Annotated in this window: 102 protein-coding genes and 1 pseudogene (1 of these 103 running past the window's edge); 38 read left to right on the forward strand and 65 right to left on the reverse strand. The window is 71.1% G+C overall.

Going from position 1 to position 114464, the window contains the following annotated elements:
* Together ACYVIP_RS05955 and ACYVIP_RS05960 are read left to right on the forward strand one after the other, a co-directional pair.
* The coding region (locus ACYVIP_RS05955) for a histidine phosphatase family protein (protein ID WP_460392850.1) at positions 1-487 on the forward strand (487 nt) is incomplete at its 5' end.
* The gene (locus ACYVIP_RS05960) at positions 484-1491 is read left to right on the forward strand and encodes a 2-hydroxyacid dehydrogenase (protein WP_460392853.1); all 1008 of its coding nucleotides are present in this window, start codon (positions 484-486) and stop codon (positions 1489-1491) included. The genes ACYVIP_RS05955 and ACYVIP_RS05960, both read left to right, overlap by 4 nt.
* A 44-nt stretch (positions 1492-1535) precedes the next feature.
* On the opposite strand, the gene ACYVIP_RS05965 is transcribed toward ACYVIP_RS05960, so the two are convergent.
* A complete protein-coding gene (locus ACYVIP_RS05965) occupies positions 1536-2708 on the reverse strand; it encodes a phospholipase D-like domain-containing protein (RefSeq protein ID WP_460392855.1) in 1173 nt (390 codons plus the stop codon).
* 277 nt (positions 2709-2985) lie between these two features.
* Between ACYVIP_RS05965 and ACYVIP_RS05970 the strand changes: the two genes are divergently transcribed.
* From ACYVIP_RS05970 to ACYVIP_RS06025, 12 genes are all read left to right on the forward strand, one after another.
* Positions 2986-3966 carry a DUF6772 family protein gene (locus ACYVIP_RS05970; protein WP_460392857.1) on the forward strand — a complete coding sequence of 327 codons (981 nt, stop codon included), beginning with the start codon at positions 2986-2988 and terminating at the stop codon, positions 3964-3966.
* A 7-nt stretch (positions 3967-3973) separates the two neighbouring features.
* Positions 3974-4309 (forward strand): hypothetical protein, encoded by a 336-nt coding sequence (locus ACYVIP_RS05975; protein ID WP_460392859.1) that lies wholly within the window; start codon positions 3974-3976, stop codon positions 4307-4309.
* A gap of 16 nt (positions 4310-4325) precedes the next feature.
* A complete protein-coding gene (locus tag ACYVIP_RS05980) occupies positions 4326-5837 on the forward strand; it encodes an ABC transporter substrate-binding protein (protein ID WP_460392861.1) in 1512 nt (503 codons plus the stop codon).
* Positions 5838-5860: 23 nt separating this feature from the next.
* Positions 5861-6931 (forward strand): LacI family DNA-binding transcriptional regulator, encoded by a 1071-nt coding sequence (locus ACYVIP_RS05985; protein ID WP_460392863.1) that lies wholly within the window; start codon positions 5861-5863, stop codon positions 6929-6931.
* Positions 6928-7854 carry an ABC transporter permease gene (locus ACYVIP_RS05990; RefSeq protein WP_460392865.1) on the forward strand — a complete coding sequence of 309 codons (927 nt, stop codon included), beginning with the start codon at positions 6928-6930 and terminating at the stop codon, positions 7852-7854. The genes ACYVIP_RS05985 and ACYVIP_RS05990 overlap by 4 nt, the downstream gene beginning before the upstream one ends.
* The gene (locus tag ACYVIP_RS05995) at positions 7851-8735 is read left to right on the forward strand and encodes an ABC transporter permease (RefSeq protein ID WP_460392867.1); all 885 of its coding nucleotides are present in this window, start codon (positions 7851-7853) and stop codon (positions 8733-8735) included. Before ACYVIP_RS05990 ends, ACYVIP_RS05995 begins: the two co-directional genes overlap by 4 nt.
* Before the next feature lie 157 nt (positions 8736-8892).
* Complete coding sequence (locus tag ACYVIP_RS06000; RefSeq protein WP_460392869.1) at positions 8893-9870, forward strand: ABC transporter ATP-binding protein; 978 nt, start codon at positions 8893-8895, stop codon at positions 9868-9870.
* Complete coding sequence (locus ACYVIP_RS06005; protein ID WP_460392871.1) at positions 9848-10837, forward strand: ABC transporter ATP-binding protein; 990 nt, start codon at positions 9848-9850, stop codon at positions 10835-10837. The genes ACYVIP_RS06000 and ACYVIP_RS06005 overlap by 23 nt, the downstream gene beginning before the upstream one ends.
* A gap of 58 nt (positions 10838-10895) precedes the next feature.
* Positions 10896-11480, forward strand: coding sequence for a hypothetical protein (locus tag ACYVIP_RS06010; protein ID WP_460392873.1), 585 nt, complete (start codon positions 10896-10898; stop codon positions 11478-11480).
* Between the two features lie 121 nt (positions 11481-11601).
* The gene (locus ACYVIP_RS06015) at positions 11602-12303 is read left to right on the forward strand and encodes a lytic polysaccharide monooxygenase auxiliary activity family 9 protein (RefSeq protein ID WP_460392875.1); all 702 of its coding nucleotides are present in this window, start codon (positions 11602-11604) and stop codon (positions 12301-12303) included.
* Between the two features lie 143 nt (positions 12304-12446).
* A complete protein-coding gene (locus tag ACYVIP_RS06020; protein WP_460392877.1) occupies positions 12447-14465 on the forward strand; it encodes a cellulose binding domain-containing protein in 2019 nt (672 codons plus the stop codon).
* A 190-nt stretch (positions 14466-14655) separates the two neighbouring features.
* A complete protein-coding gene (locus ACYVIP_RS06025; protein WP_460392879.1) occupies positions 14656-16083 on the forward strand; it encodes a pyridoxal phosphate-dependent decarboxylase family protein in 1428 nt (475 codons plus the stop codon).
* A 62-nt stretch (positions 16084-16145) separates the two neighbouring features.
* Here the strand turns inward: ACYVIP_RS06025 and ACYVIP_RS06030 are convergent, their stop codons facing one another.
* From ACYVIP_RS06030 to ACYVIP_RS06060, 7 genes are all read right to left on the reverse strand, one after another.
* Complete coding sequence (locus ACYVIP_RS06030) at positions 16146-17531, reverse strand: S8 family serine peptidase (protein ID WP_460392881.1); 1386 nt, start codon at positions 17529-17531, stop codon at positions 16146-16148.
* A 364-nt stretch (positions 17532-17895) separates the two neighbouring features.
* Positions 17896-18231, reverse strand: a complete 336-nt coding sequence (locus ACYVIP_RS06035; protein ID WP_460392883.1) for a cupin domain-containing protein — start codon at positions 18229-18231, stop codon at positions 17896-17898.
* A 141-nt stretch (positions 18232-18372) separates the two neighbouring features.
* A complete protein-coding gene (locus ACYVIP_RS06040) occupies positions 18373-19383 on the reverse strand; it encodes a saccharopine dehydrogenase (protein WP_460392885.1) in 1011 nt (336 codons plus the stop codon).
* Complete coding sequence (locus ACYVIP_RS06045; protein ID WP_460392887.1) at positions 19380-20393, reverse strand: LacI family DNA-binding transcriptional regulator; 1014 nt, start codon at positions 20391-20393, stop codon at positions 19380-19382. The genes ACYVIP_RS06040 and ACYVIP_RS06045 overlap by 4 nt, the downstream gene beginning before the upstream one ends.
* A gap of 232 nt (positions 20394-20625) precedes the next feature.
* A complete protein-coding gene (locus ACYVIP_RS06050; protein WP_460392889.1) occupies positions 20626-21669 on the reverse strand; it encodes an aldose 1-epimerase in 1044 nt (347 codons plus the stop codon).
* Positions 21662-21886, reverse strand: a complete 225-nt coding sequence (locus tag ACYVIP_RS06055) for a hypothetical protein (RefSeq protein ID WP_460392891.1) — start codon at positions 21884-21886, stop codon at positions 21662-21664. Before ACYVIP_RS06055 ends, ACYVIP_RS06050 begins: the two co-directional genes overlap by 8 nt.
* On the reverse strand, positions 21883-22008 hold the full coding sequence (locus ACYVIP_RS06060; RefSeq protein WP_460392893.1) for a hypothetical protein: 126 nt from the start codon (positions 22006-22008) through the stop codon (positions 21883-21885). Before ACYVIP_RS06060 ends, ACYVIP_RS06055 begins: the two co-directional genes overlap by 4 nt.
* Before the next feature lie 218 nt (positions 22009-22226).
* Here ACYVIP_RS06060 and ACYVIP_RS06065 point away from each other — a divergent pair, with 218 nt between their 5' ends.
* On the forward strand, positions 22227-26357 hold the full coding sequence (locus ACYVIP_RS06065; protein WP_460392895.1) for a molybdopterin cofactor-binding domain-containing protein: 4131 nt from the start codon (positions 22227-22229) through the stop codon (positions 26355-26357).
* Between the two features lie 87 nt (positions 26358-26444).
* Positions 26445-27212, forward strand: a complete 768-nt coding sequence (locus ACYVIP_RS06070) for an EI24 domain-containing protein (protein ID WP_460392897.1) — start codon at positions 26445-26447, stop codon at positions 27210-27212.
* 40 nt (positions 27213-27252) lie between these two features.
* Here the strand turns inward: ACYVIP_RS06070 and ACYVIP_RS06075 are convergent, their stop codons facing one another.
* The 19 genes from ACYVIP_RS06075 to ACYVIP_RS06165 form a co-directional block, all read right to left on the reverse strand.
* On the reverse strand, positions 27253-28068 hold the full coding sequence (locus tag ACYVIP_RS06075; protein ID WP_460392899.1) for an HpcH/HpaI aldolase/citrate lyase family protein: 816 nt from the start codon (positions 28066-28068) through the stop codon (positions 27253-27255).
* Entirely contained in the window at positions 28065-29534 is a 1470-nt protein-coding gene (locus ACYVIP_RS06080) for a dihydroorotase (protein ID WP_460392901.1), read from the reverse strand. Before ACYVIP_RS06080 ends, ACYVIP_RS06075 begins: the two co-directional genes overlap by 4 nt.
* Complete coding sequence (locus ACYVIP_RS06085; protein WP_460392903.1) at positions 29518-30990, reverse strand: MmgE/PrpD family protein; 1473 nt, start codon at positions 30988-30990, stop codon at positions 29518-29520. Before ACYVIP_RS06085 ends, ACYVIP_RS06080 begins: the two co-directional genes overlap by 17 nt.
* Positions 30987-31817 (reverse strand): cyclase family protein, encoded by an 831-nt coding sequence (locus ACYVIP_RS06090; protein ID WP_460392905.1) that lies wholly within the window; start codon positions 31815-31817, stop codon positions 30987-30989. The genes ACYVIP_RS06085 and ACYVIP_RS06090 overlap by 4 nt, the downstream gene beginning before the upstream one ends.
* A complete protein-coding gene (locus ACYVIP_RS06095; protein WP_460392907.1) occupies positions 31817-34255 on the reverse strand; it encodes an MFS transporter in 2439 nt (812 codons plus the stop codon). The genes ACYVIP_RS06090 and ACYVIP_RS06095 overlap by 1 nt, the downstream gene beginning before the upstream one ends.
* Complete coding sequence (locus ACYVIP_RS06100) at positions 34252-34605, reverse strand: hypothetical protein (protein ID WP_460392909.1); 354 nt, start codon at positions 34603-34605, stop codon at positions 34252-34254. Before ACYVIP_RS06100 ends, ACYVIP_RS06095 begins: the two co-directional genes overlap by 4 nt.
* 17 nt (positions 34606-34622) lie before the next feature.
* Positions 34623-36563: an oxidoreductase gene (locus ACYVIP_RS06105; RefSeq protein WP_460392911.1), complete on the reverse strand. Its 1941-nt coding sequence runs from the start codon at positions 36561-36563 to the stop codon at positions 34623-34625.
* A complete protein-coding gene (locus ACYVIP_RS06110; RefSeq protein ID WP_460392913.1) occupies positions 36560-36982 on the reverse strand; it encodes a nuclear transport factor 2 family protein in 423 nt (140 codons plus the stop codon). Before ACYVIP_RS06110 ends, ACYVIP_RS06105 begins: the two co-directional genes overlap by 4 nt.
* Positions 36979-37443 carry a (2Fe-2S)-binding protein gene (locus ACYVIP_RS06115; RefSeq protein ID WP_460392916.1) on the reverse strand — a complete coding sequence of 155 codons (465 nt, stop codon included), beginning with the start codon at positions 37441-37443 and terminating at the stop codon, positions 36979-36981. Before ACYVIP_RS06115 ends, ACYVIP_RS06110 begins: the two co-directional genes overlap by 4 nt.
* Positions 37440-38252, reverse strand: coding sequence for an FAD binding domain-containing protein (locus ACYVIP_RS06120; RefSeq protein ID WP_460392918.1), 813 nt, complete (start codon positions 38250-38252; stop codon positions 37440-37442). The genes ACYVIP_RS06115 and ACYVIP_RS06120 overlap by 4 nt, the downstream gene beginning before the upstream one ends.
* Entirely contained in the window at positions 38249-40603 is a 2355-nt protein-coding gene (locus ACYVIP_RS06125; RefSeq protein WP_460392920.1) for a xanthine dehydrogenase family protein molybdopterin-binding subunit, read from the reverse strand. The genes ACYVIP_RS06120 and ACYVIP_RS06125 overlap by 4 nt, the downstream gene beginning before the upstream one ends.
* A complete protein-coding gene (locus ACYVIP_RS06130) occupies positions 40603-41178 on the reverse strand; it encodes an ureidoglycolate lyase (protein WP_460392922.1) in 576 nt (191 codons plus the stop codon). The genes ACYVIP_RS06125 and ACYVIP_RS06130 overlap by 1 nt, the downstream gene beginning before the upstream one ends.
* A gap of 9 nt (positions 41179-41187) precedes the next feature.
* A complete protein-coding gene (locus ACYVIP_RS06135; protein ID WP_460392924.1) occupies positions 41188-42546 on the reverse strand; it encodes an MmgE/PrpD family protein in 1359 nt (452 codons plus the stop codon).
* 5 nt (positions 42547-42551) lie between these two features.
* Entirely contained in the window at positions 42552-43382 is an 831-nt protein-coding gene (locus ACYVIP_RS06140) for an ABC transporter ATP-binding protein (protein ID WP_460392926.1), read from the reverse strand.
* Positions 43383-43404: 22 nt separating this feature from the next.
* The gene (locus ACYVIP_RS06145; RefSeq protein WP_460392928.1) at positions 43405-44172 is read right to left on the reverse strand and encodes a DUF4437 domain-containing protein; all 768 of its coding nucleotides are present in this window, start codon (positions 44170-44172) and stop codon (positions 43405-43407) included.
* Positions 44172-45611, reverse strand: coding sequence for an FAD-dependent oxidoreductase (locus ACYVIP_RS06150; protein ID WP_460392930.1), 1440 nt, complete (start codon positions 45609-45611; stop codon positions 44172-44174). The genes ACYVIP_RS06145 and ACYVIP_RS06150 overlap by 1 nt, the downstream gene beginning before the upstream one ends.
* A gap of 1 nt (position 45612) precedes the next feature.
* A complete protein-coding gene (locus ACYVIP_RS06155; protein ID WP_460392932.1) occupies positions 45613-46662 on the reverse strand; it encodes an ABC transporter substrate-binding protein in 1050 nt (349 codons plus the stop codon).
* A 26-nt stretch (positions 46663-46688) separates the two neighbouring features.
* Positions 46689-47444, reverse strand: a complete 756-nt coding sequence (locus tag ACYVIP_RS06160) for an ABC transporter permease (RefSeq protein WP_460392934.1) — start codon at positions 47442-47444, stop codon at positions 46689-46691.
* 366 nt (positions 47445-47810) lie between these two features.
* A complete protein-coding gene (locus ACYVIP_RS06165; protein WP_460392936.1) occupies positions 47811-48593 on the reverse strand; it encodes an IclR family transcriptional regulator in 783 nt (260 codons plus the stop codon).
* A gap of 65 nt (positions 48594-48658) precedes the next feature.
* Between ACYVIP_RS06165 and ACYVIP_RS06170 the strand changes: the two genes are divergently transcribed.
* On the forward strand, positions 48659-49321 hold the full coding sequence (locus tag ACYVIP_RS06170) for an SDR family NAD(P)-dependent oxidoreductase (RefSeq protein WP_460392938.1): 663 nt from the start codon (positions 48659-48661) through the stop codon (positions 49319-49321).
* Here the strand turns inward: ACYVIP_RS06170 and ACYVIP_RS06175 are convergent.
* From ACYVIP_RS06175 to ACYVIP_RS06200, 6 genes are read right to left on the reverse strand one after another with little or no spacing between them, the layout of a single operon-like run.
* Positions 49296-50639 (reverse strand): aspartate aminotransferase family protein, encoded by a 1344-nt coding sequence (locus tag ACYVIP_RS06175; protein WP_460392941.1) that lies wholly within the window; start codon positions 50637-50639, stop codon positions 49296-49298. The two genes, ACYVIP_RS06170 and ACYVIP_RS06175, sit on opposite strands and share 26 nt — an antisense overlap.
* A 58-nt stretch (positions 50640-50697) precedes the next feature.
* On the reverse strand, positions 50698-52317 hold the full coding sequence (locus ACYVIP_RS06180; protein WP_460392943.1) for a discoidin domain-containing protein: 1620 nt from the start codon (positions 52315-52317) through the stop codon (positions 50698-50700).
* Positions 52317-53864, reverse strand: coding sequence for an alkaline phosphatase D family protein (locus tag ACYVIP_RS06185; RefSeq protein WP_460392945.1), 1548 nt, complete (start codon positions 53862-53864; stop codon positions 52317-52319). Before ACYVIP_RS06185 ends, ACYVIP_RS06180 begins: the two co-directional genes overlap by 1 nt.
* Before the next feature lie 22 nt (positions 53865-53886).
* Positions 53887-55032 (reverse strand): galactonate dehydratase, encoded by a 1146-nt coding sequence (dgoD, locus tag ACYVIP_RS06190; RefSeq protein WP_460392947.1) that lies wholly within the window; start codon positions 55030-55032, stop codon positions 53887-53889.
* Positions 55029-55760: a FadR/GntR family transcriptional regulator gene (locus ACYVIP_RS06195; protein WP_460392949.1), complete on the reverse strand. Its 732-nt coding sequence runs from the start codon at positions 55758-55760 to the stop codon at positions 55029-55031. The genes dgoD and ACYVIP_RS06195 overlap by 4 nt, the downstream gene beginning before the upstream one ends.
* Complete coding sequence (locus ACYVIP_RS06200) at positions 55757-56533, reverse strand: SDR family NAD(P)-dependent oxidoreductase (RefSeq protein WP_460392951.1); 777 nt, start codon at positions 56531-56533, stop codon at positions 55757-55759. Before ACYVIP_RS06200 ends, ACYVIP_RS06195 begins: the two co-directional genes overlap by 4 nt.
* A 153-nt stretch (positions 56534-56686) precedes the next feature.
* Here ACYVIP_RS06200 and ACYVIP_RS06205 point away from each other — a divergent pair, with 153 nt between their 5' ends.
* The 6 genes from ACYVIP_RS06205 (at position 56687) to ACYVIP_RS06230 (ending at position 63583) form a co-directional block, all read left to right on the forward strand.
* Complete coding sequence (locus tag ACYVIP_RS06205; RefSeq protein ID WP_460392953.1) at positions 56687-58015, forward strand: ABC transporter substrate-binding protein; 1329 nt, start codon at positions 56687-56689, stop codon at positions 58013-58015.
* 56 nt (positions 58016-58071) lie between these two features.
* Complete coding sequence (locus ACYVIP_RS06210; protein ID WP_460392955.1) at positions 58072-58932, forward strand: carbohydrate ABC transporter permease; 861 nt, start codon at positions 58072-58074, stop codon at positions 58930-58932.
* Entirely contained in the window at positions 58929-59771 is an 843-nt protein-coding gene (locus tag ACYVIP_RS06215) for a carbohydrate ABC transporter permease (RefSeq protein ID WP_460392957.1), read from the forward strand. The genes ACYVIP_RS06210 and ACYVIP_RS06215 overlap by 4 nt, the downstream gene beginning before the upstream one ends.
* 11 nt (positions 59772-59782) lie before the next feature.
* Positions 59783-61804, forward strand: coding sequence for a beta-galactosidase (locus tag ACYVIP_RS06220; protein ID WP_460392959.1), 2022 nt, complete (start codon positions 59783-59785; stop codon positions 61802-61804).
* Between the two features lie 90 nt (positions 61805-61894).
* Positions 61895-62473, forward strand: a complete 579-nt coding sequence (locus ACYVIP_RS06225; protein ID WP_460392961.1) for a hypothetical protein — start codon at positions 61895-61897, stop codon at positions 62471-62473.
* A gap of 54 nt (positions 62474-62527) precedes the next feature.
* Positions 62528-63583, forward strand: coding sequence for a glucose 1-dehydrogenase (locus ACYVIP_RS06230; RefSeq protein ID WP_460392963.1), 1056 nt, complete (start codon positions 62528-62530; stop codon positions 63581-63583).
* A 334-nt stretch (positions 63584-63917) separates the two neighbouring features.
* Here the strand turns inward: ACYVIP_RS06230 and ACYVIP_RS06235 are convergent, their stop codons facing one another.
* The 9 genes from ACYVIP_RS06235 to ACYVIP_RS06275 form a co-directional block, all read right to left on the reverse strand.
* Complete coding sequence (locus ACYVIP_RS06235; protein WP_460392965.1) at positions 63918-64811, reverse strand: SDR family NAD(P)-dependent oxidoreductase; 894 nt, start codon at positions 64809-64811, stop codon at positions 63918-63920.
* Positions 64812-64968: 157 nt separating this feature from the next.
* Complete coding sequence (locus ACYVIP_RS06240; protein WP_460392967.1) at positions 64969-66981, reverse strand: acyl-CoA dehydrogenase family protein; 2013 nt, start codon at positions 66979-66981, stop codon at positions 64969-64971.
* Complete coding sequence (locus ACYVIP_RS06245; protein WP_460392969.1) at positions 66974-67714, reverse strand: hypothetical protein; 741 nt, start codon at positions 67712-67714, stop codon at positions 66974-66976. The genes ACYVIP_RS06240 and ACYVIP_RS06245 overlap by 8 nt, the downstream gene beginning before the upstream one ends.
* On the reverse strand, positions 67711-68460 hold the full coding sequence (locus tag ACYVIP_RS06250; protein WP_460392971.1) for a CoA-transferase: 750 nt from the start codon (positions 68458-68460) through the stop codon (positions 67711-67713). The genes ACYVIP_RS06245 and ACYVIP_RS06250 overlap by 4 nt, the downstream gene beginning before the upstream one ends.
* Positions 68453-69859, reverse strand: a complete 1407-nt coding sequence (locus ACYVIP_RS06255; RefSeq protein ID WP_460392973.1) for a 3-hydroxyacyl-CoA dehydrogenase family protein — start codon at positions 69857-69859, stop codon at positions 68453-68455. The genes ACYVIP_RS06250 and ACYVIP_RS06255 overlap by 8 nt, the downstream gene beginning before the upstream one ends.
* Positions 69859-71037, reverse strand: a complete 1179-nt coding sequence (locus ACYVIP_RS06260; RefSeq protein WP_460392975.1) for a thiolase family protein — start codon at positions 71035-71037, stop codon at positions 69859-69861. The genes ACYVIP_RS06255 and ACYVIP_RS06260 overlap by 1 nt, the downstream gene beginning before the upstream one ends.
* On the reverse strand, positions 71027-72352 hold the full coding sequence (locus tag ACYVIP_RS06265; protein ID WP_460392978.1) for a phenylacetate--CoA ligase family protein: 1326 nt from the start codon (positions 72350-72352) through the stop codon (positions 71027-71029). The genes ACYVIP_RS06260 and ACYVIP_RS06265 overlap by 11 nt, the downstream gene beginning before the upstream one ends.
* Position 72353: 1 nt before the next feature.
* A complete protein-coding gene (locus ACYVIP_RS06270) occupies positions 72354-72707 on the reverse strand; it encodes a hypothetical protein (RefSeq protein WP_460392981.1) in 354 nt (117 codons plus the stop codon).
* Positions 72704-73864 carry an acyl-CoA dehydrogenase family protein gene (locus ACYVIP_RS06275; RefSeq protein ID WP_460392983.1) on the reverse strand — a complete coding sequence of 387 codons (1161 nt, stop codon included), beginning with the start codon at positions 73862-73864 and terminating at the stop codon, positions 72704-72706. Before ACYVIP_RS06275 ends, ACYVIP_RS06270 begins: the two co-directional genes overlap by 4 nt.
* Positions 73865-73959: 95 nt before the next feature.
* On the opposite strand from ACYVIP_RS06275, the gene ACYVIP_RS06280 reads away from it, so the two are divergent.
* From ACYVIP_RS06280 to ACYVIP_RS06290, 3 genes are read left to right on the forward strand one after another with little or no spacing between them, the layout of a single operon-like run.
* Positions 73960-74730 (forward strand): enoyl-CoA hydratase-related protein, encoded by a 771-nt coding sequence (locus tag ACYVIP_RS06280; protein WP_460392985.1) that lies wholly within the window; start codon positions 73960-73962, stop codon positions 74728-74730.
* An 11-nt stretch (positions 74731-74741) separates the two neighbouring features.
* On the forward strand, positions 74742-75257 hold the full coding sequence (locus tag ACYVIP_RS06285) for a hypothetical protein (protein WP_460392988.1): 516 nt from the start codon (positions 74742-74744) through the stop codon (positions 75255-75257).
* Positions 75254-76165, forward strand: a complete 912-nt coding sequence (locus ACYVIP_RS06290) for an aldo/keto reductase (RefSeq protein WP_460392991.1) — start codon at positions 75254-75256, stop codon at positions 76163-76165. The genes ACYVIP_RS06285 and ACYVIP_RS06290 overlap by 4 nt, the downstream gene beginning before the upstream one ends.
* A gap of 48 nt (positions 76166-76213) precedes the next feature.
* On the opposite strand, the gene ACYVIP_RS06295 is transcribed toward ACYVIP_RS06290, so the two are convergent.
* The 11 genes from ACYVIP_RS06295 to ribB all read right to left on the reverse strand — a co-directional run bounded on the left by ACYVIP_RS06295 (position 76214) and on the right by ribB (position 86801).
* Positions 76214-77056 (reverse strand): LLM class flavin-dependent oxidoreductase, encoded by an 843-nt coding sequence (locus tag ACYVIP_RS06295; protein ID WP_460392993.1) that lies wholly within the window; start codon positions 77054-77056, stop codon positions 76214-76216.
* Positions 77053-77937 (reverse strand): hydroxymethylglutaryl-CoA lyase, encoded by an 885-nt coding sequence (locus ACYVIP_RS06300; protein ID WP_460392995.1) that lies wholly within the window; start codon positions 77935-77937, stop codon positions 77053-77055. The genes ACYVIP_RS06295 and ACYVIP_RS06300 overlap by 4 nt, the downstream gene beginning before the upstream one ends.
* A gap of 12 nt (positions 77938-77949) precedes the next feature.
* The gene (locus ACYVIP_RS06305) at positions 77950-78747 is read right to left on the reverse strand and encodes an SDR family NAD(P)-dependent oxidoreductase (protein ID WP_460392997.1); all 798 of its coding nucleotides are present in this window, start codon (positions 78745-78747) and stop codon (positions 77950-77952) included.
* Positions 78744-79496, reverse strand: a complete 753-nt coding sequence (locus tag ACYVIP_RS06310; RefSeq protein ID WP_460392999.1) for an SDR family NAD(P)-dependent oxidoreductase — start codon at positions 79494-79496, stop codon at positions 78744-78746. The genes ACYVIP_RS06305 and ACYVIP_RS06310 overlap by 4 nt, the downstream gene beginning before the upstream one ends.
* Before the next feature lie 117 nt (positions 79497-79613).
* Positions 79614-80318, reverse strand: coding sequence for a TetR/AcrR family transcriptional regulator (locus ACYVIP_RS06315; RefSeq protein ID WP_460393001.1), 705 nt, complete (start codon positions 80316-80318; stop codon positions 79614-79616).
* 68 nt (positions 80319-80386) lie between these two features.
* Positions 80387-81931 carry a class I adenylate-forming enzyme family protein gene (locus ACYVIP_RS06320; RefSeq protein WP_460393003.1) on the reverse strand — a complete coding sequence of 515 codons (1545 nt, stop codon included), beginning with the start codon at positions 81929-81931 and terminating at the stop codon, positions 80387-80389.
* A gap of 25 nt (positions 81932-81956) precedes the next feature.
* A complete protein-coding gene (locus ACYVIP_RS06325; protein ID WP_460393005.1) occupies positions 81957-83042 on the reverse strand; it encodes an LLM class flavin-dependent oxidoreductase in 1086 nt (361 codons plus the stop codon).
* Positions 83039-83923: an SMP-30/gluconolactonase/LRE family protein gene (locus ACYVIP_RS06330; RefSeq protein WP_460393007.1), complete on the reverse strand. Its 885-nt coding sequence runs from the start codon at positions 83921-83923 to the stop codon at positions 83039-83041. The genes ACYVIP_RS06325 and ACYVIP_RS06330 overlap by 4 nt, the downstream gene beginning before the upstream one ends.
* A complete protein-coding gene (locus tag ACYVIP_RS06335; protein WP_460393009.1) occupies positions 83920-85026 on the reverse strand; it encodes an LLM class flavin-dependent oxidoreductase in 1107 nt (368 codons plus the stop codon). Before ACYVIP_RS06335 ends, ACYVIP_RS06330 begins: the two co-directional genes overlap by 4 nt.
* Positions 85027-85032: 6 nt before the next feature.
* The gene (locus ACYVIP_RS06340) at positions 85033-85560 is read right to left on the reverse strand and encodes a flavin reductase family protein (RefSeq protein ID WP_460393220.1); all 528 of its coding nucleotides are present in this window, start codon (positions 85558-85560) and stop codon (positions 85033-85035) included.
* Positions 85561-85565: 5 nt separating this feature from the next.
* The gene (gene ribB / locus ACYVIP_RS06345; RefSeq protein WP_460393011.1) at positions 85566-86801 is read right to left on the reverse strand and encodes a 3,4-dihydroxy-2-butanone-4-phosphate synthase; all 1236 of its coding nucleotides are present in this window, start codon (positions 86799-86801) and stop codon (positions 85566-85568) included.
* A 169-nt stretch (positions 86802-86970) separates the two neighbouring features.
* Here ribB and ACYVIP_RS06350 point away from each other — a divergent pair, with 169 nt between their 5' ends.
* Genes ACYVIP_RS06350 through ACYVIP_RS06360 form a run of 3 tightly spaced genes read left to right on the forward strand, consistent with a single transcriptional unit; the run spans position 86971 to position 89265 of the window.
* Positions 86971-88005 (forward strand): thiamine pyrophosphate-dependent dehydrogenase E1 component subunit alpha, encoded by a 1035-nt coding sequence (locus ACYVIP_RS06350; RefSeq protein WP_460393013.1) that lies wholly within the window; start codon positions 86971-86973, stop codon positions 88003-88005.
* A complete protein-coding gene (locus ACYVIP_RS06355; protein WP_460393015.1) occupies positions 88002-89003 on the forward strand; it encodes an alpha-ketoacid dehydrogenase subunit beta in 1002 nt (333 codons plus the stop codon). Before ACYVIP_RS06350 ends, ACYVIP_RS06355 begins: the two co-directional genes overlap by 4 nt.
* A 22-nt stretch (positions 89004-89025) precedes the next feature.
* Complete coding sequence (locus ACYVIP_RS06360) at positions 89026-89265, forward strand: biotin/lipoyl-containing protein (protein ID WP_460393017.1); 240 nt, start codon at positions 89026-89028, stop codon at positions 89263-89265.
* 114 nt (positions 89266-89379) lie between these two features.
* On the opposite strand, the gene ACYVIP_RS06365 is transcribed toward ACYVIP_RS06360, so the two are convergent.
* Genes ACYVIP_RS06365 through ACYVIP_RS06375 form a run of 3 tightly spaced genes read right to left on the reverse strand, consistent with a single transcriptional unit; the run spans position 89380 to position 91813 of the window.
* Positions 89380-90300, reverse strand: coding sequence for an SDR family NAD(P)-dependent oxidoreductase (locus ACYVIP_RS06365; RefSeq protein ID WP_460393019.1), 921 nt, complete (start codon positions 90298-90300; stop codon positions 89380-89382).
* A gap of 11 nt (positions 90301-90311) precedes the next feature.
* A complete protein-coding gene (locus tag ACYVIP_RS06370; RefSeq protein WP_460393021.1) occupies positions 90312-91085 on the reverse strand; it encodes an enoyl-CoA hydratase/isomerase family protein in 774 nt (257 codons plus the stop codon).
* Between the two features lie 11 nt (positions 91086-91096).
* The gene (locus tag ACYVIP_RS06375) at positions 91097-91813 is read right to left on the reverse strand and encodes a GntR family transcriptional regulator (RefSeq protein WP_460393023.1); all 717 of its coding nucleotides are present in this window, start codon (positions 91811-91813) and stop codon (positions 91097-91099) included.
* A gap of 210 nt (positions 91814-92023) precedes the next feature.
* On the opposite strand from ACYVIP_RS06375, the gene ACYVIP_RS06380 reads away from it, so the two are divergent.
* Genes ACYVIP_RS06380 through ACYVIP_RS06410 form a run of 7 tightly spaced genes read left to right on the forward strand, consistent with a single transcriptional unit; the run spans position 92024 to position 99720 of the window.
* On the forward strand, positions 92024-93211 hold the full coding sequence (locus ACYVIP_RS06380) for a CaiB/BaiF CoA transferase family protein (RefSeq protein ID WP_460393025.1): 1188 nt from the start codon (positions 92024-92026) through the stop codon (positions 93209-93211).
* Positions 93208-93975, forward strand: a complete 768-nt coding sequence (locus ACYVIP_RS06385; protein ID WP_460393027.1) for an ABC transporter ATP-binding protein — start codon at positions 93208-93210, stop codon at positions 93973-93975. Before ACYVIP_RS06380 ends, ACYVIP_RS06385 begins: the two co-directional genes overlap by 4 nt.
* Positions 93972-94682: an ABC transporter ATP-binding protein gene (locus tag ACYVIP_RS06390; protein WP_460393029.1), complete on the forward strand. Its 711-nt coding sequence runs from the start codon at positions 93972-93974 to the stop codon at positions 94680-94682. Before ACYVIP_RS06385 ends, ACYVIP_RS06390 begins: the two co-directional genes overlap by 4 nt.
* Positions 94683-94715: 33 nt before the next feature.
* A complete protein-coding gene (locus ACYVIP_RS06395; protein ID WP_460393031.1) occupies positions 94716-95771 on the forward strand; it encodes a branched-chain amino acid ABC transporter permease in 1056 nt (351 codons plus the stop codon).
* Positions 95771-96889 (forward strand): branched-chain amino acid ABC transporter permease, encoded by a 1119-nt coding sequence (locus ACYVIP_RS06400; protein WP_460393033.1) that lies wholly within the window; start codon positions 95771-95773, stop codon positions 96887-96889. The genes ACYVIP_RS06395 and ACYVIP_RS06400 overlap by 1 nt, the downstream gene beginning before the upstream one ends.
* Before the next feature lie 3 nt (positions 96890-96892).
* Positions 96893-98374, forward strand: a complete 1482-nt coding sequence (locus ACYVIP_RS06405) for an ABC transporter substrate-binding protein (protein ID WP_460393035.1) — start codon at positions 96893-96895, stop codon at positions 98372-98374.
* Positions 98371-99720, forward strand: a complete 1350-nt coding sequence (locus ACYVIP_RS06410; protein WP_460393037.1) for an amidase family protein — start codon at positions 98371-98373, stop codon at positions 99718-99720. Before ACYVIP_RS06405 ends, ACYVIP_RS06410 begins: the two co-directional genes overlap by 4 nt.
* 93 nt (positions 99721-99813) lie before the next feature.
* Here ACYVIP_RS06410 and ACYVIP_RS06415 read toward each other — a convergent pair whose 3' ends face one another.
* From ACYVIP_RS06415 to ACYVIP_RS06425, 3 genes are all read right to left on the reverse strand, one after another.
* The gene (locus ACYVIP_RS06415; RefSeq protein WP_460393040.1) at positions 99814-100647 is read right to left on the reverse strand and encodes an alpha/beta hydrolase; all 834 of its coding nucleotides are present in this window, start codon (positions 100645-100647) and stop codon (positions 99814-99816) included.
* Between the two features lie 118 nt (positions 100648-100765).
* The gene (locus tag ACYVIP_RS06420) at positions 100766-101923 is read right to left on the reverse strand and encodes a damage-control phosphatase ARMT1 family protein (RefSeq protein WP_460393041.1); all 1158 of its coding nucleotides are present in this window, start codon (positions 101921-101923) and stop codon (positions 100766-100768) included.
* Between the two features lie 70 nt (positions 101924-101993).
* Positions 101994-102860 carry a DUF4394 domain-containing protein gene (locus tag ACYVIP_RS06425; protein ID WP_460393042.1) on the reverse strand — a complete coding sequence of 289 codons (867 nt, stop codon included), beginning with the start codon at positions 102858-102860 and terminating at the stop codon, positions 101994-101996.
* Between the two features lie 207 nt (positions 102861-103067).
* Here ACYVIP_RS06425 and ACYVIP_RS06430 point away from each other — a divergent pair, with 207 nt between their 5' ends.
* Positions 103068-105989: a M36 family metallopeptidase gene (locus ACYVIP_RS06430; protein WP_460393044.1), complete on the forward strand. Its 2922-nt coding sequence runs from the start codon at positions 103068-103070 to the stop codon at positions 105987-105989.
* 4 nt (positions 105990-105993) lie between these two features.
* Here ACYVIP_RS06430 and ACYVIP_RS06435 read toward each other — a convergent pair whose 3' ends face one another.
* The 6 genes and pseudogenes from ACYVIP_RS06435 to ACYVIP_RS06460 form a co-directional block, all read right to left on the reverse strand.
* Complete coding sequence (locus ACYVIP_RS06435; RefSeq protein ID WP_460393046.1) at positions 105994-106482, reverse strand: hypothetical protein; 489 nt, start codon at positions 106480-106482, stop codon at positions 105994-105996.
* A 160-nt stretch (positions 106483-106642) separates the two neighbouring features.
* The gene (locus ACYVIP_RS06440) at positions 106643-110062 is read right to left on the reverse strand and encodes a DNA/RNA non-specific endonuclease (protein WP_460393048.1); all 3420 of its coding nucleotides are present in this window, start codon (positions 110060-110062) and stop codon (positions 106643-106645) included.
* 210 nt (positions 110063-110272) lie between these two features.
* Positions 110273-111029, reverse strand: a pseudogene (locus ACYVIP_RS06445) (DUF5753 domain-containing protein).
* 64 nt (positions 111030-111093) lie between these two features.
* A complete protein-coding gene (locus tag ACYVIP_RS06450) occupies positions 111094-112191 on the reverse strand; it encodes a glycosyl hydrolase family 18 protein (protein WP_460393050.1) in 1098 nt (365 codons plus the stop codon).
* Positions 112188-112442, reverse strand: a complete 255-nt coding sequence (locus ACYVIP_RS06455; RefSeq protein WP_460393052.1) for a hypothetical protein — start codon at positions 112440-112442, stop codon at positions 112188-112190. Before ACYVIP_RS06455 ends, ACYVIP_RS06450 begins: the two co-directional genes overlap by 4 nt.
* A gap of 88 nt (positions 112443-112530) precedes the next feature.
* Positions 112531-113691 carry a beta-ketoacyl synthase N-terminal-like domain-containing protein gene (locus tag ACYVIP_RS06460; RefSeq protein WP_460393054.1) on the reverse strand — a complete coding sequence of 387 codons (1161 nt, stop codon included), beginning with the start codon at positions 113689-113691 and terminating at the stop codon, positions 112531-112533.
* A 203-nt stretch (positions 113692-113894) separates the two neighbouring features.
* Here ACYVIP_RS06460 and ACYVIP_RS06465 point away from each other — a divergent pair, with 203 nt between their 5' ends.
* On the forward strand, positions 113895-114464 hold the 5' end (the start) of the coding sequence (locus ACYVIP_RS06465) for a sensor domain-containing protein (RefSeq protein WP_460393056.1). It continues 2151 nt past the right edge of the window; the window shows 570 of its 2721 coding nt (coding positions 1-570); the start codon lies at positions 113895-113897; the stop codon falls past the right edge of the window.

Raw genomic sequence — 114464 nt, forward strand, 5'->3', positions numbered from 1 at the left:
CGCCGGGCTCACCGCGGTGCGCACCTCGCCGCTGCGCCGCGCCAGGGAGACCGGCGCGCCGGCCGCCGCCGCGGCCGGCCTGACCGCGGTCGCCGACGAACGGTTGATCGAGCTGGACTTCGGTGACGGCGAAGGGCTGACCGCGGCGGCGATGACCGCCCGCTTTCCCGAGGCAAGGGCGGCGTTCGAGGCCAACCCGGTCGACGCCCACCTGCCGGGCGGCGAGCACCCGGCGCGGGCCGTCGACCGGGCGACCGGCTGCCTGGCCGAGCTCGTCGAGGCCCAGCCCGCCGGCCGGGTGCTCGTGGTCGCGCACTCCACGATCAACCGGCTGCTGCTGTGTCACCTGCTCGGCCTGCCGCTTCGGCGCTACCGCAGTACTTTTCCGGTGGTACGCAACTGCGGGCTCACCACCCTGCGCTGGGCCGGCACCGATGAGCCGGCCGCGCTGATCGAGCTGAACCGTCCCGTCGAGGAGAGTCGATGACCGTTCGCATCCTGGCCGCGGGCGACCTGTTCGTGCGCAGCGCACTGTTCGTCGACGCGCTGCGCACGGAGGTCGGCACCGACATCGAACTGTCCACACTGGAGCTGCCATGGCCGGTGACGCCGTTCCGCGCCATCGCCGAGGTCGACGAGGCCAGCGGGGACGAGGACGAGCTGATCGCCGCGCTGGCCGGGGTTCGGGTCTGTGTCACCCAGTTCGCCCCGTTGACCGAGCGGGTGCTGGCCGCCTGCCCCGATCTCGAGCTGTTCGGCGTCGGCCGGGGCGGCCCGGTGAACGTGAACCTCGAGGCAGCGCGCCGGCACGGGGTCACGGTGACCAACGCCCCCGGCCGCAACGCGGAGGCCACCGCCGAGCACACGATCGCGATGATCCTCGCGGCGGCGCGGCGCATCCCGGACACCCACGGTGAGTTGCGCCAGGGGATCTGGCGTGGCGACTACTACCGCTACGACCAGGTCGGCATCGAGCTGGCCGGCGCGACCGTCGGACTGGTCGGCTACGGCGCGATCGGCCGCCGGGTGGCCGCGATCCTCACCGGGTTCGGCGCCACGGTGCTGGTGCACGACCCGTACCTGCCGGCGGGCGGGGACGTCGAGTCGGTGCCGTTGACCGAACTGCTCGGCCGTTCGCAGGTGGTGTCCCTGCACGCCAGGCTGACCGCCGACAACCGGGGCATGATCGGCGCGGCGCAGCTCGCGTTGCTGCCGCCCGGCGCGATCCTGGTCAACTGCGCGCGCGGCGGACTGCTGGACTACGACGCGGCCTGCGACGCGCTGGACTCCGGGCACCTGTTCGCCGTCGCGGTGGACGTATTCCCGACCGAGCCGGTGCCCCCGGACGCCCGGCTGCTGCACACGCCGGGGTTCGTGGTCACCCCGCATCTCGCCGGGGCGAGCAGGCAGACCGCGCACAACGCCGCGCGTACGGTGGCCGCCGATGTCGGCCGGTTCCTGCGCGGCGAGCCGGTGGCCCATCCGGTCTGAGGTCGGTGGGCGTAGTCGGGGCCCACCGACCCCTCGCTTCCGGCTCAGACCCCGCTGGCGAACATGTGGGTGAAGTTCTCCTCGTAGGCGTCGTAGACCGCCCGGACGTTGGTCTGGATCATCGCCTCGTCGTTGCGGCGCAACGAGGTGTGGTTCCAGTTGGGACTCCCGGTGAACACCCAGCGCGCCCGGCGCTCGCCGGCGAACTCACCGTCGACCAGGAAGTACTTCGAGTGGATCCGTCCTGGCAGCTCGGTCGACTGCTCGAGCGCGCGCAGTCCGATGCGCGGGTCGGCCGACAGCGTGTCGAGCACCTCGGGGTCCATCAGGCCGTGCACGATCGCCACCTCGCAGCCCTGGCCGGACAGCTCGACCAGCCGCTGTGCGATACCGATCCGATAGGTGTCCCATTCGGACATTCCGATGTGGATTCTCGTGCCGCCACGGCAGCCGACCTGGTCGAGGATCTCCAGGACGTGGTCGCCTTCCGCACGGGGGAAGAAGAAGGACCGCACCATGCCGCCGCGCATCCCGGTGCTGGTGGTGCGGTAGTAGTCGTCGGTGGCCCGTTCGGCCGCGAGGTCCTCGAAGTAGTCGTTGTAGGCGCGGTAGAGCTTGCGGTTGCCCACCAACGTGGTCGCGTTGTTCCAGTAGGTGCTCGAGTTCACGTCGGTGAGGTTCGCCGAGGACTGGACGACCACGTCCGAGGCCCGCCCGGTCCGCGAGAACAGGTAGAACTTGTTGTGCTGGCCCTTGGTGCCGATACAGGACGAGGTGTTGCCCTCCGGCGAGACCCGGGAACACACGTGCAGCCACGACTTCCGCGACTCGTTCTCGCCGAGCTCGGCGCGCAACGCCTCGGCGGCGGGGGTGGTGTCCTGCCAGCCGTCGAGCACGAGCTGCACGTCGACCCCCCTGCGGTGCGCGGCGATCAGCTCGGTGGCGAAGTCCAGACCGGCCTCGCCGGAGACCACGAAGTGCGCGATCCGGATGCGCGACCCGCGCGGCGCCTGGTGCACCAGGTTGCACAGCTGCCGCACGATCGCGGTCGGGTCACCGCCGACCGGGTCGTTGAACACCGCGCCGGTGCGCACCGGTTCGGTCGGCGCGTCCCGGCAGGGCATCGCCTCGGTCTCCGCGCCCGCCGCGCCGGCGGCCGGCACGGTGGCCAGCGTGACGACCAGCGCGGCCGATAACAGCAAACCTTTGACACGCATGGGTTTCCCCTCACAAAGGGATAGTTGAGCGCTCAAGTTAACGTTACTTGACGGTGATTGTCAGCACGTTACGTGCGCCGCCGGGACGGCGTCAAGAGCATGGCGGGGTGTCCTTATCGGTTCAGTCCGAAGTGGTCGTCCACAGTGGTCCCACAGTGGCCCCACGGTGGTCTTTGACAGGGTCGCAATCCGGAGTTAACGTTCACGGCACTTCAATTAGCGCTCACGTGAACGTTCATCCCCGTGGCGCCACACATCTCCACAGGAGCTGACCATCTTGGGTAGTCCCACCTCTGACGCGGCGACGGACTCGGCCATCGCCGGGCACCTGCGCCGGGCGATGCTCGACGCGGACCCGGTGCTGTCCCGGTTCAACCCGCTCTCCCGCATCCTCGTGTTCGACCAGTTCAACTCCGGCACACACGGCTGGACCGAGCTGATCGGCAACCACGACGGCGAGGGCAACCTCGACACGGTCGACGACCACATGCGCGACTTCCGGCCACCGCAGCTGAGCTCCTGCACGTTCTTCGACGTCGGCACGCACGGCGCGATGACCGGCACCTACGCGCTCAAGGTCGCCACCCGGCCGGTCACCGGGCACACCGCGGTGGCTATCCGCAGGCTCACCATGGCCAAGAAGGGCCGGGTGCAGTTCGAGACCTACTTCACCTTCAAGGCCGAGGCCGCCTCCGAGGAGAACGGGGCGGCGACCCAGGCGGGTGCCGGCGCGTGGGACGGCAACATCCACCCCTCCGAGCAGCAGTTCGGCGCGTTCACCGTGGCCACCGACATCTGCGACGACCGGGGCGAGCGCTACCACACCGTGGTGCGGTACCAGAACACCGATCTGGACAACCAGTTCACCCGGCGCTGGATGTACCCGGTGGTGCCGGAGCCGACCCCGCGCGAACACCTGGAGGGCAAGGCGAAGCTCGGCCCGACCGACGACTTCACCGCGCCGAACCCGCAGGACTGGCGGTCCTTCGGCGAGCCACAGTCCTTCTGCTACAACGAGGTGCCGACCAAGGTCAACTGGCACTACCTGCGCTGGCAGATCGACACCGAGGCACGGAAGAACATCGAGCTCCAGATCAACGACCGCGTGTACGACATGCGCGACGTCCCGGTGCCGGTGTACGAGGAGCGGTACGACTCGCTGGACAACCTCCTCAACTTCTACGTCAGCGCCCGCACCCACACCGGGGTCCGGAACTTCCTGTTCCTGGACTCGGTGCTCGTCTCGGTGGATTGGTAGGACCTCAATGCGACAGTCGCAAGCAGCGGTACTCGAGCGATACCGCGTTCTGGACGGGGACTTCGCCACCGAGCCGTACGAGACCGGGTGGGCGACCGAGGCCCGCTGGTTCGTCCGCGTGCTCGAAGCGTCCACACCGGACACCAAGATGGTGCTCACCACGCAGCTCTCCCCCGACGGCCTGAACTGGTGCGACGCCGAGTGCCCGGTGCAGGTGAGCGAGGGGGTGGCCATGGTGTCCTGGCCGGTACGCGAGTTCGGCCAGTGGTTGCGGATCAGGGGGACCGTCCAGGGGGCAGACCGATCAGTGAAGGTGCTGATCTACCTCACGCTCAAAGACTGAGCATTGGAGATGCATAGTGACCAGGTATGACCGGCGTAGCTTCCTGAAGATCAGCGGCATGGGCGCGGCAGGCGCCTACCTGGCCGCCTGCAGTGTCGGCGGCGGCGACCAGGCCGGCGCGGAGTCCGCGCTGCGCGCGGCGTTCAGCCAGCCCATCAACGACCTCGACCCGCACGGTCCGTCCAGTGTGGACGAGGCGACGTTGCTCGCCGGCCGGCTCATCTACGACACGTTGGTGCGCCGCAACGGCGAGGAGCTCGAGCCCGCGGTCGCCGCGTCCTGGGAGCAGCCGGACGAGAACACCTGGGTGTTCACCCTGCGCGAGGACGTGAAGTTCCACGACGGCACGACACTGACCGCCGCCGACGTCAAGGCGTCGTTGGAGCGGGTCAAGGCGGCCAACACCGCGCAGTCCACCCTGTGGGCCACGGTCGCCTCGGTCGAGGCGACCGACGACACCACGCTCACCGTCACCACCGCGCGTCCACTCGGGACGATGCTGGTCAACCTGTCACTGATGTTCATCCTGCCCGCCGCCAAGATGACCACCGACGGCTTCTTCGCCAAGCCCATCGGCAGCGGGCCGTTCAAGGTGGAGTCGTTCACCCCGGCCGACGAGCTCGCGCTGACCTCGGTCGACCACTGGAGCGGACGGCCCAAGCTCAAGCAGGTCGCCCTCCCCTACCTGCCGGAGACCTCCAGCCAGATCACCGCGCTGCGCACCGGCGACCTGGACATCCTGTGGCCGGTCCCGCCCGACCAGCTGCGCGAGCTGGAAGGCGTCGAGGGCATCCGGCTGGAGACCGTGCCGAGCTATGTCTACTACCTCAACTGGTTCAACTGCGGCAAACCGCCGTTCAACGATCCCCGGGTGCGCCGGGCGATGTGGCAGGCCGTCGACATCGCCGGCATCGTCGCGGACCTGTACGGCGACGGCGCCGAGGTGATGACCGCGCCGATCCCGTCGACCGCGTTCGGCCACGCCGAACAGCGGCCCTACGCGCACGACCCGGACGCGGCCAGGCGGGAGCTCGCCGCCGCCGGGCTCGGCGACGGCTTCGCCACGTCGCTGATGTGGTTCAGCGACACCGGGCCGCTGGCCGACGGCCTCGCCCAGGCCATGATCTCCGACTGGGCCAAGATCGGCGTCACGGTGGCGCCGCAGAGCGTGGAGAAGGCGGAGTGGCTGCGCCGGCTCAACGAGAAGGAGTTCGACATGGAGCTCCAGACCAACACGGTCACCACCGGCGACGCGGACTTCACCCTCGGCCGGCTGTACGACTCGGCGGCCGACCGGATGGGGTACCGCAACCCGGCGCTGGACGACATCCTGCACCAGGCACACGAGAACGCCGACCAGGATGTCCGAGGCGACCTGTACGCGCGGGCGTGCAAGACCATCTGGGACGACGCGGTCGGCATCTTCCCGGCCGCGCTGATCAGCACCTACGGGCTGCGCAGTACGGTGGCGGACTTCCAGCCGGCCCCGAGCAACCAGCCTGACCTGCGCGGCGTCACCGTCGGCTGAGAAACCGGGACGAGGGAGGGTCAATGGTGGATTCTCGGCGGGTCACGCTCAAGGACATCGCGCGGTCGCTCGGGGTGTCGGTCAACACCGTATCCCGGGCGCTGACCGGCAAGGACAGTGTCAGCGAGGCCACCAGGGAACGGATCAAGGCCGAGGCCGAGCGCCTCGGCTACCTGCCCAACCCGATGGCGCGCTCCCTGGTCCTCGGCTCGGCGATGACCATCGGCCTGGTGATCACCAACCCGTCGAATCCCTTCTACGCCAGGCTGATCAGCGCGATAGAGCACCGTGGCCGGGGTTATGGCTACTCGCTCATGCTGCTGGTCACCGAGGAGAGCCCGGACGGCGACCACGCCGCCGCGCAGACCCTGCTGCGGTGGGGTGTGGACGGTGCGCTGATCGTGCCGGCGGTGCAGAGCGACGGCGAGCACTGGGAACGGCTGCCCGAGTCGGGCATCCCGCTGGTCTGTCTCAACCGGGACCTGCCGGCGCTGGATCTGGACTGCATCGGCGTCGACTACGAGCACGGCGCGTACACCGCCGCGCGCCACCTGGTGGACGCGGGCGCGCGGACGGTGTGCCTGTTGGAGGAGGACCTGCCGATCTCGCCGGTCGCCGACCGCACCACCGGTTTCCTGCGCGCGCTGACCGAGGCCGGGCTCACCGCGGGCCGCGAGCAGGTGCGCTCTGTGCCCACCCGGCGCCGGGAATCCCTTGCCCTGCCGTGGGAACCGGCCGACGCCTACCGCCTGGCGCAGGACATCGTGCGTGACGGCGGGTTACCGGACGCGATCATGGTCGGCAACGACTACTTCGCGCTCGGGGTCTACCGCGCGCTGACCGAGGCCGGCCTGCGGGTCGGGCACGACGTGCTCGTCGGCGGGTTCGGCGACCACCCGTTCGCCGCCTACCTGAACCCGCCGCTGACCACCGTCGCGCTGCCCGCGACCGAGATCGGCACCACGGCCGTCGACCTGCTGCTGCGACGAATGCGCGGAACCGACGACCATGACCTGGCGGACAAGCGACGGCTCCCGGCCGAACTCGTCGTGCGCACGTCGAGCAGGCGCGACGACCAGGTGATCCGGTCATGATCGGCTACCTCGTGCGCCGGCTCGCCCAGGCGGTGCTGCTGCTGTTCGGCGCGGTCACCATCGTGTTCCTGGTGCTGCGGGTCATCCCGGGCGACCCGGCGGCGCTGATCCTCGGCAGCCAGGCCACCGCCGAGCAGCTCGCCACCAAGCGCGCCGAGCTCGGCCTGGACGATCCGTTGCCAGTGCAGTACGTCCGCCACCTCGGTGAGGTCATCCGGCTGGACTTCGGCGACTCCTGGCGTCTCGGCGGCGACGCGTTCACCTCGGTGATCGACCGGCTGCCGGCGACGATCACGCTCGCCGGCTGCGCGCTGGCGTTCACCCTGGCGCTCGGCTTCCCGCTCGGCGTGTACGCCGCGCGGCACAAGGGAAAGCTGGCCGACCGGGCGGTGTCGTACTTCTCGCTGACCGGCCAGGCGCTGCCGGCGTTCTGGGTCGGCATCATGCTGGTGCTGATCTTCTCCAGAACGCTGAACCTGTTGCCGGCCACCGCGGACGGCTCGGCGGTCGCGCTGGTGCTGCCGGCGTTCACGCTCGCGTTGCCCTTCCTCGGCTGGCTCGCGCGGCTGGTGCGCAACGGCACCCTGGAGGAGCTCGGCCAGGACTACGTGCGCACCGCGCGGGCCAAGGGGCTGTCCGAGCGGGTGGTGTTCAACATCCACGTGCTGCGCAACACGCTCACCCCGGTGGTCACCGTGCTGGGGCTGATCCTCGGGCACTTCATCGCGGACGCGGTGATCATCGAGCAGGTGTTCGCCTGGCCGGGCATCGGCTCGCTGATGATCGAGTCCATTCAGAACCGCGACTACGCGGTGGCCGAGGCGGCGATCATCCTGATCGCGGTGTTCTACATCGGACTGAACCTCGTGGTCGACCTGCTCTACTTCGCACTCGACCCCAGAGTCACGCTGGAGACGGTATGACGTCCAGGTCCGCCGGGCTACGGCATGTGGGCAGGCATGTGGGCAGGCGTGTTGGCATCGGCTCCCTCGTGGCCGGGTCCGTGCTCGCGTTGTTCGTGCTGATCGCCGTGTTCGGCCCGATGCTGCTGCCCTACGACAGTGTGGCCACCCGGGTCGGCGACCGGCTGCTACCGCCGTTCAGCACCGCCTCCGACGGCACGTTCGCGTTGTTCGGCACCGACCAGAACGGCCGGGACGTGCTGCGTCAGATGGTCGCCGGCTCGCGGGTGTCGTTGCTGGTCGGCACGACCGTGGTGGTCGTCGGTGGGCTGGTGGGCCTCGTGCTTGGTCTGCTGGCCGGCTACTACGGCGGCTGGCTGGACGCGATCATCTCCCGGGTCGGCGACATGCAGCTCGCGTTTCCCAGCATCCTGCTGGCGATCCTGCTCGCCGGCGCGCTCGGCCCGAGCCTGACCAACGTGATCGTCGCGCTCGCGGTGACCCGCTGGGTGATCTTCGCCAGGGTCGTTCGCGGCTCGGCGCTCACCACCCGGGGCCGGGAGTTCGTCGAGTCAGCGCGGGTCATGGGCGCGAGCGATCTCCGCATCCTGGTGCACTACATCCTGCCGTCCTGCATGCAGCCACTGCTGGTGGCCGCGACCGTCCAGGTGGGACTGACGATGGTCGCCGAGGCGGCGCTGAGCTTCCTCGGCCTCGGCGTACCGGTCGACCAGGCGTCCTGGGGATCGACGATCGCCAACGGCCGCGACTACCTGGCCAGCGCGTGGTGGATCGCCGCGGCCCCCGGGGTCGCACTGACCCTGGTGGTCATCTGCATCGGCCTACTCGGCGACCGCGCCCGCGACGAGTCCGACCCAGCCAGAGAGGTGGCAGCCAGATGAAGAGACACCTTCTGTCAACCTCAGAATCAAAGCCACGCCAAGCCCTCCCCAACCGCACCTCAGGGGAACGTGACGCACCCCAGCCACAAGTACGCCCCCAACCCCCACCCACCCTCCCCAACGCAACCAACACATTTAATCCCGGGGAGGCGGAACAGTGACCTTGCTTGAGGTGTCGGGGCTCGCGGTCGCGTTCGGTGAGCTGCGCGCGGTGCGTGGCGTCTCCCTGACCGTCGAGAAAGGACAGACGCTGGCCGTGGTCGGCGAGTCCGGCAGTGGCAAGAGCGTCACCTCGCTCGCGGTCATGGGTCTGTTGCCCGCGCAGGCGAGGGTGGTCGAGGGCAGCATCGCCATGGACGGGGTGAACCTGCTCGACCTCGGCCAGGACGAGCTGCGCCGACTGCGCGGCGAGGAACTGGCGATGATCTTCCAGGACCCGCTCAGCGCGCTGAACCCGTCGCTGACCGTCGGCTACCAGATCGCCGAGATGTTCCGCCGGCGGCGCGGGGCCGCGCGGGCGGCGGCCAACGAACGGGCGGTCGCGGCGATGACCGAGGTGGGCATCCCGGACGCGGCCACCCGCGCGAAGTCCTACCCGCACGAGTTCTCCGGCGGCATGCGCCAGCGGGTGATGATCGCGATGGCACTGGCGCTCGAACCCCGGCTGCTGATCGCCGACGAGCCGACCACGGCGCTGGATGTCACCGTGCAGGCCCAGATCCTGCGGCTGCTGCGCGAACGGCAACGGGCCGGTCTCGCGATGATCATCATCAGCCACGACCTCGGCGTGGTGGCGCGTACCGCGCGGTCGTTGGTGGTGATGTACGCCGGGCAGGCGGTCGAGTCCGGCACCGTCGCCGAGGTCTACGCCGCGCCGGCGCACCCGTACACGCTCGGCCTGATGGCCGCGAGCCCGTCGGCCCGCAGCCAGAAGCGGGGAATCCGGCCCATCGACGGCAATCCGCCGGATCTCACCGCGCTGCCGGACGGATGTGCCTTCCACCCGCGCTGCCCGTTCGCCAGGGACCGTTGTCGCACCGAGGCGCCTCCGCCGCGCCGGCTGCCCTCCGGACGGACCAGCGCCTGTCACTTCGCGGAGGAGGTGCTCGCCCATGACCGAACAGCCGGTGCTTGAGCTGGTCGACCTGGTCGCCGGCTACCGCACGCGCCACGGACTGCTCGGCAGGCGCGGCCTGGTCCGCGCGGTCGACGGGGTGAACCTGACCGTCGGCGCGGGCGAGACCGTGTGCCTGGTCGGGGAGTCCGGCTGTGGAAAGTCCACTGTGGCCAGAACGGTGGTGAACCTGCTGAGGCCGATCGCCGGCGAGGTGCGCTTCGCCGGCCGCGCACTGGCCGGTATGGACCGGGGGGAGCTGCGGGCCATGCGCCGGGACGTGCAGCTGGTCTTCCAGGATCCCTACGCCTCGCTCAACCCACGGATGACCGTGCGCGAGCTGATCTCCGAGGCGTGGCGGATCCACCCCGGCATCGTGCCGAAAGCCCAGTGGGACACCGAGGTCGCCGAACTGCTCGAACGGGTCGGCCTCAACCCGGCGCACGCCGCCCGCTACCCGCACCAGTTCTCCGGCGGGCAGCGGCAACGGATCAGCATCGCGCGGGCGCTGTCGGTGCGGCCGAGGCTGATCGTGTGCGACGAGGCGGTCTCGGCACTCGACGTGTCGATCCAGGCCCAGATCCTGGCGCTGCTCGCTCGGCTGCGCGACGAACTCGGGGTGGCGTACCTGTTCATCACCCACGATCTCGGGGTGGTGCGCCACTTCGCGGACAAGGTCGCGGTGATGCACCTTGGCACCATCGTGGAGACCGGCCAGACCGAGCAGATCTACGCCACCCCAGCACATCCCTACACCCAGGCGCTGCTGTCGGCCGCGCCGAGCGTGGACGACTGGCAGGACCGGGACGACGACGAGATCGTGCTGCACGGCGACGTGCCGTCGCCGTCGCGGCCACCGGCGGGCTGCCGGTTCCACACCCGTTGCTGGAAAGCCACCGACCGGTGCCACACCGAGGAACCGGCGCTCGAGCCACGCGATGTCGGCCATCCGGTCGCCTGTCACTATGCCTCGATCACTTGCGGATAACCCACCGAAACAATTTCGACACTGGCGGTAAGTACATCTCGGGTGCGAATATCGAGGTATGGCCGCCGTCGACCTGCAGCGCCGCCCGGTGCGATGGGCCGTCGCGATCGTGGTCGCGCTCCTCGGCGTTGGCGTGGTGGTCGGCGGCGTGGTGTTGTCCGACCGGGACGACCTCGACGAGCTGCTGACCAGGCGCGCGGAGGCCGCGCTCGAACGGGCCGACCCGGCGATGGCCGGCCACCACGCGCACACCGGGCACGCCCAGCCGATGGATCCCAACCAGCGCATGGACATCGACGGCAACGCACTGCGCTGTGTCGCCGAGGTGTTCGGCCACGATCCACCGGAGGCCACGTCGATCGGCGAGGTCACGATGGTCTACGCGCACCGCATGTGCGCGGCCGTCGGCCCCGGCCTGACCTGGCCGGACTCGATCAGGGAGACCGGGCCGGTCGCGCTGCGCCTCGGCGTCCCGGACACGCTCGTGCTGCCGGAGAAGGCACTCACCGACGACCTGGACGCCAACTACGCCGACCGCATCCGCGCGGTGGTCCCGCCACGCCTGCAGCAGGACGCGCTCACGTACACCGAGTTCGTCGACGAGGACGTCGCCGAGGAACTGCAGGACCGCATCGACGACTGATCTGGATTTGGGAGCGGTTCCAAAACGGTCACCCATGGTTCCCAAATGAATACGGAGAAGTTACACTGGAACAAGCTGGGAGCGCTCCCATATTGCTCTTTCAACGACTGAAGGAGGCAAGGTGAGGAAGCGAAAGTTCGCGATGACTGGCGTGGTCATCGCGGTTACCGGTCTGCTCCTGAGCTTGGTGAGCGCCGGGGTCTCGAGTGCGCACGGGGCCGCCCTGATGCCCGGTTCCCGGACCTACCTGTGCTACAAGGACGGCCGCGCCAGCACGGGCCAGATCATCCCGCAGAACGCCGCGTGCTCGGCCGCGTTCAACCAGGGCGGTGCCACGCCGTTCTACAACTGGTTCGCCGTGCTCCGCTCGGACGGCGCCGGCCGCACCCAGGGCTTCATCCCCGACGGCAAACTGTGCAGTGGCGCTGCGCAGATCTACAACTTCAGCGGGTTCGACATCGCCAGGGCCGACTGGCCGGTCACTCACCTGACCTCCGGCGCCGCCATCCAGGTGCGCTACAACAAGTGGGCCGCCCACCCTGGCCGGTTCGACCTGTACATCACCAACAGCAGCTACAGCCCGACCCAGCCGCTGCGGTGGAGCAACCTCAACTCGACCCCGTTCAGCAGCGTGGTCAACCCGCCGGAGTCCGGCTCGACCGGCAGCGAGGACGGGGCGTACTACTGGAACGCACAACTGCCGTCCGGCCTGTCCGGTAGGCACATCATCTACTCGGTCTGGACCAGGTCCGACAGCACCGAAACGTTCTACGGCTGCTCGGATGTCGTCTTCGACGGTGGCAACGGGCAGGTCACCTTCTGACGACCCGCTCGCCGAACGCGCCCCGGCAGCCGGCCGGGGCGCGTTCGCCCGTTTGCCCCAAACAGTCAGGGGATCGTTGACAAACCGCGCGCCAGCGCGCCAGTCTGGGAGCGCTCCCAGACGCCGCTGTCGACGAGGTGCCCATGAAGCGATCACGCCGTGCCGCGTTGCTGACCCTCGCGCTGGCGGCCACCACCCAGGTCGGTGGACCCCCTGCCGCACAGGCACAAGCCGACACCGTCGCGGTCGTGGTCAACGCGCGCGCCGGCCTGGAACGGGTCGACGACCTGGCGATCGGGGTGAACCACGCGATCTGGGACGCCGAGCTCGGCACGCCGGCGGTCGCGGACCTGATGCGCGACGCCGGAGTGGCCGCGATGCGCTACCCCGGCGGCTCGTACTCCGACATCTACCACTGGCGCGACCACACCGCGCCGGGCGGTTACGTCGCCCCGAACACCGACTTCGACCACTTCATGGCCGGGGTGCGGCGCGCGGGCGCGCGGCCGATCGTGGCGGCCAACTACGGCACCGGCACGCCACAGGAGGCGGCCGACTGGGTGCGCTACGCCAACGTCGAGCACGACTACGACGTCGAGTACTGGGAGATCGGCAACGAGCTGTACGGCAACGGCCACTACGGCGCGGAGTGGGAGGCCGACGACCACCCGGACAAGAGCCCGGCCCAGTACGCGACGCTCGTGCGGGACTACGCGCGGGCGATGAAGGCGGTCGACCCGAGCATCAAGGTCGGCGCGGTGCTCACCGCCCCCGGCGAATGGCCGGACGGGATCACCGCGGCGGGCGATGCCGGCACGTGGAACCAGGTCGTGCTGGCGACCGCGGGTGCGGACATCGACTTCGGCATCGTGCACTGGTACCCGACCGGGGAAACCGGCCCCGAGGTGCTAGGAAAGACCGACCGGATCAGCCACGCCATCTCGATGGTGCGCGCGCAGGCCAGGCAGTACACCGGCAAGGACATCGGCATCGCGATGACCGAACTGAACACCTCCTACGGCCGCAACACCCAGCCGGGCGCGTTGTTCGCGGCCGACGCCTACGCGACGCTGATCGCCAACGGGGTGTTCACCACCGACTGGTGGAACGTCCACAATGGAATCGAGCGGGTGACGACGATCGGCGGGCAGCCCGACTTCCACGATTTCGGGCTGCTCTCCAGCGGCACCTGTACCGAGGACGGCACCGCCTGCCAGCCTGCGCTCAACACCCCGTTCGCGCCCTACCACGCGCTGGCGATGCTCTCCCGCTTCGCCGGCGCAGGCGACCAGCTGGTCGGCGCGAGCGCGTCCGACCCACTGGTCAGGGCACACGCCGCCCGGCGCGCCGACGGCGGCCTGCGGGTGCTGCTGATCAACCAGGATCCCGCCGCCAGCAAGGAGATCACGCTCGACTACGCCGGCTACACGCCGGCGGCGGGCGCCACGGTGCTGCGGTACGGGAACGGGGACACCGGCATCACCACCGGTTCCGGCACGGCGGGCACGGTCACGTTGCCACCGTACTCACTGACCACGTTGGTACTGCGGCCATCCGCGCCGGCAAGCCAGCCGGCCACCCCGGCGAGGCCGGCGGCGAGCGGGATCACCGACCGCGCGGCGACGATCACCTGGCCGGCCACCACTCGCGGCGTCAAGTACGAACTCCACCGTCAGGTCGGGACCACCAGCCAACAGTGGGGCGAGACCACCGGCACCACCTTCACCGTCACCAACCTGCGCCCGGCGACCGACTACACGGTCAACGTGCTCGCCAGGGACAACGCGGGCCGGGTGTCGTGGGCCTCTCCCCCGCTGAGTTTCCGCACCACCACCCCGGCGGCCTCGTCGTGCGCGGTGCGGTTGGCCGAGACCGCCAACTGGGGCAACGGATTCGTCGCCGACGTCACGATCACCAACACCGGCGCCCAGGCGATCGACACCTGGACGATGACCTTCACCTGGCCGACCGGATGGCAACAAGCGGACAGCGGCTGGAACGCGACCTGGACGCAGGAGGGCACCGACGTTACGGTGACCAGCATCGACGGCAATCACCTGCTCGCCCCCGGCGCCAGCACCACGGTCGGCTTCGTCGGCGCCTACCAGGGTCCCAACGTGGCACCAACGGCGTTCTCCCTCAACGGAACCCTGTGTAGCTAGCGACGACGAACCCGACTCCACACCGGATCGAGCCAAATGTCACTTTCGGCCCGATCTCCCATCGTGCGCGCTGCCCAACTACCGGCGTCTGGAGCAATTCTCGTTGTACCCCAAGGTGTTTTCGTGATCTTGCGGTATGAATGTACGCGACCGGCGCCCTGGACCCTGGCGGTGAATGGATGACTGTCCCATGACCCCGTTACCCACAACCACCGCCGAAGGTGGCGCGTTCGACCCGGATCCCGGAACCGTCGCCGCGTGGATCGACGCGGTCGGGCGGTACCTCATCGCGTTCGTCGACGGTCTGGACAGCGCGCCGGCCATCGGCCCGAACCTGCCGGTCGACATGATCAGCCGGTTGTCGGTGCCGCCACCGGACAACCCTGGCCAGTTCGACGACCTGCTCGCCACGTTCGCCGACGCCGCCCGCTACGGCCTGGAGACCGCCGGTCCCCGGCACTTCGCCTATGTCCCCGGCGGTGGCCTGATCTCCTCGGCCATCGCGGAGTTCGTCTCCCGCGCGGTCAACCGGCACACCGCGGTGGCCGCGGTCGCCCCCGGGCTGGTGGCCATCGAACAGGGCGTACTCCACTGGCTGTGTACCGAGTTCGACCTGCCGGCCGGGTCGACCGGGCTGGTGACCACCGGCGCGTCGATGGCGACCACGTCGGTGGTGGTGGCCGCGCGCAACGACCGGCTCGGCGATGACTTCGCCGACGGCACCATGTACATCACCGAGCTCACCCACCGCTGTGTCGCCAAGGCGGCCACGATCGCGGGCTTTCGCCAGGACCGGGTGCGGATCGTGCCGGTCACCTCGGACCTGCGGATGGACGTGGCCGCCGCCGCGCGGATGATCGCCGATGACCGGGCGGCCGGGCTGCGCCCGTTCCTGCTCGTCGGCACCGCCGGCAGCACCAGCACCGGCACCGTCGACCGGCTGCTGGAGTTGGCCACGCTGGCCCGCACCGAGGACCTGTGGCTGCACGTGGACGCGGCCTACGGCGGGTTCTTCCAACTCACCAGCCGGGGTCGCCACCGGCTGACCGGCATCGCGTGCGCCGACTCGATCGCGCTCGACCCGCACAAGGGGCTGTTCCTGCCGCACGGCACCGGGGTGCTGCTGGTGCGCAGCGCGGGCCCGCTGCGCGCGGTGTACGGCGAGGAGGGTCCGTATCTGCGCGATCTGGACCCGCTCGACCTGCTGCCGAACTTCGCCGACCTCGGCATCGAACTGACCAGGGAGTACCGCGGTCTTCGGCTGTGGCTGCCGCTGCATCTGCACGGGGTGGCCGCCTTCCGCGCCGCGCTGGACGAGAAGCTGGACCTCGCCGCCTACGCCCACGACGAGCTGCACCGGATGACCGGCATCCACGTGCCGTGGCGGCCCGAACTGTCCACAGTGAACTTCCGGGACGTGGCCGGCAACACCGCCACCAACCGGCTGCTCGGCCGGATCCACGCCTCCGGCAGGGCACTGCTGTCCAGCACCACCGTGCGCGGACAGGACCTGCTGCGGATGTGCGTGCTCAGCCACCGTTCCCGCGCCGAGCACGTCGAGGACGCCCTCGACGTCATCCGCGCCGCCGCCGACGAGGACTGGTCGGCCGCCGGTTAGCGCGCCGGCGAACGGCACCGGGGCCGGCACTTCCCGTGCCGGCCCCGGTTTTCCGTGTTCAGCTAGCAGACACCGAGGTCCAGCCAGGAGGTCGAGGTGCCGGGCGCCTCGCCGATGGAGAACCAGTTGGCGAGCAGCCAGGCGTGGCCGTTGTGGCCGACGGTGTCACCCAGCAGGTAGATCTGGGTGGCACTCCACGCCTCGTAGCCGGCACACGGCTCGGGGTCGGGGTCCTCGCCCGGGTCCTCCGGGTCGGGATCCACGCCGTCGCCGGCGAACAGCAGGTTGTTCGGCGAGCCGCTGCCGGGGGTGGTGACGTTGCCCTTGCTGGCGCCGTCCTTGAGCGCGGTCTGCACCTGCGCCGGGGTGGCCGACGGGTTGCCGCCAAGGTAGAGGGCCGCGACCCCGGCGACGTGCGGGGTGGCCATCGACGTGCCGCTGATCGTGTTGGTCGCGGAGTCGCTGCTGTTCCAGGCGGAGGTGATGTCCCGGCCAGGAGCGAAGATGTCGGTGCAGGTGCCGAAGTTCGAGAACGACGAGCGGGCGTCGTTGCGGTCGGTCGAGTTCACCGTGATCGCCTCGGCCGTGCGGGCCGGGGTGAAGTTGCACGCGTCGGCGCTGGAGTTGCCGGACGCGATCGCGTAGACGACACCGGAGCTGATCGAGTTGCGGACCGCGGTCTCCAACGAGGCGTTGGTGCCCGACGCGCCGAGGCTCATGTTGGCCACGGCCGGCTTGACCGCGTTGGCGGTGACCCAGTCGATGCCGGCGGCGACCCCGGCGAGGGTGCCGGAACCCTGACAGTTGAGCACCTTCACCGCGACCAGCTTGGCTTCCTTGGCCACGCCGTGCGCGGTGCCGCCGACGGTGCCGGCGACGTGCGTGCCGTGGCCGTTGCAGTCGGTGTTGTTCGAGTCGACGGTGTTGGTGCCCCAGGTGGCGCGGCCACCGAAGTCGCCGTGCGTGGTGCGGATACCGGTGTCGATGATGTACGCGGTCACGCCGGGCGCGGTGTTGGGGTAGGTGTAGCTGTTGTCCAGCGGCAGATCGCGCTGGTCGATGCGGTCCAGCCCCCAGGACGGCGGGTTGGGCTGGGTGCCGACCGCGCTGATCACGCGGTTCTGCTCGACGTAGGCGACCGCCGGGTCGGCGGCGGTGCGCTTGGCGGCGTCGGCCGACATGGTGGCGGCGTAGCCGTTGAGCGCGGCGGTGTAGGTGTGCTGGACGTTCGCGCCGTACTGCCGCGCGGTCGTGGACGCCGACGCGCCGGCGTCATCCTTGAGCACGACGAGGTAGCTGTCGGGAATGACACCAGGCGCGTCGGCGCCGAGGACCGTGCCCTCGGCCTGTGCCGGGACGGCGAGGCCGATGCTGACCGCGGCGGTCGCCATGGCCACGAACATGGAGGCGGCGAGGGTGCTCGCCGATCTGACGGATGACCTTCTCATGCCGAAACAAACTCCTCGGGTGCAGGCACGAGCCGGAACGCTGCTCGCGGCAGGGGGCACTCGGCCGGCGACCGGTTGGTCACCAATTCCCAATCCAACGGAATACCGGGGCGATGAGCAACGATCTGGGAAGAACACCAGCCATCCAGCCGTACCCTGCCGCCGCTGAATGCCTCATTCGGGACGCTCAACGTCCCGAATGAGGCATTCAGGGCTTGGAAGAAGGCGCGCATGGAAAGGCCCGCCGGCGACGAGGGGCCGCGCCGGCGGGCCACGGCCAATGGTGCGACTGTGCCTCCGCACCACCAACAGCCTCAGTGTTCCCGGCTGCCCGGTGGCTCAAACACCGTGTGTGCGGCGGAGTTCAGCGCAGCGCGATGGTCAGCAGGACGACGGAGTCGGCCAGTGCCCGCAGGCCGTGCCGTTGCGGCGGGAGGTTCGCGAGACTCCCCTTGTCCAGCACCCATTCCTGATCGTGGGTGTGCAGCCGCACCTGACCGGCGAGCACGTGCAGGGTGCCGGCCGTGGGGGAACCGTGTTCGGCCATCTCCGCGTCCTTGGCCAGCGCGATCAGCGTCGCCCGCTGTGCCATGCCGTTGACCAATGTCCTGGCCGCCCGGTGTGCCTGGTTGCGGCGGGCCTCGTCCAGTAGTTCCGTCGCCAGGGTCTCCACCTGGGTCACGCGGGGGTGGTCGTTCATGGTCACTCGCTCCCATCCACGGCTGGGATCAATGTACGGCGGCCCGCAAGCGTCCGGTCGATCGTCCGGTCGATCACTGAATTCAATCATCGTTTGCCAGCCGCCGCCCGGCGTAGGAGAATGCCTTGCCCCGCAAGGAACTCACTGGCCGAGCGCGGTGCGGTACAGCTGGGCACAACGCTGCCACGGCGCGCCGTCGAGCTCGCGCAGCTGGGGCAGCAGGTCGGCGGAGAACGCGACGCTGGACTCCGCCGGCAGCAGCGAGGGCAGGTTGTCCACGGCGATCAGGTCCAGCGGCGGCCGCGCGCGCAGCCTGCTGGCCGGGTTCGCCCAGTCGGTGAGCGAGTCGTAGATCGGCAGCAGGTTGCAGTCCGAGCCGACATCGCAGGTGACGTCGCAGACCACCGCCAGCCGCCGCGGCTCGTCGAGGTCGGCCGGGGTGAGGAACGGGGTGCCCGGCTCGGTGGCGAGAACCGCGTTGAGCAGGATCTCGTGGTCGAGCAGGGCCGCGCGGTCCAGGTCGCGGGTCTCGGCGAGGTCCCAACGGCTCGGGGTGATGCCGGCGGTGGTGAACGCCTCGACCGCGCCGCGCCCGCACCGGCCGAGCGCGCCGAGCACCACGGCGCGCGTGCTGTCCCCGGTGGCCGCGATGCGGGCGTCCAGCTCCGCGCGGGTGGTCGGGCGCAGCGGCGGGTCCAGCGTGCCGCGCTGGTGCAGCACGGCGACCGCGGCACCGATGTACCCGGCGAAGTAGCCGAACGCCGCGAGCCGGCGGCCGGTGTCGTCGGTCAGGTACTCCAGGTCGAGCAGGGTGCCACCGCCCCTGGCGAACCGGGCCAGCAGACGCGCGGCCCCCGGCTGGCCCTTGTAGGCGTGGCCGAACATCACGTGCCGGTGCCGCAGCGCGGCCGGTTCGTCCGGCAGCTCCTTCAGCCCGACCACGACCACCTCGGCCGGTGCGTCGACCCAGCTGCCGGCCGGCACGATCGGGCAGCCGGCGGCGGCGTAGTCCTCGGTCGGGAACGCCCGCCTCGGCGAGTCCTCCACGGTCAGCGCGGTGCCGCCGGCCACCAGGCTGGCCGCGTCGGCCGGGGTGATCGGCGTGCGCCGCTCGCTCGCGCGGGTCTCCGCGCGCAGCCACAGGGCGGTCATGCCGGCGGGGGCGCGGTCGAGCCGCGCGGGACGAGGGTCGGTTCCGGTTCACGGACCACGACGTGCCGGGGCGCGGCCCCGCCGAGGCGCTCCAGCAGCAGCGTCACCGCCGCCGCGCCGAGCTCGCGCATCGGCATGGCGACCGCGGTCAGCGCCGGCACCAGGTGCGCCGCGTAGGTCACGTCGTGGAAGGCGACCACCGACAGGTCGGCGGGGACCCGCAGGCCGGCCTCCCTGGCCGCGGTCAGCGCGCCGATCGCGGCCAGCACGTTGCCGACCACCACCGCGGTCGGCAGCGGCGCCACGGTGGCCAGCAGCTCGGCCATGCCCGCCCGGCCGGAGTCCACGGTGTGCCCGCCGGCGACGACCCAGGTGGGATCGGCCGGCAGCCCGGCCCTGGTCAGCGTGTCCCGCCAGCCACGCACCCGCTGGCCGGACCGCTGGGTGCCGCCGATCTTCAGGTGGGCGACCCGGGTGTGGCCCAGGGCGAGCAGGTGCTCGGTGGCCAGCCGGGTGCCGCCGGCGTCGTCGAGCGCGACGCTGGCCAGCGTGCTGGAGCGGTCGTTGAGCAGCACGGTGGGAATCCGGGTGGTGGCCGTGGCGATCACCCGGCGGTCCGAGACCGTGCCGGCGCGCTGCAGCAGCAGGCCGTCGATCGCGCCGCCGTGCACCGCGCGGTGGACGGTCTCGTCGCCCCGGGCGAGGCCGTCGATGTCGGCCAGCAGCAGCACGTGCCCGGCGTCGGCGGCCGCCCGCTGCGCGCCCAGGATGATCTCCCCGTACAGCGGGTTCGCCACATCGTGTACCGCCAGGCCGAGCGCGCCGGCCCGGTTGTGGCGCAACGCCCTGGCCGCGTGGCTCGGCGTGTAGTCCAGCTCGCGGGCCGCGGTGAGCACCCGGTCCCTGGTCTCCTCCCGCACCTGGAGCTTGGGGTCGTCGTTGAGCACCCGCGAGACGACCGCCGGGGTCACGCCGGCCTGCCTGGCCACATCGGTGATGCTGACTCTCAACCCCTCGCCTCCCGTTCGCCGGACCGCTCAGGTTACGGGGTCCGGCCCGTCGATGACGGCCACATGGACGGCGACATGAACGGCGACATGGACGGCGACATGCCAGCGGCCGAGGCACCCGACGCCGATCTCGCGAGTCCAACGCTCCGAACACCCGAGTCCAACGCTCCCGACCCGCGCACGCCGGGTCGCGCCGTGGTGACCACCGCCATCCGATCGGTGAACCGCCGGGTCACTGGCCCGCTCCCTCCGGCTGGTCGGTCTCCACCAGGCCACGCGGTCCGATCCGGCGCACCCGGGCGTCGGTCCGGAACAGCACCGCCTCCAGCACCACGTTCCTGGTCTCCTCCCCGCCGAGGCGCAGCAGGCTCGCGCCCTTGTCGCGCGCGGCGGCCACGCCCTGGCCGGGGAAGGTCGTCGCCGGCTCGATCGCGCAGACGTAGGCCTCCCGCCACCACGGGTAGCCGGGGGTGGCGCGCAGTTCCTGCCAGAGCCAGGCGTGGCCGAACACCTCGGTCGGCCACCGCATGCCGACACCGAGCCCGAGCCGGGGGTTGCTGATGGCGAACCAGCCGGCGCCGTCGAAGTCGGTCAGGTAGGCGAGCTGGGCCGTCGGCGCGTCCGGTATGCGGGACAGGTCGACCTCGGTTCCGTCCACTGTGGACACCATGGGCCACTGATGGCGGCTGCCCGGCGTGAGCAGGGTTCCCGGCGCCTCGTCGTCGGCCACCAGGGTGCGCGCGCTGGTGGTGATCACCGACTCCGGGCCGACCAGCGGCGCGCCGAACGCGGGATGGTGGCTCCACATCAGCTCGAGCTCGACCGGCGAGGTGTTGGTGACCGACTCCTCGATGGTCAGCAGCCTGCCCTCCAGACGCACCCGGCGGCGCAGCCGCAGCGGCGCGTGGTGCAGACGCACCGTCAGCTCGGCGAAGTCCTCGCCGGTCGCGGTGACCTCCCACGGCACCAGGCAGGCCTCGCCGTGGAAGCCCCAGCGGGTGCCCGGCGCCTCGGTCTCGGCGCCCCCGTTGGGACACAACACCTGCCAGCCGCCGGGGTAGCGTTCCAGCCACGCGCTCTCCGAGTCGGGCGCGAGGGCGCCGGGCGCGGGCGGCGGCAGCCCCCACGGCGTCTTGAACAGGACGTCCACTCCGGACTCCCGGTCGGTCAAGGAGTAGATGTCGCAGCCCTTCTCCGGCAACAGCACCACCTCGACCTCCGCCGTGCGCAACGCGAGCCCACGCCAGCCCCTCGGCAGGTCGACCCACTCAACCACCGAGCACCTCCTCGGTGTGCTGGCCGGCGCGGGGCGCCCCGCGCCGCGGACTCGGTGGCGTGCGGAGGGTGCCCTCCCGCTCGCCGAGTGGCACTGTCCACAGTAGTTCCGCGGGTCGCACCTGGGGATCCTCCTCGATGGCCGGGTAGTCCTGGCACGGGGTGCCGTGGTCGCGCACCCGCACGTGGGACAGCGGTCCGTGGTCGTGGTTGGTCATCGCAGCTCCGCTCCGATGTCAGGAGGATCGTCCATGATCTGCTCCTCCAGGTCGAGGAGTTCGTCGATGAGCCGCCGCCCGTGCGAGGTCAGTGCCCGGGTGCGGGCTGCGCGGGGCGCCACATCGGTCCGTCCCGTTCGAGTTCCGCCGATGCGGTGGCCGGGAGCGAAATCCGGCCCGCCTCGGTCGCACTGCGCGGCGAATCGTGCCCGCATTCGGCACAATGGCGGGAACCCACCGGTACTGAACCAGGGTGAAATCACCTTCCGTGCAGGTCAGGAGCAGCAGCCGCGTTCGACGGTCGTAGACAAATCCGCCGTCCGGAATAACTTGAACGACCGTGAACGCCACCGTCTCCTTCCTGCTCAACGGCCGACTGGTCACGCTGGAGAACCCGCCGTCCCACCTACTGCTGATCGACTACCTGCGCTCCCCCGCCGTCGGCCTCACCGGTGCCCCGAAGGAATGCGGGCCGGGCGGCTGCGGCGCGTGCACGGTGATCCTGTCCGCACGGGACGCCGACTCCGGCGAGCTGACCCACCGGTCCGTCGACTCCTGCCTGCGGCAGGTCCGCGCGCTCGACGGCCATGCCGTGACCACGATCGCCGGCACCGGCCAGACCGTGCGGCCGGTGCCGGCGCGCAACGCGCTGGCCACCGCGCGCGCCGTGGCCGCGCCGATCGTCGACGGTAGGCGCGGCGGCCGGAACCCGGTCGCCCACCGGCTGGTGATCACGCTCGACGACGCGCTCGACGGCCATCCTGGCCGCCGCACCGGCCGCCGGCCGCTCCTGACCGGCACCCGGACCTTCCCCGGCGACCGGGCGTTCGAGGCACTCACGGCGGTGCCCCCGGCGGCCAACCGGCTGCGCGTCGGCGGCCGGGTGTGGGGCCGCCCGGCGACGCTGGCGGAGCTGGTCGAGCTGCTGGCGGAGTTCCCCGGCGGGCACACCCGCCTGGTCAACGGCAACACCTCCGTCGGCGTCTACCCCGAGGACATCCGGGCCGCCGACGTGCTGATCGACGTGCAGCTGGTGCCGGAGCTGCGCGCCGTCGCCGTGCGCGACGAGTGGGCCGACGTCGGCGCCGGCACCACCTACGGCGAGCTGCTCGAGCTGCTCGACGACATCCGCCGCACCAGGGTCCTCGACGAGGACACCGGCGTCGGCGCGCTGTGGTTCATGGCCCGCCGCACCGCGGGCACCATCGTGCGCGACACGGCCACCATCGGCGGCAACACCATGCTGGTGCTCGACCACATCGACGCGGGCCAGCCGTTCCCCTCCGGCCTGCTCACCGCGCTGGTCGCGGTGCGCGCCGAGGTGAGCGTGCGGTGGGCGACCGGAGACGACCAGCCGGAACGGCTGCCGCTGGCCCAGCTGGTCGACCGGGTCGCCGACGACCGGACCTGGCTGGACGGGCTGGTCCTGCTCACCTACCACCTGCCGCTGACCGCGCCGCCCACCGCCGCGGTGTTCGCGCAGAAGGTCGCCCCGCGCGACCTCACCGCGCACGCCCTGGTCAACGCCACGACCAGCCTGCGGCTGACGAACACGACGGTGGCCGACGCGGTCGTGGTGCTCGGCGGCATCGCGCCCCACCCGTGGCGCCCGGCCCGCACCGAGGCCGCCCTGCGCGGCTCGACCCTCGACCTGGCCGGTTTCGGCCGCCTGGCCGACATCCTGCGGGTGGAGGTCGGCGAGGAGCTGGACAGCTGGCGCGAACGGCTGAGTACGGTGCCCGGCGGTGGCGTCACCGACGAGTACCGGGTCCAGCTGGCCATCGCGTTCCTCTACAAGGCCGTGGTCAACGCGCTGCTCAAGGTCGCGCCGGCCGAGGTGCCGGCGGCCGAGCGGTCGGCCGGGGTCCGTTGGCCTGGCGACGGCGTGCGGCGCCACCCCGTCCAGGGCTGGACGGCGCCGCTCGCCCAGCCCGCCATCAAGCTGACGGCCTTCTACCAGGCCACCGGGCAGCTCACCCACACCCGCGAGGCCCCGGTGCCGGCCCGCACGGCCAACGCCGCGTTCGTGCCGAGCACCGCCGCGCTCGCCAACTACCACTTCCGCCTGCCGGGCACCGACGGCGGTCCGGTCGAGCGCGCCGAACTGGTGGCCCACCTTTCCGTGCGCTGGCCGGGTTTCCTCGACCTGGTCACCCACGAACAGCTGCCAGCACACGGCATCAACTTCCAGGGCGTTGGCGGCGACCAGCCGCTGCTCGCGGTGCGCCGGGTCAGCTATGTCGGGCAGGCGGTCGCGCTGGTGGTGGCCGACGGCGAGCAGGAGGCCGGGACGATCGCCGACTACGTCGCGGCGCACTGCCTCGGCTACACCGAGGTGCGGGAGTGGCCGCCGGAGTGGCGCCGGCCGGTGCTGACCATCGAGCAGGCCGTCGAGCGCGGCTCGATCTTCCCCGACCACCCGACCACCGCCAACTTCAACTCCCACATCTGGCAGGTCACCCGCCCCGGCAGCGACCTGTCCTGGGTGCTCGACCGCTCGCCGTTGCACCGGGAACCGAGCCACACCACCGCGATCGTCGACGGCGTCGAGTGCGTGCTGGTCAGCAACGCCCAGTCCACCGGCGGCCAGGCGCACCGCTACCTTGGGCCCCAGTCCTGTCTGGTGGAGCCGTTGGCCGGCGACCGGTGGCGGATCGTGCCATCGGCCAGGAGCCCGATGGAGGCGCACCAGACCGCCGCGATGGCGCTCGGGATCGAACACCACCGCATCGAGGTGGACCTGCACCCGGCCGGCGGCACCACCGAGCAGACCAGGTTCGTGGTCGGACCGGCGGTGGTCGCGGCCAACGCGCTGCACCGCCCGGTGCGCCTGGCCATGCCGCACGACGCGGACACCGGCATGACCGGCAGGCGGCACGCCATCCACGGCGCCTACCAGGTGGCCATCGACCCGACAACCAAGCTGCTGCACGGCATCGACACCAGGATGTTGGCCGACGGCGGCGCGTTCTACGACTGCTCGTTCATCGTCGCCAACAGTCTGCAGCTGCGGACCGACAACGCCTACCGGGTCGCCAACTTCCGCAGCCGGATCGACGTCTGCCGGACCAACAAGGCGCCGAGCACCGCGTTCCGCGCGTTCGGCGACATCCAGGGCAAGCTGATCATCGAGAACGCGATCGACGACGCCGCGTACGCCGCCGGGCTTGACCCGGCCGAGGTCCGGGAGCGGAACCTGTACCAGCGGGGCGACGTGACGGCCTTCGGGCAGGCGTTGACCGACTGCCACCTGCGCGAGGTCTGGACCTATCTGCGGGAGACCTGCCAGTACGACCGGCGCGTGGCCGAGGTGGCCGAGTTCAACCGGCGCAACCGGTGGCGCAAGCGCGGCATCGCGCTGCTGCCGGTCAAGTACGGCTCCGGCTACAACCTGCTCCAGCTCGAACAGGCCGTTGCCTATCTCGCGGTGTACGCGAGTGACGGCAGCGTGGTCATCCACCAGGGTGGCGTGGAGCTGGCGCGCGGGCTGGACACCCGTGTCGTCGCCGCCACCGTGCTGAACGTGCCGGTCGACCTGGTGCGGGTCGAGGGCCGGGACACCGCGGTCACGCCCACCCCGACCGGCACCTACTACAGCGCCGAGGCGGTCAAGCAGGCCGGTGAGCAGCTGCGGGGCCGGCTCACCGAGTTCGGCTACCGGATGCTGGCCGAGAAGGGCCAGGACTGGTGCTGTGCCAACCAGATCGACTTCTGGAACTACGGCAAGCAGGGCTGGGCCACGCCAAGGACCAACCCGATCACCGGCACCTCCAGGCTGATCTGGCAGAACCTGGTGCAGGTCGCCTACCAGCAGCGGGTGGACCTGGTGGTGTCGTTCACCGCGAACCTGCGCGGTGAGCGGCATCCGGTGCCGGCGCTGACCTTCAAGCCGATGGACCAACAGCGCGACATCCCGGGCATCGAGGTCGACCGCGAGGCCACGCCGGGCGGCGCGGTCGACTCGTTCCCCGACTTCACCTACGCCGCCGCGTGTTCGACGGTCGAGGTGGACATCCTCACCGGCGAGGTCACGGTGCTGCGCGCGGACATCGCCAACGACATCGGCTGGAGCCCGCACCCGGCGGTGGACATCGCCGCGGTGGAGCGCGCGTTCGTGCAGGGCATCGGCTACGTGCTGACCGAGGACCTGGTGTTCCAGCCGGCAGGCGGGCCGGACCCGGCCGACGCCTGGCGGTACCAGCCGCCGGCGGTGACCACGATCCCGCTCGAGTTCAACACCCACCTGTTCCCGAGGGGCCTGGCGCCCGAGGTGCCGGGCAACCCGACCGACGCGCTGTCGGCCACCGAGGTCGGCGAGCCGCCGCTGGTGTTGGCCACCAGCGTGTTCCTCGCGGTGAAGGACGCGGTGCGCACCTCACGGCTCGAACGCGGGCACCCCGGCCTGTTCCGGCTCGACGCGCCGGCCACCGTGCAGGAGGTGCGCCGCGCCTGCGCGGTCGACCTGAGCTGACGGGTCGTCCATTGTGGCCGGTCCGGCGCGATGTCCGATACGTACGCCGATGTACTGGTTCGGGCCGGGCACTGGTAGAAGTTCCCCGTGCGAGACTTCATGATGGGTGTTCGGTTCTTCGGGCAGGGGCTGGGCATCATGCTCCGGTCACCTCGACTGCTGTTGATCGGCGCGTTGCCCGCGGTGGTGACCGCGCTGCTGTTACTCGGCGGGATGGTCGCCCTGTTCTTCGGGATCGACGACCTGGCCGCGCTGGTCACGCCGTTCGCCGACGACTGGGCGGCCGGGCTGCGGACCGCGGTGCGCTTCGCCGCCGGGGTCGCGGTGTTCGCCGCGGCGCTGGTGATCGGCCTGATCAGCTTCTCGGCACTGACCCTCGCCATCGGCGGGCCGTTCTACGAGGGCATCGCGGAGAAGGTGGCCGAGCAGCTCGGTGAGCTTCCCGGCGCGATCGACCTGTCCGGCGGCCGGCTGCTGTGGCTGGGGCTGCGTGACGGCCTGCTGCTGGTACTGCGCTCGCTGGTGTTCACGATCCCGCTGGTGATCATCGGGTTCGTGCCGGTGCTCGGGCAGACCCTGGTGCCGGTGCTGCTGGCGCTGGTGACCGCGTGGTTCCTCGCGCTGGAACTGGTCGCGGTGTACTTCTACCGCCACGGAGTGGACCTCAAGCAGCGGCGGAAGGCGTTGGCCCGCAGGCGAGGACTCGCGCTGGGGCTCGGCCTGCCGACGTCGCTGCTGTGCCTGGTCCCGTTCGCCGCCATCCTGGTGCTGCCGATGGCCTTCGTCGGCGGCGTGCTCGTCGCCAGGGAGACCATCCAGCCGGGCGCCGCCACCCAGCCGACCGCGACGGCATAGCTCCCATATGCTCGGCGCTCACGGCGCCGAGCACGGTCGATCATCGCCCGTCGGTGTCGCCCGCGCGGCCGAGCACCTCGTGCGCGGCGCGGACCACCGCCGGGTCGAGCATCTGGCCGTCGGCGTCCAGCGCGACCCCGGAACCGGCCTGGTCGAGCCTGGCCACCGCGTCCCTGGCGGCCGCCACCTCCTGCGCGGTCGGCGTGAAGACCTCGTTGATCGTGGCCAGCTGGGTTGGGCTGAGCGCCGTCCGGGCGCGAAAGCCCTGACGCAGCAACAGTTCCGTGGTCCGCCGCAGGTTGGTCATGTCCTTCACCGAGGTGTCGGCCGGGCCGACCGGCGGGAGCAGCCCAGCCGTCGCGGAGGCCACGACGACCGCCGAGCGGATGGGCCACAGCTCCTCACGGTCGGGGCCGGGACGCAGGTTCAGCTCACCGGCCAGGTCGGCCTCGCCGATGCCGAGGCGCACCACGCGGGGCGACTCGGCGACCGCGTCCAGCCGGCTGAGCCCGCGCGCGGTCTCCAGCAACGCCAGCACCGGCAGCCCCGGCCGGTCGGCCAGCAGCGCGTCGATCTCGGCCAACAGCTCGGGTTCGGCCTTCGGCACCACCACCCCGGTCAGGCCGGGGCGGTCGGCGATCGCCGCCAGGTCCCGCGCCGGGTCCTCGGCGTTGATCCGCACCCAGGCCACGCCGTCGCCGAGGTAGGTCGCCACCCCGGCCCTGGCGGCCGCCTTGTGCGCGGGGGCGACCGCGTCCTCCAGGTCGACGATCAGCGCGTCCGCGCCGCGCCGCGCCGCCCCTGCCAACTTGTCCGCCTGGTCCCCCGGCACGTACAGGTAACTGCGTGGGGTCATGCGCCGGTCGGCCGCTTGAGGTACTGCCCGACCGGCTCGCCGACGACCTTGCCCGCCTCGAGCACCCGGTGCCCGCGCACGAAGGTGTCGGTCACCGCGGCGGTCATCGAGAAGCCCTCGAAGGGCGTGTACTCCTGAGTGGACTCCGAGTCCGCCGCCCGCACCGTCCAGTCGGTCCTCGGGTCGACCAGTGCGATGTCGGCGTCGTAGCCGACGCCGAGCGCGCCCTTGGTGCGCAGGCCGAAGCGCACCGCGGGGTTCCACGCGGTCAGCCGCGCGATCTCGCCCGGCGGCAGCCCGCGCCGGGAGCCCTCGGTGACCAGGCCGGGCAGCAGGTACTCCGCGCCGCCGAAGCCGGACTTCGCCAGGAACACGTCCGCACGCGGGTCGCCGAACTTCTGCTCGTCGCGACAACACGCGTGGTCGCTGACCACCCAGTCGACGTCGCCGGCGAGCACGTGGGACCACAGCGCCTCGACGTCGGCGCGGGGGCGGATCGGCGGGTTGACCTTGCCACCGATGCCCGACGCGGTGTCGATGTCGGCCAGCAGGTGCCCGACGGTCACCTCGCGGCGGAACTTGATGTGCGGGAAGGCGATCGCCATCCGCAGCGCGGCGTCCACCGCCTTGGCCGAGGACAGGTGCAGCAGGTTGATCGTCGGCAGGCCGGTCTCGTGGGCCAGGTAGGAGGCGATCGACACGGCCAGGCCCTCGGAGTGCGGCGGGCGGGAGGCGTTGTAGGCCGCGAGCCCGGTGAGCGTGCCCTCCTGCTCGACCAGTTTCGTGTACGCGGTCATGATCTCGGCGGTCTCGCAGTGCAGCGACAGCGAGATCTCGTCGGCCAGGTCGGGGAACCGCTCGCGGGCCGCCTGGATGCCGCGCATCACGAACTCGAAGTGCGCGTAGTCGTAGCGCTCGTCCTCGGGGATCATCAGGAACGAGTTCTGGTCGGCCGACCGCCCGTGCAGGCCGTGGCTGCCGTAGAACATGAACACCTTGAACGAGGTCACGCCGTGCTCGCTGACCAGCTCGGGGATCTCCTCGATGTGCTCGCGCATCATCGGCGCCAGGTGGTAGCCGTAGTCCACATAGGCCCGGCCGGCCGTTGACGAGAGCACCTCGGGGAAGACCTCGCGGTAGGAGCCGCCCCGGTTGAGGTAGTACTGGCCGGTGCGCATGTAGTTCAGCGCGGTGGTGACCCCGCCCTGCGCGCAGGCCCGGCTCTCGGTGCCGGCGTCGACCGGCAGCGGGTTGTAGATGCCCCAGTGCTGGTGGGCGTCCACCACGCCGGGGAACGCGAGCTTGCCCCCGCCGTCGACCACCTCGGTCGCACTCGCCGGGTCGATGCCCGGTGCGACCCGCACGATCGTGCCGGCCACCACGCCGAGGTCGGCGCGCTCTGGCTCCGGCCGGTCGTGGCGGACGACGCGCACGTTCCTGACGAGCAGGTCAAGCTGTTCGGTCATCATCGTCTCCTGTGGACTCGAGGCGGGTGAGGGGCTGCAACACCGCGCTGAGGTCGGCGACGGTGTCCAGGTTCATGGCCAGTTTCCGCACTGTCGCCGCCACGTCGGGCGCGAGCAGGCCGGCGACGTTGTCCGTGAACTTGGTCGCCAGGTCCATTTCGGACAGTGGACGTTGCGGGCCGCCGCGGTTGGCGAGCACCTCTACCGTCCACTCGCGACCGTCGCGGTCCCGCACGACCACGATGGCCGGGAACTGGTAAGGAAAAATGGCGTCGCAGCGCTCGTCCGGCACGACGCTGACCTTGGCCATCAGCGCGCGGCGCAACGGGTCGGTGGCCAGTTCGTCGGTGTAGTCGGCGAGTCCGGCACCGAGCCCTGACCCGCCGAGCAGTCCGGTGACCACCGCGTACGGCCCGGAGAACTGGGCCTGATAACCGGTCTGTGGCGCGCGTTTGGTCTCGATCGGCTGGCCGATGGTGCGGATGACCGCCGCCGGCACCCGCAGCTCGATCGCTACGAGCCGGTCCGGGTCGGCCGGCACGCCGTCGGCCCGCAGGCGCAGTCCGGCGTCGATCGCGGTGTGGGTGAAGTGGTTGGCCGGATAGGGTTTGAAGAAGATGTCCGGCACCGCCCACACCGACCCGAGCCCGTCGGTGACCTGGTCCAGATCGGCCTGGTCGCGCAGGAACGCCTGGAAGAAGCCGAATCTGCCCTCCAGCACGGTCGGCGGACCGGTGAACCCGCGGGCCACCAGGCCGGCCGAGGTGACCGCGGACTTGGCCGCCCACCCGCAGTGCAGCCGTTTCACCGTGCCGCCGGTGCGGTTGGCCTCGATCACTCCGGAGGCGAACGACGCGGTGACCCCGAGTGCGTTGCGCACGCCGGACTCCCCCAACCCGAACAGCAGCGCGCTCGCCGCGGCCGCGCCCATCGCGCCACAGATCGACGTCGCGTGCTGGCCGTGTTCGAAGTAGACGGAGTTGCCGAGGTCGCGGTCGAAGCCCGCCATGCCCAACCGCACGGCCACTTCCAGGCCGACGGCGATCGCGGCGACGGTGTCCCGCCCGCTCGCGCCCGCGGCCTCGCCAGCGGCCAGCGCGGCCGGCACCACCGACGCGCTGGGGTGCAGTACCGACGGCAGGTGGGTGTCGTCGTAGTCCAGGGAGTGCGCGAGCACGCCGTTGACGAACGCGGCGCTCGCGGCCGGCACCCGCTCGGCGAGGCCGACCGCGCTCGACTCGGCCCGCCCGCCCTGCTCGGCGACGTAGCCGGCGATGGCCCTGCTGGTCGCCAGTTCACGCGCGGCCACACAGAGCCCGAGCACGTCGAGCACCCGGTGACGCACGCTGGCGGCGACCTCCGCCGGCGGCCCGCTGGCGAAGGTGCCGGCGGCGAAGGCGGCCAGCTGCTCGGCGAGCGTCGGCGTGTCCACCGTCGGAGTGTCCACAGTGGTCACGCGCCGACCACCGCCAACGGCCGGGCCGGGGAGCCGGTCGCGCCGTAGATCGACAGCGGCGAGAGCACGAACAGGAACTCGTGCACGCCGGCCGCCGCGACGCCCTCCAGGTCCAGCGCCTCGATGATGTACACCCCGCGGTCCACCAGCAACACCCGGTGTGCCGGCAGCACCGAGTGGCCGCCGCCGGGCGCGAGTCGCTCGAAGGCGATGGTGTCCGCGCCGGCGGCGTGCACGCCCCGGTCGGCAAGCCAGGTGGCGCCGGCCGCGCCGACACCGGGCACGCCGGACTCCATTCCCTGGTACACCAACGGGTCCGGGTCATCGAACAGCCTGCCCCAGCCGCTGCGGACCAGCACCACGTCGCCCTCGCGGATCGGGGTGTGCTGGCGCTTCGCGGTCCGCGCCAGGTCGTCGGTGGTGATCTCGTAGCCGGCCGCGCAGCCTTCCGGGGTGCCCAGGGCCGCCGGCACGTCGAGCAGCACACCGCGGCGGACCATCGGCGCGATGGTGTGTGCGCCCAGGCGCGCGAACTTGCCGCCCCGGCCGGCCTCGACCGCGTCCGAGCCGTCGAGCAGCCGGCCGTCCTGGGACACGTGGGCGAACGCGTCGATGTGCGTGCCGACGTGGGTGCCCATGGTGATCAGGTCGTTGGCCGCGGACCCGCCGTCGGCGCGTACGACGTCGCCGTGCCGGCGGGGCAGCGCGTGCCAGAACGAAGGGTGGTTCGGGGACTGGGGCATGCCGACGGTCAGCGGCCGGCCGAGGTCGTGCACGACCAGCCCGGCGGCGATCGCCGCGAGCAGGGTGTCGGTGGTGGCGGGCATCACGCCACCACCCGGTCGGCGCGCAACCGCGCCAGTTCGTCGGCGTCGACACCGAGTTCGCGCAGGACGTCGTCGGTGTCGGCGCCCAGCGCGCGCCCGGTGAACCGGATCCGCCCCGGTGCGCCCGACATCCGCCACATCACGTTGTGCATGAGCAGCGGGCCGAAGTCCTCGTCGGGGACCGTGGTGAGCATCTCGGTCGAGCGCACGTGCTCGTCCTCGACCAGGTCCCGCGAACTGTAGATCGGGGCGACGGCCGCACCCGCGGCCTCGAACGCGGCGGTCACCTCGTCCTGGGTCCTGGCGGCGATCCAGTCGCCGACGTAGCCGTCGAGCAGGTCGGCGTGCTCGGCGCGACCGGCGCCGGTGGCGAACCACGGCTGCGCGATCACCTCCGGGTGACCGACCAACTCCAGTACGCGCTCGGCGATGCGCTGGGCGCTGGTGGAGACCGCGACCCAGCGGTCGTCGCTGGTGCGGTAGGTGTTGCGCGGCGCGTTGTTGGTCGAGCGGTTGCCGTGGCGCTGCCCGACCACGCCGAGTTGCTGGTAGGTGGTCGCGCCGGGGCCGACCGCGTCCATGATCGGCTCGAGCAGGTTGATGTCGATGACCTCGCCGCGCCCGCCGTTGCGGTCGCGGGCGTAGAGCGCCATGGACGTGGCCGAGGCCGCGGCGATGCCGCAGATGCTGTCGGCCAGGCCGAACGCCGGCAGTGTCGGCGGGCCGTCGGTCTCGCCGGTCAGGTGCGCGAAACCGCTCATCGCCTCGGCCAGCGTGCCGAACCCGGCGCGGCCGGCGTAGGGGCCGGTCTGGCCGAACCCGGTGACCCGGACGATGACCAGGGCGGGGTTGACCTCGTGCAGCCGGTCCGGGCCGATGCCCCAGCGCTCCAGGGTGCCAGGGCGGAAGTTCTCCACCAGCACGTCCGCGGTCGCGGCCAGGCGCAGCAACAGGTCCGCACCGTCCGGTGTGGACAGCTTGAGGCCGACGGCGCGCTTGTTGCGGGAGATCTCCTTCCACCACAACGGGATGCCGTCCTTGGCCTGACCGTGGCCCCGCATGCCGTCACCGGCCTCCGGGTGCTCGATCTTGATCACTTCGGCGCCGTGGTCACCGAGGATCCGGCAGCACAGTGGGCCGGCGAGGATCGTCGAGACGTCCAGCACCCGTACTCCGGTGAGCGGTCCGTCCTGCACCGCGCCCCCCTCCATCGTCGTTCCGATATAGTTAACGCCGGTCCGCTCAGAGGTTAAGCATGCGTTGGTCGCATGGTCAACACCTGCGGCCGGCTCCCCGTGTGATACCCATCGCCAGATGCCCGCGTTGGCCGCCGCGACCAGCCCCGCGACCAGCGCGAACCCGGCCAGCGCCAGCCAGCCGACCGAGTAGCCCCAGCGCTCGGTGAGCGCCCCCACCAGCAGCGGACCGGCGATCCCACCGGCCTGGACCAGCGCGGTCGACGCGCCGGGAGCGTCCGGATGGGACTGCACGACCGCCAGCCCGACCACGCCCGTCCACCCCCAGCCCGCCGCCCCGCCCAACAACGCGCCCACCAGCGCGGCGGCCGTCGAGGGCACCGCGAGCAGCACGAACCCGCACGCGCCGGCGAACAGCAGCGCCGCCGAGGTCACCCGGCCGGGCACCCGGACCCCGAGCAGGCCCAGCGTCATCCGCACGCCGATCGTCGCCGCGCTGGCCGCCGCGAGCACCACCCCCGCGGTGCCCTCCGCCATGCCGAGGTCCACGCCGTAGCCGACGAAGAACGTGCTCAGCCCGATCGCGGCCGCCGAGGCCAGCAGGAACATCAGGACCACCAGCAGCAGCGGCGCCAACGGCCGCAACGGCGCCTGCCGCGTCCTGGGGTTCGCGGCGGGCAGCCGGGGCACCGGCAGGAACAGGATGGCCGCGACCAGGACCGCGGCGATCGCGAACACCACCCGCCAGTGCACCACCACCGCCAGCGTGGGCACCGCGGCGCCGGCGAGCAGCGTGGCCGCCGGGATCGAGGAGCGTTCCAGCGCGAACGCCAGCGGCCGGCGGCCAGGCGGCACCGTGCGCGCGATCAGCATCCCGCCGACCGGCGCCGCCACCGTCGAGCCGATGCCACCGATCGCCATCGCGACCAGCAGCCCGGGATAGCTGCCGCCCAACAGCGCGACCGCCAGCAGGCAGGTCGCCGCGCCGGTGATCGCGATCCTGGCCGAGGTCCGGGGCCCCATGCCGTCGACGATCCGGCCGCCGAAGGGCAGCAGCACCGCGCCGACCGCGAAGAACGTGGACACCACCGCACCCAGTTGGGTGCCCGAGATGCCGAGGTCCGAGCGCACCGCGACGCCGACCGCGCCCGCCAGGTACAGCGGGAACATGTAGCCGGCGCCGATCAGCACCGCGAGGATGACCGCCCGCCGAGTGGTCCCGCTCGCCGGGCCGGCACTCACCCCCAGATCTCGTCGGCATAGGTGATGTTGACGTCGGTGCGCCAGCCGGTCTCCGGATCCGAGCCCCACTTCGCCCGCCAGCCGGCGGCGTGCTCGAGCACTGCCGGGTCGCCGTGGTGCAGCTTGCCGTCGGCGTGGAAGGCGTCCAGGTCGTCGACGAACATGAGGTCGAAGTGCCGGAACCACTCCTCGCCGCGGGCGTTGCGGCGCACGACGTAGTTCGCGTAGTTCTGGATGCCGGGGTTCTGCCGGAAGATCGGATAGTCGACCGAGCGGGTGTACTCGGCGTACTCGTCGAGTGGCACCCCTGGCTTGATGTTGTAGGTCAGCAGCACGAGCTTGCGGGCCATGGAAATCTCCTCTCGATCTACAGCGCCCGGCCGAGGGCGTGTGCCTCGGCCATGGCCTCCAGCAGGGTTCTCGGGGCCACCGCGTCGCCGACGACGTGCACGGTCAGGCCGGCGTCGGCGAGCGGGGCGACCAGGGAGTCCTGTGTGGACGGTGGGTCGAGCGCGACGACGTCGGTGACGCCGGGGACCACCGGGGTGGCGTCGACCAGCGCATCGACGATCCGCGCGGTGTCGCCGGCGAACTCGGCCCGCGCGTTGGTCCACAGCTGGACGCCGTGCGCGCGCAGGCGTTCCACCGCGGTCATCCGGCTGTACTCGGTGACGCCCCACAACGGGGTGCCGGCCGGGGTGACCAGGTGCACGTGCCCACCGCCGGCGGCGATCGTCTCGGCCACCGAGGCGGCGGTCCAGCCGCCGTCGTCGTCGAGCACCAGCACCGTGCTGCCGGCCCAGGACCGTCCACTGAGGACGTCCAGGGCGGTGAGCGCGGTGCCCCAGCCGGGAACCGCGCGCGGCCGGTGGCGCGCGCCGGTGGCCAGGACGACGGTGTCCGGCGGATCGGCCAGCACGGCTTCGATAGTCGCGGTCCGGCTCGTGCTGACCGGCACCGCCAGCTCGGCGAGCCGGCGCTGTTGGTAGGTACGCAGGCGGTCCAGCTGGCCCCGGCCGACCCCGCCACGGCCGGCGCGCACCTGGCCGCCGAGTTCGGTCGCCCGCTCCCACACCTGCACGGTGTGCCCCCGCTGCGCGGCCAGCCGCGCGGTCTCCAGCCCCGCCGGGCCGCCGCCGATGACCAGCACCCGGCGCGGGTTCCGCGCGGTGCCCGGGTGTTCTGGCCACTCGGCCTCCCGGCCGACGCTCGGGTTGACCATGCAGGTCATGGGCCGGTGCCCGGCGATCTCCCCGATACAGAAGTTGCACGACACGCACGGCCGGATGCGCTCGGCCGCACCGGCGGCGGCCTTGGCGAGCAGGTGCGGGTCGGCGATGTGCGCCCTGGTCATCGCGATCGCGGCGAGCCGCCCGGTAACCAGGCCGCGTTCGGCGTCGTCGAGGTCGACGAACCGGCAGGCCGCGAGCACCGGCACGCGGGCGCATTCTTCCGCCACGGCAAGGGTTTGCGCCAGGTAGGGGGTGTGGCCCTCGCTCATGTCCGCGACGTGGTGGCCGATCGAGGGCACCGTGTACGAGGCGATCGAGACGTTGAGGAAGCCGATCGGCCGGGTGGTGTCGAGCAGGTGGGCGATGCGCCGGCCGGCGTCCAGGTCCTGCCCGCCGGCGAGCAGCTCGTCGGCGCTCATCCGGACGCCGACCACCAGCTCGTCGCCGACCGCGTCCAGCACGGCGTCGAGCACCTCGAGCGGGTAGCGCAGCCGGTTGTCCTCGGTGCCGCCGTAGGCGTCGGTGCGGTCGTTGGCCGCCGGCGAGATGAACTGGTGCAACAGGTGCCCGTGTCCGAAGTGGATCTCCACCCCCTGGAACCCGGCGTCGACCGCGAGCCTCGCGGCGTCCACATAGGCCAGTCGAACCTCGGCGAGGTCGCGCCTGCTCATCGCGTGCGGCACCGCGCCGGCCGCCGCCCAGCGGCGTGGGCTCGGCCCCCAGGCGGCGGCCCGGCGGAAGACGTTCTCGCTGTGCCGGCCGGCATGGGTGATCTGGGTGAACACCGCCGCGCCTTCCGCGCGCACCGCGTCGGTGATCCGGCGCAGGCCGGGCAGCGCGGCCGGGTCGGCGGCCAGCCCGCCGGCACGGCCGAGGCTGGTCGGGTGCACCCGCAGCGGCTCGGTGATGATCAGCCCGGCGCCGCCGCGGGCGCGCTCGGCGTGGTAGGCGACGTGCCGGTCGGTCGGCAGGAAGTCGACGCCGAAGTTGGTGGTGTGCGCGGAGACGAACACCCGGTTGCGCAGGGTGATGCCGCCGATCTCCACCGGCGAGAACACCCTCGGGTAGTCGGTCATGGCCGCCACCGCGCCGCCAGCTCACCGGCCGTGGTTGCCTCGAGTACGCCGGTCTCGGCCAGGTCGTTCCACACCCACTGCTCGACGATCAGCCCGGCCAGCAACCGGAACCGGTCGACGTAGCGGACGTGGTCGAACCGCACACCGTTGGTGTTCTCGCCGAACAGCCTGCCGATCGAGAACACCACCGCCTCGCTGTCGCTTGTGGACACCACGTCGTAGCTGTCGCGGTGCTTGTCGACGAACCGGTACCGGCCGGCCGAGCCAGCCGCCAGCTCGTCGAGGCCGCGATAGCTCCGCCCGCCGGGAAAGACCAGTTCCGCGTCCGGCGCGAGGTAACCGGCCGCCTCGGCCACTCGGCCGGCACCCATCGCCGCCAGATAGGCCTCGACGACCGCGACGGCGTCCTCGGCGGTCATGGCGTCTCCCGCGCGGCCCGGCGTACCGCCGCCACGATCGTGTTGTACCCGGTGCAGCGGCACAGGTTTCCGTTGATGGCGCGGTGGATGTCCTCGTCGTCCGGGTCCGGTGTGGACTCGATCAGCTCCTTGGCGGTGAGCAGCATCCCCGGCAGGCAGAAACCGCACTGGAAGCCGAACTCGTCCCAGAACGCCCGCTGCACCGGGTGCAGCTGGTCGCCGTCGGCGAGCGACTCGACGGTCTCCACCCGCGTGCCGTCGGCGCTGCCGGCGAGCACCGAGCACGACTTCGTGGTCTGCCCGTCGAGCACCACCGTGCAGGCGCCGCAGTCGCCGGTGAGGCAGCCGACGTGGGTACCGGTGAGCCCGAGCTGCTCGCGGATCGCGTACACCAGTGGGGTGTTCGGGTCGACGTCGATCTCGTGGTCGACCCCGTTCACGGTCAGTCGGACGGTTGTCATGGTGCCTCCCCGAGCGCGTCGGCCACCGAGCGCGCCGCGATCACCGGGGCGATCCGCCGCCGGTAGCTCCCCGGCGCGAGCACGTCGTCCCAGCCGCCGCCCGCGTCGTCGATGCCGGTGGTCACCACCGTGGTGACATGGGCCCGCCAGGCGGGATCCGTGGTGCCGGCCGATGGCGGGTCGAGCTCCACCGCCACCGGCACGGCCGCTGTACCGCCGAGGACCACCCGCAGCCGCGTCGATCCGACCACCGTGGCGGCGGTGACGATCGGCCAGCTGCCCTCGACGAGCTTGAACTTGAGATAACCAGTCGGTCCGTCCACATCGGACACGACGATCGCGGTCAGTACCTCGTCCGGTTCCCGCACGGTGCGGAACGCGCCGAGGAAGAACTCGGCCGCGGCGACCTCGCGCACGCCCCCGGCCCTGGCGAGCCGGAGCCGGGCGCCGAGGGCGACCAGACACGCCGGCATGTCCGATGACGGGTTGGCATAACACGCCGACCCGCCGACCGTACCCCGGTTACGGATCTGCGGCCCGCCGGTGATCCCACGGGCCACTGTGGACAGCAGGGGCACGGTCGCGCGTTCCAGTTCGGTGTAGGTCACCATCGCGCCGAGCACCCAGCTGTCGCCGTCGCGGGTGAGGCCGCCGAGCCCGGCGCGGGACAGGTCGACCACGCCCGCCGGCCGCACCTGGCGGCGCGTCAGCTCCGGCACCACCATGGTGCCGCCACCGACGACCAGCCCGTCGCCGTCGGCGAGCGCCGAGGTCACCTCGCCGACATCCGCCGGCCGCGTGAACCTCATGATCCAGCCCGCTCGTCGAGGAGGGCCAGGACGGTGGGTGGGGTCAGGGGGAGGGTGGTGACGGTGATGCCGAAGGGGGACAGCGCGTCCTCGACCGCGTTGGCCACCGCCGCCTGGGCGCCGCCGACGCCCGCCTCACCGGCGCCCTTGTTGCCGTGCATGGTGAACGGGCTCGGCGTGACCTGATGTGCCATCCGCAGCACGGGGATGTCCCCGGCACGCGGCATGAGGTAGGACTTGAACCGGTCGCTGAGCAGCCGCCCGTCGGTGTCGAAGCGCAGCTGCTCGGACAGCGCGCACCCCAGGCCCATGACCACCGCGCCCCTGGCCTGCCCCTCCACCAGCGCCGGGTTGATCATCGTGCCGCAGTCGTGGGCCATCACGTAGTCGACCAGGGTGACCTTCCCGGTCTCCACGTCGACGTCGACCACCGCGGCGTGCAGGCTGCTGGAGTAGGTCGGGTAGGGCTGGATGCGGCCGAACTCGTCCGGCACGTGGTTGATGTTGCCCGGCTTGTAGGCGCGGGTGGACTCCAACACCGGCTCCACGTCACCGATCGCGAACGCTCTGGTGAGCAACGCCCGCGCCACCTCGGGCACCGGCATCGTCGCGTCCCCGCCAACGGCCATCCCGTCGCGCAGCTCGACCTCGTCGACGCCGAGCAGCAGCTTGGCCACCGCGACCAGCTTCGCCCGGACGTCCCGCGCGGCCAGCGTCGCCGACCCGCCGCCGACGACCATGCTGCGGCCGCTGAAATTGCCGAAACCGTTGGGGCAGCGGTCGGTGTCGCCCTGCACCAGTTCCACCCAGGACAGTGGCACACCGAGCTCCTCGGCCACGATCTGCGCGATCCCGGTGTCGTTGCCGCCGCCGGGCGAGGTCACGCCGGTGAGCACGGTGACCGTGCCGGTGACGCTCATCCGCACGGTCGTGGTGTCGAACCCGGACACGAACGTCCCCGGGCTGTCCGAGGACTCCGGGGTCAGCTCGAACCCCAGCCCGACGCCGCGGTGGCGCCCGCGCTCCCGCAGGCTCGCCTGGGCGCGCCGCACCCCCTGGTAGTCCACCGCGTCGAGGGTCTTGTCCAGCAGGCCGACGAAGTCGCCGCTGTCGATGTTGAGCCCGGTCGAGGTGCGGTACGGGAACTCGTCGGCCAGGATGAAGTTGCGCCGCCGCACCTGTGCGGGGTCCATGCGCAGCTCGCGCGCGACCAGGTCCATCGCGCGCTCCATCACCACGTGCGCGGCGTCCTTGCCGAACCCGCGCGCCGCGCTCAGCGGCGGCTTGTTGGTGACCACGATGTCCAGCTCGATGCGACAGTCCGGGATCCGGTAGCCGGAGGGCTGGGTGGTGGCCGACATGTTCGGCATCGCCCAGCCGGCCTGCGCGGTGAGCGCGCCGATGTCGGCGACGATCTCGTTGACCAGCCCGGTGATCCGGCCGTCGGCCATGGCGCCGACGCGGAACCGGTGCACCTGCTCGCGCGCGCCCGCCATCATCGACTCGCGACGGTCCTCCACCCACTTGACCGGCGCGCCGGCGAGCAGGCTGAGCAACGCGACCAGCGTCTCCTCCGGATAGCCCTGCATCTTCAGGCCGAAGGAGCCACCGACCTTCGCGGTGACCACCCGGATCCGGCTCTCCTCGATACCGAGGCTGGTGGCCAGCATCCAGCGCAGCTGGTGCGGGTTCTGGCAGGACGCGTGCACGGTCAGCGTCTCGCCCTGCCAGGAGGCGAGGTAGCCGCGCGGCTCGATCGGCGCGGTGGTGGCCCGGCCGATGCTCAGTTCCCCGGACACCACCACGTCCGCCGCCGCCAGCTGGGCGTCCGGATCGCCGGTGCCGTAACGGTTGTGCATGACGACGTTGCCCGGCCAGTCCGGGTAGAGCCGGGGCGCGTCCGGCGCCATCGCGGCCCGCGCGTCGAGCACGTGCGGCAACACCTCGTAGTCGACCCGCACGAGGTCGGCCGCGGCCTGCGCCTGCTGCCGGGTGCCGGCCACCACCGCGGCCACCGGCTGTCCGACGTGGACGACCGTGTCCACCTGTAGGCAACGGATGTCGGTGCGGTTGCCGCCCCTGGCCGCCGGGTCGATGAAGTAGGGCACCGGGCCGGCGTGTGCCGCGGCCTGCTCACCGGTGAGCACCAGTGTCACGCCGGGCGCGGCCAGCGCGGCGGCGGTGTCGATCGCGCGGATCCGCCCGTGCGCGACCTCGCTGCGCACCACCACCGCGTGCAGCAACCCCGGCGGCCGGTAGTCGTCGAGGAACCTGGCGCGGCCGGTCAGCAGCTCGACGCCGTCGCGCTTGCGGGGCGAGGAGCCGATCCCTGACCGGGCGGGGGCCGACATCAGGGCATCGCCACCTGCAGGCGCCTTCCCGTGCGGTACACGGGGTTGCGCTTGTCGACGTCGAGCTTGTGCACCTCGCCGTTGCCGTCGACCGTGGTCTGCAGGCCACCGGTGACGCCGGGAGTGCTGGTGATGAAGAACTTCTGGCCGTCCCTGGTGGGGAACGGCGGCTCGTGCCAGGTGCCCCGGTGGATGTTGAGGATCACGTCACCGGGCACCAGGAACGCGCGCACCGCCGAGAAGTCGGGGAAACCATCCACGAGCCGTACGTCCGGCGGCGCGACCACGGACACGAATGGGTCGCCGCCCAGGGGAATGAACGTCTGGGTCATGCCGTGGTGCCGCTCGAGGTAGCGGATCTCGCCGCCGCGGTAGCCCACCCGGAACAGGATGAACTCCGGCCGCTCGTCGACCTGCAACACGACTGGCCCGTGGATGGCGTTGAGCCCGGAGTAGAGGTTGATCGGCAGCTTCGGGGTGTCCTCAAGGGACACCACCTCACCGAACGGGGCGAACGCCGCCGCGGTCACCGGCTCCGGGACGATGGTGTGTATCTGGGTGTCTACATCGGACATCGGGGTCTCCTACGGTCGAACGGCGAGCTGGCGCGTCAGGTCGCGTACCGGCGACCGGTCCGGCGGTGCGAGCAGCAGATCGGCGGTCGTGGCGGCGATCCGCTCACCGAACGCGGAACCGACGTAGCCGTCGAACTTGGCGAGCAGTTGGTCCCTGGTCAACGGCGCACGGCTGTCCCCGGCCGGCACGTCGACGGTGCGGGTGTGCCGGGCACCGTCGTCGGTGGTGATGGTCACCCTGGTCGCGGTGTACTCGGGGTAGCGGGCCTCCAGGTCGGCCGCCGGGCGCAGCCGGACCAGGTCGGCGACCCGCAGCACGGCCGGGTCGGCGCGCCGGGCGCGGTCGAACTGCGCGCCGCCGACGTCCCGGTCGGCCACCGCCGCGCCGACCGCGTAGGGCAGGCTCAACGTACAGGCCACAGTGGACGGATCGGTGCCGACCGGACGGTCGACCAGCATCAGCGCGATGTCGTAGGTCTCCACGTCGACCTCGGTGATCCTGGCCGGGTCGAGATCCCGCTCAACGGCCAGTTCCACCGCGGCCTGGGCGGCGCCGTGGGTGTGCCGGCAGCCGGCGAACCGCTTCTGGTGGACGTCGAGGATCGTCCACTCCGTACCGAGGGTGTCGGTGGTGTCGGTGACCGGCGCCGAGCCGAGCACGGCGACCAGGCCACGCGGGTGCTCGATGACCTCCCGCCAGCCGGTCAGCCCGGCGGCGGCGTGCTGGGCGCCCTCGACCCCGGCCCTGGCCAGCTGCCCGGCGAAGGCCGGTTTGGCCGACGGCCCGGCGAAGATCGACTCGATGAGCACGGCGGGCGCGAAGAACGCGGTGGCACCGATCGCGTCGGCGATCCGCGCCGCCGGCAGACCGAGGAGTTTCGCACAGCCCGCCGCCGCGCCGAAGGCGGCCGCGATCGGGAACCACCCGGCCTGGGTGGCCCGGGGATGGGCGGCCCGCCCGATCCGGTCGGACACCTCGTAGGCGACGACCGTGGCGGTCAGCAACGCGCGCAGGTCGGCGCCGACCTCCTCGGCGACCGCGAGCAACGCGGGGATCGTGTGCGATGGGTGGAAGCCACCGAACCGGTAGCCGTCCTGGTGTTCGAAGACATCGGCCGCCGCGCCGTTGCAGAACGCGGCGTCCGGCGCGGGCGCGGCGAACCCGGCACCGAGCACGGTCGCCACCGGATGGCCGCCCCGAGCGCGGACCAGCTCGACCATGGTGGCCACCTCGGCCGTGTCCGCCCCGCCGACGGTCGCGCCGACGAAGTCCACCAGCAGTGCGCCCGCCTTGGCCGCCACCATGCCCGGAATGTCCTCATAGGACAGTCCGAACGCGAACTCGGCCATGGCGGCGGTAGTCGGCACGGCGGTCACTGCTGACCGCCGAGTTGCTCCCGCAGCCGGGTGACCAGCGCGCCGAACTTCGCGTCACCGGACACCGTGAGGTCGCGCGGGCGCTCGAAGTCGACGTCCACGATGTCCTGCACGCGACCGGGGCGCTGGGACAGCAGCACGACCCGGTCGGCGAGGAAGACCGCCTCGGAGATCGAGTGGGTGACCAGCACGACGGTCTTTCCGGTGTCCTGCCACAGCTTCTGCAGCAGCAGGTTCATCGTGTCCCTGGTCATCGCGTCCAGCGCGCCGAACGGCTCGTCCATCAGCAGGATCGACGGGCGGTGGATCAGCGCACGGGCGATCGCCACCCGCTGCTGCATGCCACCGGAGAGCTGCTTGGGGTAGTGGTCGAGGAACTCGCCGAGGCCGACCAGCTCGGCCAGCTCGATGGCCCGCTGCTTGCGCTCGGCGCGGCTGATGCCCTTGGCCTCCAACGGCAACGCGATGTTGCGCCACACCTTGCGCCACGGCATCAGGTTCGGCGCCTGGAACACGAAGCCGAGCGAGCCGAGCGCGTCCCGCGCCGGGGTGGCGTCCCGGCCGGTGAACAGCGGCCGGCCGCCGATCTCGATCGTGCCCTCGGTCGGCGAGATCAGCCCGGCCAGCATGCGCAGCAACGTGGTCTTGCCACAGCCGGACGGGCCGAGGAGCACCACGAACTCCCCCGGCTTGACCTCGATGTCGGTCGGCAGCAGCGCGCGGACCGGTCCCGCGCTCGCGGCGTAGGTCTTGCCGACCCCGCGTACGGAGATCGCCTCGCCGGCGGCGGCCTCGGCGCCCGGCCCGTGGTCGGTGGTTTCGGTCATCGCCTGCTCCCGGATGCTGCTCTCAGTCGACATAGGCCTGCCCTGCCAACTCGTCCCACGCGCCACCTGGCGGCGGGTCTCGGTACTCGGTGGTCGTGGCCGCGTCCGAGCGGATGAACGACATGGTGCCGCCGCGCGAGTACAGCGGCCCGTGGAAAACGTCCGGCGAGCGGAAGAAGTACGAGCCGGCGCGCATCACGCCGCGCGCGCCCATCAGCACGTCGCCGTAGACCTTGTAGGACTCCTCGTAGACCGGGTGCGCCTCCTCGGCCTCCGAGCGCCAGCCGGGCATCATCGCCGCGAGGTAGATGTAGGCGCGGTCGTCGTCGCGCAGCATCTTGAGCATGGCGCCCGGCGCCAGCTCGACGTCCCCGCTCCAGGTCGCCGGTGTCCACTTCAGACGCTCGGTGGCCGTGACGGTGACCCCGTCCGCGCCGTCGCCGGCGGCGAAGGCCGGCGTGGCCCAGAAACCGCAGTAGAGCACCAGACCGCGCGGGCCCGGCCGCAGGTCGATCGCCGACCCGGCGGCCACGTGCAGGTAGTCGTTGACCCCGATCGGCCGGTCGTTGAGCACGCCACCGCCGCCGAGCACGTACAGGTCGGCCTCGGCGGCCAGCACGCCGGTCTGGCGGTCGGCGATCCGGTGTACCGCGGTCTCCGCGCCGTCACCGGGATCCCGGCTCAGCAGCCGCTTGCGCCCACCGCCGGCGAAGCCGAACTCGTCGGCGGCCGGCCGATCCCATGGCAGGTCGGTGGTGTGCGTGAAGTCCACATCAGCTCGGTTCCACATCAGGCACTCTCCTGGTTGGCGCCGGCGATCCGCCTGCCGAGCAGGCGACCGAAGGACAGTGCGGGCGTGACACTCATCCCGCTGACGAAGGACCTGCCGGACAGCGTGCTGCCGCCGAGCACCTCCCCCGCCGCGTACAGGTTCTCGATCGGACCCGCCGGGCCGATCACCCGCAGGTGCTCGTCGACGACGATCCCGGCCGGGCTCTTCAGCGTCGAGCCGTGGTTGCGGACCGCGTAGAACGGCGGCTGCTCGATCGGCGTCGGCAGGTGCGCGCGGTCGAACCGGTCGCGGCCGGCGGCGACCGCCGCGTTGTACTCCTCGATGGTGTCGCGCAGGCCGTCCGCGTCGATCCCGGCCTGCGCGGCCAACTCCGCCACGGTGTCCGCCCGGCTGAACGACGGGTGGGTGTCGAACGCCTCGTCGAGCTCGGCCGCGCCCCACGTCGGCAGCAGCGGTGGCGCCGTGCGGCGCACCGCCTCGTCGTAGACCACCCAGAACCGCAGGTCCGGCTGGTCGAGCAGGGCTGTCTCCCGGACGTCGACGCTCGCCGAGTCCTCGGCGACGAACCGCGCTCCCCTGGCGTTGACGTGGATCTCCCACGGCACCCTGGACTGCGGGGTCAACTGCGGGTAGTCGTCGAGCGCGACTGTCCTGGATGGACTGTCGGGCAGCAGGACACCGCCGTAGGTCGGCAGGAAAAGGTCGCCACCCCTGGTGCGGGCGCCGAGGTCGAGCGCGGCCAGCAGGCCGGTGCCGGTCGAGGTCGGCGCGCCGGGGCCGACCAGCGGCGCGCCCTCGGTCAGCTCGGGGAACAGCTCCGCGTTGCCGGAGTAGCCACCGCTGGTGAGCACCACCGCGGCCGCGTCGATCTCCATGACCACCCCGCCGGGACCGGTCGCGGTCACGCCGGCCACCCGGCCGGGACCGGCCGGCCGCAACGCGGTCATCGTGGTGTTGAGGTGCAGGGTCACCGCCCCGTCGTCGCGCGCCCGCTCGAAGCGGGGCAACAGCACCTCGAGCACCGACCGACCGCCCCGGCGGCCCCAGTAGGTGCGCGGCAGTCCGTAGGGCTCGTGGAAGTACAGGATCGCCGGGGCTCCCGGATCCATCTCGAACCCGGCCGACACCAACCAGTCCACCGTCTCCGGCGCGTGGTCAACGGCCAGCCGGACCAGCGCGGGGTCCGCGCCGCCCTTGCTGATCCGCATGACGTCGTCGTAGTGCAGGTCCGGGCTGTCGTTGATGCCCAGCGCCCGCTGCACCGCGGTGCCGCCGGCCGACATCTGCGCCCACGACCGCCACAGCGTGCCGCCGACCTGGTCCGCCTGCTCGATCACGGTCACCCGCAGGCCGTGCCGGGCGGCCTCGGTGGCCGCCGGCAGGCCGGCGGTGCCCGCGCCGACGATCAGCAGGTCTACCCGCTCCGTGGTGGCCAACTCAGATCTGGTCCACGAACTCGGTGGTGACAAAGGCGTCGATGGGCTTCTTGGTGTCCTTCATGATCCCCGACTTGCGCATCAGGTCCACAGCGGACTGCCAGGACTCGAGGTCGATGCTCAGGTAGTCGCCGGACGCCGGCTTGCACAGCACCGGCTGCGCCTCGACCTTGAGCTTGGCCAGCTCCTCGTCGCTGACCTCGACCTCGTTGTACGCGCCGACCGCGGTCAGCACCTTGTCCAGGTTCTCCGGCTTCTCCAGGAACTGGAAACCCTTGCGGGAGGCGCGCAGGAAGCCGACGATCGCCTCGGTCTCCTGCTGCATGTCCTTTGTGGTCACGAAGTAGGAGTCGCCTGGCATCTTGGCGAACTCGTCGGTGTTGAGGTAGTTCAGCTCGATGCCGCGCTGCTTGAACGCGGTCTCCGAGCCGAGGTAGGTGATGAACCCGTCGACCTCACCGCGCTTGAGGAACTCCAGCGAGCCGACGTCGGCGCCGGTGACCACCTTGCGCACCTTGGCCGGGTCGAGTCCTTCCGCGACGGACATCGCGTCCAGCAGCAGCTCGGTCGACCCGCCCTTGGAGATGACGCCGATCGTCTTGCCCTGCCACTGTTCCGGGCTGGTCAGGGGATTTTCCGGGCTGGACGCCACGCTGTACTGGCTCTTCTGGTCGCCCTGCCCGACGGTGATGATGGTGGCGTTGGTGTCGGCGATCAGCGGGCAGGTGTTCACCGCGGCCGCCTTGCCGAAGAACGCCTGGCCGGCCGAGACCTGGGACACCGAGCTGGCGGTGCCGCTGCCGCCGACCGGGTCGATCCGCAGGCCCTCCTCCTCGAAGTAGCCCTCCTGGATCGCCACGTAGACGTCGGCGTAGTTCATGATGTGCTGGAAGGGCGTGACGAAGGTGAGGTCACGCAGGCTGGGGTCCGACGGGTTGTTGTTCGCGTCGTCGTTCCCGCTCGATGGCGCGCAGGACATCACGAACGACGAGCCGACCGCGGTGGTCACCGCGAACAGTCCGCTGCTGCGAAGGAAAGAACGTCGATCCATGGTGTGCTCCTGGATTCCGAGTGGGCCTAGAGAGAGGTGGCACGCCCCGACGACTCGTGCCAGGGGATCGCGAACCGTCGAACGCCCGCCACGATCGCGTAGAGCAGGAATCCGAGCACGGTCATGATGATCACCACGGCGAACAGCTGGTCGGTCCGCAGCGCGGCCAGCATGACCGTGGCCAGCGCGCCGAGACCCTCGTCGCCGCCGAGGTACTCGCCGACGATCGCGCCGGTGATGGCGAACACGATGCCCAGCTCGATCCCGGTGAGCACCGCGGGCAGCGACGACGGGATGTCCAGCGAGATGACCCGCTTCCACCACGGCGCCTGGATGACCCGCATCAGGTCGCGGTGGCCCGGCTCGATCGAGCGGATGCCGAGGATCGTGTTCTGCATCATCACGAAGAACGAGATGATCGCGGCCATGAAGATCTTCGACGAGATGCCGAAACCGAACCAGAGCAACAGCAGCGGCACGATCGCGACCTTGGGCACGACCTGCGTCGCGACCAGGAACGGCGACAGCACGCGTTCCACCGAGCGCATCTTGCCGAGCACGATGCCCAGCGTCACCCCGACCACGACGGCGATGCCGAAGCCGACGATCGTCTCGTAGAAGGTGACGTAGGTGGCCTCGTAGATCATCGACTGGCCGAGCAGGTCGACCAGCGCGACCCACACCTTCTCCGGCGGCGGCAGGATCAGCTCGCCGATGTCGAAGATGACCGTGTACAGCTTCCAGGCGCCGATGATGGCCGCCAGGATCAGCGGCGTGGTCACCCACAGCAACCACCGAGGGCCCGTCTCGCGCCGTCGCTGCGACGACTCGGCCCGCGACTCGGCTGGGGCTGGGGCTTGGGTCGCACTCACCATGCGGTGTCCTCCACGGGAAGAACCCTGGAACGTCCGCCGTAACGCTTAGCGGAACGCCGTACCGGATTTCGGTATGCTAAGTCTGGGCTCGAGCGGCGGTCAAGGCATCCGTCCGGTTAATCCGAAGTGGATTTGTCAAAATCAGACTGTCCGCATGGCGGCAAACGCGCAGGGTGACACCTGGACCGGTGCAGTACGAAGTGGACTGTCCGTAACGGACACTCGACCAGCGGAGGTAACTCCGTGGTGATGCGGATTGCTAGCAGGTAACGATTAGGCGCCGACGCGCCGGTACCCCAGTCCAGTTGAGACAGCGGAGGCCGCCTCGACGATCAGCTGGCCGTACTCGTCGAGCTTGTCGTCGCTGATCCTGGCGACCGGACCGCAGATCGACAGCGACCCGTACACCCGGCCGGAGGCGTCGAACACCGGCGCGGCGACCGAGCCCGCGTCGACCTGGCGTTCGCCCCGGCTGACCGTGTACCCCCGGCGGCGGACCCGGCGCAGCTCGTCCTCGAGCTCCTCCCGGCTGGTCACCGACAGGGTGCCGGTGAGCGTGCGGTCGAGGTAGGCGGCCAGTTCCTCGGCGCCAAGCGAGGCCAGGATGGCCTTGGACGAGCCGCCGACGTGCAGCGGGAACAGCTGGCCAAGCGGCACCGCCATGCGGATCTCCTGCGGCGAGAGCACCTGGGCCAGGTACATCCGCTGGTCGCCGTAGCGGGCAGAGAGGGTCGCGGTCTCCGCGGTGCGCGCGACCAGCCGTTCCATGTGCGGCTGGGCGATGCGCGGGACCTCCATCCGCGCCAGCGCGGCCAGCCCGACGCTCACCGCGCCCGGGCCGAGCCGGTAGCGGCGGGTCCGCTCGTCCACCACGAAGAAGCCGGTGGCCACCAGCGTGCGCACGATCCGGTGGACGACGGTCTTGCTGTAGCCGAGGGTGCGGGCGAGTTCGGACACCCCCACGTCCGGTTCCGGGGACTCGGCGACGGCGAACACGACCTGCAACGCGCGGGCGATGCCGCTGCTGGTCTCGCCGTCCTCGGCCTCCGTGCTCATGGCGCGGAATTCTAGGTGATCACATCTGCGCGCGGCACCCACCATCGCGTGCTATGAAATCGGCCATGGCTCAGACAACGCTGGTCGTCGGTGGTGCGGGCGGGATCGGGGCCGCGTGCGCCGACTGGTTCCGCGCCCGGGGCGACGAGGTGCTCGTGCTCGACCGGGCGCACGGCCACGACGCCGCCGACCCGGAGTCGGTCGCCGCCGTGCTCGCCGGGACCCCGGCGTTGGCCGCGGTCGTGCACGCCGCCGGCACGGTCGGCGCCGGCGGCATCGACGACCTCGACCTGGCGCGCTGGCGCCAGGTGCTCGAGGACAACCTGACCACCGCGGCGGTGGTGGCCAACCAGGCGCTGCCCCGGCTGTCGGCCGGCGGGTCGATGGTGTTGTTCAGCTCGGTCAACGGCCGCCACGGCGGCAACGAGCTGTCCGGCCCGGCCTACGCGGTGGCCAAGGCCGGGATCATCGGCCTCACCCGCCACCTGGCCAAACACCAGGCGCCCCGCCGGGTGCGGGTCAACTGCGTGGCGCCCGGCCCGGTGGCCACGCCCATGCTCGACCGGCTCACCGCCGACGAGCTGGCCGCGCTGCGGGCCAGTGTCCCGTTGGACCACATCACCGCCCCGGCCGAGATCGCCGAGACCGTCGGGTGGCTGTGCTCCCCCGGCGCGGCCTCGGTGACCGGCGCGGTGATCGACGTCAACGGCGGGATGTGGATGGGCTGACATCCCCGATCGCCTGGTCGAGAATGGACAGTCCACGCGCGAGCTCGTCCTCGGTCGCGGTCAGCGCCGGGGCCATCCGGAACACCCCGCCCATGCCCGGCAGCTGCACGATGTTCATGTGCAGGCCCAGTTCCAGGCAGCGCCGGGTGACCTGCGCGCCCAGCTCGGCCGACGGCTCCTTGGTCTCCCGGTCCACCACCAGCTCCAGCCCGACGAGCAGCCCACGCCCCCGGATGTCGCCGACGACCGGATGCCGCTCAGCGATACCTTCCAGGCCCGCGCGCAGGAACACCCCGAGCTCGGCCGCCCTGCGGTCAAGGCCGTCGCGCGCCAACACGTCGAGCACGGTGTTGCCGACCGCGGCCACCAGCGGGTCGGCCACGTGGGTGGTGAAGAACAGGAACCCGCGGTCGTGGGCTTGCTGCTCGATCTCGGCGCTGGTGATCACGGCCGCGAGCGGCAGTCCGGCGCCCAGGGTCTTGGACAGCGTGAGGATGTCCGGCACGACGCCGTCGCGCTCGAAGGCGTACCAGGTGCCGGTGCGGCACAGCCCGGTCTGCGCCTCGTCCAGGATCAGCAGCATGCCGCGTTCCCGGCACTTGTCGGCCAGCGCGGCCAGGTAGCCCGGTGGCGGCTCGAGCACGCCGCCGGAGCTGAGGATCGGCTCCACGATGCAGGCCGCCAGGCTGCCGGTGGACTGCGCGTCGACCAGGTCGAACCCGAGGTCGAGCTGGCGGCGCCAGTCGAGGTCGCCATCGGCGGTGGTGATGTCGGGGCGGTAGGTGTCCGGGGCGGGGATGACGAAGTTGCCCGGCGCGGCCGGGCCGTAGCCCTTGCGCCCGGCGCTGTAGGTGGCGTTGGCCGCGGCCTGGGTCATGCCGTGCCACGACCTGGCGAAGGCGACGACCTCGTGCCGGCCGGTGACCAGCTTGGCCATCCGGATGGCCGCCTCGTTGGACTCGGCGCCGGTGGTCAGCAGCAGCGCCTTCTCCAGCGGGTCGGGCAGGCTGTCGGCCAACCGCCGCGCCAGGTCGACGACCGGGCGGCTGAGCATGCCGCTGAACAGGTGGTCGAGCTCACCGATCTGGCGACGCACGGTGTCCACGATCTCCGGATGGGAGTGCCCGAGGATGGCGCTCATCTGACCGGAGGTGAAGTCCAGGATCTCCCGGCCGTCGGCGGTGTACAGGTAGCTGCCGGCGGCGCGGGTGATGATCTCCCTGGTGAAGTCCCCCGCGCCGGCGTAGCGCACGAGGTGACGGTCGGCATCGGCCCAGAACGTGTCGGTGGCCGGGCGGGCGGAGGTGGGGGCTGCCATGGCGCCGACGGTAGGTGGGCCGTGCGCGGCAGTCCAGCGCCCGGCCCACCCGACCCGGTCAGCCGGCGGTGATCTCCGCCGCCGAGGCCAGCGAGCCACCGGACGCGGACAGCGCCGTCAACCTCACGTAGCGGGCCGGCGTCGGCGTGAAGGTGGTGGTCTTGAGCCGCGCGTCGGGGACCCAGGTGCCCCGCGCCACCTCGGTGTAGGTCCGGCCGTCCTGGCTCACCGACACCACGTGGTCCTGGATGGTGCCGTTGAGGTTGCCGTCGAACCGCGGCTGGTAGTCCACCTTGGACACCGTGCGCGGCTCGCCGAGGTTCAGCGTGATCGACTGCGGCAGCGGCGCCGGCGGGGCCCACTCGGTGTGCCAGAACGTGGCGATGTCACCGTCGATGGCGTTCTCCGGCGGATGGCCGGCGTTGAAGCTGCTCGCGTACACCGCCGGCTCGGTACAGGTGCCGTCCGGCACGGTCACCGGGACCACCGTCCTCGACTCTCCGATGTGGACGGTCAGCTGGTGGCGTCCAGGTGGCGCCTGCTGGGGCGCGGTCACCCGCAGCACGACCTGGCGCGCCTGGCCCGGCGGCGCGGTGACCGTGGTCGCCGTCGGCTCGACGACCACCGGCACCGACGCGGCGACCGTCACCTCCTCGGTGACCGCCGTGTCCGTGCGGTTGGCCACCCTGGCCACGACCGCGGCGACCCGGGTACCGAACTCGCAGTGGTCGAGGGTCACCTCGCCCGGCGCCACCACCCGGCGCACCGGTTCCGGCTCGCCGACCAGCGCCCAGGTGAACGGCGAGTCCGCGTAGTACCCCGCCCGGCACTCCCGCGAGGCCGCGCCGGAGTCGCCGCTGTCGTAAGCCTGCTTGCAGCCCGCCGGCTGGCCGGAGTCGACCTGGGCCGAGGACACCGCACCCGGCGTCAGCAGGTAGCCGCTGTGTGGCCGGGACTGCGCGAGCGCGCGCTCGAACGCGGCGTCGGTGAGCGCGTGGGTGTCGGTCAGCGTCGTCCAGAACGGTTGCGGGGCACAGTCGACCGGCTGGTCATCGGTCGCCAGCACGCACCTGGCCAGCCGCAGGTCAACGCCGAGTACCGGGGTGGCGTCGCCGTCGCGACCCAGCGCGTGGAACGCGTCGGCGGCCACCGAGGGGTCACCGCCGACGTGCCCGGCAACCAGCCGCAGCCGCCGCTGCGAACCGGTCTGCCGCACGGTCGCGTAGGCCTGGTCCTCGCTCTGGATCCGGGTGAACCCCGACCTGTTCCGCTCGACGGACAGCGTGCGGGTGTTCACCACGATCGCGGTCTCGCGCACCGAGCCGTCCGGCGCGAACGCCTCCCGGCCCGGCTCGACGACCGCGCGGTACGGGACGCCGAACGTGGCGCTCATCCTGGTCGCCACCCGGCGCGCGCCGGGGCCGAGAACCTCGGCCAGCAGCACCGCGTCCGGCGCCCCGGGCACCCGTTTCGCCAGGGTGGCGACGAAGTTGTCCACGTCCCGCTGGTCGCGCACGTCCGCGGGCCGGATCGCCTCCTGCAGGTTCGCCTGCACCACCAACACCTTCGCCGCCGGCGGCGCCCCGGTCTCCACAGTGGACGCCGCAATACTCACCGCGACACTTAACGCGGCCACCACCAACGGCACGGCCACCACGGCCGCGATCCTGCGCGACATCACGCCTCCCGCAACTCTGGCCGGCCGGACTCGACGACGAACGACGCGCGGGTGGACATCGTGCCCCCCGGCTGGTTGACCCGGTCGAGCACCAGGTAGTCCGCCCGCCACTGGTCGCCGTCGGCGTGGCAGCGGACGTATCCCCGCTGGGAGTTGACGAACCGCAGGTGCGGGTTGGCCGCGAGCCACTCCCGGCCGCCCGCGGTCTGGTCGGCACCGTTGCCCCCGGTGGAGATCGAGGTGCCGAGGAACTCCGGCGCCACCGTCGGCGACTCCGGCCGGGCGAAGTCCAGCTTCACCTCCGCGGCGAGGTTCACGTGCGCGTCACCGGTGATCAGCACCGGGTTGCTGACCGCGCGCTCGACCATGCCGTGCAGCACCCGGTCGCGGCTGGCCGCGTACCCGTCCCAGGTGTCCGGGTTGAGCTGTTGCAGTCCGGGATCGGTCAGCCGGTCGAGCTGGGCCATCAGTGTCTGGTTGCCGATGATGTTCCAGGTGGCCCGCGAGCGGCCCAGCCCGTCGAGCAGCCACTTCTCCTGCGCCGCGCCGAGCATGCTGCGGGCCGGGTCCTCGCGGGCGCCGATGTCCTGCGCGTCGCGGTACTGGCGCTCGTCGAGCATGTGCAGCATGCCGTGCCGGCCGAAGCGCAACCTGCGGTGCAGCCGCATGTCCGGCCCGGTCGGCAACGCCGACCGGCGCAGCGGCATGTGCTCGTAGAACGCACGCAGCGCCCATGCCTTGCGGCGTAGGAAGTTCTCCGGTGTCGGCCGGGTCGGCTCGGTCGCCGCCGACCAGTTGTCCTTGACCTCGTGGTCGTCGACGGTCACCACGAACGGCAGTACCGCCCGCGCCGCCCGCAGGTCCTGGTCGCCGGCCACCAGCGCGTGCCGGATCCGGTACTGGTCCAGCGTCATCGGCTCCAGCCGCTGGGGCAGCGACAGCGACACCCCGCGTACCCCGCCGGTCTCGCCGATCTGGTTCTCGTAGATCCAGTCACCGAGGTGCACGACCACGTCGAGGTCCTGGCCGGCCAGATGCCGGTAGGCGGTGAAGAACCCGGCGTCCCACTGCTGGCAGGAGGCGAACGCCAGCGCGAGCGGCCCGGACTCGTGCGGGGCCGCGGCGGTGCGGGTGTGCCCGACCTCGCTCACCTCACGGTCCACCGCGAAGCGGTACCAGTAGTCCCGGCCGGGTCGCAGCCCGGGCACCTCGACGTGCACCGAGTGCGCCAGCTCCGGCAGGGCGCTCACCGTGCCCCGCCGCACCACCCTGGTCATCGCCTCGTTCTCCGACACCTCCCAGCGCACCGGGAACCGGGTCGGCGGCATGCCGCCCATCCCGTCCTCGGCGAGCGGCTCCGGGGCCAGCCTGGTCCACAGCACCACCCCGTCCGGTTCCGGATCGCCGGAGGCGAGGCCGAGTTGGAACGGGTAGCCGGGTAACGGCGGCGCCGCGGCCGCCCGACTGAACGGAAGCTGCGACAGCGCGGCGAGGCCGGCGAGACCGCCGACCCCGGTCAGCAGCCGCCGCCGGTCGAACACCACCATCTGCCATCTCCTTCTGACCGGCTCACCATTCGGCGAGCGTGCCGTCCGGGTGCCGCCACACCGGGTTGTGCCAGCTGTGGCCGAGTTCCCCGGCCCGCCGGACCGCCGCCTCGTCCACCTCGATCCCGAGACCGGGACCGAGTGGGCGGGTGGCGTAGCCGTCGACGAAGTCGAACATCGCGGGGTCCACCACGTAGTCGAGCAGCTCGTCCGACGAGTGGTAGTGCATCCGCAGACTCTGTTCCTGGATAAGGAAGTTCGGCACCGCGAAGGCCAGCTGGATGGCGGCCGCGAGCGCGATCGGCCCCAGTGGACAGTGCGGGGCGAGCGCGGCGCCGTGCACCTCGGCGAGCGCGGCGATCCGGCGCACCTCGGAGATCCCCCCGGCGTGCGACGGGTCGGGCTGGGCCACCGCCACCCCCGCCGCCAGCGGTGCGTGGAAGTCCCAGCGGGAGTACAGCCGCTCACCGGTCGCCAGCGGCACGGGGCTGGCCCGGACCAGATCGCCGACCAGGTGCAGGTGCTCAGGCAGCACCGGCTCCTCGACGAACATCGGCGCGACGTCGGCGAGCATCGGCAGCAGCCGCCTGGCCATGGCGGGCGAGACCCGCCCGTGGAAGTCGATCGCGAGGTCCCGCTCGTCGCCGAGCACCGCGCGGGCCTGCTCGGCCCGGCGCACGAGCTGACGCGCCTGGTGCGGGCTGTCGATGGCCAGCAGCCGCCCGGAGCCGTTCATCTTCACCGCGGTGAAGCCGGCCGCCACCTGCGCGGCGACCTCGTCGGCGACCTCGCCCGGCTCGTCGCCACCGACCCAGGTGTACATCCGGACCCGGTCGCGCACCGGGCCGCCGAGCAGCTCGTGCACCGGCGCCGCCCGCACTTTGCCGGCGATGTCCCACAACGCCTGGTCATATCCCGCCAGCGCGCTCGACAGCACCGGCCCGCCACGGTAGAAACCGCCGCGATGGAGCCGTTGCCAGTGGTCCTCGATGCGCAGCGGGTCCTCGCCGATGACCAGTTCGGACAGCTCGTGCACGGCCGCGCGCACGGTCCGCGCGCGGCCCTCGACCACCGGTTCGCCCCAGCCGACGACACCCTCGTCGGTGCTCACCTTGAGGAACAGCCAGCGCGGCGGCACCAGGAAGGTCTCGATCTCGGTGATCTTCACGTGCTCCCCTTCGCGCGTGTGACCTGGTCCGCGTCGTGCAGGGCCTGGTCGAGCAGCGCGCGCATCGCCAGCTCCGCCCCGTCCGGGTCACCGTCCCTTGTGGCCTCGAAGACCGCGCGGTGCGCTGGCACGGGATCGCGCACCGCGCCGCCGTGTCCGGTGTGTACCAACATGTCCCGCGCGGCCAGGCCGACCTCGATCATCGCCTCCATCCGGGTCAGCATCTCGTTGTGCGCGGCCGCGAGCAGGGCGGCGTGGAAGGCCAGGTCGGCCTCGACCGCGGCGGTGCTCGCCGGGTCCGCCGCGGCCATCGCGTCGAGTGCCTGGCTCAGCGCGGCCAGATCCGCCTCGTCGCGACGCAGCGCGGCCAGCCGCGCGCCCGCGGGCTCCACAATGGACCGGACCTCGGCGAGCTGGCTCAGCAGCTGCCCGGTCGGCTGTTCGGCCAGCTGCCAGCGCAGCACGTCGGCGTCGAGCAGGTGCCAGTCGGCCCTCGGCAGCACGAAGGTCCCGCGCTTCTGCCTGGCGTCCACCAAACCCTTGGCGGCCAACACCTTCAGCGCCTCACGCAGCACAGTTCTGCTGACGTCCAACTCGGACTCCAGCTCGGCGAGGTCGATCGACTCCTCCGGCACGAGCCGACCGGACACGATCCGCCCGCCAAGTTCGTTGACCACCTGGCCGTGCAGGCCCCGGCCGGCGTAGCCGTTGGCCCCGCGCTCCCTCATGCCGAGTCCTTGTGGATCGTCCAGCCGCCGTCGACGACCAGCTCGGCGCCGGTGACGTAGGAGGCGTCGTCGCAGGCGAGGAAGGCGATGGTGGCGGCGACCTCTGCCGGCTGGCCGAACCGGCGCAGCGCGGTGCCCGCGACACTGCGTTCCCGGTCCACTTCGGACACCCGGTCCCAGGCCGAGGTGAGCACCGGTCCCGGCAGCACACAGTTGACCCGCACCCTCGGGCCGTACTCGACCGCCACCTGCCGGGTCAGCGCGGTGAGCGCGCCCTTGCTCGCGGCGTAGGCGGGATGGCCGGGCAGCCCGGCGACCGCGTGCACGGAGGACACCAGCACGACCGCGCCGTGCCCGTGCTCGGCGAGCAGCGGCAGGCAGGTGCGCAACGCGTGGTAGGCCGCGCCGAGGTTCACGTCGAGCTGGCGGGCCCACTCGTCCTCGGTGGTCTCGGTGATCGGCTTGGCCACGAGGGTGAACGCGTTGCTCACCAGCACGTCCAGCCGCCCGTGGCGCTCGCGGGCGAGGTCGGCGGCCTGGCGCCAGGTCCTGGCCAGGGCCACGTCGCCGGCGAGGAACACCGCGCGGCCACCGCCGGCGGTGATCTCCTCGACCACCTCGGCCCCGCGCTGGTCGACGTCGATCGCGACGACGCCGGCCCCCTCGGCGGCCAGCCGGCGGGCGGTGGCCGCGCCGATCCCCGACGCCGCCCCGCTGACCAGCGCCGATCTGCCGGCCAACCGCGCGGGCACGGTCGGGTCCAGGTCATTCATCAGGTCGTTCTCCTCATCCCGGCGCGCCCCGAAGGTCCGGCTCGTCCCGAAGGCTACGAGAAAACATAAAATACGACAATATCTTGACAAGCCTCACCCTGTCGGGCGACAGTCCTGGCCAATGTGGATGGACCCAGGAAGGGCTGAAGCTCAATGACGCGTAGCAGCAACCTTCGCCGCCTGCTGGCCGCCGTGCTCGGCATGGTGAGCTTCGCGGCGGTCGCGTGCGGCGGCGGGGGCGAGACGCCGGCGCGGCCCCAGGAACGCGAGCCGGGCGAGAAGATCACCCTGACCTTCTGGTCCTGGGTGCCCGGTGTGGACAAGGCCGTGGACCTGTGGAACCAGCAGAACCCGGAAGTCCAGGTGAAGCTGGAGAAGATCCCCGCCGGCAACACCGGCGGCTACGCGAAGATGCACTCCGCGCTCAAATCCGGTGAGGCACCGGACCTGGCCCAGGTCGAGTACCAGGTGATCCCGGAGTTCCTGCTCGAGGGCGGCCTGGTCGACCTCAAGCCGCTCGGCGTCGAGGAGCGCGAGGGCGACTTCGTCGACTGGCAGTGGGCCCAGGGCGTGTTCGGCGACAGCGTGTACGCCGTCCCGCAGGCCTCCGGCCCGATGGCGATGTTCTACCGCCACGACCTGTTCACCAAGTGGGGCATCGCGCCGCCGACCACCTGGGCGGAGTACGAGCAGGCGGCCCGCGCGATCCGCCAGGCCGACCAGAACGCCTACATCACCACGTTCCCACCGGGAAACTCCCCGTGGTTCGTCTCGCTCGCCGCGCAGACCGGCGACCACTGGTTCGACGTGCGCGGGGACACCTGGTCGGTCGACATGGACACGCCGAAGACCATCGAGGTCGCCGAGTACTGGGACCGGCTGCGCGCGGACAAGCTGATCAAGACCGACATGGACTTCCAGAACGGCTGGTTCGCCGACCTGCAGGCCGGTCGCGTGGTCACCTGGGTCGGCGCCCAGTGGGGTGACGCGATCCTCATGGGCAACGCGCCGGACACCGCCGGCAAGTGGCGGGTGGCGCCGATGCCACAGTGGACGAAGGGCGAGCAGGCGTCCGCGAACTGGGGCGGCTCGTCCACCGCGCTGCTCACCGGCGCCGACTATCCCAAGGAGGCGCTGAAGTTCGCGCTGTGGCTCAACACCGACCCCGCCAGTGTCGACCTGTTGATCGGCGGCGGCTACGGCTGGCCGGCGGCGCAGGACGCCTTCAGCGGCTCAGCGCTGGACAAACCGTCGGAGTTCTTCGGCAACCAGAAGATCAACGACGTGTTCGCCGAGGCCGACAAGAACGTGGACAAGTCGTGGAAGTGGCTGCCGACCGCGACCGCCATGTTCGAGAACCTCAACCAGGGCTTCCAGGACGCGGTCGCCGGCAACGGCAGCTTCGCCGACAGCGTGCGTGCCGCGCAGGACAAGACGGTGGCCGACATGAAGGCCAAGGACCTGCAGGTCGCGGACGGCTGAGGGTGACCACGTCGACACCGCGCGGCGGGCGACCCCGAAGTCCGCTGGTGCCATGGATGTTCCTCGCCCCGTTCGGGGTGCTGTTCCTGCTGCTGTTCGTCGCGCCGATCGGGTACGCGATCTACCAGAGCCTGATCAAGGTCGAACGCACCGGGCCGATGGGCCTCGGCCAGTCCGAGGAGGTCTTCGCGGGCCTGGAGAACTACGGCAGGGCGGTCACCGAACCGACCTTTGTGGACAGTGTGGGCCGGGTGCTGTTGTTCGCCGCGGTGCAGGTGCCGCTGATGATCGTGTTCGCGACCCTGCTCGCGCTGCTGCTGGACTCGGCCTCCGCGCGCTGGCCCGGCCTGTTCCGCGCGGTGTACTTCCTGCCATACGGGGTGCCCGGCGTGATCGCGAGCATTCTGTGGGGCTTCCTGTACGTGCCGGGGCTCAGCCCGGTGGTGGACGGGCTCGCCGCGCTCGGGCTGCCGGTCGACCTGCTCGGCCCGTCGACCGTGCTCTGGTCGATCGCCAACATCGTCACCTGGACCTTCGTCGGCTACAACATGCTGGTGATCATCGCGCAGCTCAAGGCGATCCCGACCGAGCTGTACGAGGCGGCCACAGTGGACGGTGCGAGCGCGCTGCGGGTGGTGTGGCACGTGAAGCTGCCGCTGGTGCGGCCGGCGCTGGTGCTCACCACGGTGTTCACCATCATCGGCACCCTGCAGCTGTTCGCCGAGCCGCTGGTGCTCAAGCCACTGTCCACCGCGCTCACCTTCACCTACACGCCGAACCTGTCGGCGTTCAACGAGGCGTTCCGCAACAACAACTACGGGCTCGCCGCGGCCGAGTCGGTACTGCTCGCGCTCGGCGCGTTCGTGCTGTCGTTCGGGTTCCTGCGCCTGGTCGGCCGCCGTGGTGACCGCCGATGATGGCGGCACCGCGAACCCGGATCATCGTCACCGCGGTGCTCGCGGTCATCGCGCTGTACTTCCTGCTGCCGGTGTACTGGCTGATCGTGGCGAGCACCAAGAGCACCGGGGACCTGTTCGGCAGCTCCGGCCTGTGGTTCGCCGACTTCCGGCTCTTCGAGAACCTGGCCGACCTCTTCAGCCGCGACAACGGCGTGTACCTGAGGTGGGCGGCCAACACCGTGCTCTACGCGGTCGTCGGCGCCGCGGTGAGCACGCTGCTCGCGGCCGCCGCCGGGTACGCGTTGGCCAAGTTCTCCTTCCGTGGCCGGGAAGCGGTGTTCAACGTGGTGCTCGGCGGCGTGCTCGTGCCGGCGACCGCGTTGGCGCTGCCGCTGTACCTGATGTTCAGCGAGGTGGGGCTGGCCAACACCTACTGGGCGGTGCTGCTGCCCAGTCTGGTCAACCCGTTCGGGGTGTACCTGCTGCGGATCTACACCGAGGCGGCGGTGGCCGACGAGCTGCTGGAGGCCGGGCGGATCGACGGCGCGAGCGAGCCGCGGATCTTCTTCTCGGTGGTGCTGCGGCTGCTCACCCCCGGCCTGGTGACCGTGTTCCTGTTCCAGTTCGTCGGCATCTGGAACAACTATTTCCTGCCGCTGGTCATGCTGTCGGACCCGGAGCTGTACCCGATCACCCTCGGGCTGGTCTCCTGGCACACCATCGCCGACCGGCAACCGGAGCTCTACGCGCTGACTATCGGTGGCGCGCTGGTCTCCGTCGTACCACTCATGATCGTCACCGCGGTGCTCCAGCGGTTCTGGCGCGCCGGACTGACCGAGGGAAGTGTGAAGGGTTGATTTTCCCGAACATGACAAGGTTCTCGTTCGGCGGGGACTACAACCCCGAGCAGTGGCCGGAGTCGGTGTGGCACGAGGACCTCGCGCTCATGCGCGAGGCGGGCGTCACCATGGTGAGCCTTGGCATCTTCTCCTGGGCCAACGTCGAGGCCCGGCCGGGCGAGTACGACTTCGGCTGGTTCGACCGGGTGATGGACCTCCTGGCGGACAACGACATCGCCGTGTGCCTGGCGACCATGACGGCCTCCCCGCCGCCCTGGCTGGCCAAGCTCGCGCCGGAGACCCTGCCGCGCCGCGCCGACGGCACCATCCTGTGGCCGGGTGGGCGCCAGCACTACTGCCCGTCCAGCCCGGTGTACCGCGAGCACGCCGGCCGGTTGGTCGAGCGGCTGGCGCGGCGCTACGCCGGCCATCCGGCGCTCGCGTTGTGGCACATCGGCAACGAGTACGGCTGCCATGTGTCCACTTGCTACTGTGAGGCGTCCGCGACGGCCTTCCGTGACTGGCTGGCCGCGCGCTATGGCGACGTGCACGGGCTCAACGAGGCCTGGTCGACGGCCTTCTGGTCGCAGCGCTACGACGCCCTCGACGAGGTACACCCGCCGAGGACGAACCCGGCCATCGCCAACCCCGCCCAGCAGCTGGACTTCCAGCGGTTCTCCTCCGACGCGCTGCTCGACTGTTTCCTGCTGGAGAAGGAGATCATCCGCCGGCACTCCCCTGACGTGCCGGTGACCACCAACCTGCTGGGGGTGTGGAAGCCGGTCGACTTCTTCGCCTGGGCACCACACCAGGACGTGATCTCGCACGACTCCTACCCCGACCCGCACGACCCCGGCACCCACGTCGAGGTCGCGTTCAACTACGACCTGATGCGCTCGCTGCGCGACGGCGCGCCGTGGCTGCTGATGGAACAGGCGCCCAGCGCGGTGAACTGGCGGGACCGCAACGCGCCCAAGGGTCCCGGCCTGATGCGGCTGTGGAGCTACCAGGCCGTCGCCCGCGGCTCGGACTCGGTGCTGTACTTCCAGTGGCGGCAGTCCAGGGGCGGCGCCGAGCGGTTCCACTCGGCGATGGTGCCGCACGCCGGCAAGGACACCAGGACCTTCCGCGAGGTGGCCGGGCTCGGCGCGGAGCTGGCCGGCCTGACCGAACTGCTCGGCAGCCGGGTGGAGGCCACGGCGGCGGTGGCCATGGACTGGTCGAGCTGGTGGGCACTGGAGACCGACTCGCACCCGGCGACCGACCTGCGCCAGCAGGAGGCCAACCTCGCGCACTACCGGCCGCTGTGGGAGAGCCGGATCACCACCGACGTCGTGCACCCCGGCGCCGACCTGTCCGGCTACCGGCTGGTGGTCGTGCCGAACCTGTACCTGGTCGACGAGGCCACCGCGGCGAACCTGGCGCGCTACGTGCACGCCGGCGGACACCTGGTGATCTCGTTCTTCTCCGGCATCGTCGACGAGTGCGACCGGATCCATCTCGGCGGGTACCCGGCGCCGCTGCGGGAGCTGCTCGGTGTGCACGTCGAGGAGTTCTGGCCGCTGGCACCGGACGGCGAGGTGGGTCTGGCACTCACCGACGGCCGAGGCGGCTCGGGTTCGCTGTGGTCGGAGTGGATCGCGTTGGAGGGCGCCGAGGCGCTGGCCACCTTCGCCGACGGTGAGCTGGCCGGCCTGCCGGCGGTCACCCGGCACGACTACGGCGCCGGGGTGGCGTACTACCTGGGCACCCGCCCGGATCCGGCCACCATGGGCACCCTGCTGCGGCAGGCCGCCGACCACGCCGGGGTGGCGCCGACGCTCGCCGGGGCGCCGGCCGGGGTGGAGGCGACCGTGCGGCGCGCCGGGACCGGCGACCGCTACCTGTTCCTGCTCAACCACAACATGTTCGGCGTGACCGTGCCGGTACCGGCCGGCGCGTGGGACGTCCTCGGTGGGGTCGAGCTGACCGGGCCGGTCGAGCTCGCGCGCCGCGGCGTGCTGATCGCCAGGCTGCCAGGAGGTGAGCGGGGCATCACGGAGAGTCGGTGACGATTACGCCGATCAGGTAATCGTGCGGCGACCGACCGGGCAAGATGTCACCGTCCACTGGAACCCGTACGCCCTGGAGCCAGGTACCCGATGACCGACAGAGCACTTCGTCGCTGGCTGGCGCCGTTGGTGCCGGCGCTGCTGCTCGCCGCGGCCTGCAGCCAACCCGTCGCCGGCACGCCGAGCGCGGGCGCCGGCGGCGACGACCGTCCGAGCAGGTCGGAACGCACCTCGCCGGCCGAGGAGCCGGACGACGAGCCGGATGACGAACCGCCGTTCCCGTCGGCGACGAGCGGCCCGTCCGCGGGCGCCGGCGATGGCGAGCTGGAGCCGCTGGTCGGCACCTGGGAGGGCGAGTACACCTGCGGCCAGGGCGTGACCGGGCTGACCCTCACCATCGAACCGGCCGACGACAAGTCGGTCGCGGTCGTGTTCGAGTTCTTCCCGCTCCCGGAGAACCCCGAGGCCCTGGCCGGCAGCTACCAGATGGTCGGCAAGTACTCCGGCAACCGGCTGGTGTTCCGGCAGGAGAAGTGGATCGACCAACCCGCAGACTACCTCATGGTGGATCTCGAGGTGACCAGCGAGGTCGAGCCGGGCATGGACGCCATGACCGGCGACGTGCTCTCCTCGACCTGCGAGGCGTTCGCCGTCAACCGGGCGGACTGAACCCGGCAGGCTGACCGGCGGCGTGACGCCCGCGCGAGCGGGTAACCGGCGGTCATGCGTGCGTTGACGATCGAGCCCGGCCGCGCCGGCTCCCTGACGGTCACCGAACTACCCGACCCGGACCCGGCACCCGACGAACTGCTGGTCGAAGGGCTCACGCTCGGCGTGTGCGGCACCGACCGGGAGATCGCCGACGGCGAGTACGGCTGGGCGCCGCCGGGCCAGGACCGGCTGGTGATCGGGCACGAGTCCCTCGGGCGGGTCCGCCGGGCGCCGGCCACCAGCCACATCGCCGAGGGTGACCTGGTGGCGGGCGTGGTGCGCCGGCCGGACCCGGTGCCCTGCGGCGCGTGTGCCCGCGGCCAGTTCGACATGTGCCGCAACGGCCGCTACACCGAGTGTGGGATCAAGGAGCTCGACGGGTTCGGCAGCCAGCTGTGGTGTGTGCCGGCGGCCTACGCCGTGGTCCTGGACCAGCGCCTCGGTGAGACCGGGGTGCTGATGGAGCCGACGAGCATCGTGGCCAAGGCGTGGGACCAGGTGTTTCTTGCCGGTGAGCGCGCCTGGTTCGAGCCGACGCGGGCGCTGGTGACCGGGGCGGGGCCGATCGGCCTGCTCGCGGCGCTGCTCGGCGTGCAGCGGGGGCTCGAGGTGCACGTCCTTGACCGGGTGCGCGACGGTGTGAAGCCACGCCTGGTCGAGGCGCTGGGCGCGACCTACCACCACGAGCCGGCCGCGAAGGTGGCCGCGCGGCTGCGGCCGGACGTGGTGATCGAGGCGACCGGGTCCGGGCAGGTGGTCTTCGACGCGATGGCGCACACCGCGCCCTACGGCGTCACCTGCCTGACCGGGGTGTCCACCGCCGGCTACCGGATCGACGTCGACGCGGGCGCGCTCAACCGGGACGTCGTGCTGGAGAACGACGTCATCGTCGGGTCGGTCAACGCCAACCTCGACCACTACCGCATGGCCGCGGACGCGCTGGCCAAGGCCGACCTCGACTGGCTGGCCCAACTGCTCACCCGGCGGGTCCCACTGGACCGCTTCACCGACGCGTTCCATGCAGGCCCCGAGGACATCAAGGCGGTCATCACGCTCACCGACCAGTAAGTGCGTGGCCGCCAACCGCACCCAAGGGGAACGGAACGCAACCCAGCCACCGACAACCACCGAACCGCCGGCCACCAACCAACTCAACGGACACTTTTAATCCCGGGGAGGCGGGCCAGCCACGAAGAAGACCACCAGTACGACGAGCAGATGGTCGACCTCGGTCTCTGGACTTGCCACCGCCAACGTGAAGTGGACGATCTCCGCAACCGTCAGCCGTGTCAACGTCGCCCTGAACCAGGCCATGACGATGACCCCCTCACCCTTCACCGCAGCGGCTACCCGCCCGACCCCCGGACAAACGGCGGCCGTCACCCGTTAGGGGGTCACCGGATCAGCGGATGCGGGGTGGGGTGCGGCGTTCGACGCCGTAGGGCTGCAGGTGCTGGGCGAGCGGGCCGTCGACCGCGGTGGCGATGGTCGTCGGGTCCCAGTGTTCGGCAGTGACGTGCGGGTGGTCGGCGAACGCCGAGGTGGTCACCACTGAGATGCGCCGGCCGTCGAAGCGGAAGAACTGGCCGGTGATCCCGGCGGCCAGGTCGCTCAGCAGGAAGGTCACCAGTGGCGCGATAGCCGCCGGCGGCTTGTCCTCGATCCCGGCGAGCGGCGGCGTGTCCTGTGTGGACGGTTGATGGTCGCGGCCGAGCGCGTTCGCGGTCATCCTGGTCAGCGCCATCGGCGAGATGGCGTTGACCCGGATGCCGGCGGCCTCCAGGTCGAGTGCGGAACTGTAGGTCATGGCGGCCAACGCGCCCTTGGTCGCGGCGTAGGTGGACACCCGGGGGAAGCCGAACATGCCGCCGGAGGAGGCGTTCACGATCGCCCCGCCACCGCCGGCCAGCATCACCGCGCTCGCGGCCGCCTGGCAGTACAGCGCGCCGAGCACGTTCACCGAGACCGCCCGCCGGATCGCGGCCGCGTTCTCCTCCCAGGGCGCGGACTCGTGGTACAGCCCGGCGTTGTTGACCAGACCGTCCAGCCGGCCGAAAGTGTCCACACAGGACGATACGAGCGCGTCGACCTCGTCCGGGTCGGTCACGTCGTGCCCGCTGACCAACCCGGCCCCGCCGGCGGCGGTGATCCGCGCGACCACCGCCGCCGCCTCGTCCCGGTCGATGTCGTTGACCACCACCGACGCGCCGTTGGCCGCCAGGTCGACGGCATAGGCCGCACCAAGACCACGGCCCGCGCCAGTGATGATCACCGCGTGGTCGGCGAACAGGCTCATGACAGTTCCGCCTCCCCGCGTTTCACTGTGTTGGTCGCGTTGGCGACAGCGGGCACTGTCTGGGCACGTACTTGTGGCTGGTCTGCGTCACGTTCCCCTGAGGCGCGGTTGAGAAGCCCTCGGCATGACCTCGATCCTGAGGTTGACAGCAGGTGTCTCATGGCTGACCGCCTCCGGTGGTGACGGCCCGCCACAGGGCGTCCGCGTCTGCGCAGGTGAGGTCGTGCAGCTGCCGGGCCCAGCGCCGCGCCGGCCCGTTCTCGTCGCGGGTGGACCACAGCAGCGTGGTGTACCGGTGCAGCGGGCTCTCCCGGGTGATGCCCATCGCGCCGTGCAGTTGGTGGGCCAGCCGCGCGACCGTGGTGGCCACCGACTCGAGCAGGACAGCGGCGGCCGCCACCCGCGCCGGGTCCAGGCCCACCGCGGCGGCCGCGGCGACCTCGAGCAGCACCCGCGCGCACTCCATCTCCGCCAGCCGGTGCGCCACCGCCTGCAGGCGGGCCAGCGGGCGGCCGAACTGCACCCTTGTGGTCACGTGCTCGCGGGTCAGCCGGCACACGCCCTCCACCGCGCCCAGCGCGGTGTGCACCCGCAGCACGGTCAGCCGGGCCGCCAGCTCGGCGTCCGCCGGCAACGGCACCACCTCGGCCGGGCCGGCCAGCTCGATCCTGGTGCGGGGCTGGCCGGCCAGCCCGCGCCACGGCCGGCCGGTGACCGTCGACAGGTCAACGCGGGCGGCGACGTCCCGGCCGATCAGCACGGCCGCGCCGGTCAGCTCCGGCCAGCCGACGTCCGCACTGGCGCGGACCCGGCCGTCGATCACCGTCAGGTCCGCGGCGACGGCGGCCACCGCCGGCTCGGCGAACAGCGTGCGGGCCAGCGCCACCTCGGCGAGCGGCAGCGCGTGCGCGTGCCGGCCGGCGGCGCGCACCAGCCCGGCGAGGTCGGCGAACGTCCCGCCGGAGCCGCCGTCCTCCTCGGCGACGCCGACGGCCGTCCAGCCGAGGTCGACCGCGGTGGCCCATGGGTCGGTGGCCGAGGCGAACACGTCGTCGGCCATCCGGCCGATCTCGTCGATCTCCGGCGGCGGGGCCTGGCGGGAGACCACGGTCAGCAGCATCTCGTCGGTGCCGCCGCGGATGGCGAACCCGGGCGCCGCCAGCTGGGCCTGGGCGAGCAGGCCGGCGAATCCCGTGCCCCGCAACGCGGGGACCTCCTCGGTCACCGTGCGCGCCACGTCCACGACGTCGCGTTCGAAGGTGGTGCCGAGGTACTTCAGCACCGCCGCCTCGCCCGCCGGGGCCCGGCCGGCGTCCATCGACGCGGCGACCCGGCATCCCAACTCGCGCAAGGTGAGCAGCCGCGCCGCCAGCGTGCCGACCGCCACCCGGCCGTCGGTGTCGAGCGGGCGGTCGACCAGACCGGCGAGCACCGGATAGGTCGACAACACCCGTTCCAATCCGCCGCGCTCGAAGGACAGCTGCTCGGTCACCTGCTGCCAGCCGGCGCCCTCGGCGCCGATGATCCGGTTGCCCGGCACGAAGACCCCGTCGAACACCACCTCGTTGAAGTGGTGCTCCCCGCCGAGGTCCTCGATCGGCCGCACGGACACCCCCGGCGCGCTCATCTCGAGCACGAACTCGGACAGGCCGGCGTGTTTGTCGGCGGCGTCCTCGGTGCGCGCCAACACATAGGCGTGCGTGGCGTGGTGTGCGCCGGTGGTCCAGATCTTGCTACCCGTGACCCGCCAGCCGTCACCGTCGCGGACCGCCCTGGTGCGCACGGACGCGAGGTCCGAGCCGGCCTCGGTCTCGCTCATGCCTAGGCAGAACGTCACCTCGCCGGCGGCGATGCCGGGCAGGATGTCGGCCCGCAGCTCGGGCGAACCGTTGCGCAGGATGGCCGGGCCGATCTGCCGGTCGGCGATCCAGTGCGCGCCAACGGGTGCGCCCGCGCGCAGCAGTTCCTCGGTGACCACCAGCCGCGCCAGGTTGGACCGGCCACCACCCAGCGGCTTTGGCCAGGTGATGCCGATCAGGCCACGTTTGGCCAGTTCTCGGGTGAACGCCGGATCGGGCCCGCGCATCCAGGAGTCGCAGCTGGGCGTGAAGTCCCAGGACGCCACCAGTTCGCGGACCGCGCGGCGCAGCTCGTCCAGTTCGTCAACCACGTATGGCCTCCTGTGCCACCAGGTATCCCCGTTGCGCCGCCTCGGTGAGGACGGCGGCGGCCACCGACAGCTCCTCGTCGGTCGGCGCCTTCGCCAACAGCGCGCCGGTGGTGCCGGCGCCAAGGGCGCGCAGCCGGTCGGTGAGCACCGCCTCGTCGCGCGCGGCGGTCAGCAGTTGCGGCGCCGGTCCTAATCGGACGGTGCCCCATCTGGTGAGCAGCCGGACCCGGGTGGTGGCCGACGGCGCGGCGGTGACGTGCTCGACGTGCGCGACGATGCGGCCGGGATCGGCGCCGCCGTAGAGCACCAGCAGCTCCCCCGCCCCGGCGGCCGCGTCCGGCGCGCCACCGCCCCCGGGTAGCCGGACCTTCGGCGCGCGGTAGTCGCCGATCGCGGTGGAGTTGAGCCGGCCATCGAGGTCGACGTTCGCCGCGTCGAGCACCACCAGGTCCGCGCGGCGCACCAGGGCGCCGAGGACGTCGCCGGTGGTGCCCCGCCAGGTGATCGCCGAGCCGAACGCGGCGAAGTCGGTGGTCGAGGTCGGCAGCTCGTCGGCCGGGCCCTCGGTGGCGAACCCGGCCTCGAACAGCTGTCGGAACGACGGGGTGGCGCCGTCGAGACGGGCGGCGACCTCGCCGGCGAGCACCGGCCAGTGGAAGCCGGTGAACACCCAGCCGGTGCGGCGGAACTCGCGGGCGGCGCGGACCAGGAAGTCGAGCACGTCGGCGTTCACCGCGACCTCCCGGCGTCCACAGCGGACACATAGGCGGCGACGTCGCGCGGATAGTGGCCGGGCACGCCGTCCGGCGCGACCGCGCCCGGCAGCTCGACCACCGTGTCCACGAGCAGGCCGAGCAGGTCGACCCCGCTCGCCCGGACCTCGGCCGGTGACCCGATCCGCTCGGCCACCACGACGACCCGGCGCGCGGCCCCGGCCGCGGCCAGCGCCTCCCCGGACGGCTCGCCGAAGGAGCAGTCGCCGTCGGCGCCGGCGAGTGCGGCGTGCACGAACGCGACGTCCACCGGCAGCGCCCGGACCACGGTGGCCGCGCCGAACGGTGTGTCCACAGTGGCCAGCATGCCGGCCGACCAGCCGTCGGCGAGGAACCCGGTGTCCTGGTGCACGGTGACCGGCGCGAACGGCACGCCGTGCGCGGCGGCCCCGAGCGCGGCGGCCAGCACGCCCATCGGCAGTTCGTGCCAGCGGATGGCGGCCCCCTCCTGCCAGGCCCGGCGGAACCGCCAGGCAGGCGCCGGGCCGACCGCGCTCCAGCAGTGCGCGAAGGTCACCTCGGCCACGATCCCGGCACCGATCAGCCGGTCGAGCAGCAGGCCACCGGAGGCGACCACCACGTGCAGGTCGCGCACGCCCGACCGGACGAGCTCCTCGCCGACCGCGAACAGCTGCGCGCCGAAGTTGCCCAACCACACGGTGTCGCCACTGCGCACGGACGCGACGGCGCTCGGCAGGTCACCCACGGCGGCTGCCAGCCGCCTGGCGCACCAACAGTTGTGCCGGCCGGTACCTCGGGTCGCCGAAACCGTCGAGCAGTGCGCGCAGCCCGGCGAGCACCTCATCCGGTCCGGTGCGGTCGAGGTAGGCCAGCGGGCCGACCGGGTGGTTCATCCCCAGCCGCAGCGCGAGATCCACGTCCGCCGCGGCCGCGGTGCCCTCCTCGACCAGGGTCAGTGCCTCGTTGACCATGGTGTGCGCCAACCGGTCCACCACCAGGCCGGGCAGCGCGAGCACCGGCACGGAGGCGACGCCGAGCGCGTCGACGGCGTCGTAGGCGCCCTCGATCCCGGCGACCTCGTCGGCTACCACCTCGGCGAAGGTGTGCTCTCCCAGGCGGTGCAGCCGCAGCCAGCCCACACCGGGCGGCAGGTGGTCCACCCAGCCGCCGGCCGAGGAGTCGACGACCACCCGGTGCTCGGCGGCCAGCGCGCGTACGGCGGCGACGTCCTCGGGGGTGCACCCGACCGCCCGGTACACGTGCACCTCGGTGTCCGCTGTGGACTGTGGGGTACGGACCGCGGCCGCCTGCGCCGCCCGTGGTTTGCCGGCGGCGTAGTCGTAGTAGCCGCGACCGGCGGCGCGGCCGGTGGTGCCGGCGCGCACCAGTTGGCGGGTCAGCGGGATCGGCCGGTAGCGCGGGTCGCCGAACTCCCGCAGCGCGGTCTCCGACGAGCCGAGATGGGTGTGCAGGCCGGTGAAGTCGAGTAGTTCCAGCGGTCCCATCCGGTGGCCGAGCGCGGCCTTCACCGCCGCGTCGACCACCTCGGGCGTCATGCCCTGGGTCACCAGCAGCTGCGACTCGTAGTACAGCGGCCGGCAGACCCGGTTGACGATGAAGTTCGGGGAGTCCGCGCACAGCACGGCGGTCTTGCCAAGCCCGTCGACCCAGGCCCGTACCGAGGCGAGGACCTCGGGGGCGGTGCGCGCGCCCCGGATGATCTCCACCAGCCGCATCCTGGTCGGTGGGTTGAAGAAGTGCAGCCCGACCACCCGCGCCGGGTCGCCGTAGGCCACGCCGAGCTCGCCGATGCTCAGCGAGGAGGTGTTGGAGGCGACCACCAGCCGGTCGTTGCCGGCCGCGCGGACCTCGGCCAGCAGCGCCCGCTTCGCCTCGAACCGCTCCACCACGGCCTCGATGAACAGGTCGGCGTCGCGGACCGCGTCCCCGACGCTCGCCGCGGTCGACACCGTCACCGGCGGATCGGCTTCCGCCATCAGGGTGTGGTACCCACGCGCGGTCGCCTCCCGATCGACGTCCACAATGGACACCGAGGCGCCGGCGGCGGCGAACACCCTGGCGATGCCGCGGCCCATCGGTCCCAGCCCGGCCACCACGACCCGCAGCGTCGACAGCTCATTCATCACGCCACCCGCTCGATCACCGCGGCGACCCCCTGCCCGCCGCCGACACACAGGCTCGCCACGCCGAGACCGCCGTCCCGCCGGGCCAGCTCGTGCAGCAGCGAGACGACCAGCCGGCACCCGCTCTGCCCGGTGGGATGGCCGAGCGCGATGCCGCCGCCGTTGACGTTGACCCGGTCCTCGTCCAGCTTCAGCTCCCGCACGTTCTGCACGATCTGCGCGGCGAACGCCTCGTTGATCTCCACCAGGTCGAGGTCGGCTGCCGACACCCCGGCGCGCGCCAACGCCTTCGGCACGGCGAAGGTCGGCCCGACCCCCATCACCGTCGGGTCGACCCCGACCGCGCTGAACGAGCGCAGCCTGCCCTGGGCAGCCAGCCCGTGCGCGGCCACCGCGTCGGCGCTGGCCAGCACGACCGCGGCCGCGCCGTCGGCCATCTGGCTGGCGTTGCCCGCGGTCACCGTCCCACCCTCCACAAAGGATGGCTTGAGCCTGGCGAGCCGTTCGGCGGTGGTGTCGGTGCGGAAACCCTCGTCCCGGTCGAGCAGATCGCCGTCGGCCAGCGGCACGTCGACCACCTGGCTCGCGAAGTACCCGTGTTCCCAGGCGGCGGCGACCCGCTGGTGGCAGCGCAGCGACCACGCGTCCTGATCCGCGCGCGCGATGCCGTAGCGCTCGGCGATGTTCTCCGCGGTCTGGCCCATGTTCAGTCCGCACACCGGATCGGTGCCGCCGTCGCGCCAGCCGTCGGCCAGCGTGATGTCACCCCGGCGCACGCCACCCCAGCGCAGGGCACCCGAGGCCAGATAGGGCATCGTGCTCATCGACTCGGCGGCCACCGCCACCACGATGTCCGCCTCGCCGGTGGCGATCGACTGCCAGGCCAGCTGGATCGCCTTGAGCCCGGAGGCGCAGGCCATGTTGACCGTCTGGGCCGGGGCCCGCTCCGGGAAGCCCGCGCGCAGCGCCACCTGCCGACCGGGGTTGGGCCCGTTGCCGGCCTGCCGGCAGTTGGCCAGCACGATCTCCTCGACCAGCTCCTGGCCGATCCCTGCCCGGGCAACGGCTTCCCTGGCCGCCAGGGTGGCCAGCTCGACGACGGGGGTCTCGCGCAGCGCGCCGCCGTAGCGCCCGTTGGGCGTACGGACGGAGCCGAGCAGCAGGACGTCACGGGACACGCGGGGATACCTCCGGCTCGTTCGCGCGGACAACCCGCCGCGCCTTGTGGGTCGTCCGGGGCAGGGTCCCCGGCTCGACGATGTCGACCACCGCGCGGACCGACAGGTCGGCCCGCAGCGCGGCGGCCACCCTGCCAGCCACGCCGTCCACAGTGGACTCGATCTGGAGTCGCAACGCGGTCGGGTAGCCGGTGGCCGGGTCGGCCAGCGCCGGGTCGATGACCACGCGGAACTCCGTGAGGTCCGCGACCGTGCGGCGCACCACGTTCTCCACCGCCGACGGGAAGACGTTCACGCCCCGCACGACGAGCATGTCGTCGGCCCGGCCGAGCACGCCGCCGGCGAGCCGCGCGTGCGTGCGGCCGCAGGCACACGTGCCGCGGTCGCGAACCACGACGTCCCCGGTCCACCACCGCACCAGCGGGCACGCCTGTTTGTCCACATGGGTCAGCACCAGGACACCGGGTTCGCCGTCGGGCACCGGCTTTCGGGTGGTCCGGTCGAGGACCTCGGCGTACACGAAGTCCTCCGTCAGGTGGCCACCCGCCTGCGCGGCGCACTCCCAGGCGATCGGCTGGAACTCCAGACAGCCGTAACCGTCGTGGCAGCGGGCGCCCCACGCGCGTTCGATCAGCGCGCGGGTGGCCGCGACCCCGCCGCCCGGCTCGCCGCCGACCATCACGTGCCGCACGCCCGACTCGGCGAGGGGTCTGCCAAGCGAGTCGGCGCGTGCGGCGAGGTGCAGCAGGAACGACGGGGTGCCGCCGACCGCTGTGGTCCCGTAGCGGAAGATCGTGTCGAGTTGGCGTTCGGTGTCGCCGGAGCCGCCGGGGATGACCGTCGCGCCGAGGCGGGTGTAGCCGAGCGTGCCACCGAGCCCGCCGACGAACCAGGCGTAGGAGAACAGGCACTGGTAGACATCGCCGCGCCGCACGCCCTGGCTGTAGGCGGCGCGGGCGTAGAGGTCGGCCCAGCGGTCGAGGTCGGCGCCGGTCCAGGCGACCGGGGTCGGACTGCCGGTGGTACCGGAGGAGAAGTGCACCCGGGCGACGTCTTCCCTTGGTACGGCGAGGAAGTCGCCGTAGGGCGGGTGCTCGTCAATCGAGCGCTGGTAGTCGGCCTTCTCGGTGATCGGCAGGGCGGCGAGGTCGGCGAGGTCGCGCAGTTGGGCGGGATGCCAGCCCAGTTCGTCCCACTGCCGCCGGTAGTACCGGCTCGACGCGTACACCCGGGTGAGCTGGGTGCGCAGCAGGGTGAGCTGGTGGTCGCGCAGCCGGGCCGGCGACCAGGTCTCGCAGTTGTGCAGCGTGTCCACTTCAGACCGCCTCGAGCACGGCGCCGGTACACATGGTGCCGGCCGGGCCACCGAGAAAGGCGACCAGCGAGTCCACATCGGACTCCGGACCGGCGAGTACGGCGTTCACCCGGACACCGCGCGCGGCCGCCTCCCTGGCCAGGCTCCGGCACAGTGAGGTCACCGCGCCGGTGAGCGCCGGGGCGTCCACTGTGGTGCACCGCAGCAGCACCCCGTCCCCGGGCGCCAGGCGCAGCACCGCGTCCCTGGCGGCGACGAACGCGTCACCGAGACCACGGGCGACCCCGCCGGTGGCGGTGGCCGTGAGCCACCCGTCCCCACCGACCTCGACAACAACCTGAACCCGCGCACTCACCCCTGTTCGACCTCGGTGGCGACGGCCCTGGCCAGTACCAGGCGCTGGATCTCCGACGAGCCCTCGTAGATCTCCAGTACCCGTTGGTCGCGGTAGAGCCGTTCGGCGGGGCACGGCTTGCAGTATCCGTCCCCGCCGAAGACCTGGACCGCGAGATCGACCGCGCGGTGGGCCACCTCGCTGGTGTACAGCTTGGCCATCGCGCCGGGCATGGACACCGGGCGGCCGGCGTCGTAGGCCGCGGCCGCCTCGTAGGTCAGCATGCGGGCCGCGGACAGCTCGACGACCAGGTCCGCGAGCCGGAACCCGATGCCCTGGTTCTCGATGACCGGTTTGCCGAAGGTGACCCGCCTGCTCGCCTCGGCCGCGGCCAGCCGGTAGGCCGCGTAGGCGATGCCCAGGCCCTGCGCGGCGACCGTGACCCGACCGAGGTCCAGCGTGCGCAGCGCGAGCTTGAGGCCGCGGTTGACCTGGCCGAGCACCGCGTCCGCCTCGACCCGCACGTTGTCGAGCTTGAGGTTGCTCGTGCGGGTGCCCCGGATGCCCATCTTGTCCTCGATCCGGTCGACGACCGCGCCCGGCGCGTCGGCGGGCACGATGAACGCCGTGATGCCCCGGGCGCCGGCGGCCGGATCGGTCTTGGCGAACACGATGTAGCGGGTGGCGATGCCCCCGTTGCCGATGTAGATCTTCTCGCCGGAGAGCCGATAGCCGTCGCCGTCGGGCTCGGCGACCGCGCGGATCGCCGCGGCGTCGCTGCCGGCACCCACCTCGGTGAGCGCGAAGCTGATCGCCTCACCGGACCGTAGCGGGCCGAGCACCGCGCGCTTCTGTTCGTCGGTGCCGGCCAGGCGCACCGGCACCGCGCCCAGTGCGTGCGCGGCGAGGATCGCGCCGGTCGACGCGCACGCGGCGGAGACCTCCTCGACCACCGAGCAGATGGCGGTCATCGACAGCCCGGACCCGCCGTACTCGGCGGGCACGAGCATGCCGGCGAGCCCGATCTCCACGAATGTGGCGATGTGCTCGTCCGGGTAGCGCTGCTCGCGGTCCAACTCCTCGGCAAGAGGCGCGAACCGTTCGGCGGCCACCGTGCGCGCCAACTCGCGCCAGTGCGCCGCCTCAGGGTCCAGCGCCGGTTCCCACAGCACCGTCATGGCCGCGACTCCTCTGTCGGGTTGCCAAAATCAACGTCGACGTAGATGCTGACAACCGTACACAGGGGACCAATGAAGTCAAGGGGATGCCACGCATGGGAAAGGTCACCACCAGCCGCGTTGATCCCGCCGTCGCGATCGTCACGCTGGACTCGCCGGCCAACCGCAACGCGCTGTCCACCGACCTGCTCGTCGAGCTCGCCGACACCCTGGAGCGCCTGGACGCCGAGCCGGACGTGCGGGCGATCGTGCTGACCGGCGGGCCGACGCTGTTCGCCGCCGGCGCCGATGTCCGGCAGTTGCTGGCGATCTCGCCGGTCGAGTACGCCGCGTCGGCCAGAGGCGTGAGCTGGCGGCGGATCGGCGCGGTCGAGACCGTCCTGGTCGCCGCGGTCGCCGGCTTCGCGCTCGGCGGCGGGTGCGAGTTGGCGCTGTGCGCGGACCTGGTGGTGGCGGCCGACACCGCGGTGTTCGGCCAGCCGGAGGTGAGGCTGGGGCTGGTGCCCGGCGCGGGCGGCACGCAGCGGTGGGCGCGGGCGGCCGGGCGGTATACCGGGGCCGGGGTGGTGCTCACCGGGCGGACCGTCGACGCGTTCGAGGCGCGTGATCTCGGTCTGGTGCACCGGATCGTGCCGGCCGAGCGGGTGGTGGCCGCCGCGGCGGCGGTGGCCGGGGAGATCGCCGCGAACGGTCCGCTCGCGGTGCGGGCCGCACGCGCGGCGCTGCGCCGGTCGGAGGAGTCGCCGCTGAGCGCGGCGTTGGAGTTCGAGCGCCAGCAGCTGTTGCTGATGCTCACCAGCGACGACCACGTCGAGGGGATCACGGCGCTGCTGGACAAGCGGGCACCGCGGTTCGCCGGCCGGTAGGAGGGTTCGCCATGAACGTTGTTCGACTGTCCACGCGGGACTGGCAGGCGGCGGCGACCGAGCTGCGCGCGGCCGAGGGCGTGGTGTTGCTCGAGGCGGCCGGGGTGCGCGAGGTCGACGGCGGGTTCCTCCGCCGGTTGGCCGCGCTGCGCACACCTACCGTCGCGGTCCTGAGTGGACGTTGTGACGCCGGTGGCCTCGCGCTGCTGGCCGAGGTGACCTTGGGGTTCGTCGCCGATGACGTGACGGTGTCGGTGTCGCCGAGTGCCGTGCTGGGGCTCGGGTTGACCTGGTCGCTGCCGAGGGCGGTCGGCGCGGTGCCGGCGCGCGGGCTGCTGTTCGCCGAGTCGCTCGACGCGCGGGCGTTGCGGGCCAGCGGCCTGGCACACGTCGGCGACCCGACGGAGGCGGCGGCGCGCCTGGCCGACCCGGCGACCGCACTGCTGGTGCGCTCGCTACGGGTCGCCGCCCGGTCCACAGTGGACCAGGCCAGCGCCTACGACCACGAGCTGCGGCAGCTCACATGAACACGCTGGCGTTCGGCTGTGGTCCGATCGGTGGGCGGGGCGATGCCGGCCGGGAGGAGTCGCTGGCGGCGGTCGCGGCGGCGTTGGCCGGTGGCGTGCGGCATTTCGACACCGCCCCCAGCTACGGCGACGGCGCGGGCGAACGGCTGCTCGGTGAGGGGTTGCGGGGCTGGCCGAGGGCGACGGTCTCGGTGACCAGCAAGGTCGGCCGGCTGCGGATGGCGATCGCCGACCCGTATGCCGCCCAGCCCGGCGCGCGCCGGGAGCCGCTGTTCGACTTCACCTCGGCGGCCGTGCGGCAGGGGGTGGCGGCGAGCCTGGCCCGGCTCGGCACCGACTACCTGGACGAGGTGCTGGTCCACGACCCGGACGACCAGCTCGAGCTCGCCCTGGCGGAGACGTTTCCGGTGCTGCGTGAGCTGCAGGCGGCCGGCACGGTGCGGTCGGTCGGGGTGGGCACCACGTCGGTGCCGACCGCGCGCCGGCTGGTGGACCTCGGGGTCGTGGACGTGGTGATGATCGCCAACGGGTGGAGCCTCACGCGCCGGGACGCCGGCGGGCTGCTCGACGAGTGTTTGGCGGCCGGCGTTGGGGTACTGGCCGCGGCGCCGTTCGACTCCGGGCTGCTGGCCGCCGACGAGCCGGACCCGTCGGCAAGCTACCTCTACCGGCCGGTTCCGGCGCAGGTGCTGGACCGAGTGCGGGCGATGGCGGCGGTGTGCCGGGAGCACGGGGTGTCCCTCCCCCAGGCGGCACTGCGGTTTCCGTTGCGACACCGGGCGGTGCGCCGGGTGGTGACGGGCATGCGGTCGCCGGCCGAGGTACGCCGCAACCTCGACCTACTCACCGCGCCCACCCCCGAAGCACTGTGGACCGCCCTGGAGCACCCCCCGGCCGCGATGCCCTGAATGAGGCATTGGCGACGTTCACCGTCCCGAATGAGGCATTCAGGGCACTTACCCAGGCCGGGGAACACCGTGGCAGGTCAGGTAATCCGTGAACACCCGGTCCGCGGCCGGATCCGTCCACATCGGACCGGGCGGGTAGTAGAAGGTGAACTCGTCGATCCCGGCCTCCCGGTAGCGCCCGACGAAGTCCTCAACCGCGCCGACGGATCGCCAGAGCGGCTCGGCGGTGACCGCGGGACCACCGGCGAGCAGCATCCGGCGCACCACCCGCCCGGCCGCGGCGCATTCCTCGTCCAGCACGGCGATCCGCCTGCGGGTCAACGCGAGATGCTCCTCGGCGCTGAGCCCGAACCCGCCGTAGGACACCCACCGGTCCGCGTAGGCCGCGGCCACCCGCAACGCCGCCCGGCCGTGCGCGGCGATCGTCAGCGGTACCCGTCGCTCAACTGGCGCCAGCGCGGGAAACCCGTCGACCACGGCCCGCCCGCGCAGCGCACCATCCACAGTGGACACCAGGTCGGCGAACCTGGCCGCCCGCGCGCCGGGCGCCACCCCGGCCGCCGCGTGGTCCCCGGCCGCGTACCCGGAACCGAGACCCAGCTCAAGCCGGCCACCGGAGATGTGGTCCACCGACAGCGCGTGCCGCGCCAACACCGCGGGCGACCGGAGAATCCCGTTGGCCACCAACGGACCCAGTCGCACCCGCGAGGTCGCCCCGGCCAGCGCGGGCAGCACACTCCACGCGTCCAACCACGCCTGCTCCGGATGCGCCGGGTTGAGCACGTGGTCGTCGACCCACACGGTCGCCACGCCGAGATCCTCCAGCCGTCGTGCCCGCGCGCGGAGTTCCGGCCAGCCGACGTTCGGGATGAGCAGCGCGTGCACGGTCATCCAGGGAAACCGCCGACCCGGCCCAGCCGCCCGGACAGCGGCACGCCGAGCCGATCGGTCACCCAGCGCGCGTGCTCGATGGTCTCGTCCAGGTCCAGCCCGGTGTCAAAACCCATGCGGTGCAACGTGTACACCACGTCCTCGGTCGCCACGTTGCCCGAGGCCCCCGGCGCGAACGGGCACCCGCCGATCCCGCCGAGGCTCGCGTCCAGCGCCCGCACCCCGCTGCGCACCGCGGCCACCGCGTTGGCCACCCCGGTGTTGCGGGTGTCGTGCAGGTGCACCCGCGTCGGCACCTCGGGCGCCAGTTCCGCCAGCACCCCGAAGCGCCGCTCGATGTCCGACGGCACCGCGACACCGATCGTGTCGGCCAGACACACCTCGTCGGCGTCCAGGTCGGCCACCTGGGCGGCGACCGCGCGGAACCGCTCGTCGGGCACCTCGCCCTCGAACGGGCAGCCGAACGACGCGCCGATGGTCACCGCGACCGTCACCCCGTCGGCCCGCCCGCGCGCCCGGATGTCGCGCACCGCCGCGATCGCCTCGGCGGTCGACATGCCCTGGTTGCGTTGGCTGAACGTGTCGCTGGCGAGCACCAGCGTGGTCACCTCACGGATCCCGGCGGCCACCGCCCGCTGGTAGCCACGCGCGTTGAGCACCAGCGCGCTGTAGCCGACTCCGTTGTCGGCGAGGGCGGCGACCACCTCGGCGGCGTCGGCCAGCTGTGGCACCCGGTCCGGCCGGACGAACGAGGTCACCTCGATGCGGCGCACGCCGGTCCGCGCGGCGCGCGCGACCAGCTCCAGTTTGTCCGCTGTGGACAGTGTGCGGTCCTCGTTCTGCAGCCCGTCCCGCGGCGACACCTCGACGATCTCGATCATGCTCCCACCCTCCTAGCCCATCAGGGACGCGGCCGAGACCAGCCCGGCCCCACCGTCCACTTCGAACAGTGTGCCGCTCACCTCGTCGGCGACGCCGCTCCCGAGCGCGGCCACCCACTCGGCCACCTCGGCGAGCGTGGTGTCCCGGCCGAGCGGGGTCGTGGCCACGATCCGCGCCAGCACGTCGGCCGGCAGCTCGTCACCGACCCCGGCGGTGAGCACGGTGCCCGGCGCGAGACAGAACAGCCGGATCCCGTCCGCCCGCCACTGCCGCGCCAACGCCGAGGTCAGCGCCGCCATCCCCGCGCGGGCGGCGGCCGAGTGCGCGATGCCGGCGATGCCCCGCTCGGGCGCGGACAGCGACAGCGTCACCACCCGCCCGCCCCGCGCGGCCAACCCCGGGTACGCGGCGGCCACCAACGCCGCCTGCGCGGTGAGGTTGAGGTCGACCACGGCGTCGAAGCCGCGCCGGGAGATCTCCTCGGCCGGGGCGACGAACTGACCGCCCGCGTTGTTCACCAGCAGGTCCAACGCGCCGAGTCCGGCGACGAACGCGGCCGCGGCCTCCCGGTCCCTGATGTTGAGCGCCGTGTGCCGGAACCGGTCGGTGCCGGCAAGCTCGGCGGTCTCGGCCAGCCGCTCGGCCCGCCTGCCGACGCCGACGACCGTCGCGCCCAGCTCCAGCAGCCGCAGGCACACCGCGCGGCCGATGCCCGAGCCCGCCCCGGTCACCAGCGCGGTCCGCCCCGCCAGCGCGCCGGCGGGCAGCACCCTGCACTCCTCGTCGGTCGGCCGGGGCGCGACGGTCACGTGGTCACCACCAGTCCGGGTACCTGCGCGGTCAGCCCGCCGTCGACCGGGAGCACGGTCCCGGTGACGAACGACGAGCCGCCGGCCAACAACCACCACACGGCCTCGGCCACCTCCTCCGGTTCGGCCGGGCGCCCGACGGGGTGCGCGGCGGCGAACGCCGATTGGTCGATCTCGCCCACCAGCCCGGTGCGCACCAGGCCGGGCGCGACCGCGTTCACCCGGACCCCACGCGCCGCGTACTCGACGGCGGCGGTCCTGGTCAGGCCGACGATGGCGTGCTTGCTGGCGACGTAGGCCGCCGAGTGCGCGACCCCGCCGAAGGCCGCGCCGGACGCGGCGTTGACGATCGACCCGCCGCCGGCGGCGAGCATGTGCCGCAGCTGGGCCCGCATCCCCGCGAGCACCCCGCCGACGTTGACCCGCTGCACCCGCCAGAACACGTCGTCGGGATAGTCGGCCAGCCCGGCGCGAGTCCCGGTGACCCCGGCGTTGTTGTAGGCCAGGTGCAGCCCGCCGCCCCACTCCACGGCCCGGTCGACCGCGGCCTCGACCGCGGCGGTGTCGGCCACGTCGACCTCGACCGCGAGCCCGTCGACCTCCGCGGCGACCACCCGCGCGGCCTCGCCGTCCCGGTCGGCGACCACGACCCGGACCCCCTCCCTGGCCAGCCGGCGCGCGGTGGCGGCCCCGATCCCCCGCCCACCACCCGTCACGAACGCGACCAGGCGACGCCCTCCGTCACCCACAACGCCACCGCCGGCACGAGCCGAGTGGCTGCCACCCGCACCCAGGGGGAACGGAACGCAACCCAGCCACCGACACGTGCCCAACCGGAGGAAACCAACTCAACGCGACGGGAACTGCTAAGCCCGGGGAGGCGGTACAGCCAGTGCGGTCAAGGACATCTCGATGAAGGCCTCGCCGAAGTCGGCCAGGCTGCGGTCGCCCTTCGGGTTGTACCAGCGGTGCATCCAGTTGAACATGCCGATGATGCCGAGCACGGCCGTCTGCGGGTCGATGTCCGTGCGGAACTCCCCCGCCCGCGCGCCGCTCTGGATGACCGAGGTGAGCGTGCGGCCGTAGCGGTCGGCGTTGTCCCGGATGTGGTCGGCCTCCGGGCCGGTCATCACCTGGTGGACGTTCTCGCTGAGGAAGATGAACAGCTCCGGCAGCTCGGCCATGGTGCGCACGTACTCGCGCAGCGCCGAGGCCAGCCGCTGGGGCGCCGGCTCCGGTTGGGCGGCGACCTCCTCCAGCCGGGTGCGCATCGTCTCGATCGGGTCGTGCAGCAGCCCGACGAGCAGCTCCTCCTTGGTGCCGACGTAGTAGTAGAGGGTCGCCCGGCTGATGCCGACCTCGGCGGCGACGTCCTCCAGCGTCGACTGGCCGTAGCCCAGCCGGGTGAACACCCGGCCCGCCCCGGCGAGCACCTCCGCCCAGCGCGCGTCCGACCGGCGGCCACTGGCCTGTCTGCGCTCCATCCGCCGCCGGGCGATGTCGCTCGCCGGCGGGGCCCCGGTCGTGGACCCCGACCTGGTCGGCGTACGGCGTTGACGTGGCGCGGCCACTGCGGATCGAACTCCCTCGTCCTCGACGGCGCCCCGCATCGCCGGGGACACCTGCTCTCTCCGCCACCCTAGACCGCACGGAGTTCGCGTTTGAGGACCTTCCCACTGGCGTTGCGGGGAAAGTCACGATCCACGGAGAACTGGGCCGGCACCTTGTAGCCGGCGAGCTGGGACCGGCAGTAGGCGCGCACCGCGTCCTCGTCGAGCCCGGCACCGTCCTCGAGGATGACATGCGCGCGGACCACCTCGCCCCAGTGCTCGTCCGGGACGCCGACCACGGCGACCTCGCGCACGCCGGGGAACCGGCCGAGCACGTCCTCGATCTCCACCGGGTAGATGTTCTCCCCACCACGGATGATCATGTCCTTCTTCCGGCCGCTGAGGTACAGGTAGCCGTCCTTGTCCCGCCACGCCATGTCCCCGCCGCGGAACCAGCCGTCGACCAGCACCTTCGCCGTCTCGGCCGGCTGGTCGAGGTAGCCGGACATGACCGCGTCGGACCGGGTGACGATCTCGCCGACCTCGCCGTCTGGCACGTCGGTCAGCCCGGTGGTGTCGTCGGGGTCGCACAGCCGCAGGTCGACCCCCATGCCGGCCTTGCCGATCGAGCCGAGCAGGTGCTCCTGGCCGGCCAGCGCGCGCCGGTGGTCCTCGGGGGTGAGCACGGTCTGCAGCCCGGCCTCGGTGCCGGCGCCGAACATGTTCAGGAAGTCGCAGTGGAACCGGTCCATCGCCCGCCGCAGCAACGCCGGCGACATCGGGGCCGCGCCGTAGCCGATCGAGCCGAGCTGGGAGAAGTCGCCGTCGCGCACGGCCGGCTCGTGCAGCAGGGTGTCGATCATGGTCGGCACCAGGAACACGCCGTCCAGGCCCCGGTTGGCCATCCAGTGCGCGACGGTCGCCGGGTCGAACGCCGGCAGCACGAGCGAGGTGTGTCCACGTGCGACACCCGACAGCGTGTACAGCATGCCGCCGACGTGGAACAGCGGCGCGGCCGAGTAGTGGAAGGAGATGTTGGTCATCCGCCGCTCGACGATGCACTGCATGACCATGTGTTTGGCCATGCGCTGGGAGTGCAGCACGCCCTTGGGCAGCGCGGTGGTGCCGCTGGTGAAGGCGAGGCAGACCAGCTCGTCGTCGGCGACCGGGGTGTCGATCTCCACGTCGTCCCCGTCGGCGACCAGCCGCTCGTAGGACTCGTCGCCGGACGCGGAGTCGTAGCTCACCGTCACCTTGAGACACGGCACGTCGACCCCGCGCACCATCTCGGTGTACCGGTCGGAGAAGAACAGCACCTTCGCCTCGGCGGTGGCCAGCAGCATGGCCAGCTCCGGCGGTGCGAGCCGGAAGTTCAGCGGCACATAGATCGCGCCGAGCTTCATGCAGGCCAGCAGGGTCTCGACGTACTGCGGCGAGTCGGTGGCGAACAGCGCGACCCGGTCGCCCTTGGCCACCCCCATCCGCCGCAGCGCCGAGGCGAGCCGGTTGACCCGGCTGTTGACCTCACGGAACGTGTATGTCTCAGATTCAGTGACGAAGCAGGCCCTGGTGGGCACCGTGCTGGCGTTGATGCGGATCCAGTCCGCCATGCGCGAGTTCTGCTGGACGACCATGTCCACTCCGGAGTCGAGCCGACGATCAGGACAGCTTCGGCAGTACCTCGGTGCCGATGAGTTCGATGGAGCGCATCACCTTCTCGTGCGGGATGTTGTACGACTGCACGAGCAGGAGCAAGACGTCGACGCCAACCGCTTCGTAGCGTCGGCACATGGACACGAAGTGGTCCGGGTCTCCACACAGGACGGTCTCGTTGTTGACCAGGTAGTCGAACGTGAGATCGGTCAGCTCCATGCCGCCGAGCAGCTTGCGGGCGTACTCGTAGCTGCCGAGGTTCGAGCCCTCTTTCCAGGCGCCGAGCCCGGCCACCGACTTGAGCGAGTTCTGGATGTACCACGGGAACGGCTCGCGGGCGTCCTCGTGCGCCTCCGCGGTGGTCTCCGCGCAGTGCGCCTGGGCGAAGGTCGCCACCCGGTTGTTGATGAACTTGCCGACCGGCTGTACCTGTTCCATGCCCTCCCGGTAACGGCTGAGCCGCTTGGTCAACGCCTCGGGCGGGATCGCGACCGAGAACGACAGCAGGCCCATCCCCTTGCGCCCGACGATCTCGTGGCTGTCGGCACTCGAGGTCGCCCCCCACAGCGGCGGGTGCGGCTGCTGCATCGGCTTGGGCACCACCCCGCGCGGCGGCAGCTTGAAGTACTCGCCGTCCCAGCTGAACTCCTCCTCGGTCCAGCTGCCGACGATGACCTCGAGCGCCTCCTCCCACATCGGCCGGGTGTCCGCCGGGCTGATGCCGAAGCCCTCCATCTCGATGCGGGTGCCGGAGCGACCGGTGCCGAACTCCAGCCTGCCCTTGGACAGAATGTCCACAGTGGCCGCCGCCTCGGCGGCGCGCACCGGGTGGTTGTACGGGAACGGCAGCAGCCGCACCCCGTGACCGATCCGGATGTTCTGCGTACGGGCCGCGATCGCGCCGTACAACACGCCGGGAGCCGAGGAGAACGAGTACTCGTCGAGGAAGTGGTGCTCGACGGTCCACACGCTGTGGAACCCGAGCCGGTCGGCCAGCTCGATCTCCTGGAGGGTGTTCTCGAAGGCGTTGTAGGCGCTGTCCGGGCCCCACGGGCGGGGCACCGGCAGTTCGTACATGAGGGCTAGCTTCACGAGGCGGCTCCCGCGATTGATCCGGTGTGGACGTAGGACGGGGTGGCGCCGAGGTCGAACGCGACCAGCTGTCCGGTGAGTCCGAAAGTGACATACAGGCTGCCGTCGTCGCCGACACAGCAGTTGGTCGGCTGGGTTCCCTGGCCGGTCTCGATCGACTCCGTGAGCTCCCCGCCGGCGTACAGGTGGATGACGTCGCCGACGCTGCCACAGACGTAGAGCGTCCCGGCGCCGTCGAAGCACAACCCGTCCGGCATGCCCGATGGCAGCTTGCACACCTGTTCCGGCGGACCGAAGTCGCCGCCGGAGACCTCGAAGGCGAGCACCTTCCTGGTCAGCGACTGGGTGAGGTAGAGCCTGCCGTCCGGTCCGAACACGACCCCGTTGGGCATCGCGGGCACCTCGACGTGGCCGAGTTGGGCGCCGTCGGCGCCGATGGCCACGATTCGGCCGGGGTTGATGTTGCGCAGGTCCTCCCAGTTGGCGCTGTCGGTGACGTAGAGCGTCCCGTCCGGACCGAAGCACAGGTCGTTCGGCCGGTGCGGTGTCTGGCCGGGCAGCACGCCGCCAACCGTGGTGACCGTGCCGTCCGGATCGACGCGCTGCACACACCCGTCGAACTGCCGGGGCGCGTGCCAGTAGCCGGTGCCCTCGGCGGACAGGCCGCCGTTGTTGGCAACGTACAGCTCGCCGTGCGCCCCGAGCGCGCTGCCGTTGGGCCCGCCACCGCAGTCGCCGACCACGGTGACCGTCCCGTCCGGACCGACCCGGCTGACCGACTCGCCCTTCATCTCGACCACCGCCACCGCGCCGTCACCGAGGTAGCTCGGCCCCTCGGGGAACCGGAGTCCACTCGCGACGACGCGCTGCCCGGCGGTCACGACTGCGCTCCCGCCGATTCCAGCTCGGTGAAGTCGACCGGGGGCAGCTTCTTGATCCGGGGCATGACCTTGTCCGCGAACAGTCGCATGTTGCGCTCGGCCATGTCGTTGGTCATCCCGGAGAACGAGCAGACCGCGTTGAACCCGTCATTGCCCACTTTGGACCTGATGTCGACGATGCGCTCGTAGCACTCGTCCGGCGTGCCGTAGATCTGCAGCTCGATGAAGTTGTCGACCACCTTGCCGGAGCCCTTGTTCTGGATGTAGGAGGCCAGCTTGCGGTAGTACTCGTAGCCCTGGGTGTTCGCGAAGTGCCGGCCGCCGAGCTCGTAGTGGGTCATCACCGACTCGTAGTAGGCGCCGATGTACTCCTGGGCCATGTCCTTGGCCTTGATCGGGTCCTCGTCGCAGCACACCCAGCCGGTGACCATCGGCGCCGGCGCCTCAACGCCCTTCAGCTCGCGGAACTGCTGGCGGTAGTTGCGCATGTCCGCGGAGACCTCCTCCCAGTCCTTCTGGGGATTGATCAGGATGCCGGCGCCGACGTCGGCCATGATCCGCACCGACTCCGGCGACACCGCGGCCGCGTAGAGCCGGTTGTGGAACGACTTCGTCGGCTTGGGACGCAGGTCCCTGCGCGGGATCTGGTAGTACTTCCCGTCCGCCTCGAGCACGCCGGTCTCCAACGCGCGCAACACGATCTCGGCCGACTCCACGAACCGCGCCCGCGACTCGTCCATCGGGATGCGCAGGCCCTCGAACTCGATCCGGCCAAGGCCCCGGCCCATACCGAAGATGAACCGCCCGCCGCTCATCAGGTCGAGCATGGTGACCTGCTCGGCGACCCGCACCGGGTCGTGCCACGGCAGGATCACCGCGCCGGAGCCGAGCAGGATGTTCTTCGTCCGACCGGCCATATAGGACAGGAACTGCACCGGGTCGGGGCACATCGTGTACGACGTGAAGTGGTGCTCGACGCCCCAGAGCATCTCGAAGCCGAGCGGCTCGGCGAGGTCGCACAGTCGCAGCTCGTCGTCGTAGACGCGCTGGTCGTCGGCGGCGTCCCCGCCGCCCTGGAAGATGGTGGTGTATCCGACTCGCATCGAGCCTCAGACCCTTCCCTTGACATCGAGTGATCGGCTGGCTGATCGGGCGCCACCAAGCCGTTGGTAGGTGCCGTGACAGAAGACCAGCGGTCCCCCGGCGGACCCGGCGGACAGATCGTGTACGTCGGCGAGCACGAAGCGGTGGTCGCCCGCGTCGGTGATGCTGTTGGTGGTGCAGTCGAACCACGCGAGCGCGTTGTCCAGCACCGGTGACCCCGTCGGCGACGGATGCCACCCGACCCCGGCGAACTTGTCGCCGCCGGAGACCGCGAACGCGCGGCAGGTCGCCTCGCCGTCCTCGCCGAGGACGTTGACCGAGAACCGGCCGTGTGGCTCGATCTCCGGCCACGTCGTGGACGCGTGCGCGACGAAGAACCCGACCAGCGGTGGGGTGAGCGACACCGAGACGAACGAGCCGACGGCCAGGCCGACCGGCCCGCTGGGGGTCGCGGCCGCGACCACGGCCACGCCGGTTGGCACGTGTCGCATCACCTGCCGCAACCGGTCCGGGGTCACCTCTCGTTCCTGCATCGCGGTCACCACGGCTCCCTTCCGGCTGTGGTTCCGGTCGAGCACAACGACTCGCCGTCCAGGGCGAGGTCGTGGCCGAGCCGGACCTGCTTGGTGTGGAGGTAGTGCACGTTCTCCGGCGCGGGGACGGTGCGCAGCGGTCGCACGGTCACCGACAGACCGGCCGCGCGCAACGCGGCCACCTTGTCCGGGTTGTTGGTGAGCAGGACGACCTCGCGCAGCCCCATCCTGGTGAGCACGCCGGCCGCCGGGCCGAAGTCGCGCGCGTCGGCCGGATGGCCGAGGCGCAGGTTGGCGTCGACGGTGTCCGCGCCCCGGTCCTGCAGCGCGTAGGCACGGAACTTGTCCGCCAGGCCGATACCCCGGCCCTCGTGGCCGCGTTCGTAGACCAGCACGCCGCGTCCGGCCGCCGCGATGGTCGCCAGGGCGGCGCGCAGCTGCTCGCCGCAGTCGCAACGCAGGGAGGCGAACAGGTCACCGGTCGCGCACTCGGAGTGCACGCGCACGAGCACCGGCTCGTCGGCGGACAGGTCGCCAAGGGAGAGCACCAGGTGCTCCTCCGCGTCCTGTCCGGTGTGGACCAGCTCGGCGACGAACTCGCCGTAGGCGGTGGGCAGCGGGATGCTCGGCACCGCGCGCTCGCGGTGGCGGGCCTCGACGATGTCCTTGATGTCCACGACGTGCAGGTCGAAGCGCCTGGCGAACTCCACGATGTCCTCGCCGCGGACCATGGCGCCGTCCGGGCGGGTCAGCTCGCAGATCACCATCACCGGCTCGATGCCGGCGAGCCGGGCGAGGTCGACGGCGGCCTCGGTGTGTCCGGTGCGGCCGAGCACGCCGTCGGGGTGGGCGCGCAGCGGGAACATGTGACCGGGGCGGGAGAAGTCGGCCGGGCCGGCGTCCTGGTCGGCCAGCCGGCGGGCGGTGGTCGCCCGGTCGCCGGCGGACACGCCGGTGGTGGTGCGGTCCAGCGCGTCCACGCTGACGGTGAACGCCGTGGCGTGCCGCTCGGTGTTGTCGGTGACCATCAACGGCAGCTCGAGCGCGTCGGCGCGGTCGTTGGTCATCGGCACGCAGACGATCCCCGAGCAGTGCCGCAGGAGGAAGGCCATCTTCTGCGGCGTCATGTGCGTGGCGGCCAGGACGAGGTCGGCCTCGTTCTCCCGGTCCGCCGCGTCCACCACGACGACGAACTCGCCGTGGGCCACGGCGTCGAGCGCGTCATGCAACCTGCCAGCCATCGCGCGGCTCCTCGCGTCATCGCTTGTGTTGACGAAGACGGTAGCCGGAGCCGCTTCCTGCGTCAACGTTTACGCTGACTATTGCCATCAGCCCTGGTCGGAACCTAGATTGACGACGCGACAGTCTGTGGCTGTCGGGTGAACGTCGACGACGACAGGGGTTGTGGAGATGACCGTCAGCGCCGAACAGGACACCAGGCCACCCGAGTTCGTCGGGGATGGTGGGCGGGCGCTCGCCGTCGAGATGATGCGCCGGATGCAGCGCGTGCGGCTGTTCGAGGAGGCCACGATCGCGCTGTTCCACGCCGGCGAGCTGCCGGCGATGGTGCACCTGTCGATCGGCCAGGAAGCCGCGGTGGTCGGGGCCTGTGTGGCCACCGAGACCACCGACTACATGACCGGCAACCACCGCTCACACGGGCACCCGATCGCCAAGGGCGCCCGGCTCGACGCGCTGATGGCCGAGCTGCTCGGCAAGGCGGGCGGGGTGTGTGGCGGCAAGGGCGGCAGCATGCACCTGGCCGACTTCTCTGTCGGCAGCCTGGGCGAGTCCGGCATCGTCGGCTCGGCGATCCCGGTGGCCACCGGCGCCGGGCTCGCGGCCCAGGTGCGGGGCAGTGACCAGGTGGCGCTGTGCTTCTTCGGCGACGGCGCGGCCAGCGAGGGCGTGCTGCACGAGTCGATGAACATGGCGAGCATCTGGAAGCTGCCGGTCATCTACTTCTGCGAGAACAACGGCTACGCGGTGAGCGTGACGGCCGAGGAGTCGTTGTCGGTGCCCGACATCGCGATCCGGGCGGCCGGTTACTCGATGCCGGGCACCGTGGTCGACGGCCAGGACGTGCTCGCGGTGTACCGGGCCACGCGCGATGCCGTGCGCCGGGCACGCGCCGGCGACGGCCCGAGCCTGGTGGAGGCCAAGACCTACCGCTTCCACGAACACGCCTACGGGCTCGTGGTGTCCAGGCCGTACCGCGATCAGTCCGTTGTGGACACCTGGTTCGACACCGTCGACCCGGTGACGCTGTTCCACGACCAGCTCGTCGGCTGGGGGGTGGCCACCGAGGACGAGCTGGTGGCCCTGTACGACTCCGTGAAGTCCGAAGTAGACGAAGCGGTCGAGTTCGCCCGCCAGTCCCCGTTCCCCCCACCGGAGGCGGCCTACGCCGACCTCTACGCCCCGACCCCGGAGGAGCAGGCATGACGACGGCGAAGACCAGGGTCAAGCAACTCGGGTTTCTGCAGGCGATCAACCAGGCGCAGACCGAGGAGATGACCCGCGACGAGCGGGTGATCCTGATGGGCCAGGACCTGCGGGCCAACGTCTTCGGCGCGGCCGCCGGCGCGTTGGAGACCTTCGGCCCGTCCAGGGTGCGTGATCTCCCGCTGGCCGAGGCCGGCTCCATCGGCGTGGCCGCCGGGGCGGCGATGGCCGGGCTGCGGCCGATCATCGACCTGACCGTGGCGAGCTTCGTGTTCGGCGCGATGGACCAGTTCGTCTCCCAGTTGGCCAAGGCGCGGTACATGTTCGGCGGCCAGGCCACCCTGCCGGTAGTCGTCCGCGCCGCGCTGTACTACCACGGCGGCACCGCCGGCCACCACGCCGACCGGCCCTACCCGATGTTCATGAACATGCCCGGTCTGAAGATCATCCTGCCGTCGACGGCTCCAGATCTGTTGGGGCTGCTCAAATCCGCCATCCGGGACGACAACCCGGTACTGTGCTTCGAGGACGCCAACCTCTGGGGCCGCAAGGGCCGAGGGCCGATCCCCACCGCCGAGAACCACCTGGTGCCACTGGGTTCCGCGGCCATCCGCCGCACCGGAACCGACGTGACCGTGGTCGGCATCGGCCTTGGCAGCTTCCTCGCCATGGCCGCGGCCGAGGAACTGGCCGCAGACGGCATCAGCGCCGAGGTCATCGACCCGCGCACGCTGGTGCCGATGGACTGGCCGACGATCCTCGACTCGGTCAGCCGGACCGGCCGGCTGGTGGTCGTCGACCCGGCCAACCGCACCTGCAGCGCCGCGAGCGAGATCGCCGCCAGGGTCGTCGAGGACTGCTTCGACGCGCTACGCGGCCCGATCACCCGGGTGACCACCGACGACATCCACGTGCCGTTCAGCCCCGCGCTGGAGAAGCAGATCTATCCCACCAAGGACAAGGTGATCGCCGCCGTGCGCCGCGCGCTGGCCGGCTGACAACTCTGGAAAGGACATGTTGGTGCGACACGAGGTTCGGCTGCCGCAGCTGTCGATGGGCATGAGCGACGCGGAGATCATCGACTGGTACGTCGAGGACGGAGAGCAGGTCGCCGAAGGCGCCGACCTGGTGGAGATCGAGGCGGAGAAGGCCAGGCAGGTGATCACCGCCCCGCACACCGGAGTGGTCCGCGAACTACAGGGCGACACCGGCGACGTGATCGAGGTCCGCGACCTGCTGTGCGTGATCGACGCGAGCTGACCGCTCCGCCCACCGGTCCTGGCCAACTGCCCTGAATGCCCCATTCAGGACGTTGAACGTCCCCAATGCCTCATTCTGGGCATCGCGGCCGGTGGGGCGGGGCGGCCCGCGCGGCTAGCGGGGGAGCATGCGGAAGTCGGCCAGATCTGGGTAGCTGGCTCGGATCAGGTCGATCTCGTCCATCGCGCAGCTCGGTACGGCGGCGACTCGTTCGTCGGCGCACACCTCGGTCAGGGCCGCCGCGGCGGTGGTGTCGTCGAGGTCGGGGGTGAACTGGCCCTCGGTGGCGGCCAGGAGCAGCCGGGAGATCCGGCCGCCGCCCGCGGAGACGACCTCGCCGCTGACCGTGCTCGACCGGTGGGCCAGCGCGAGCACCACCGCGGACACGAAACCCGGGTCCAGCTTGGGGTTGAGCCTGCCGTACACGTCGGCGGCCATCCGGGAGCTGGCCACCGGTGCGATCGCGTTCACTCGGACGCCGTGTTCCGCGCCTTCCAGTGCCAGCACCCTGGTGAGGCCGACGATGCCCATCTTGCCGGCGGCGTAGACGCTGGAGCGCTGCTGACCGAACACCCCGACCGCCGAGGTCGTGTTGACCACCGCACCGCCCCCGTGCGCGCCGAGGTGGCGCCAGGCCGGCAGCAGCAGGTGGAACGCCCCCAGCAGGTGCACCTGTAGCGAGGCGAGCACATCGGGGTATTCCACCTCGGCGAAATGGTTGGTGCGCGCGATGCCCGCGTTGTTCACCAGGATGTCCAGCCGGCCGTACTCGTCGACCGCCCGGTCCACGATGGACTGACCGCCCGCTGGCTCGGCGACCGACGCCGGCGCGGCGATCGCCTCACCACCCGCCGCGCGGATCTCCTCGACCACCCGTTCGGCCGGGGAGTCCCCGTTGTCGGTGCCGTCCACGCCGACGCCGATGTCGTTGACCACCACCCTGGCCCCTCGGCGCGCGAGGTCGAGCGCGTAGCGGCGGCCGAGGCCGTTGCCGGCGCCGGTGACGATCGCCACCTCTCCGGTGAAGTCGAGCATGCTGTCTCCCTTCATGTCGTTTGCGCCCGGCGGTTCGCGAGTATCTCGGCGAACTCCGGGCCGGCCATCGCCTGTTCCTCCAGTGCGAGGCCGTAGCCGAGCGCGCGGCTCGCGGCCGCCTTCAGGTGGAGGTTGAGTACCGACTTCGTGCTGCGCACCGCGAACCTCGGCAGGGCGGCCCAGCGGGCGGCCAACTCGGTGGCCGCCGCCAGGTCCGCGCCGTCGTCGACCACCTCGTGGGCAAGGCCGACCTCGACCGCCTGGCCGGCGGTGAGCAGTTCGCCGTTGAGCACCAGGAACTTCGCCCGGTTGAGCCCGACGATGACCGGCCACAGCGCGGCACTGCCGTTGCCGGCGGTCACCCCGCCGGCAACGTGCCGGTCGCCGATGCGCGCCGAGCGGGCGACGAACGCCACGTCGGCCAGGGTCGCGAGGATCGCGCCGAGGCCGAGCGCGTCGCCGTTCACCGAGGCGATCACCGGCTTGTCCAGGTCCAGCAGGGACTCCACGATCAGCCGGGCCTCCTCGATCGGCGTCAGTCCGGTGCGCGTGGTGAACGTCCTGGTTGGACTGCTGTCCCCACCCCGGCAGAACGTCGTGCCGGCACCGGTCAGCACGACCACGCGGACCCGCTCGTCGCGCCGGGCGTCGGCGAACAGCGTGGTCAGCTCGGAGTGCATCGCGTCGTCCACGGCGTTGCCGTGGTCTGGCCGGTCGAGCGTCAGCGTGCCGACGCCACCGTCCACTTCGATCCGTATCCGGCTGTAGTCACGCTGTCGCAACATGTTTCCTCCGGTTACTCGCGAGCGTCCAGGTCTCTGAGGATCTGGTCACGGCCGAGCATGATGTGCTCGTGCATCAGCTGACCCGCCCTGGTCGGCTCGTTCTTGGCGATGGTGTCCCGGATCAGCTGGTGGAACAGGTTGGACCGCTCCAGCTCCCGGTTGGTGAACTCGCGCAACGCCTCGAACACCAGCGGTGCGTCGACCGCGCTGCTGAGCAGGTGGGCCAGTCGGTGGTGCCGGCTGGCGACGATGATCGCCGAGTGCACCCGGCGGTTGGCCTCGCCGATCAGCCTGGTCCGTTCGATGTGGTCGATGTCCCGGCGGCGGATCGCGCGGCCGAAGTCCCGGATGCCGTCGTCGATCGCGGTCATGTCCTCCGGACTCGCCCGCACCGCCGCCAGCTCGCAGGCGTAGGACTCCAGCCGTGCACGCAGCTCATAGAGGTCGAGAATGTCCTGGCGGCCGAGGGTGCGCACCACCGCGCCCCGGTTGCGTTCGGACACCACGAGTCCGTCGGCGGCGAGCATGCGCACCGCCTCGCGGACCGGTGTCCTGGACAGACTGAGCTCGGCGGCGATCCTGGCCTCGATCAACCGCTCCCCCGGCCGCAGCCGGCCTTCCACGATCCACGAGCGGACCGACGTGTAGGCGAGCATCGGGCCGCCCATACCGGTCGCCGGCATCGGGCCGCCGCCGTAGGCACTCACGACCTCGTCCTGCTCACCCATGAAATCCCCCTGTCCGAGACGTGCCAACTGGTCGGACGTAGAGGGTACGCGGGCGGTGACCGCGCGTGCCCAGGTAACGACGTACGACGCTGTAAGCACGATTTAGCATACAATTTTGCCTCTCTGGCGAACAAGTCCGCAGGAGACTCTTGTTTCGAAGCTCGGATTGTGTGCAATATGCCCTCAGTCGAGTCGAGAGGTGGCGCATCGTTGGGTCCCCTGAGCGGAGTCAGAGTCCTGGAGCTTGGCAGCTTCATCGCCGGTCCCTTCGCCGGCCAGTTACTTGCCGACTACGGCGCCGAAGTCATCAAGATCGAGCCGCCGAACACCGGCGATCCCATGCGCCGCTGGGGAATCACCAAGGACGGCGAGTCACTGTGGTGGCCGGCCATCGCGCGCAACAAGAAGTCGGTGACCGTCGACCTGCGTGGCGAGCCCGGCCAGGGACTGTTGCGTCGGCTCGTCGAGAACTGCGACGTGGTGCTGGAGAACTTCCGCCCGGGCACCATGGACCGCTGGGGGTTGGACTACGAGCGGCTGCGCGCGGTCAACCCCGGCGTGGTGGTGGTGCACGTGTCCGGCTTCGGCCAGAGCGGCCCCAGCGCCGGGCACGCCGGGTTCGGCAGCGTGGCCGAGGCGGTCGGCGGCATCCGGCACACCACCGGCTCACCCAACGACACCCCGGCACGATCGGGGATCAGCCTCGGCGACTCCCTCGCCGCGCTGTTCGCCGTGATCGGCACGCTCGCCGCGCTGACCGAGCGGGGCACCAGCGGCCGTGGCCAGGAGGTCGACGTCGCCATCTACGAGGCGGTGTTCGCGCTGATGGAGTCCATGCTCGCGGACTTCCACGTCGGCGGCGTGATCCGGACCCGCAGTGGCAGCGTGCTCCCCGGCGTCGCACCGTCCAATGTGTACCCGACGGCGGACGACGCCGAGGTGGTCATCGCGGCGAACGCGGACTCGGTGTTCGGCAGGCTCACCGAGGCCATGGGCCACCCGGAGCTGGCGACCGACACCAGGTACGCCACCCACGAGGCACGCGGTGCGGCGATGGTCGAGCTGGACACCCTGATCGGCGACTGGACCAGGACGCGCGCGAGCACGGACCTGGTCGATCTCCTGCAACAGCACGGAGTCCCGGTCGGCATGATCAACACGGCGGCCTCGATCCTCACCGACAAGCACTTCGCCGCCAGGGACATGATCCTGTGGCGGCAGACCACGGGCGGCACGGAGCTGCCGATGAACGGCGTGGTGCCGAAGTTCTCCCGCACCCCGGGCGAGATCGACCACATCGGACCGGAGCTCGGCGCCGACACCGAGGCTGTACTCACCACCCTGGCCAACGTCGACCAGCACGAGCTGGCCACCCTGCGCACGGAGGGGGTCATATGAGTACCGACTTACTGCATGTCGAGGGTCTGGTGGTCCGGTTCGGTGGGGTGACCGCGCTGGACGGGGTCTCGTTCGGTGTCCGGGAAGGACAGATCTGTGCCCTCATCGGACCGAACGGCGCTGGGAAGACCACCGCGTTCAACGCGATCAGCAGGCTGGTCCACCCGGCCGCCGGCCGGATCGGATTCGCCGAGCACGACCTGCTCGCGCTGGAGGCCGCCCAGCTGAGTGGGCTCGGGATCGCCCGCACCTTCCAGAACCTCGCGCTCTGGCAGGGAATGACCGTGCTGGAGAACGTGATGGTCGGCCGGTACGCCAAGGGCAGGGTCGGCTTCGCGTCCTCGGTGCTCGGCCGCCCGGCCCGCGTCGAGGACCGCGAGGTGCGCGCCCGCGCCTACGCGATGCTCGACTACTTCGACATCACCGACGTCGCGCACCGGGAGTGCACCGGGCTGCCCTTCGGCACGCTCAAGCGGGTCGAGCTGGCCCGCGCACTGGTCGCCGAGCCACGCCTGCTGCTGCTCGACGAGCCGGCAAGCGGCCTGACCCACGGCGATGTCCGGGAACTGGGCGACATGCTGACCAAGCTGCGCGACGACCACGACATGTCCCTGCTGCTGGTGGAACACCACATGCAGTTCGTCATGGGGATCTCCGACTACGTGGTCGCGCTGGACCTCGGCGCCAACCTGGTCGCCGGCACGCCCGCCGAGCTGCGGGACTCCCCCGAGCTCGTCGAGGCCTACCTCGGAGCGCCGGTATGACCGACACGTTGCTCGAACTCCGGGACGTGCACGCGTTCTACGGCGATGTCGAGTGCCTGCACGGCGTCGACCTGACCGTGGCCGACGGCGAGGTGGTCGTGGTGCTCGGCGCGAACGGCGCCGGCAAGACCACCCTGCTGCGGTCCATCTGCCAACTCGTGCGCACCGAGGGCACCATCCTGTTCGCCGGCGCCCCGATCGGCGCCAACACCTACGACATCGTGCGCCGGGGCGTGTCGATGGTCCCGCAGGGTCGCGGCACGCTGGTCGACCTCAGCGTCGAGGACAACATCCGCGCCGGCGGCTACATCCGACGCGACAAGGACATCGAGGCCGATGTCCGCTACTGGTACGAGGTCTTCCCCGCGCTGGCCAAGCGGCGCTCGACGCTGGCCGGCAGCCTCAGCGGCGGCGAGCAGCAGATGCTGGCCATCGCCAGGGCGTTGATGAGCAATCCCAGGCTGTTGCTGCTCGACGAGCCGTCGCTCGGTCTCGCGCCGATCGTCGTGCGGCAGCTGTTCGACGTGCTGGCCATGGTCGGGGAGGAACGCGCGGTCGCCATGGTCGTCGTCGAACAGAACGCCGCCCTCGCGCTGGGCATGGCGTCGCGCGGCTACGTGCTGGAGGCGGGCGCGGTCGCCGTCACCGGCGAGGCCGACCGGCTGCGCGACGACGAGTCCGTGCGCCGAGCCTACCTCGGCTACTAACCCCCCCGTCCCACACCCAAAGGAGGGTGCCAAGTGGCGATCACCACCACGGGCAGGCCGGACAGTCCGACCGGCCGGCGACCCCGAGGCGGCGACGTGCTCGCCGCGCGGCGCCGCCGGTCGGCCGCCAAGAGCCTCGGTGTCGTCAGCGCGCTGCTGGCGGTCTTCTCCGTCTACGCGATCATCGACGGCGGTCTCACGCTCTATCTCCAGCGCGTGTTCGACGGCGCGACCAACGGCGTGCTCTACGGCATGGTCGCGCTCGCGCTGGTGCTGGTGTTCAAGGCCACCGGCGTGATCAACTTCGCGCAGGGCGCGATGGCGATGTTCGGCACGTTCCTCGCCTTCACCGCGGTGGACAAGTGGGCGATGCCGCTGATCGTGGCGATCCTGATCGGCATGGTGGTCTCCTCGGTCGCCGCCGCCGGCATCGAGCGGGTGCTGATCCGCCCGTTCGACCCGAGCAACCACCTGCCGATCATCATCGTCACCCTCGCCCTCTACCTCGCGCTCAACGCGCTCGCCGCGTTGCTGTGGGGCTTTGACCCGCGCGGGTTCCCGACCCTGTTCCCGACCGACTCCGGGGACTACCTCGCGATCGGCGGCGCCCGGCTGTACTACACCAACATCGGCACCGCGCTGGTCGCCATCGCGGTGGTCGTGGCGCTGCACCTGACGCTGTCCCGCAGCCGCCTCGGTCTCGCGTTCCGCTGTGTGGCAAGCAGTGTGGCCTCCTCGCGGCTGCTGGGTATCCACATCGGACGAACAGTGCAGAGCAGCTGGGTCATCGCCGCCGCGGTCGGCACGCTCGCCGGCTGCCTGGCCGCGCCGACGACCTACCTCGACCCGACGTTCATGGACAAGATCCTCATCTACGCGTTCGCCGCGGCCACCCTCGGCGGCCTGGACAGCATCGCGGGCGCGCTGGTCGGCGGAGTGGTGACCGGGTTGGCGATCGCCCTGCTCACCGGCTACCTCCCGTGGCTCGGCGGGGAGTTCGCGCTCGGCTGCGCGTTCCTGGTGATCATCGCCGTGTTGCAGTTCAAACCATCCGGCCTGCTCGGCCGCCGTACCCAGGATCGTGTGTGATGGCCGCGTTCATCGTTACCGAAGCCAGCGGCGCCCATCGCCGGCTGCGTTGGGGCGCCGGGTTGCTCGGCGCCGCGTTCCTGATCGTGCTCCCGCTGACGATCTCGTCGGTCGCCCAGATCGAGACGATCACCCAGATCGTCTGCTACAGCGTGGCGATCCTCGGCCTCGGCCTGCTGGTCGGCCACTGTGGACAGATCTCCATCGGCCACAGCGCGTTCGTCGGTCTCGGCGGCTACACCACGATCATCCTGGTGGCCGACCACGACTGGCCCTACCTGGCCACGATCCCGGTCAGCGTGCTGGTCTGCCTGCTCGCGGGCGCCATCGTCGGTATCCCGGCGCTGCGCATCCGAGGGCTGTACCTGGCGACGGTCACCATCGCCGTCGCGGCGCTGTTCCCGGTGCTGGTCAACAAGTTCCCCAGCTTCACAGGAGGCCCGAACGGCAAGTTCGCCAACGAGGAGATGACCGCGCCGGACTGGTTCTTCGTCAATCCCTACACTCCGACCGGTCCGCCGACCGACCACTACTACGCGATCCTCGCGGTGGCCGCGCTGATGTTCCTGATCGCGCACAACATCGTGCGCAGCCGGGTCGGCCGTGCCATGCACGCCGTGCGGGACGCGCCACTGTCGGCCGCGGCCTCGGGCATCCCGGTCGCGCGGATCAAGATCTTCGCCTTCGCGGTCAGCGCCGCGTTCGCCGGGGTGGCCGGCTCGCTGCTGGTCATCCAGCTGCCAGCGGTCTCGGACACGCGCTTTGACCTGTACCTGTCCATCTTCCTGCTGGTGGCGCTGATCGCCGGCGGCAGCGCGTCGATCGCCGGCGCGATCCCGGGCGCCATCGTGTTCGTCATCCTGCGTACCTACATCGCCGACTGGGCCGAGTCGCTCGACCTGCTCGGCGGGCGACCGGACGGCGGCCAGATCGTCGGCATCCTGTCCGGCGCCCTGCTCATCGCGTTCGTGTTCCTGTTGCCCGGCGGGGTGATCGACGGACTCAAGCGGCTGCGCCGCCGGATCGTCGAGATCGTCCCCCGCCCACCACGCGACTGGGAGCGGTACCGGTTCACCGCCCGCGCCCAGACCGACCAACCGGCTGTGAGAGAGAGCTGAACCATGTCCCGTTCCACCTGGCAACGACGCCTCGTCACCCTGGCCATCGCACTGGCCACGGCGTCGACGGCGGTCGCCTGCTCGCACGAGGAAGCCAAACAGGCCGCCGACGAACAGAAGTGCGGCCCGTCGGAGACCACCCCCAAGGAGTCCGGCTCCCCGCCGTCGGACGGCAGTGTGCCGACGCCGAACCCGGAGGCCGCGAAGTGGGGCCAGTCCGAAGGGTGTGTCTACACCGGACCGGGCGGCTTCGAGCTCGACCTGAGCGACTGTCCGTCCACATGGGACAACAACACGGGCATCACGGCGGATGAGATCAAGCTGTTCACCAGCATGCCGCACTCCGGCGCGCTGGCCGCGTACGGCGCGATCAGCGGTGGTATCAAGACCTACTTCGACCACGTGAACAAGAACGGCGGCATCCAGGGCCGCAAGGTCTCCATCGACGTCAAGGACGACCAGTACCAACCGGACCAGACGCGCAAGAACGTCGAGGAGGCGGTGCAGTCCGGTGACTACGCGGCGAGCTTCGCGGTCCTCGGCTCGCCCAACAACCTGAACCTGGTCGACTACACCGACAAGAACTGCATCGGCCACTACATGGTCGCCGCGTCGGACAACGAGTTCGGCGACCCGACCAACCACCCGTGGACGACCGGGTTCGGCCTGGACTACTACAACGAGAGCGGCATCTGGGCGAGCTGGATCAAGGAGAAGTTCCCGCAGGGCGCCAAGGTCGCGACCATCTCCATCGGCAACGCGCTGGGCCAGGCCTACATCAACGGCTTCAAGCGGGCGGTCGCGCAGACCGACGGCATCGAGATCATCGACGAGCAGACCAACGACGTGACCGCGCCCAACGTGGACAACGAGGTCACCAGCGCGGCCGCGTCCAAGGCCGACGTGGTGGTGATCGCCGAGGCCGGCACGTTCTGCACGCAGACCATCGGCGCCATCGAGAAGAGCTCCTGGGACCCGGTGGTGGTCGCCGCCCAGCCGTGCGCGCAGATCCAGACGACCTACGCCCCGCTCGGCGAGCAGGGACTGACCGGCAACGGCACCAACGTCGTGCGCTACTACTACGCGCCCAACGACCCGGACAACCCGAACACCGAGTTCGCCAAGCTGTACACCGACACCGTGACCGCCGCGGGCCTCGACCCGAACAACGCCCAGATCGCGAACGGCTGGTTCTGGGCCTGGTACATCGTGCAGGCACTGCAGGACGCGTCCACCATGAAGGGCGGCCTGACCAAGGCGAACATCAACATCGCCGCGCACTCCTTCGAGTCGACCTACCCGCTGATGGTCGACGGCGTGGTCGGCAAGGTGAACGGGCTCGAGGACGCCTACCCGTTCGAGGCGGGCGGCATGTACACCTACACCGGCGCCACCCCGTCCAAGACCGGCGGCTTCGAGTCGGCGGGCCCGCTGATCGACAACAGCGGTCAGCTCGGCAACTGGGAGAAGGCCAAGGGTAATTGACCGAGATCGCGTCGGCGGGCGCTCGCGAGCTGGCACGGGCCGTGGCGACCCGGTCCGTGTCCAGCCGTGAGCTGCTCGACCACTACCTCGACCGGATCGCCGTCTCCGCGCTGAACGCCGTGGTCACGCTGGACACCGAGCGGGCCATGGCCGAGGCGGCGGCGGCCGACGAGGCGACCGCGCGCGGGGCGGCGCGCGGACCGCTGCACGGCGTGCCGATCACCGTGAAGGACGCGATCGCCACCGGGGGCCTGCGCACCACCGGCGGCTCCCCGGAGCTGGCCGGGCATGTGCCGGCCGAGGACGCGCCCGCCGTCGCGCGGCTGCGCGCGGCCGGCGCGATCGTGCTCGGCAAGACGAACCTGCCGACCTGGTGTGGCGACATCCAGACCTACAACGAGGTCTTCGGCACCACCGCCAACCCGTGGGATCCCGGCCGCACGCCGGGCGGGTCCTCCGGCGGGAGCGCCTCGGCCGTGGCCGCCGGGCTGTCCGGGCTCGACCTCGCGTCCGACATCGCCGGCTCGATCCGGATCCCGGCGCACTTCTGCGGGGTGTACGGGCTGAAGCCGTCGGTCGGGGTGGTGCCCGGCGAGGGCTACATCGACCACGTCGGCGGCGGCGCGGTGCCACCGGACGGCAACGTGCTCGGCCCGATCAGCCGCCGCGCCGAGGACCTGGCGCTGGTGCTGGACGTGCTGACCGACCTCCCGCGCCCCGCGTCGAGGACGCTGCCGGAGTTCCGGGTCGCCGCCTGGCTGGACGACCCGGCCTGCCCGGTGGGCACGCAGACCGCCGGGGTGCTGGGGCGCCTGGTGGACACGCTCACCTCGTCCGGGGTCCGGGTCGAGCACACCGCCCCGCCGGTCGCCTTCACCGACCTGTGGCAGCTGCACCTGGACATGGTCCTGGCGGCGGTGGCCTACAACCTGCCGGCCGACGGGGTGCCGCCGGCGACCGCGACCCACCGCGGCTGGCTGGCCCGCGCGGAGGACCGGGCCGTGGCCAGGGCGGCGTTCCGGCGGTGGTTCGCCGACCACGACGTGCTGCTGTGCCCGGTCACCGCGATGCCGGCGTTCCCGCACGACCAGGACGGTGACATCGGCACCCGGTCGGTGCTGGTCGACGGCCGGCGGCGCCCGCACATGAGCACGATCGGCTGGTGTGGGCTGATCAGTGTGCTCGGCCTGCCGTCGGTCGTGCTGCCGGCGGGGCTGACCGAGGACGGGCTGCCGGTCGGTGTGCAGGTCGTCGCCCCGCACCGGCACGACCACGTCGCGGTGGCCTTCGCCCGCCTGGCGGCCGAGGTCACCGACGCCAGCCAGATCACCACCGCGCGATGCTGACCCGCCCCCGCCTGCTGCAATGCAGCGAAGGGTCCCTTCGCTGCGTCCAGCGCAGTCAAGGGACCCTTCGCTGCGGTTGAGCAGCGACCGGGGTCAGGTCAGGTTCTTCTGTTGTACGTCCCAGTCGGTGGTGCACAGGGCGCAGGTGGGGCCGACGAACTGGGCTCGGCTGGTCTGGTCGCCCTTGAGTTGCCATTTCAGCCAGTGACCGCCGACGCGGCCGAACTCGCCGCCGTTGGGCTGGTCGTAGGTGCCGAAGTGGCCGACGTCCAGGTTGCCCATGAACGCCGGCAACCCGGCGGGCAGCCGGTCCCAGTCGTCCATCGCGTTGGGGTAGGCGATGTCGCTCGGCCCGCCGACGAAGTAGGCGACCGGCGCGTGCAGGCGGCCGAGCAGGTAGTTCTGCGAGTCCCGGAGCAGGCCGCTGTTCCACAGGACCGTGGTGGTGATCCTCGGGTCCTCGGCCACCTCGTAGGTCTCGATGCCGCCGCAGGACTGGCCCATCACCGCGACCTTGCTGGTGTCGATCTTGTCCCGGTACTTGCTGCCCACGCGCGAGTTCTCCGCGATCGCCCAGTCGACGGCGTCGATGAGCATGTCGGCGTCGGTCGACCCGCTGCCGCCCGGCCGGCCGTTGGCGATCACCAGGAAACCGTGCGATGCCCACTCGGTCAGGATGTTCTGGAACCAGGTGCCGTCCGCGCGGCAGGCCCCGTTGCCCCACGCGACGATCGGCAGCCGGATGCCGGCCGGGAGCGTGTTGGGGCGGTAGATGGTGTGGTTGTACAACCGGATGGTGGTCTCGTAGCCGGCGTCGTACGGGCCGGATCCGCCGAGGGCCGACGGTGGCTCCGCGGCCACCGTGCCGGCACCGGTCAGCGCACCGACCGTGGCCAGGATGGTGAGAATCGCACCGCGCAATCGCATGGGTCTGCTCCCTCGTGTCCGATAGCGGAAATGGGGTGCGACGCCGCTCGAGAATTGTCGCGGACGCGACCGGTGAGCTACCAGTGACGCGGGGTGAGACTGGTGAAATTACCGATGGTCACCGCACCTGGACCAGCGCGTGCGTGCCGCCGGTCCGCCACGGCTCACCGGTGGCGTCCAGGCGGGCGCGCTCCGCGTCGGGCACGCCGACCACGACGTCGGACTTGAGCGTGCGCACCGCGGCCACCGAACCGGGGAAGTACTCGGTGACCGCCGCGAACGGGGTGGCCGCCGGCCAGGCCCGGTCGCCGACCAGCCGCCGGTAGTTCAGGTCGCCCTTCATGATCGTCACCGATGCCGAGGCGAAGTCGGCGGCGAGGTCGACCGGCATCCGGTCGTAGGCCCACGGCGCGCAGGAGAACGGGTGCGCGCGCACCACGAGCACCCCGTCGACCATCGCCTGCCAGAGCCGGCGGCCGGTCGCCGCGGCCCGCCCGGACGCGCCGGCAAGGGTCCGCAGGGCGGCGACCACGTCGGCGGTCAGCGCGTCGGAGACGTAGTAGGGACAGGGCTTGACGTGCAGGAGCACCGTGGCCGCCCGCCCGGTGGCGAGCAGGTGGTCGGCCAGTACGAGGTCGGGCACGAGCTCCCTGGCCGCGTTGTCGGCCACCACGCACACCGTGCCAGGGCCGGTATCGGCCAGCAGCGCCCACAGCCGCGCGCTCTGGTCAACGACCATGGTGCCCGCGCCGCCGTCGACCTGCCCGAGCCGCGCCGACACCTGGAACCCCAGGTCGGCGCGGTTGCCCCACAGGGAGGCGGTCAGCATGGCAGCGTCCTGGCCGGCGGCCGGCAGCGCGCCGAGGTCGTCCAGCGCGACCAGGTCGGCAGCCAGCTCCCCGGTCGCCAGTTCGGCGGACTTGAACGGCTCGAACGGATCGACCCCGCGCCACGGGCCGGGCGTGAAGTAGTCGACCGCGGCCAGCAGCTTGCGGTAGAAGAAGCTCTCCGCCCACAGGAACGGCACGTCGTACCAGCTCTCGCCGATGTGTCCCCGACCCCAGTCCGCCCAGCGGTCGTGGTCGTGGACGCCGGCGGGCAGCGGGCGGATGGGGCCGGTGAGCTCCTCGGCGAGGTCGTCGAGGGCGCCGCGGATGGCGGGCGGGTAGGGCAGGCCGGCGCGCACCTTCTCGATCAGTGCGGGATGGCGCTCGTGCAGCACGCTCCAGGGGAACGAGCCCGGCGTGTCGCTGCGGATCTCCTCGGCGGTCGGCACAGCTGCACTCTCACACATCCGCGATGAGCCCGCCCCCGAGGGGGACGGGCTCATCGCGTTTCCTGTGGAGTTACGGGTTCGTGTCGAGCGCGACGGCGATGTCGGTGATGTTCAGCGGGAACGCACCCACCGGGGCCACCGCGCCGGTGAACAGGTTGACGGAGTAGAACGTGGCCGGACCGCTGACGGGGACCAGCGCCGCGTAGCCAGCGACGGACACGGTCTTGCCGCCGGAGAGGTCACTGTAGATGTCGAAGCCGGCGTCCAGCCCGGCGTTGACCCCGAGCGCACCGGTCGCGACCAGCTTGCCCTCGTTGGGCGGCGACTGGATCAGCACCTGGTCCAGGACCGTGGAGATGTCGAGCAGCGTCGTCGCGGTGCCGGGGTCAAGGTCGTTGTTGGTGTAGGCGGCCGCGGTGACTCCCCTGGCCGCCGCCAGGCTCGGCGGCACGGTCAGCGTGCCGTCCTCGACGGTGCTGTGGTCGTGCAGGTTGTGGCGCAGGTTCTGGCCGTTGTCGCTGATCACCCGCAGCCGGTCGGCGGCGGGGTTGAAGTCGATGTCGAACTCCGTGCCGTACAACGGGACCTGGAGCTGCGAGACCTTGGTGAGCTTGACGTCGTCGACCTGCGGCGGGGTCCTGATCGCGTAGATGCCGCCCTGGTCACCCAGGCCGTAGAGCAGACCGTCCTGTACCCGGACGTCGATCGCGACCAACGCCGCGTCGCCGCTGAGCCCGGTGACGGCCCGGACCCAGTTGAGGATCTGTGGCCGGTTGATGTAGAAGGCGGCCATCAGCCCGCCGTCACCGGTGATCGCGAACACTTCCTGGGTGGCCGGCTGGGCGGCGGTGTTGCCCGCCGTGGAGACCAGGACGGCCCCGGCGGCGCACACGGTGGCCGCCGCCGCGGCGATGAGCTTTCTGATTCTGGTTGTCATGGGGTTCCTCCCTGCTGGAGAGCACAAGTTATGTCGCGGGACTGGACGAGGACTGGACAGCGATTGGACGGGTGACTCGTTAGTCCTCAGTGGACTGTTCGCTGGCCGCACCTGGCAACTGGTGATGACCGCCGACCGCCGATTTCGCGCCGGCGGCGGGCTATGTTCCTTGCCACGCGGCGAAAGCGGAACAGGGAGGCACGTGCGATGCCCATTCTCCGAAGAGCCACCACGCTGGCCGCGACAGTGGCGCTGGCGACCGGATCCCTGGCCGCCGGCCCTGCCTGGAGCGCGCCCGCCGAGCAGCGACCAACTGTCCTACAGGGCGACGTGACCGTGGACGGTGATGTCGACAACCGCGGCACGGCGCCGCCGTCGGCCAGGCAGCGCACCCTCGCCGGCCAGACCAGCGCCACCGTGCGCTGGAACCGCTACGGCACACCGGGAACGCTGCGCCCGCACGCGACCACGCAGCGCCGGGACGCCGACCCGGTGGCGCTCGCCCGCACGTTCCTGACCGACAACCGGGAGGCGTTCGGCCTGGCCGCGGCGAGCGTCGACACGATGGAGACGCTGGTGAGCCGGCCGATGGGCCAAGGCTCGTATGTCATGCTGCGCCAACGGTTCGGTGAGCTGCCCGCGATCGTGGACGGGCTGGTCACCTTCGGCATCCGCGACGGCGCCGTGGTGTACCTCAGCTCCACCCTGAGCCCCGACCAGACCGCACCCGCACCCGCGACGCTCACCCCAGCCGCCGCGCTCGCCACGGCCGCCGAGGACGCCGGCCTGCCGGCCACCGCGCTGGCCACCCCGCGAGTGCGCCTCGGCGCGGTGCCGATGCCCGGCGCCGCACCGAGGTCGGCCTACCAGGTCGTGGTCATCGGTCGGGACGAGGTCGAGCCGACCGGCTACACCACCTACGTGGACGCGCGAACCGGCGAGGTGTTGCTGCGCGAGGACATCGTGGATCACCAGGCCGATCACGACCAGGACAACCCCGAGTGGGACGTCTTCCCGGCGAACCCACCGGCCGACTACTCCTCGCGGGACACCCGGGTGCGCTGGTGCCAGGTCGACACCCGGGGCTGCGAGCGCGCGGTGGCCACCGCCGACCGCGGCGCCGCGTGGGACCTCGACCCCGTGACCGGCGCGCCGAGCCAGACCTCGGCCGGCAACTCCGCCAGGGCGACCGAGAAGTGGGACGACCTGGCCAGTGGCACGGTCGGCACCAGGACCTCGGCACCCAGCCCCACCCGCGACTACACCCACCCGTGGACCAACCAGTGGTTCACCCAGCGGTGCGACCCCGCGGTGTTCGCCAGCGAGGAACAGAACGACATCGACGCCGCGCTGGTGAACCTGTTCGCCATGCACAACCGGATGCACGACTGGTCCTACCACCTCGGGTTCACCGAGGAGACCTGGAACATGCAGGCGGCCAACGGCGACGCGGGCGGGCTCGGCGGCGACGCCGAGCGCGGCAACGCGCAGGCGGGCGGTCGCGCGGGCGGCGCACCCCCGGACTTCCCGTCCCGCAACAACGCCAACCAGATCACCCCGCCGGACGGGGTGGCGCCGACCACCAACATGTACCTGTGGCAACCGGCTCCCGGCGGTTTCTACCCGCCGTGCGTCGACGGCGACTACGACATGTCGGTGATCGGGCACGAGTACTCCCACGCCATCAGCGGCCGGCTGATCGCCGGTCCGGACCAGGGCTGGTCCGGACCGCAGGCGGGCGCGATGAACGAGTCGCACTCGGACCTGTTCGCCATGGAGTACCTGTACGAGTACGGTTTCCGCCCGCGCGGGGACACCCCGTACGTCACCGGCGGCTATGTCACCGGCGACGCGCGGGCGGGCATCCGCAACTACGACATGAGCCGCAGTCCGCTCAACTACAGCAACATCGGCTACGACCTGGTCGGCCAACAGGTACACGCCGACGGCGAGATCTGGAGTGCGACCAGTTTCGACCTCCGCCAGGCGATGATCGACCGGTACGGCCTCGGTTCGCCGCGCGTGCAGCGCGCCTGCGCCGACGGTGTCCGGCCGGTGGAACGCTGTCCCGGCAACCGGCGGTGGGTGCAGCAGGCGTTCGACGCGCTGCTGCTGACCGCCGGCGGCGCGGTGAGCTACGTCGACCTGCGGGACGCGACGTTGGCGGCCAACGAGGTGCGCTTCGGCGGGGCGGACGTCTCCTTGCTGTGGAACGTGTTCGCCCAGCACGGTCTCGGCCGGGACGCGGCCAGCGACGGACCGGCCGACGCGGACCCGACCCCGAGCTTCGCCTCCCCGACCGCGCGCAACGCGACCATCCGGTTCGCGCCCACGGGAACCGGTGCGCCGGCACGGTTGTACGTCGGTGACTACGAGGCCCGTTCGGTCCCGGTCGCCGACACCGACCCGGCGACACCGCTTCCCGACACCGTCGAACTGGCCCCCGGACGCTACGGTTTCGTGGTCGCCGCCGAGGGATTCGGCAGCACCCGTTTCCAGCGCACGGTCAAGCCCGGCGAGCGCGCCACGGTGGCCCCACCGCTGACCGCCAACGTCGCCTCCGCCAGCCGGGGCGCGGTGGCCGACGGGGACGGCGTGAACCTCGACCGACTCATCGACGACACCGAGGCGACCAACTGGGCCTCGGTCGGCACCCCGGTCGCCGGCCGCAGCGTCCAGGTCGACCTGGCCGGCTCAAGCCCCCAACTGGTCGGCCGGGTCCAGGTGAGCGCGTTGCTCCGCCCGGCGATCACCGGCGATCCCGATCCCGGCGGGCAGAACCGGTTCACCGCGCTGCGCCGGTTCGAGCTGCTCGCGTGTGACACCAGCCGCGGCGCGGACTGCGCCGACGCGGCGAGCTACCGGCGGGTGTACACCAGCCCGGCCGACGCGTTCCCTGCCGACGTGCCGAGGCCGACGGCGCCGGACCTGACCATGCGGTCGTTCCGGATCCCGCCGACCCTGGCGACCCACCTGATGATCCGGGTGCTCACCAACCAGTGCACCGGCGGCCCGGCCTATGCCGGCGACCAGCACGACGATCCGCGCTCGACCAGCGACTGCACGACCGGAAACCCGGCGGTGGCCCAGACTGTGCGCGTCGCGGAGCTCCAGGCGTTCCGGTCGTGACGGTCTACCGGCTGACCGCGAACGACTCGACCTGCGTGCTGGTGCCGTTCCAGGTCATGGTCTTGAGGAAGGTGCCGCTGAACGCGGTCACCTGGCCGCCGGAGCAGGTGACCTGGGTGATGGTGTAGTCGCGGTCCTCGTTGTAGGTGCCCTTGTACGGGAAGTACTCGGAGAAGTTGACCGTCCAGGAGGGGGTGCCGTCCACCAGGTCCGGCGACTCGTCGGGATACCAGTTGGCGTAGGGGTTCCCGTTGTCGTGGGGGTCGGTGACGCTGACCACCGGCTCCTCGGTGATCTCGATGACCGTGTCCCGGGCGTAGGTTCCGCTGTTGTAGGTGTAGGTCTCGGTGCCGGTGAACGTGTCGACCCATGCGGCGGCGGTGCTGCCACAGCCGGCGGAGGCGGACGGGGTCGCCGACGCGGTGGCTGACGCGGTGGCCGGGGCGACGAACAGGGCCGCGAGCAGCGCGGCGGCGATGGAAAGGCGTCTCATCGTCCCAGAGTCCGGCACGCCCCGTCCCGACCGGGAGGGTCTGGAATCCCGACTTGGACGGGAGACCGACACCTGTCACAGCGTACCGAGGCCGCAGGCAGACTGGCCGGGGACGATGGTCATCGCGACGGCAGGCAGGACTGGGTGGGGGTCATGCCAGTCAGGGTCGAATCCGGTAGTTATCCGGGTTCTGATCAATTGTGTTCTGCACGACATGGCTCTTTTTGACGCCTTTGCCGTATACGCCGTTGTCCCAGACTACCTGATACGTGCATTCCAGCCTACTGGGAATATGGGCCTCGGCTTCGAAAATCGCCATGAGTAGCACCTGTTCTTCAGGGCTTCTACCTTGCCAACGTTGGCGGTAGTTATTCATGACAGCCGCAGAGGGCGGCGTACGATCGTAGATCGCCACCACCTCATATTCTACACCTTTGGCCTCATAGTGAACCATTGTCTTGATTGGCTTCTCCACCTCAGGCTCATGATCACGCGTGTTGACATAATCGGTTATTGGCGCAAGATTCCGCGAATTTCCTGGACCGCCTAGGCTTTCACTTAACAGATGCCCCTGCACATAGTAGAAACCGGGACCGCCGCCACCATGAGCCCTCCTCCTGAGGGTGTCTCGCCATGTCTTAGATTCACTGGGCCTCTTTGGCTCACTTCCGATACGGTGTCTTCTTGTCAGCATGCGTGCCCGCATGTACCTACCGAATTTATGACTGGTCGGCCTCTTCCAAATCACCCTCTTGGTACGCGGAATTCCCATGACAACTCGCAGACTCGCGCCGAGACTCTGGACAATTTCCTTCAGATCATCGTACAGTTTATTCAGCTCTTTGCGTCGTTTGATCTTTTGCTTGAATCCCATCTTCCGAACCTTTGATTTGCCCTTCTTTTTCCCTCGGAAGTGCTCATTGATACGCACCTCGATCTTGTCGATCAGGTCGCGGACCTTCACACTGGCGTCGTATACGTCTTTGTCGATCTCCGTATCATGTTTGAGGGAGACAAGTTTTTTTACCTTTTTCGGGTCACTTCGAACCATCAGGTCGGCGGAGCGGCCGGAGCCGTGGAATGTGAGGCTGTGCGTCTCGCCGTCATCCGTCTTGAACGTTGCCCGCACTCGTCGAAGGTCGAGGTCTTCTTCCCAGCCCCCGTCCGGAGCTTCGTGGTCGGGCTTCTTCTTGTCAGGGTCCCGGTCCTTCAGGCGTAGTAACTCCAGCAGTTTGTCCAGTAGCCTCTTACAGGCGATGGTGACGCGCTGAGCCGCCCTGTTCTTCTTGCCGGCGATGTCGGCGGCCGCATCCAGCACCTTCTTGGCTTTGGGGAGCAGGCCGTCCAGTGTCCTGAGTAGCTCGCCGACCCTGGTCATCGCCCTGGCGAACAGGTTGGCCGCTTTGTGAACGGCGGTCTTGGCCGCGTAGGCACCTTCGGTCAGCACGATCAGCGCTACCTCGAAGATGACGCTGCCCGTGATTCTGCCAACGGATTCGCCGAGCGTCCGGTCGGACTGCTTCAGGTATTTCGTCATCTGGTCGAACACGTCCGAGCCAGCGCCGCGAGCGGCCGCGGCGATCTCGCCGATGATTCCGCTGATCAGCCTGATGATCTTGCCTGGATCCATCGGGCCCTTGAGGAACGCTTCGACGGCCGGCCAGATCTCGTTGGCGATCTCGTTCCAAGCCGACTTCATCTCTCTGACCAGGGCTCGACCTCGCTCGGTGAGTGCGGTCAGGGTCAGGTCGCGTACCCAGGCCATGGCGTTCTTGATCATTTTGCCGATGTCCCACAGCATGCGGAACGGGCCGCTGATCCCGTCCCAGAGCCCGAGGAGGAGGCCGCGCCCATAGCCGACGCTGAAATCAAAACTGCCCCTGGTGGCCAGCCTGGAGAATCGATTCGCCATCAGTTCCAGTTGAACCAGGCTCTGTTCTTCCAGCGCACGGTCGACAAAGCCGATCATGGCTTCCCGGAGGACGGCTCCGAGTGGGCCAAGCGCCGGGGCGGGCATCAACCGCAACGCGCCCTGCACCAGGCGCAGCAGGAACTTCAGGATCGCGCTGCGCATGCACGCGGGCAGGGACAGCCAGACGGCGCCCGTGACGATCGCGCCGATGCCGAACGGGTTGCCCACGACCGTGATGACCTTCTTCAGCACGCTCAACAGTTGTCCGGCCAGCCACCGCAGGCGGTTCAGGGCGCGGGCGACCAGGTCCACCAGCGGGCGGGCGTGCTCCTCGACCCAGCGGACCAACTCGTCGTGTCGTTGGCGTAGCCAGGTCACCAGATCCGACAGGGATGCCAGGATCGGGGCGGTGAGCGCACCGGCGAGGTCACGCAGGCCCGTGCCGATCTCGGTCAGGGTGCTGGTCAGCCAGGTGACCCCGGAGGTGAGCGCGTCCTTGACCGCGCCAACGCCGGCACGTAAGTCCGGCAGAACCTCGTCAACGAGGGTGTGGCGTAGCCGGACGAGTGTGTTCGGGTCGCTCAGGTTGTCCCACAGCCACCGCGCGCCCTTGACCACGCCGTAGGCCGCCGCACCGGCCGCGAGGACCGGGCCGGCAGGAGACAGCGCGAGCAACGCCCCGCCCGCCACCTTCAGCGGGGTGGGAATCGTGGCGAGCTTGGACCTGAGCCAGTCCCACACCCCCTGTGCGCGGGCCTGGACCCACTGGATGATGCCGTTGCGGCCCTCGGGACCCTCGCCGATGCCGATGGTGTTCCTGAGCCAGGTCCACGCCGTCGAGCCGAGGTCGCGGATCGGCTGGGTCCTGTCCCACAGCCACTGCGCAACCTGCTGGATCTTCTGCCACGCCGCCGAACCAGCATTTCCGAGCACCGTTGCCACCGGTGCGCCGAGGTCCTCCCACAGACCGCCAAGAAAGCCACCCGCCGAGGACGTCAGGCCCTTGAGCTTGGCGATCCCCCTGTCCTCGGCCGCCTCGATGCCCTCGACAACCTTGACGACGTCTTCTGAGCCGTCGGAGATCTTCTTGCACGCGGTGCTGACGAGCTTAGGCACGCCGGTCCGCATCCACCCGACCAGCCGGCCGAACTGCTTGTTGAGCGAGTCCGCGACGCCGGTGACGGCCCTGACCGGCGCGGTGAGCACCCCGAGCAACCAGTGCAACGCGTTGGCCAGCCGATCCTGCAGCCACGATCCGAGGCCATGCCGCAGGATCGGCACCAGTTCCGGCGCGTGGCGGCCCAGCAACGCCCATGCCTTGTCCGCCATGAACGACTTCGCCGGCCCCAGCATGTTGCGGGCCTTGTCCCAGAAGCCCGACTGTTTCCGAGGTTGCCCGCCGCCGGACTGCGTTGCGGGGGCGGGCTGGCCGAACAGCGCGGCAACCGACGCGTTGCCCTGACCGTCCTGCGCGTTGGCGGCCCACGTCCCCGCTGTCGCCGTTGGTGTTGTCGACCTGCTCAGTGCTCTGGCCGTGGCGGCATTACCGGCCCCACCTATCGGCACGTTCCTCGACGCGGCCACCGGACGGCGCACGGGCGCAGGCACCGGACTCTTGGCAGTGGCCTGGACCGGTCTCCTCGCCATCGCCGGCGCAACCATGAACACCCCCCACGATCCCGCGAAGAGTCAAGCCCTCACGGTTGCATGCAGGGCGTATCCAATCCATCACCACAGCGTCACCCGCCCGACCGCGATCCCGAGCGACGGCAGCAATCGGGCGAAAACCCTACCCGGCCACCTCACGCAGAACACCACGGACCTGATCGCCCAGTCGAACGGTCCGTCGCTGGTATCTCCTGTGCCAGCGGGTGGCGTTCATGTCGCGCCCTCCATTTCCGTGGCAATCTCCGCGATGCGCCTCGTCGAGGCCGCCGGGCTGATCGCGATCTCGCGGAGCCGATCCACGGCCCCTCGGTATGCCTGCACGTCGTCGGCGTTCGGCACGAACGCTCCCGAGCTGTAGTGCTCGAAGTGGACGACCGGCGGCGCGTCCGGGAAGTCGTACAACACGAACGGCCCGGCGAACCCGGGATGCCAGCCGACGCGCAGCGGCACCACGCGCACGGTGATGTTCTTCCGCCATGTCGCCCAGCCAACGGAGTTGCTCGGCCAGCACCTCCGTGCCGCCGATCACCTCCCGCAGGGCGACCTCACAGATCAGCGCCTCGAACAGCACCGGGGCGTTGCGACGCGTGATGACCTCACGCCGGCCGTTGCGGACCATCACCCGCGACTCGACATCGCCTTCGGACAGGCCGCTCGCCACCGCGGTGGCGCGGGCGTACTCCGAGGTCTGCAGCAGGCCGGGGATGATCATCGGCGTCCATTCAACGATCGCCGACGCCGCGCGTTCGCATTCCCACGCGCCCGCGAGTTGCTGGGGAATGCCCAGCATGCCCACGGTGAGCCAGTTCGGCTCGGCCGCGTGGCGGGCGAGGTCGAGGACACGGTCCCTCTCCTCGCCCACGACTCCCAACACCGCGAGGAACGCGGCGACATCCTCGACGGCGGGGACACGCCGGAAAGCGGTGTCCAGTAACGGGCAACCGACCGGAGGCTGGGCGCGAAGCACCGGTGCAGCGAAGGGCTCCTTCGCTGCGCCCAGCGCAGTGAAGGGACCCTTCGCTGCGTCCGGGTCAGGGGAGGTGCCAGACCTGGTTGCTGCCGGCGAAGCAGTCCCACAGCTGTAGCCGGGTGCCGTCGGCCGAGCTCTGGTCGGTGGCGTCCAGGCAGCGGCCGGACACCGGGTTGCGCAGCGTGCCGTTGGTCTGCGCCTGCCAGGTCTGGGCGCCGGTGCCGTTGCAGGTCCACAGCTGGATCAGGGTGCCGTTCGCGGTGCCCGCGCTGGCCGCGTCCAGACACTTGCCCAGCGCGCGCACCGTGCCGTCCGAACCGACCGTCCAGCTCTGGGCGTTGGTGCCGTTGCAGGTCCACAGTTGCACGGCGGTGCCGTCGGCCGAACTGGCGCCGGCCACGTCGACGCACTTGCCCGCGATACCGGTGATCTGCCCGGACTCACCCGGCGGCTGGCCACCGCCGGTCGCCACCTCGTAGATCGCGCTCACCAACGACGTCGCGCCGGTGGTGTCCTGCGACAGCTCCCAGTTCATGATGCCGCCCGCGTTGGCCATCGCCCACTCGGTCTTGCGCCGGATGGTCGGCAGACCGTTGTAGCACTGCTGGGCCCCACCGACGCTGACACAGTCCCGGTTGGCGTTGGCCGGGTCCATCGCCACCAGCTGGGCATAGGTGTAGTAGTTGGGGCGACTGTAGAACGGCACCCCGAGCACGGTCTTGTTCGCCGGCAACCCTCGGGACTTCCAGAGGTTCGCCGACTCGATCGACCAGTCGTAGTTGGCGTGCGGACTACCACCGTCGTAGGCCATGATGTTGAGGAAGTCGACGTAGCCGAACACCGCGGGCTGCACACCGCTCGCCGTGCCACCACCGGAGACCACCGCCGCGGTCAGCAGTTTGCCCGCGCCGTGCATGGCGCCGCTCAACTGCTGCATCAGCGCGGTGAAGTTGGTGGCCGACGCGCCGGGATGCGGGTACTCCCAGTCGATGTCCACGCCATCGAGGTTGTACTGGTTGACCACACCGACCAGGCTGTTGACGAACGTGGTGCGACTGCCGGCGTTGGCCGCGAGCGCCTCGAAGGCCGAGTCGTTGCCGTCGTTCCAGCCGCCGACGGCCAGCAGGACCTTGACCCCGTTGGCGTGCCCGAGGCTCACCAGCGACGAGAGCTTGCCCGGATCGGGATCGCCTGCAGGGTGCCGTTGGCATTCGGCAACGCGAACGCGTAGTTGATGTGGGTGAGCTTGCCGTACTGCACGGCGTTGACGCTGCCCGACCAGGACGGCAGGTAGCCGACACTGCGAAAACCGTTGGGCAGTACGGTCGCGGCGGCGGGCGCCGCGGTCACCACCATGGCCGCGAGCGTGCACAGCACAGCGAACAGGGCGAATGGACGGATCGGTCTCATGGGTCACCTTCCGGGGCAGGGGACAAAGGTGTGCAGACCCAGTATTTGGTCTAGACCTATCCGGCGCAAGCGGTACGCGCCACCGGGCTCAGGCCGGCGGCGCGAGCACCACCGCGGAGTTGTGCCCGCCCATCCCGATCGAGGACTTGACCGTGATCCCACCGGTGATCGGCGTCGGACCGTCGAGCAGGTTGGGATGTCCGGCGGCGATCGTCGGCGGCGCGGGAATCACCCCCCGGTCATATCCCAGCGCACTCACCGCGATCTCGATCGCCGACGCCGCGCTCTGGCAGTGACCGGTCAACGGCTTGACCGAGAAAACACCGATGTCGTCCGGGAAGATCTGCGCCAGCACGGCGGTCTCGGCCCGGTCGCACTGCTCGGTGCCCGGCCCGTGCGCGTTGAAGTACCGCACGTCCGACGCCGCGACCCCCGCGGTCGCCAGCGCGTCCTGGACACAGCCGAGGATGTGGGTGAGCGCCGGGTCGATGGAGGTCACGTGATGGGCGTCGTGGGACATCGCCCCGCCGAGGGTCAGCGCGTAGGGCCGTTCGGCGCGCGCGGACAGCACGAACGACACCGACGCCTCGCCGACCACGAAGCCCCGGCTACCCTCCTGGAACGGCCGGCACGCCACCAACGGCTCCTCGTCGACCACCGCGACGCCGAGGCGGACGAAGTGCGCCACGTTCTCCGGAGTGAGCGACAGATCGGTCGCCACGAACACCACGTCGTCGACCACGCCGGCGTCCAACCAGGACTTGGCGGTGATCAGGCCGGCGTTACCCGACGCGCACATCGCCGAGACGGTCATCGCCGGGCCGTGGAAGTCGTACTCGCGCATGAGCATGGTCATCGGCGTGGACGGCATCAGCGCCAGGAACTCGTGCACCGGCAGCGTGCCGTCGTGGGTGGTGTAGAACTCCCGCCACAGCTCGACCTCGCCGAGCACCACCGCGTGCAGCAGGCCCACCCGCCTGCCCGGCCGCCAGCCGCGCGCGCCGGCGTCGGTGATGGCCTCGCGCGCGGCGGCGCGCATGGCCCTGGCGAACCTGGTCTGGCCGTCCTCCTGGTCACCGCCGTCGGGCACTCTGGCCGCCCACACCAGGTCGTCCGCGCCCTGGCCGAGACCGGCGGTCGCCCGTGCGGCGGGTTTGCCGGACACCAACCCGTCCCACAGGGCCGCGCGACCCCAACCGTATCCGCTGACGGCACCGACTCCACAGATGCCGATCTGCTGGGCAATCATTCACTGTCCTCCCCAAATTCCGAGGACCGGTACACACAATGTGACCACCACCGGGGACCACGACGGGAACGGCGACCTGACCGGCGCCGACCCCCTAATGATAACCGCGCTACTAGGGTGGGAGGGTTCGAACGTGACGGGGCCAATCCACATTGGTCACACACAAGGAATCGGGAAAGCACATGGGGCCTGGTGGCCAGGAGATGAGCGGGCTGATGGGCGGCACCGGAGTCGACCATGCGCTGGTAACGGAACTGGGCCTTTCGGCCGAGTCGGCCGTCGCCTGGACGTTGGATCTCACGTCGGGAGCGATCTCCTGGATGCCGGGGCTGGACGCGATGATCGGTCTGCCGGGCGCGGAGGACACGCTTGTTCGCCGCCAGTTGACCGAACTGGTGAACCCGTTGATCACCGCCTCCAGAACCGCCCCGGAATGGCAGGGATTCGAGCTTGAGCAGTCCTGTACCGCCCAGGACGGCACCGTCCGGCGGATCAAGTTCCGGGCCCGAATTTCCACACTTTCCGAACACCGCAACCTGTTCGGCATCGCGACCGACGTGAGCAGCAGCCACCAACAGCGGCAGGCGTTGCACGATCTGACCGACCGGTACCGGCTGCTGGTCGACCTGACCCCGGACGCGATCGTGGTGCACCAGGCCGGCCGGGTGGTATACGCCAACCCGGCGACCGTGCGGTTCGCCAGGGCGGCGTCGGTCGACGAGATCGTGGGTCGACCCATCCTCGAGTTCGTGCACCCGGACTCGCTGACCGAC

The sequence above is a fragment of the Actinophytocola sediminis genome, from assembly GCF_054779715.1.

Bases quoted from the DNA above. Each gene is read 5' to 3' on its own strand.
- ACYVIP_RS05960 (WP_460392853.1), top strand. From the start codon at position 484: ATGACCGTTCGCATCCTGGCCGCGGGCGACCTGTTCGTGCGCAGCGCA.
- ACYVIP_RS05965 (WP_460392855.1), bottom strand. From the start codon at position 2,708: ATGCGTGTCAAAGGTTTGCTGTTATCGGCCGCGCTGGTCGTCACGCTG.
- ACYVIP_RS05975 (WP_460392859.1), top strand. From the start codon at position 3,974: ATGCGACAGTCGCAAGCAGCGGTACTCGAGCGATACCGCGTTCTGGAC.
- ACYVIP_RS05985 (WP_460392863.1), top strand. From the start codon at position 5,861: ATGGTGGATTCTCGGCGGGTCACGCTCAAGGACATCGCGCGGTCGCTC.
- ACYVIP_RS05990 (WP_460392865.1), top strand. From the start codon at position 6,928: ATGATCGGCTACCTCGTGCGCCGGCTCGCCCAGGCGGTGCTGCTGCTG.
- ACYVIP_RS05995 (WP_460392867.1), top strand. From the start codon at position 7,851: ATGACGTCCAGGTCCGCCGGGCTACGGCATGTGGGCAGGCATGTGGGC.
- ACYVIP_RS06005 (WP_460392871.1), top strand. From the start codon at position 9,848: ATGACCGAACAGCCGGTGCTTGAGCTGGTCGACCTGGTCGCCGGCTAC.
- ACYVIP_RS06010 (WP_460392873.1), top strand. From the start codon at position 10,896: ATGGCCGCCGTCGACCTGCAGCGCCGCCCGGTGCGATGGGCCGTCGCG.
- ACYVIP_RS06020 (WP_460392877.1), top strand. From the start codon at position 12,447: ATGAAGCGATCACGCCGTGCCGCGTTGCTGACCCTCGCGCTGGCGGCC.
- ACYVIP_RS06025 (WP_460392879.1), top strand. From the start codon at position 14,656: ATGACCCCGTTACCCACAACCACCGCCGAAGGTGGCGCGTTCGACCCG.
- ACYVIP_RS06030 (WP_460392881.1), bottom strand. From the start codon at position 17,531: ATGAGAAGGTCATCCGTCAGATCGGCGAGCACCCTCGCCGCCTCCATG.
- ACYVIP_RS06035 (WP_460392883.1), bottom strand. From the start codon at position 18,231: ATGAACGACCACCCCCGCGTGACCCAGGTGGAGACCCTGGCGACGGAA.
- ACYVIP_RS06040 (WP_460392885.1), bottom strand. From the start codon at position 19,383: ATGACCGCCCTGTGGCTGCGCGCGGAGACCCGCGCGAGCGAGCGGCGC.
- ACYVIP_RS06055 (WP_460392891.1), bottom strand. From the start codon at position 21,886: ATGACCAACCACGACCACGGACCGCTGTCCCACGTGCGGGTGCGCGAC.
- ACYVIP_RS06075 (WP_460392899.1), bottom strand. From the start codon at position 28,068: ATGACCCCACGCAGTTACCTGTACGTGCCGGGGGACCAGGCGGACAAG.
- ACYVIP_RS06080 (WP_460392901.1), bottom strand. From the start codon at position 29,534: ATGACCGAACAGCTTGACCTGCTCGTCAGGAACGTGCGCGTCGTCCGC.
- ACYVIP_RS06090 (WP_460392905.1), bottom strand. From the start codon at position 31,817: ATGCCCGCCACCACCGACACCCTGCTCGCGGCGATCGCCGCCGGGCTG.
- ACYVIP_RS06100 (WP_460392909.1), bottom strand. From the start codon at position 34,605: ATGGCCCGCAAGCTCGTGCTGCTGACCTACAACATCAAGCCAGGGGTG.
- ACYVIP_RS06105 (WP_460392911.1), bottom strand. From the start codon at position 36,563: ATGACCGACTACCCGAGGGTGTTCTCGCCGGTGGAGATCGGCGGCATC.
- ACYVIP_RS06110 (WP_460392913.1), bottom strand. From the start codon at position 36,982: ATGACCGCCGAGGACGCCGTCGCGGTCGTCGAGGCCTATCTGGCGGCG.
- ACYVIP_RS06115 (WP_460392916.1), bottom strand. From the start codon at position 37,443: ATGACAACCGTCCGACTGACCGTGAACGGGGTCGACCACGAGATCGAC.
- ACYVIP_RS06120 (WP_460392918.1), bottom strand. From the start codon at position 38,252: ATGAGGTTCACGCGGCCGGCGGATGTCGGCGAGGTGACCTCGGCGCTC.
- ACYVIP_RS06125 (WP_460392920.1), bottom strand. From the start codon at position 40,603: ATGTCGGCCCCCGCCCGGTCAGGGATCGGCTCCTCGCCCCGCAAGCGC.
- ACYVIP_RS06130 (WP_460392922.1), bottom strand. From the start codon at position 41,178: ATGTCCGATGTAGACACCCAGATACACACCATCGTCCCGGAGCCGGTG.
- ACYVIP_RS06140 (WP_460392926.1), bottom strand. From the start codon at position 43,382: ATGACCGAAACCACCGACCACGGGCCGGGCGCCGAGGCCGCCGCCGGC.
- ACYVIP_RS06145 (WP_460392928.1), bottom strand. From the start codon at position 44,172: ATGTGGAACCGAGCTGATGTGGACTTCACGCACACCACCGACCTGCCA.
- ACYVIP_RS06155 (WP_460392932.1), bottom strand. From the start codon at position 46,662: ATGGATCGACGTTCTTTCCTTCGCAGCAGCGGACTGTTCGCGGTGACC.
- ACYVIP_RS06165 (WP_460392936.1), bottom strand. From the start codon at position 48,593: ATGAGCACGGAGGCCGAGGACGGCGAGACCAGCAGCGGCATCGCCCGC.
- ACYVIP_RS06170 (WP_460392938.1), top strand. From the start codon at position 48,659: ATGGCTCAGACAACGCTGGTCGTCGGTGGTGCGGGCGGGATCGGGGCC.
- ACYVIP_RS06175 (WP_460392941.1), bottom strand. From the start codon at position 50,639: ATGGCAGCCCCCACCTCCGCCCGCCCGGCCACCGACACGTTCTGGGCC.
- ACYVIP_RS06180 (WP_460392943.1), bottom strand. From the start codon at position 52,317: ATGTCGCGCAGGATCGCGGCCGTGGTGGCCGTGCCGTTGGTGGTGGCC.
- ACYVIP_RS06185 (WP_460392945.1), bottom strand. From the start codon at position 53,864: ATGGTGGTGTTCGACCGGCGGCGGCTGCTGACCGGGGTCGGCGGTCTC.
- ACYVIP_RS06195 (WP_460392949.1), bottom strand. From the start codon at position 55,760: ATGAGGGAGCGCGGGGCCAACGGCTACGCCGGCCGGGGCCTGCACGGC.
- ACYVIP_RS06200 (WP_460392951.1), bottom strand. From the start codon at position 56,533: ATGAATGACCTGGACCCGACCGTGCCCGCGCGGTTGGCCGGCAGATCG.
- ACYVIP_RS06205 (WP_460392953.1), top strand. From the start codon at position 56,687: ATGACGCGTAGCAGCAACCTTCGCCGCCTGCTGGCCGCCGTGCTCGGC.
- ACYVIP_RS06210 (WP_460392955.1), top strand. From the start codon at position 58,072: ATGTTCCTCGCCCCGTTCGGGGTGCTGTTCCTGCTGCTGTTCGTCGCG.
- ACYVIP_RS06215 (WP_460392957.1), top strand. From the start codon at position 58,929: ATGATGGCGGCACCGCGAACCCGGATCATCGTCACCGCGGTGCTCGCG.
- ACYVIP_RS06220 (WP_460392959.1), top strand. From the start codon at position 59,783: ATGACAAGGTTCTCGTTCGGCGGGGACTACAACCCCGAGCAGTGGCCG.
- ACYVIP_RS06225 (WP_460392961.1), top strand. From the start codon at position 61,895: ATGACCGACAGAGCACTTCGTCGCTGGCTGGCGCCGTTGGTGCCGGCG.
- ACYVIP_RS06230 (WP_460392963.1), top strand. From the start codon at position 62,528: ATGCGTGCGTTGACGATCGAGCCCGGCCGCGCCGGCTCCCTGACGGTC.
- ACYVIP_RS06235 (WP_460392965.1), bottom strand. From the start codon at position 64,811: ATGAGCCTGTTCGCCGACCACGCGGTGATCATCACTGGCGCGGGCCGT.
- ACYVIP_RS06255 (WP_460392973.1), bottom strand. From the start codon at position 69,859: ATGAATGAGCTGTCGACGCTGCGGGTCGTGGTGGCCGGGCTGGGACCG.
- ACYVIP_RS06275 (WP_460392983.1), bottom strand. From the start codon at position 73,864: ATGACGGTGCTGTGGGAACCGGCGCTGGACCCTGAGGCGGCGCACTGG.
- ACYVIP_RS06280 (WP_460392985.1), top strand. From the start codon at position 73,960: ATGGGAAAGGTCACCACCAGCCGCGTTGATCCCGCCGTCGCGATCGTC.
- ACYVIP_RS06285 (WP_460392988.1), top strand. From the start codon at position 74,742: ATGAACGTTGTTCGACTGTCCACGCGGGACTGGCAGGCGGCGGCGACC.
- ACYVIP_RS06290 (WP_460392991.1), top strand. From the start codon at position 75,254: ATGAACACGCTGGCGTTCGGCTGTGGTCCGATCGGTGGGCGGGGCGAT.
- ACYVIP_RS06295 (WP_460392993.1), bottom strand. From the start codon at position 77,056: ATGACCGTGCACGCGCTGCTCATCCCGAACGTCGGCTGGCCGGAACTC.
- ACYVIP_RS06300 (WP_460392995.1), bottom strand. From the start codon at position 77,937: ATGATCGAGATCGTCGAGGTGTCGCCGCGGGACGGGCTGCAGAACGAG.
- ACYVIP_RS06320 (WP_460393003.1), bottom strand. From the start codon at position 81,931: ATGGTCGTCCAGCAGAACTCGCGCATGGCGGACTGGATCCGCATCAAC.
- ACYVIP_RS06335 (WP_460393009.1), bottom strand. From the start codon at position 85,026: ATGCGAGTCGGATACACCACCATCTTCCAGGGCGGCGGGGACGCCGCC.
- ACYVIP_RS06340 (WP_460393220.1), bottom strand. From the start codon at position 85,560: ATGCAGGAACGAGAGGTGACCCCGGACCGGTTGCGGCAGGTGATGCGA.
- ribB (WP_460393011.1), bottom strand. From the start codon at position 86,801: ATGGCTGGCAGGTTGCATGACGCGCTCGACGCCGTGGCCCACGGCGAG.
- ACYVIP_RS06350 (WP_460393013.1), top strand. From the start codon at position 86,971: ATGACCGTCAGCGCCGAACAGGACACCAGGCCACCCGAGTTCGTCGGG.
- ACYVIP_RS06355 (WP_460393015.1), top strand. From the start codon at position 88,002: ATGACGACGGCGAAGACCAGGGTCAAGCAACTCGGGTTTCTGCAGGCG.
- ACYVIP_RS06365 (WP_460393019.1), bottom strand. From the start codon at position 90,300: ATGCTCGACTTCACCGGAGAGGTGGCGATCGTCACCGGCGCCGGCAAC.
- ACYVIP_RS06370 (WP_460393021.1), bottom strand. From the start codon at position 91,085: ATGTTGCGACAGCGTGACTACAGCCGGATACGGATCGAAGTGGACGGT.
- ACYVIP_RS06375 (WP_460393023.1), bottom strand. From the start codon at position 91,813: ATGGGTGAGCAGGACGAGGTCGTGAGTGCCTACGGCGGCGGCCCGATG.
- ACYVIP_RS06385 (WP_460393027.1), top strand. From the start codon at position 93,208: ATGAGTACCGACTTACTGCATGTCGAGGGTCTGGTGGTCCGGTTCGGT.
- ACYVIP_RS06390 (WP_460393029.1), top strand. From the start codon at position 93,972: ATGACCGACACGTTGCTCGAACTCCGGGACGTGCACGCGTTCTACGGC.
- ACYVIP_RS06400 (WP_460393033.1), top strand. From the start codon at position 95,771: ATGGCCGCGTTCATCGTTACCGAAGCCAGCGGCGCCCATCGCCGGCTG.
- ACYVIP_RS06405 (WP_460393035.1), top strand. From the start codon at position 96,893: ATGTCCCGTTCCACCTGGCAACGACGCCTCGTCACCCTGGCCATCGCA.
- ACYVIP_RS06415 (WP_460393040.1), bottom strand. From the start codon at position 100,647: ATGCGATTGCGCGGTGCGATTCTCACCATCCTGGCCACGGTCGGTGCG.
- ACYVIP_RS06425 (WP_460393042.1), bottom strand. From the start codon at position 102,860: ATGACAACCAGAATCAGAAAGCTCATCGCCGCGGCGGCGGCCACCGTG.
- ACYVIP_RS06430 (WP_460393044.1), top strand. From the start codon at position 103,068: ATGCCCATTCTCCGAAGAGCCACCACGCTGGCCGCGACAGTGGCGCTG.
- ACYVIP_RS06435 (WP_460393046.1), bottom strand. From the start codon at position 106,482: ATGAGACGCCTTTCCATCGCCGCCGCGCTGCTCGCGGCCCTGTTCGTC.
- ACYVIP_RS06455 (WP_460393052.1), bottom strand. From the start codon at position 112,442: ATGAGACCGATCCGTCCATTCGCCCTGTTCGCTGTGCTGTGCACGCTC.
- ACYVIP_RS06460 (WP_460393054.1), bottom strand. From the start codon at position 113,691: ATGATTGCCCAGCAGATCGGCATCTGTGGAGTCGGTGCCGTCAGCGGA.